Genomic DNA, 112466 nt, shown 5'->3' on the forward strand with positions numbered 1-112466 from the left:
CGCCATCCGGTCCCAGCCGTGCGACATAGCGCAGCACCGCACCGCGCTCGCGGGCGTCGCTCAGCCGCGCCAGCAGTGCCGCATCGGAATCAGCCAAGCGAGCCATGAAGTCGTCCACGCTTCCCTCGCGCAGCAGCGCAGGCACCAGGCTCTCCACCTGCACCTGCTCCAGACTGAGCGGGTGGCCGGCCTCGCGGGCCAGGATCACCAGCTTGCGCGCGACATCCACGCCGGACAGGTCGTCACGCGGATCCGGCTCGGTGTAGCCCATCGAGCGCGCCTGCGCGACCAGTTCAGAGAATGGCTGGCTACCGTCGAAGCGATTGAACAACCAGGCCAGCGTACCGGAGAAGATCCCTTCAATCGCCAGCACTTCATCGCCGGTATCCACCAGGTCACGCAGCGTGGTGATCACCGGCAGGCCGGCACCCACCGTGGCCTCGTAGCGGAAGCGCGCGCCACTGGCAGCGGCCGCCGCGCGGATGCGCTGGTAGCGTGCGAGCGGCCCGGCGCCGGCCTGCTTGTTCGGCGTCACCACATGGATGCCCGCGGCCAGCCAACCTTCGTAGCGCTCGGCAACCTCGGCGCTGCCACTGCAGTCGATCACCACCGCATGCGGCAGGTGGGCAGCCAGCAGGTGTTCGGTGAAATGGTCCAGATCGCTGGCCTGGCCGGCATCCTGCAGCGCCTCGCGCCAGTCTTCGTGCAGGCCATCGGCCTCCAGGCGCATGCGTGAGCGTGATGCAAGTGCGCGCAGGCGCAGATCGACGTTGGCCTTGGCCAGCAGCTGCGGGCGCGCGGCCAGCAGCTGGTCCAGCAGCGCAGCACCAACATTGCCCGGACCGATCACGCCCACTGCGAACGTCTGCGGGGACAGCCAGAACCCCGCATGCGCGGCACGCAGCGCGCGGGTCGCATCGGCACTTGCCACCGCCACCGAGATGTTGCGCTCGGACGACCCCTGCGCGATTGCCAGGATGTTGACCTGCGCCTTGCCCAGCGATGCGAACAGCCGCGCGGCCACGCCCGGCTGCCCCGCCATGCCATCGCCGACGGCGGCCAATACGCTGACCCCTTCACTGACCTGCACGCGCTGCACCTGGCCTGCCGCCAGTTCGTGCGAGAACGCCTGCACCACGGCGTCACGGCCACGCGCCGCTTCACCTGCACGAACAACACAGCAGATCGAATGTTCGGAAGACCCCTGCGAGATCATCACCACCGAGACCTGCGCCTGGCGCAACGCGGCGAACACCCGCTCGGCAGTACCCGGCACACCGATCAGGCCGGTGCCTTCCAGATTCAGCAGTGCCAGATCCGCACTCAACGTCAGCCCCTTGACCGGGCCGCGTGGCGAGCGCTCAGCGCTGATGCGCGTACCCGGATGGCTGGGCTGGAACGTATTGCGGATGAAGATCGGCAGGCCCAGCCGGATTGCCGGTGACATGGTCTGCGGATGCACCACCTTCGCCCCGAAGTACGCCAGTTCGCAGGCCTCGTCGTAGCTCAGCGCATGCAGCTGCACGGCCTCCGGCACCAGCCGCGGGTCAGCCGACAGCACGCCGTCCACGTCGGTCCAGATGTGCAGCTCGTCGGCGTTGAACAGGGCAGCGAAGATCGCTCCGGAATAGTCGCTGCCGTTGCGACCCAGCGTGGTGACGCGATCCTGGCGGTCGCGGGCGACGAAGCCGGTAGCGACCACGCGCAGCTGCGGGTGCTGCAGCCGCCATGCCGCAAGGCGGCCGGCACTGGCGTCCCAGTCGACATCCACGCCCAGTTCGCCGTGGCCGACCACCAGCACATCGCGCGCATCCAGCACCGCGCAGTCCTCACCCAGCGCACGCAGGTGGGTGCCGAGCAACTGCGCGGAGAACACTTCGCCCAGGCCCTGCACGCGATCGAGCACTTCGCGCGGCAGCTCGCCGATCACTGCCAATGCGGCCAGCACTTCAGCCAACTGGTCGAAGCGTGCGTCGATCCAGTCCACGGTGTCGCCCACCTGTTCGCCCAGCAGCGCTACGGCTGCGCCGCGATGGCGCGCGCGCAGCGTGTGCCAGGCCTCCCGCCAGCCAGCATCGCCCCGGGCTGCCAGGTGCGCCAGTTCGATCAGCGCGTCGGTGACACCCTTCATGGCCGAGACCACGCTGACCTGCAACGACTCGGGCCGGGCCAGCAGCAGGCCGGCAACATGGCGATAGCGTTCGGCATCGGCGACCGACGTGCCGCCGAACTTGTGCACGACCGTGGACGGCGCGGCCAGAGCAGACGCAGCGGAGGAATGGGCGGGGGCGGTGGAAGACATGCAGACCTCGGTTGGAGGCCCCGTCGCATGCAGGTGGTCGAGTTTCCCCGTCACCTGGATGGTGCGGGGCCGTTGTTTTCGGGAGTTACACGAAGACGACGGGCCGCACCAGGGCAGTGGTGACGGTGGTGGTGGTAATGGTGGTGGTGATGGTGACCGGCGCAGTCGAACGGCCCGCGGTAGCGGGGGCGATCAGACGGGCGTTGGCGGCATCAAGGACCATGGCGTACAGAAAACACCGGCACACCGGCTGCTGTCAAGTGCTGCGACGCAATATTTGCTTGCGGCGATCATCGGTCAACGTGCCGGCATTTGGTTGCAATTGAGACAAACCGATGATCGTCGGCTTCAATGCAGCGATTCAACCAACATGTTCGGTGATCGCGCGCGGGGTGCGATGCGCATGTGCGCACAACAGCACGCCAGCGACCAGCAGCACGATTGCCAGCAATTCCAGCAGGCTTGGCCAGCGTCGCTGCCAGGCGAAGGCATACAGCAGCGCGAACAGGGTCTCGAACACGATCATCTGCCCGGTCAGGGTCAGCGGCAACAGGCGACTGGCGCGGTTCCAGAACGCATTTCCAAGGATCGAAGCGACTACTGCTACGCCCGCGCTGATCGCCCAGAAGCCACTCCACTGTGCGGCTGTATGAGTCCCGGCGTGTCCGATGAACGCCATCGGCACCAGCAGCAGTGACAAGCCGCCAGTAGTGACGCCTGTCAGCAGCGACCAGTCGTGGCTGGAGAGATCAGGGCGCCGCGCCAACCAGCGGCTGTTGCCGATGGAGTACAGCGCCCACGACAACAATGCACCGAACGCGCATAGCAGGCCGATCAGGCGCTGCCGCCAGGGCGTGGCCAGATGCTCGGACATCAGTGCTTCCCAGCCGACCATCGCCACCCCCAGCACGCACAGGCCCAGCGCCGGCAGCAACTGCTTCAACGGCACCGCTCCCTGCTCGCGCACACCCACTACGGTCACCACCACAGGAATCAGGCCGACGATGAGCGACGCAGCGGCACCACCGGCCCACTGCACGGCGGTTGCCAACAGCAGGAAATACACCAGGTTGCCGGCCAGGCTGAGCCACAACAGGCCGATCCACTCAGCGCGGCCGAGCTTCGGCGCCAGCCGCTTCCAGCGCGGCAACAGCAGTGCGACCGCAATCAGGCCATAAACCAGATAGCGGCCGGCGGAAAGCTGCAGTGCGTTGAAGCTGTCCAGCACGGCGGGAGCGAGGAAGACCACACCCCACAGCGCACCGGCGGCGATGCCATTGGCGATGCCCAGAGCAATCGGGTTGTTGCGCATTGCGGATTCTTGGTGGAAGAGCACAGGCCGCGAAGTGTAGGCGGCAGAGCGTTCGGCGTATTGACCGAAGCTACTGGCCGCCCGCTCGCCGCCAGGCCGCCGGCGTCTGTCCGCATTCGCGGCGCAGCGCACGGGTCAGCGCACTCTGCTCGGAATAGCCCGCAGCCAGTGCGATATCGCTGATCGATGCCGGACTGACCCGCAACTGGTGCTTCGCCCAACGCAGGCGGCTGGCGCTGAGCCAGGCCTGCGGACTGAGCCCGAACTCACGCCGGAACACCGCATGCAGGCGGCTTTCACTGATGCCGACAAAGGCGGCCATGCGCGCGACCGACCACCCCTGCCCCGGCATCGCCTCCACGGCGGCGCACAGTCCCTGCAGGCGCGCGCCACTGCCCGCCGGGGCGAAACGATGCAGCAGTTCCGGCAACAGCGCCGGCACGGGCTGCCCTGCCTGCACCCGGGCAAGCCGCTGCCGCAGCGGCAACGGCAGGTGCAGCCAGCGTTGCCGGCACAGGTGCTCCTGGGTCGCGTCATCAAGCACGCCCGCGCCGCAGTCGACAATCACGAAACCGTTGGGGCCGTCGGCCACCTGGTCGTGCGCCTCGCCGGCAGCCACGAAGGCACCCTGCAACAGGTCAAGACGGCCGCCGCTGCCCTCCAGCTCGAACTGCAGCTCACCCTGCAGTGGCAACACCCACTGGGCGTAGTCATGGCGATCAAGACCGGTGGCCTGGCCGTAGTGCCGCAGATGGAATATGGCGCCCATTCGACGAGTGTGCGCGCAGCGTCGCCTGCCCGCAATGCCGCCAAACATGGCCCCATGCTAGATTCAGGCATGTTCTTATCGCAGGGAATGCACGATGAACACCGCCTACCGCCTCCTCGCACTGGGATGCCTGGCCCCGCTCATGGCGCAGGCGCAATCTGTTTCCCATGACCGCATTGCGCCGGCACCGCACTGCCTGGACGCACGCGATGTGCGCCAGGTCGAACAGGAAACACCGATGGCCATTGCGGTACGCGATGGCCAGGGCCGGGCCTACCGCATCGACTTCAGTGCTGCCTGCCCCGGCGTCAACGCGGCCGAGGAGCTGCGCCTTGAAGCACCTGCCGGCTGGGCGTGTGGCAGCCCAAGGGAGCAGGTGGTGGTTGACGGCCGCACCTGCGCCATCGGCAGCGTCGCTCCAATCGACAACCGGGAGTTTGCATTTACTACGCGCGAAAGCAGCCGCCAGTACGCAGCCACTCTGCCGGGGGTGACCGTGACAGCCAAGTCGCGTCGCGACAGCCGTGATGATGCCCCACGACGCGCGTTCCAGACGTCATCGGCGGTCTGCTTTGCCACCCGCAACGTGCGCGGCTGGAGCGAAGATCCGCAGGGCGTCGTGGTTGAAACCAATCCACGGCGCAATGGTGGCCATCGTTACTATCGTGTTGAGCTGGCCAGCAGCTGCCCGATCCTGGCTGGTGCGTATGAGGTCGACTTCCATTCGGGCTTCCAGAACGGGTTGATCTGCGGAAACCCCGGCGACCGCATGGTGATGGCCCCCTCGCCCATTCCTGGCGACCTTCGTGCCAGCACGCCGCGCTTTGCCCGGCCAGGCTGCGATGTACTGGCGGTGTATCCGAAGGACGCACACAACACAGCCTCGCGCTAGCCCTCCACGCCGAGGAAGGTGAACGGCGCGCTGGGCACGAAGTGCTGCAGCGCATCGCCGGCGAAGGTATTGCGCTGGTCGCGGCCGAGATCGAGCTTGAGGACCTTGCCGCCGAAATCGACTTTGTTCAGATCCACCCAGAAGGTGTTCGGCGTCAGTGCCGACTCGAAGAAGTACAGGCGCCGCTTGTGGTCGGCAACCGTGCGCCAACGGGTGGACGAGATGTTCGGCTCGCCCGGCGTGGTGATGCCGAACGGCACCGACACGTTGCGGATCACGCTGAACACACTGGCCAGCGCCTCCACCGGATCTTCCGCTTTCGGAATCGCGTTGATGTAGAACGACGCGCGCGCGAAACGGTCGGCGGAACGATTGGTGCCAGGCAGCATCACCGTGCCGCCGATCTGCTGCCAGTAGCTGTTCAACGCCAACTGCTGGTCGAAGATCGGCGAATTGGTCATCACCTGGTAGCGGCGATCATGGTGGATCACCTGGCGTCCGCCGATGTATTCGACAATGGCGCTGTCACCCGTGGCATCGGACAGCGACAGATGCAGCGTCGCCTGACGGTCCTCGCCAGGCACTTTGTCGGTGACGATCGAGTACGGCTCGCGCTGCAGGGCGGTCACGGCCTCTTCCACGGTGGCGAAGTTATCGAGCACGTACTGCGCCCACAACGAGATCGACAGGCCGGGCTTGCCGCTGCGCTGGGCCGGATATTCCGACTCGACCAGCCACAGCAGGTTGGCGACCAGTCCCTTCTCGTTCATGCCATCGGTGGTGGAAATGTCATAGCCGGTGGCCACCACGCTGCCGTAGCGCGCCGTCCACGCGATCGATCCCGGCCCCGCCTTTCCGGTGCGCGCGATGCCGCGCGGCAATACGTAGAGATTGGTGGCCACGTCCACCTTCCAGTCCATCGAGCGGGCGGTGATGACATCGCCGTTGTCGCCCAGGTACACCGCGCGCGTGCAAGCCATCGCCGGCATCACCGCCGTCGCCAGTGCCATCGCCAACAGTGCGCTGCCCTTCCACTTCATCCGTGCCATGTCGTGCTCCGTTCCCCGGGAACGGTGATCTGAACCCCATAACGGTGACACGAACGTGAAGCCTCAGCGCAGCCAACGATCATGCAGCCAGAATCCGGCCGCCATCGCCGGCACGAACCACAGGGCTTCGCGTGCTCCCACCGCCAACGCAGCCAACGCGGGACCCGGGCAATAGCCGACCCAGCCCCAGCCGATGCCGAACACTGCCGCGCCCAGCAGCAACCGCCTGTCGACAGCCGGTGCTGTCGGCAGCTGGAAGCGCTCGCCGCACCATGGTCGTTCCTGCCGCCGCAGCCAGAACTGACCCACTGCGCTGACCAGCAGCGCCGACGCCAGCACCCAGGCCAGCGTGGGATCGAAGTCGCCCGCCACATCGAGGAAACCCAGCACGCGACGCGGGTCGGTCATGCCGGCCAGCGCCAGGCCAGCACCGAACAGGCCACCGGCCGCGCCTGCTGCCCACAGTGTGCGGCTCATGCCAGACCTCCGCCGTGGCGCACCAGGTACGTCGTAAGCATCGCGCAGGCCATGAACACCAGCACCGCCACCAGTGATCGTCGCGATCCCCGGGCAAGACCACACACACCGTGGCCGCTGGTGCAGCCATTGCCAAGCCGCGTACCGAAGCCCACCAGGACTCCGGCGCCGATCAGTTGCCAGGCCGGCAGTGCGTCACGCAGCAAGGCGCGTGGCGGTTGTCCCGCACCCGCCTGCCAGCTCAGCACCGCCGCAGCAGCCAACATCAGTCCGAGCAGGAATGCCCAGCGCCAGCCACGATCACCACGCGGTGCGGCCACTGCGCCGGCGGCGATGCCGCTGATGCCGGCCACCCGCCCCAGCGTGGCCAGCAGCACCACCGCCGACGCACCGATCAGGCCACCGCCTGCAATCGCGGCCCATGGCAGGTTCATGCCCTGCCCCTCTGCATCACACGCATCGGCTTGCCCTTTAATTTAGATTTCTCTAAATTAGACTTTTCTGAACTACCCGGTCAAGCCATGCCCAGCAGCATCACCGACAGTGCCGCGATGGCCACGCATGCCGCACAAGCGGCCGCCCTGCTGAAATCGCTGGCACACCCGGCGCGCTTGCGCGTGTTGTGTCGTCTGGTGGAAGGCGAGGCACCGGTGCCGGAACTGCTGACCGTCACAGGACTGAGCGCATCGGCGCTGTCACAGCATCTGGCCGTGCTGCGCAATCTGGGTGTAGTGGCAACGCGACGACAGGCACAGACACTGCACTATCGGCTGCTGGAAGGTCCGGCGCTGGGGGTGCTGCAGGCACTGCACGCGGCCTACTGCACACCGCAACGCTAGCAATCAGCCCGCGTTGATCGCCGGTCGCACGACCTCGGTCAACAGATCCACCGCCGTCAGCAATGCACTGTCACCGTTCACCGTGCGGGCGAACCCTGCCCAGTCACCTGCGGAAAGCTGGCGCAGCAGCGCAGCGTCAACCGGCAACACGCGCATCGCCCAGTACGGAAACTGGCGCTGGCCAACGCGGCCGCGCGCCAGCTCGACGATGTCGACATGGCTGCCGGCCTGCAGGATGCGCTCATACACCGAATCGATGCCATCGGGCGGGCCTTCGATGTACTGCAGGAAGCGCTCGCCGTCATTCAGCAGCACACCGGTCACCCCTGCCAGCTTGTTGAAGCGCGCGGCATCCTCCACCAGCGTCTGCAGACGTTCGGCGGTCAGATCCGGTTTGGCCTTGCTGACATAGGCGATGGCACGCAGTGGCATGGAGCGTCCTTTGCAAGAGTGGTGCCACGGTAGCAGTTGCGGACGAGTCCGTCTCACTACGCTCACGCGTCAGCTGAAGAGTTCAGGAAACAACCACACCGCGTCCGTCGTTGCGACGAGGCAGCAGCGCCTCGAACACCACCTGCCCGGCGTCGTTGCGCGCGCTCAACTGCCCACCATGCGCACGCACGAACTGGTCAACGATGTACAGGCCAAGCCCCAGGCCGTTGCTCTGGTGGAAGCTTGCCTTGAACGGTTCGAACAGGCGCGGCAGCAATGCCTCATCGACATGGCCGGCGTTGCGTACACGCAGCGCGACCATGCGGGCATCGCCACCGTCGACCTGCACCTGCACTGCAGCGTCAGCGCCGTGGGTGAGTGCGTTGCCGACCAGATTGGCGATCACCTGCCCCAAGCGATCCATGTCGCCCTGCAGGGTTGCGTCACCCTGGACGTCCAGCGCGATGCGATCAGCGCGATGACCGGCACCGGCCTCCACCAGCACCGCACGCGTCACCTCGGCCAGGTCGCAGGCACCGGTCTGCAGGCGCAGGCCGCCACTGCGGATCCGCGAGAAATCCAGCAACTGCTCGACCATGCGCGCCATCCGCAGCGTGCTGGCTTCCAGGTAGCTCAGTGTCTGCTGCGCACCGGGGTTGTCGGCTGGCAGTTCCAGCGACAGCTTGTCGGCACACAGCAGGATTGCCGACAGCGGCGTGCGCAGGTCGTGGGTCAGCACCGCGGCCATGGTCTCGTTGAGCTTCAACGCGCGCTCCAGCGCCTCGTTGCGCGCCTTCAGCAGCTGCCGCTGCTGGTACAGCTCGATGAACACGTTGACCTTGCTGAGGATCACCTGCGGCGCCACCGGCTTGTGCAGGAAATCCACCGCGCCGGTCTCGTAGCCCTTGAACACCCGCAGCGGATCATCCGGCGAGGCGGTCAGGAAGATGATCGGTACATCGCGGCTGCGCTGCGAGCCGCGCATCAGCTCGGCCAGCATGAAGCCATCGATCTCCGGCATGTGCACGTCCAGCAGCGCCAGCGCCACCTCGTGCTCCAGCAGCAGTTCCAGCGCCTGCGCGCCGGATTCGGCCAGCAACAGGTTGACGCCCTCGCGGCGCAGCAGCGCCTGCATGGCCACCAGGTTCTGCGGCACGTCGTCGACGATCAGCAGGTTGACCGGCGCCTGCGACTGGGCAGGGTCCGGTGGCAGCAGGTTCATGCAAACAACTCCTTCAGGCGACGACACATCAGTTCAAGGGGCAGCACGGCGTCGGCGCCGGCGTGCTGCAGGGCGGAGGCCGGCATCATCGATGCCTCGGCCTCCTCGGGGCATTGCAGCCAGGCCTGGCCGCCCGCGGCGCGCACTGCGGCCACGCCGTCACTGCCATCGCTGCTGGCACCGGTCAGCAGGATCGCCAGCACGCGCGCGCCGAACACGGCTGCGGCAGATTCGAACAGCGGATCGATGGCCGGACGCGAAAACAGCACCGGTTCGTCCATCGACAGTGCGATGGCCTGCGCGTCCTCCACCAGCAGGTGGTAGTCCGGCGGCGCGAACGTCACCGTTCCCGCCTGCAGCGGCTGCTTGTCTTCTGCTTCGCGCAGGGTCAGCGCGCAGTACGGCGCCAGCACATCGGCGATTCGGCTGGAACGGTCGCGCGGCAGGTGCAGCACCACCAGCACCGGCACCGGCAGGGTGGCCGGCAACGCGCCAAGCACGGTCTGCAAGGCAGCCACGCCACCGGCCGATGCACCGATCACGACCACGTCCGGGCGGGACATCGGCGCCATCAGGCCACCTTCCGGTACAGGCGGTGCTCCCGCGAACAGGCTTCGAACGCATCGTGATGACGACCGAACTGCAGCGACTCCTTGCTGCCCAGGCCGAGGAAGCCGCGATGCACCAGTGCTTCGCGGAACAACCCCACCGCCCGGTCCTGCAGGTCGCGGTTGAAGTAGATCAGCACATTGCGACAGGACACCAGGTGCACTTCCGAAAACACCGTGTCGGTGGCCAGGCTGTGATCGGCGAACACCACGTTGCGGCGCAGCTGGCGGTCGAAGACTGCGCCGTCGTAGGCGGTGGTGTAATAGTCCGACAGCGAACCGGTGCCACCGGCGGCAAGATAGTTCCGGCTGAACTGGGCCAGGCGGTCGATGCCGTAGGCGCCGGCTTCAGCCGTGGCCAGTGCCGCGGGGTTGATATCGGTGGCGTAGACGATGCTGCGTTCAAGCAACCCTTCCTCGTGCAGCAGGATCGCCAGCGACCACACTTCCTCGCCGGTACTGCAGCCGGCCACCCACAGCTTCACCGAGGGGTAGGTGCGCAGCACCGGCACCACCTGTTCGCGCATCTGCCGGAAATACTCCGGGTCACGGAACATCTCCGAGACCTGCACGGTGAAGAACTGCATGGCCTGGGCGAACAGCTCCGGCTCGTGCAGCAGCCGATGCTGCAGATCCGACAGGCGCTCGCACTCGTAACGCTGCATGGCCTGGCTGACGCGACGGCGCAGCGAAGACACCGCATAACTGCGGAAGTCGTAGTGGTAGCGCTGGTACAGCGCTTCCAGCAGCACCTTCAGCTCCAGGTCGAACAGCGCCTGCTCGTTCATTGCCGCGAGCACCAGACCCGGCACAGCGAAACGAGCTTGTCCACGTCGATGGGCTTGGCGATGTAGTCGTTGGCACCGGCCTGCAGGCAGCGCTCGCGGTCGTCGGGCATGGCCTTGGCGGTCAGCGCGATGATCGGCAGGTCCTGCAGATGGCGCTGCGCGCGGATCTCGCGCATCGCCTGCAGGCCATCCTTCTCCGGCATCATGATGTCCATCAGCACCAGATCCACCTCACGCTGGGCCAGCCGATCAACGGCCTCCTGGCCGTTGCGGGCGATCTCCAGCGTCACCCCCAGCGGTTCCAGCACGCTGGACAGCGCGAAAATGTTGCGCACATCGTCTTCGGCCAGCAGCACGGTGCGCCCGTCGAGCACGGTGTCGCGGCGGCGCGCTTCGCGCAGCAGGCGCTGCTGGTCGCTGGGCAGGTTGGCTTCCACGCTGTGCAGGAACAGCGTCACTTCGTCGAGCAGGCGCTCGGGCGAACGCGCGCCCTTGATGATGATGCTCTTGGAGTAGCGGCGCAGGCGCTGCTCTTCCTCGCGGCTGAGGGCACGGCCGGTGTAGACGATGACCGGCGGGAAGCCGACGTCATCGTTGCCCGCCATGTGCTCCAGCAGGTCGTAGCCGCTGCCGTCGGGCAGCGACAGGTCCATCACCATGCAGTCGAAGGTGACCGTGCTCAACTGCTCCACCGCCGCCGCCAGGGTTCCCACAGCAGCGATCTGCAGCTGGTCGCGGCCCAGAAGCAGTTCCAGGTTGCGGCGCAGGTCGTTGTCGTCCTCCACGATCAGCAGGCGGCGCACGTCGCGCTGGCTGGTCTGTTCAAGCTGTTCGATGGCCGCCACCAGGCGTTCGCGCGTGGTCGGCTTGATCGCAAAGCCGATCGCGCCCAGTTCGCGCGCCACCTGGCTGCGGTCCATGCCCGACACCACGTGCACCGGAATGTGCCGGGTATCGGGGTTGCGCTTGAGCCGCTCGAGCACGGTCAGGCCGGAGACGTCGGGCAGGCCGATGTCCAGCAGGATGCCATTGGGGCGCAGTTCCGCCGCCAGCGCCAGCGCCTCTTCGGCGGTGGTGGCCACCACGCAGTCGAAATCGAGTTCGTGCGCCAGGGTCACCAGGGCTTCGGCGAAGACCGCATCATCCTCCACGGCCAGGATCAGTCGCCCTGCGTGGCGGCGGCGGCCACGGTCATCGGCCACCGTGGCGACCGGCGCGACACTGGATCGCGGGGCGGGCGCTGCCGGTGCCAACGTCGCAGCGGGCGCCGCCTGCGGGGGCGCGGCGACCGCGGTTTCTGCGGCGACTGCGCCGGTCTCGGTGGTCGGCGCACCCTGCAGGGGCAGCTCGAGAATGAAGCGGCTGCCGCGGCCCGGCTCGCTGTCCACCTGGATGTCACCGCCCATGCGCACCGCAAGATCGCGCGAGATCGACAGGCCCAGGCCGGTGCCGCCGTAACGGCGGCGGGTGCTGCCATCGGCCTGGCGGAACGCTTCGAAGATCAGCTGCAACTGGTCGCGCGCGATGCCGATGCCGCTGTCGGAGACCTCGAAGCGGATGCGGCCATTGCCGCCGTTGCGCACCTGCAGGCTGACCTTGCCGTGCTCGGTGAACTTCAAGGCATTGGCGAGCAGGTTCTTCAGGATCTGCTGCAGGCGCTGGTTGTCGGCCACCAGCTGGCTGGGGGCCAGGCCATCGGCCTCGATCTGCAGTGCCAGGCCCTTCTGCCGCGCCATCGGCTCGAAGGTCTCGCGCAGCCGCTGCAGCACGCTGTCGACCACCACCACTTCATCGGCCAGTTCGACGTGCCCTGCTTCGATGCGCGACAGATCGAGGATGTCGTTGATCAGCGCCAACAGGTCGTTGTTGGAGGACAGGATGGCGCGGGCGTACTTGACCTGTTCGTCGCTGAGCACGCCGTCCTTGTTGTCGGCCAGCAGCTTGGCCAGGATCAATGAACTGTTCAGTGGCGTGCGCAGCTCGTGCGACATGTTCGCCAGGAACTCGGACTTGTAGCGCGAGGTGGCGGCCAGTTCGTTGCTGTTGCGCACCAGCTGTCCCTGCGCGACCAGCAGCGCCTGCTTCTGCGCCTCCAGCTCGTGGGTGCGCTCTTCCAGCTGCACATTGCTCTGCTCAAGCTCGGCCTGCTGCTGTTCCAGATGGCTCTGCGACTGCATCAGGCTGCGGCTCTGCTCCTCCAGCTCCTCGTTGGCCACGCGCAGCTCTTCCTGCTGTGCCTGCAGCTCTTCACCCTGGCGTTGCGACTCTTCCAGCAGCGTCACCAACTGCGCACGCAGCAGCGAGGTACGCAAGGCCATGCCGATGGTTTCGGCGCAGCGCTGCAGCAGTTCGTCATCCAGCGCACGCTGAGCACCGACGGTTGCACGGCCCAGCTCAAGCACGCCCACTATCGCGCCGTCACTGCTGACCGGGGCGAGGATGCGCTCGCGCACAGGTACACGGCCCAGGCTCGTCTGCAGCTCCAGCGGCGCCGCTTCACCACCCTGCAGGTGCCGCGCCAGCTGGTCGCGGGCAACCTGCCCTGCCACCCCTTCCTGCAGGCCCAGCGTGGCCGGAATGCCGGTCGGCAACGCCAGCCCGCCGGTCAGCTGCAGGCGACCGCCTTCCAGCCGGTAGAGCGCACCGACATCGGCCCCCAGCTGGGTCGCCAGCGTCGACACCGCCGCTTCGGCGATCTGTTCCGGCCCCAGCTCACCGCGCAGGCTGAGCGCCACGGCGTTCTCCGCTTCCTGCAGCCACAGCGCGCGCATGGCCTCCCGCCGCGCCTGGATGGCACGCGATGCGATCAGCGCGATCATCAGGAAAGCGGCGCCACCGATGGTCCGATTGACGAACGAGAAGGATGAATTGGTGCTGGCCGGTGCGACGTTGTAGCCCACCGCCAGCAGCACGCAGGCGCTGACGGCAACCACGAAGGGCACCCGGGCACTGCGTTGGAACACCGTGACGCCGATGGCCATGAAATAGGCCAGCCACACGGCGTAACCCAATGGCACCACCAGCTCCAGCGCGGCCGTAGCCGCCACCAGCACCGCCGACGTCATCCAGATCCAGCGGTCTCGCGTAGTCGCACCAGGACGCATGCAGGTCGGTTCCACATTGGAAAAGGGGGGTGATGTTACTCCGTGTCGCATTCAGCCGCATACGACCAATGGCACGGGCGTTGCGTGCACACCTTCTTCACACTGCACTGCCTACGTTCTCGTGCCTCACACAGGTAATACGCATTTCATCGTGGTCGCTGCCGCTTCGACGCCGTCCGTGCTGACGGACCCTTCCCGACAGCTGCGATTGCTGATCGACAGCGTGCGCGACCATGCGCTGTACCTGCTCGACCCCGACGGCATTGTCTGCAGCTGGAACCCCGGCGCCGAGCGCATCAAGGGCTACCGCTCGGAAGAAGTCATCGGCACCCACTTCGGGCGTTTCTACCTGCCAGCCGATCGCGATGCAGGCGAGCCGCAGCACCTGCTGCGACTGGCGGCGGAAAGCGGGCACCATGCCGCCGAGGGCTGGCGGGTGCGCCGTGATGGGTCACCGTTCCGCGCCAGCGTGGTCATCGAGTCGGTACTCGAGAACGGCGAACTGGTGGGCTTCGTCAAGATCACCCGCGACATCACTGAACAGTGGCAGGCACAACGGCTGCTGCGCGACGCCCAGCGGGCGCTGCGCCAGACCCAGCAGTTCGAGACGGTCGGCCAGCTCAGCCGCGGCCTTGCCCATGAGTTCAACAACCTGCTGACCACCATCGTCAATGCGCTGGACCTGCTGTCGGCACGCATGGGTGATGACGAGCGCGCCAACAACCTGCTCTCCACCGCGCAGGCAGCCAGCGACCGGGGCGCACTGCTGACCCGGCAACTGCTGGCCTTCAGCACCGGGCAGACCCTGATCCGCGAAACGCTGGACATCAATGCGCGGATCCGCGACTGGCTGCCCGCGCTGCAGGCCACCTGCCCCGCCGGCGTCACCCTGGAAACCGCGCTGGCTACGGGTCTGCCTGCGATACTCAGTGATACCGTGCAGCTGCAGACAGCGCTCGCCAACCTGGTCGGCAATGCTGCGGACGCTACGGTGGGTGGCGGTCGCGTGCTGATTGCCACCGCGCTGGAACACCGCATGGACCCCGATGCCGACACATCCCGGCAACGGACCTATGTGACGTTGAGCGTCTGCGATGAGGGACATGGCATGGCCCCGGACATCGCCGAGCGCGCGACCGAACCCTTCTTCACCACCAAGGACATCGGCAAGGGCAGCGGTCTGGGCCTGAGCCAGGTGTTCGGATTCACCACCCAGAGTGGCGGTTTCGTTGATGTGTCCACCACGCCCGGTGTCGGCACCACGGTCAGCCTGCTGCTCCCTGCCAGCGAGGACCCCACACATGACCGATGATCCGATCCGCGTATTGATGGTGGAGGACCAGACCGATCTGCGTGAGATGATCGGCCTGGCCCTGCGCGACTTCGGCATCGACGTGGCGACCACGGCGGATGCGCAGGAAGCGGTGGCGCTGCTGCAGGGCGGCACGCGCTTTGATGTGGTGTTCAGCGACATCAGCATGCCCAACGGCATGTCGGGCATCGAGCTGAGCGAACACGTGGCACGTGACCAGCCGCAGGCGCGGATGATTCTTTCCTCCGGCTATGCGCGCTCGCAGTTGCCGCCGCTGCCTGAGCAGGTGGAATTCCTGCCCAAGCCCTACCGTTTACGGCAGTTGGTGGAGTTGCTCCAGCAGGCGTGAGTGGTGCCGGCCTTGCCAGGCATGGCCTGGCACTACGGGGTGGCGAGCCTTGCGGGTGCGCCAGGCATGGCCTGGCGCTGCCCGCGCCTCAATAGCGGCCCACCAGGTTCAGGTACCAGCCGCGGTGCGTGTAGTCGAACTTGGTCAGGTCGTCACTGAAGTCGGTGAAGTTGTAGCCCACGCCGACCCGGAAGTTGCGGCCGACGTCGCGGTCCACGCCTGCCAACCAACCCTGCCGGCGACCGCCATCACGCACGTCCAGCAGGCGGTACTCCAGCAGCCCATGCCACTGGTAGTACAGGTCATAGCGCAGCTGCGCGGCACCGAAGTTCGTGGCTGAATCGAACCACGGGCCGGTGCCTCGGCCATAGCGCACCTCACCTTCGCGGCGGGCCAGCTTGGCCGCTACTTCCCAGCGTTGGTCGATGCGGTACACGCCTTCCAGCGAAAGCACCTGCGTGCGCTGATCGTAGTCCACGCCGTTGACCTGGCCCAGCGTCGACAGGTCGTACAGATAGCTGTAACGACCGAACAACGCCCAGCGATCATTGTCCCAGGGTCGGTAGGCAAAGCCGAGATTGCCTTCGATGAAGCGTGCACCGGCCACCGGGTTGATCGCATCGTCGGTATCGGCGTAGTTGAACCGCGCCGCGATCCGCCAGCTGTCATTGAGACGATGGCTGAGGCGGTTGGTGCTGACCCATTGCGTGCGCCGCTCCGCACCGGTGTCGCGACGCCATTCCACCTTGCTCTGCCACTCGGTACCCGGCGAGGTACGGCCGCCGGACAGGCTGACGGCCTTGCGGTCGACCTGGCCACTGCTCGCATCCAGCTTGCCATCGCTGAGGGTGAAGCCCGCGTTCCAGCCCACCGCCGGGTAGAAATCCATGCCGAAGGTGTTCGCCAGGCCGGATTCCTGGCCGGATTTCAGGAACTGGCTCTCGTTGAACACGTTGACCTGGTCGGAGAGGCGCCAGCGCTGGCCCAGCGTCCAGCCATCCTGCGCGTTCGGGCTGAACAGCGGGTCGTACTCACTGCGGTCGGTGGATTGGGTGAACGCACCATAGAAGCTGTGCTGCGGCGTCAACTTGTACTCGGCATTGATCTGCGCGGCACTGCCACGATCACCATCGCTGACCTCGGCGCCGATCGTGGACAGGTTGGCGAAGGTGTAGGTACCGCCTGCGACCACCGCGTCGTTGTCCGCGTAACGACCATGATCGTCATCGACCGTCAGCTGGCCCCCGCCATAGATGTCCAGCGCGGTACCGATGCGATGGGTGTAGCGCGCTGCCGCGAGCACGCCGGCATTGCTGCCGATGCCGCGGTCTTCCTGCACCCGTCGCAGTTCGGCCGACACGCGGTCGTTGTCGCCGATCCGCCATTCGGCGGTGGCCTGGGCCTGGATCAACGATTCATTGCCGCGCCGCGCTTCGCTGTAACGCGCATACAGGCTGAAATCGTCGGTGACGTAGCCCAACAGCTCGGCGCCCTGCTCGCGCACGCGCTGGCCGGTATCGAAGCGACCCACCGAGTAGCCTCCCTCGACCTGCCGCCACCAGGCACCGGCACTCCAGTCGCGCTGGGTCCAGCCCAGCTCGCGCAGGTTCACCCGTGCCTCCACCGCAGTGGCCTCGCCTTCGCGCGGTCCTTCGGGGTTGAGGCGGGTGAAGCTCAGGCCACCGTTGTCGGAGAAGAACACCGGCGCACTGGTCGCCTCGCTGCGGCTGTGCTCGACCTTCAGATAGGTACCGCGCCCGGCCTGCAGGGTCAGGTCGGCACCGCGCAGCGAGTAGTCCTGGCCGGCGCGTTGTTCATCCACATAGGTACCCCCCACTGCTATGTGGTCGCCGAACCAGTGCTTGCCACGTACGCCGGCGGTGATGTCGTCATTGTCGAAGCCGGTCGGCACCCATTCGTAATCGACGATCAGACGCTGCTCGTAGCCGTCCAGCGGCACGTCGCGGCTGATCCGGCGCAGATTCTCGCGGCTGACCTGGGCCAACGGCCGGGTCAGCAGGATGCGGCCCTGCAGCGCATCGATCTCGTAATCGGCACCGCGCACCAGCGACACCCGCTGTTCGACACGGCCGGTGGTGCGGTCACGGATCTCCAGCACCACCTGGTCCGAGCCGCGCAGGATGCTGGCATGGCGCAGGTAGTACAAGCTGCCACCGGTGCCGATGAACTCGCTGTGGCCCGGTGCGGTCTCGGCCTGCGAGCCGAACAGGCGCAGTTCGGTCTGCGCATCACCCCAGGCATTGGCGCCGCGTGAGCGCCACGACAGCGCCGCACCGTACAGCGAACGCACGTACTGGGCGTACTCGGTGCCGCTCAGGCCAGTGTTGTAGTTGCCCCACAGCGCCTGGTTCTTGTCCCAGTCCATGCGCAGGTAGAAGCGACCCATGCTGTCGACGTCGCGCTGGGTCAACGAATCGTCGCCATAGGTGGGGTAGTACAGGTCCGGGTCCAGGCTGCGGAACAGATCCTGCGGATCTGCGGTGGTGAAGCCGGTGAACAGTTCGTCCAACGGCCTGTTCTGCGTATCAGCCTGTGCCGTCAACAGATAGCGGCCGCGCGTCTTCGCCTTCAGGTAGAACGCCAGGCGTCCGTCACTGAGCACATCGTCATCACGCTCGCCACGGGCGACATCGCGCCCTGCACCACTGGCCTTGTTCTGGTACACCGTGACATCGGCCAGGCCGACACCGAACAGGTAGCTGCCACTGACATCCACCTCCAGAGTGCGCGCGATCGCCGGTGCGTCGGGACGCTCCACGCGCACATCGAATGCGTGATGACCGATCGGCATCAGGTATTCGGCGGCGAATTTGCGGTCCTGGTCCAGCGGGTAGCTTTCGCCATTGATCTTCAGTGCCGCGCCAAGCGGCAGATCACGGCCGCGCAGGCGCACTCGCGAACCGTACACCGGGATGTTCTGCTGCCTCAGGCCATTGCTGTCGAACACCTGCTCCAGCAGCGACAACGAAGCGGCCTGGTTGGCATCGACGGCCGTACCGCGGCGATCTTCCAGGGCGTCACGCAACTGCTGGTTGCCACGCTCCACTTCGGCCAGCGTCACCAGCTGCATGGACTGCGCCGACGTCTCATCGACATTGCCCTCGGCATCGTACGCACGCAGCACATACACAAGGCGGTCGCCACGACGCAGCGGCGTGGACGCCGTCAGCACACCGTCCCAACTGCCCTGCCCGACCGCAGCCACAGGCAGTTCAAAGGTTGCCAGGGGCGCGACCCGATCACTGTCGCTACCGCGGTAGACGCTCACTTCCAGGCGTTTGATGAACGCGGTGTAGTTGCCGCGCACGAAGAATTCGACCGGACGCACGATGCGCCCCTGGTCGAACGCCACCATGCCCGGTGCCGAGATCGACAGTTCGGGCTGGCCCATGGCGGGGTCTTCGGTGGCCCAGATCGCGCCGCCTTCCGGCAGGCGGATCATGAACTCACCGCGCACGGTCGCCTTGCCCGGTTCGTCCAGCGCGACGCTTACGCGGCGGTCCGGCTGCAGTACCTGTGACGACGAGTGCGTCGACGTGCCTTCGGTCACCGGTTCATCGAAGCTGCGCGAGCGCAGGGTGAACAGCAGGTCGCCCTCGGCGCTGCACTGGTTGCCTTCGCAGTGGATGGGCGCGCCATTGATGGACGCGCCGTTGGCCGGCGGCGGCGCCGCCTGTGCCGTCGCCGCCAGGCCCAGCAACAGCGCCTGGTACAACGCTGCGTGGTGCAGGCGGGCAGGACGCCGGACGACAGAGTGATGGGCGCTCATCGGCGGGCCTCCTGTTGGTGGGCCGCCGCGCGGGTGGCGGCGGTCTCCTCGTTGCGCACACGCAGGCGTTGCTGCACGGCGGGGCTGAGCTGCACGCGCAGCGCTTCGAACACGGCGTTGGCACGGCGCAGGCCCAGTGCCTGGTTGTAGGCGTGGCTGCCCCGCACATCGGTATGGCCAACCAGGCTGACCTGGCCACCACCCATCTGTTCCAGGCGCGCGGCGATGGCGGCCAGCAGTGGTTTGAACTCCTCGCGGATCACCGCCTTGTCGGTGTCGAACAGCACGTTGCCCAGCAGTGCGCCCCCGGCATCAACGCCAGCCAACAGCGAGTGCGGATCGCGCACGTCGGTACGCAACTGCACGGTCAAGCCAGCACGCGACCCTTCGGCCACCTCGGCCTGCAATGCATCACGCACCACCACCGCACGGGCGAAGGCCAACGCCTGGCTTTCACCGTTGGCGGCAATCACCACGTCACCGCCCTGGTAGCGATCGACCACCTCGGCCATCTTCGCCAGCACCGGGCGATAGCTGGCGCGCAGTTCGCTGCTGCCCGGGGCGAACAACACCTCGCCCAAGGCCAGCTCGGCGCGCTCAGCCGCCGCCTGCGGCGACGGTGGCAGGCGCACACCGAAGCTGAAGCGGGTCGGCACACCCTGGGTGACCCGTCGCAGCAACGGATTTTCGGTGGTCAGCTCGGAACCACCCGGTACCGTTGCCGGGTCCAGCTTGACGATGAAATTGCGCCCCAACCGTGCATCGCCACCGTGCACGTCGGCCAGGTGGTAACGACCAAACGGATCGGTTTCGATCAGCAGGCCTTCCACGGTGGCCAGGCGCACGCCGGGAATGCCCTGCTCCTGGATGCCGTGGTTGCGGATCACGTAGGCCACTTCATAGCCCTCAGCCACCCGCGCGATCTCACGATGCACGACCGGCTCGGCCGCGGTCAGGCCCTTCGCCGCCTCGCCACTGCGCTGCACGGTTGCCACGCCCTGCGCATCCAGCTGCAGGCGATGGCCCTGTGCGCTTTCCAGCACGAAATCATCGGTGAAGGCCAGTTCGCGCAGGCGCTGGCGGATCACCACCTGGTGGCTCTCGACCGTGTCCGAGGTAGACGCAAGCCCATGCACCACGCCCACCTGCACGCCATGCAGCAGCGGCGCGCTGGCATCGGCCAACGGCTGCGGGCCATCGCCACGATCCAGCGTGGTCGAACCCGGCACGTAGGCAGCCGGTGCGAAACCACCCTGCACACGCACGCCCGTCAGTTCCGCACTGTCCTGCCAGCCGTCGCCATCGCGATCATCGAACACGGTGCCGAACACCAGGCTGTCTTCCAGCAGCGGATCGGCATCCATGCGCACTTCAGCGGTCGCCACGTTCGACAGCGGTGTGCCGTCGTCAGCAGTGGCCACGGCCTGGTTGATGTGGTTGCCGGCGCGCACGCCCGCCCCTACCCGCAGCAGGTAGGTGATGGTGGCACTGCGGCCCACCGCAATATCCACTGCGCCGATGCGCAGCGGCGTCTGGCTGCTGGCCAGCGAGAACGCGCCATCATCATCGGCCACGCGCATCGAGCCATCCACGTAGCTGAAGCCCGGCGGCGGCGTATCGACCACCACGCCGTCGCGCCAGTGACTGCTGCCGACGTTCTCTACCACCAGCTGGTAGCGCACCAGGTCGCCAACCTTGACCAGGCGCGGGCTGGCGGTCTTGGTGATGCGCAGCGCGAAGTCCGAGATCACCTTGTGCCGCGTTTCGCAGGTGCTGCACTCCGGCGGCGGCGATCCATCCGGATACTGGCCGCGCAGGCGGTTGAGCACTTCCGTGCGCGCCTCCTGGTTGACGATCGCCTGGTAGACGAATTCATGCTGTCCCACCGGGGTACCGGTCGGCAGCGTGCAGACGATATCGGTGCCCTGCTGCGCGCAGCCTGCCGGCAGCGTGTCCACGCTCAGGCCAGCATCGGGCGTATCCACCAACTGCAGCGGCTGCCGCAGCGGAGCACGCTCGACGGTGGCCCGCAAGGTGTAGCGCAGGCGGTCGCCCGGACGCACTTCACTGCCACTGGCGGGGCCGGACAGCTTTTCCAGCACCACGCGCGGCTCGGCCAGGACGTGCTCGGTGCTGCAGGTCCCCGTGCAGGTCGGGGTGTCGCCGCCACTGCCCAGCACCGCGTTGCGGACGCTGCCACTGGCCTGTGCATTGACCTGCGCGCGATAGCCCAGCGTGTAGGTGCCGGGTGCGGTACCTGCCGGCAGCGTGCAGACCAGCGGATTGCTGGCGTTGCAGGTGAAGGCACCCGGCTGGGTCACCGACTGCAGGTCCAGGCCTGTCCCCAGGGTATCGGTCAGGGTGAGCACATCGCTGGTCTGCGAGTTGGCGACCACCACCTCGACGCTGTAGTCCACCGCATCGCCGATGTTGACCGGCGATGCGGTGCTGGAGGACTTACGGTAGGTGACCGTCGCCGCCAGCACCGGGGTGGTGGTGGTGCAGTCGGTGGTGCAGGTGTTGGTTCCTGTGCCACTGCCAAGCACGGCGTTGCTGACGCTGCCCTTGGCCTGCGCATTCACCGTCGCGGTGTAGTCGACCGTGTAGGTCCCCGGTGCGGTGGCGGCCGGCAACGTGCACACCAGCGGATTGGCGGCGTTGCAGGTGAAGCCGGTGGTGGCGGTGACCGAACCGAAGTCCAGGCCCTGCCCCAGGGTGTCGGTCAGGCTGAACACAGCGGTGGTGCGCGAGCGGCTGACCACGGCGGTCAGGGTATAGGCGATGCTGTCGCCCACCTTGACCGGTCCGGCGGCGGCCGAGGTCTTGCGGTAGTCGATCTGGCTGCCTGCCACCGGCGTGGTGGTATCGCAGTTGACGGTGCAGTTCGGGTTGTCGCCACCGCTGCCCAGCACCGCATTGGTTACCTGGCCAGTGGCCTGGGCGTTGACCACTGCGGTGTACGACAGGCTGTAGCTGCCAGGCGCGGTTCCGGCCGGCAACGTGCATACCAGCGGATTGGCCGCATTGCAGGTGTAGGGACCGGCACTGATCAGGCTGCCGAAATCCAGGCCGCTGCCCAGCGTATCGGTCAGCGTCACCACGTCGGTGGTGCGCGAGTTGGTCACCACCGTGGTCAAGGTGTAGGTCAGGCTGTCACCCACCGACACGGGGCCGGCGCTGTTCACCGACTTGGCATAGCTCACGCCCGGCGTTGCCACCGGCGTGGTGGTATCGCAGTTGGTCGTGCACGAGGGTGTGTCGGTGCCGGTGCCGAGCACGGCATTGCGTACCGTGCCGCTGGCCTGCGCACTGACGGTGGCGGCGTAGCTCAGGCTGTAGGTACCCGGCACCGTCCCGGCGGGCAGCGTGCAGACCAGCGGATTGGCCGCATTGCAGGTAAAGATGCCCGCGCTGGTCACGCTGCTGAAATCCAGTCCGCTGCCCAGCGTATCGGTGAGGGTGACCACATCGGTGGTGCGCGAACGCGCAACGGTCACGCTGAGCGTATAGCCGATGCTGTCGCCAACGCGCACTGGTCCACCGGTGGACGCCTGCTTGGCGTAGCTCACCTGCGGGCTGGCCAGTGGCGTGGTGGTATCACAGCTGCCGACACACGACGGATTGTCGGGACCGCTCGGCACCACGGCATTGCGCACCTGGCCGACCGCCTGTGCGTTGACGATGCCCGTATACGAGAACGCATAGCTGCCTGGCACCGTGCCCGCGGGCAGCGTGCACACCAGCGGATTGCCGGGCACGCAGGTAAAGCCGCCTGCATTGGTCATGCTGCCGAAGTCCAGGCCGGTGCCCAGGGTATCGGTCAACGTAGTCACAGCAGTGGTGCGCGCATCGGCCACGACCACGCTTACCGTGTAGGCAACACTGTCGCCTACCGCGACCGGGCCGGCCGTGGCGCTGGCCTTGGATGCCGAGATGCGCGGTGCTGCCACCGGCGTGGTGGTGGTGCAGTTGCTGCTGCAGGTGGGCGTGTCTGTACCGGTACCCACCACCGTATTGACCACCTGGCCACTGGCCTGGGCGTTGACGGTGGCCGTGTAGGTCAGGCTGTAGGTGCCCGGCACGGTACCCGCTGGCAGCGTGCACACCAGCGGATTGGCCGCATTGCAGGTGAAGGCGCCGGCACTGGTCACGCTGGCGAAGTCCAGGCCGGTGCCGAGGGTGTCGGTCAGGGTCAGCACGTCGCGGCTGTTGCCATCGGCAATGGTGACATCGACGGTGTAGCTCACCGTCGCGCCCACCGCCACCGGACCGGTGGTGTTGGAACGTTTCGCATAGCTCACCCGGGTGACCGGCACGGTCACGTCACTGCGGGTGCAGTGGTCGGTGTCAGTACAGGCCTCGCCCGGTGCGGGCGCATTGCCACCATTGAACGGATCGTAGCCACCACCGACGCTGGCGTGGTTGCGCAACAGCCCGCTTGCCGCGGCGGACACGGTCACCGGCAGGGTGAAGCTGCTGCTGCCCCCGGGGGTGCCGGCTGCCGACAGCACCTGGCTGCTGGTGCAGGTCACGGCCTGGCCGCTCGCCGTGCAGCTCCAGCTGCCACTGGTCAGGGTGCCGGTCCAGTTCGGCACGATGCCGGTCGGCAACTGGTCGCGCACGGTGATCACACCCGCAGGCACGTTCGGCGGATTGCCGGTCGGCACGTTGGTGGTGTTGCTGATCGTCAGCGTGTACTCGGTACCGGTCTGGCCGTAGTTCCAGATGCCGCCGGTGGCATTGTTGCCCTTCACCACCTTCAGCGCGGGTGCGGTGATGGTGATCAGGTGATCTTCCACTTCACCGTCATCGGCCACGCCGGTCGGTTGCTGGATCTGCGCTGCGTTGGTTGCATAGCGCAGGCGCACGTAACTGGTGCCCGCGCTTACCTGCGCGGGGACTGTCCAGCTCAGCGTGGCGCTGCCGCCACTGCATGCAGCAGTGTTGCTGCGCTCGCCCGGGTCGAAGGTGCCGTTGCGGTTGAAGTCGATCCAGCCGGCCACGCTGCCGTTGCCGACGCATGCCACCGGTTGACCAATCTGGGTACCGGCCTGCATCACCGTCAGGACGTAGCTCGTCGGCCAGGCGTTCTCTTCGTTGGGGTTGCCCGCGGGGAAGTTGTCATCCCCCTTGGCATCGGCGCTGTAGCTGCTCTTCTGCTCCGTATCCGGACCCACGGTGCCCAGGAAGTCGGTCAGCGGCGGCGCCAGGCCACCCGGCGTATAGCCGGCGGTATTGATGTTGGTGGGCGTGGCGTTGACCGGCAGGCCATCCGGCCGGAACTGCAGATCGTCCACCACGTGCATGGCGTCACCGTAGCTCTGCGGTGCATCGCCGAAGTCGGCATACGGCACCAGCAGGCCGATGGCGATGGCGGTGGTACCGCCGCCGCGCATCGAGAAGCCCATGTTCACCGCGAGGTTGCCCGGTGCATGCGCGGCATTGTCGAAATTGAGGAAGGTGACCGCCGCGGTGTTGTTGTCGTTGCCCGGCCCGAAGCGGATCACGCTGTTGCTGCCGCTGCTGGACTTGGTCACGTTGTAGGCACCTGCGCCAAGGTTCTTGCGCATTTCCACCACGTTCCAGGTGCCCAGTGCACTGGCTTCAACGAACTCGCCGCTGTTGTTGATCGACTCGGCGTCGGCCATCACCACGCCGCGCAGGCGATACGGCGCGCCGCCCAGCGTCGAGACGCAGTTGATCTCGAAAGACGATGTGCCGGTGCTGCGCGAGATGCCCGCGATCAGCTGGTTGGCGCCGCCCGCGCCACCGACGTTGTACAGGTCATCCAGGCTGTCGCCGCTGAAGTTGCCGGGACGGTAGCTCTGCAGGATGCCACCACCGCTGATGTTGGCCAGGCTGCAGCTGACGTTGAGGTCGATGCCGGAGGCAACGGGCATGGAGATCGACGAAGTATCGCCATTGTTCAGCGTCACCCCGTGCGTACCCAGCGCCGAGCCGCCGCCCCAGGTCAGCCACAGCACCGTGTTGCGGTAGGGGCTGGTGCCGCCGGTCGCGTAGGCCGCGGCCCAGACCGACGATGGCAGCAGCACCGACAGCAGCAACAGCAGGCCTGCGGCCAGCCATCGTCCCGTCAGGCGGGGGTGTGCACTTTTTTCAGGATGAACGGATTCACCGCCCGCGCTGATGCGCGACGTCGTCGACTGCCACATGTTGGATTTTCCCCGTCATCGGCCCTGCGGGGGGCCGCTGTTCAGTGGGTAGCCGGGGAAGGTTCTCCCGGACCCGGAGACGCGTACGAATGCGTGTCTGCCGACTCCGTGGCGACTACAACCGTCCCTGGACCCTGTTGGTCAGGTTCGCAAAACTGTGACGAAGATAACACAATGCAAACAATTGTGTGATGAACATCACATTTAATTTTGCCAAATCTGGCGCCGGCCCCACGGCTACAGTTGTAGCAACCGGCCTCCGGAGCCTCGTGCACGGATCCGGCAGCCGGACCGCCCTTTCCGGCAATTCGTCACGCATTTTCGGAGCCGGGGCGAGGCGACCGACGGGCGCGCACAGAAAAACCGCCGGGCCATGGGCTACCGGCGGAAGCTAAAGTGGAAGGGGAATCGCGCCGCACCTTGCGGCCACCGCACTGCTACCAAGGCACAAAGAGCAGGATCAGCACAATCACCAGCAGAACTGCGGCGACGGTCAGCAGCACGTTGCGCTGGCGCCAGGAAGGCTTGGGGGTGCCGGGGGTATTCATGGGGGCGCTCCTAGGCAACCGATGGGGACAGCCCCAGACTGCCGAGTCCGCTTGCAGCAGCGCGTGCAGGTGATGTGCAGCGGGAGTGCAGAGCCCTTCCCTTTCCGGCTCAGGCTGTGCGTCGGGCCATCAACAGCAGTTCTGGCGTGGATGCTTCTTCGCTGGCAACGAAGCCAAGGTCGCGGTACAGCGCCAAGGCGACCGGATTGTCCCGATAGACCTTCAATGTCAGTTGCACTGCGTCGGTGTGGCGAACGGCTTCGGCGCACAGCGCCCTCATCAATATCCGTCCCATGCCACGACCACGTTCCTGTGGCGACACGATGATGCGCCCAAGGTGCGTGCTGCCAGGTGTCGTCCGCCAATACTGGCCAAAGCCAACGCAGGTGCCGTCGCCATCCAGCAGTGCCCAGCCCGGGCGCACAGGCAACGCCAACGCAGCGGCGAAGGCATCGGCAGGCAACGGAAACGGCACACCGGGGCCGGCCCAGCGCAGGGTCGCCGCAGGCGAGTCGAGCCAGCCGGCGATGACCGCGAAGTGCGCAGGAAGGACGGGCTGCAGGAGATGATCCATGGTGCCGGCAGTTTAGCGGGCACGTGCCGATGCGTCCGACGTGGAGGGTGACCCCGGCCCGATTCGAACGCGCGGCCTTCCTATTGGGAGGGGGGACTTGGCTGTGTGTAGTAATGGCTCCAGAAGGAACTGCGCCAAAGCTGTGCCTTTTGCCTCGAAGTTGGTGAAGCAGTGGAGGCGTTCGGACCACGAACGCTTGAGATGGTTCACCCTGCCTCTCCCCCAGGAGTTTGCAGGTTTGCACGGCCCGCCAGAGCCCTATAGATTTGAGCCTCATCTGGCCCCTTGAGGCTACATTCGTGAGCGGCATGCATCTGCTTGGATTGCTACTGATGCTCGGCCAGGACGCCGCTCCACCGGCTACCGCCGAGGTTACCCAGGAAGAGATTGCCGTTGTCGCTGCCGAAGCGGTTGAATCAGCCAGGTACTATGCCAACTGCGCTGGCTGGTGGGATTTCCTGGCCACTCACGAGCGAGAGGCCGGCCGACCGGCTTCTGCCGAGCAGTTCAAGAACCTGGGAGATGGCGCGCAGGCTGCGGCATTGTGGCTGCATGGTCAGGCATATTCGTTGACCGCGACCGAACCTGCTCGCTACAAGACCTGGTTACCACTGGTTGCGCCCCTACGGGAGGGCGCGGCAATCAGAGCGGCTGCCATGGCGGAACATGGAAAAATCGACGTGGTGCGATCGGAATTGCAGCAATGTGAGGCATTGCTGGAGAGCCAGCAGCGGGCCATCGACAGTATCCGGAATGACAATGTTCAACGGGAACTGGATGCCTCGACCTCGGGGGATGGGTCCCGGCCGAGGACGAAATAGCCAGGTTTGAGCAAGGCTTATGGTTCGGCGGCTTGGAAACCTGCCTGGTTATGGAACCAAATCAAAGGCAGGCTGTAGGCCTTGGGCCGCAAGGGGACAGGTCGGATTTTTCTGGAGGTTGGGCGCTCAAACAGTGGGGCGACGTCGGTGCACAGGGATACCGCCCCGTCGTACCGCTGGCCGAACCGGAGCAGCCTCAGCACTTGAAGTTCACCCAGGCCCTTGATTCTGGTGACCCCGGCCCGATTCGAACGGGCGACCTTCCCCTTAGAATGGGGATTTCATCGCTCGTTCAATCAATGGCTTACGAAGCGGCTGGGACCGGCTTGGGGCCATATTGCTCAATCCCCGCGCCGTAGATCCTGCTGCCCCGCCCTCACCCACGCCTTGCGGGAAGGCTTGGGCCAAGGTTTCGTCTCTGCCGGCGGCTTGGGGGAATCCAACGCTTCCCTGACCCGCGCAGTAGCGGCGGCCGTTGCCTCAGCCAGGCGCTGGGCCTGCAGCTGCTGCTCAGGTGTCGGGGGTAGGCCGGGCAGCGGCGGCAGAGGCTCGCTCGGGGTGTCGTCCACCATCCGGGCTACCGCCGCGCGCAGGCGCATCTCTGGGTAGAGCCTGGCCGCGCACCAGCGTTCGGCGAAACGCTTGCCCTGCGCGATGCTGGCCGCCCGTTCGTCCTTGGTCTGCCACATCTTCCGGGCGTCAAGGTACACCCGAACGCCTCCGTCCTTTGCTGGCGTGATCTGAGCAATCTGTCGTCGCTCCACCACAGCACCCAAGCAACGCCCATCTGGATCCAGCCAGAGGGTGGCGGTGCTGTGCGGAAGCCTTGATAGCCGTGAGAAGGAAGCATGGCCGGAAGGATACGACCGGGCGTCGCAGATCCTGCGAACGCGGCAAGCACGCACATTACTCTTTTGGAGGTACTGAGAACGGCAGGTCAATTGGACGCAGAGCAGAACTCACGACACATCAAGTACAAATTCATATTAAAGTGCGCCGTTGACTTCGATCGACCGCCCCAACAGCCAAATTCAAGGATGGCAATCAATGAACGCAACCAAGCCCAGCTCTACTACATGCTACCGCTGCGACGCAGAACCAACCACAAAAGATCACGTCCCACCAAAGTGTATCTTTCCGGACAACATGCGAAACAACCTCATTACTGTGCCGTCATGCGAGGCGCACAACAACAGTGAATCCTCAGTTGACGAATACATCCGTAATCTTGCCACAATGGGCTTTGAAGCTAGCCATGTAGGTCTGGATCAGTTTAAGGCAAAGGCGCTGCGCGGAATTCAGCGCGGAAACTCGAAATTTCAGGCAACCAAAGCTGTGATGGTTGATCCTGCCACGGGCATTCAGCAGGACGCATTTGCACTCGGTGTGGACTATGAAAAGGTGATGGCGGCTCTTACAAAGATCGCCTGGGGACTTCACTATCACTGTACTGGCCGCCGATGCGACATTGACCCCGTCGTCGTAAGCCTCCTCACCCGCAACGAAGACGAAGAAGTGAGCAAGAATACTCACGATTTCTACAACCTCTCCGTCGAGTGTCTTTCGACATTTCCATGGGTGGGTGAGAACAGCGAAGTATTCAAGTACAAATTTGCAAGCTTTGAAGATGGACACCTGGCATTAGCACACTTTTACGACGCGCCAGCATTCATTGCGCATTATCGAGCAAGCGCTTAAGTGGAGGCAGGCTAACAAGCCGGATTGAGCTGCCGGCGGCTCCGGACTCCGCAGGCGCCGGATGTTTCCGCCATCGGGCCAGTGCTATTGGGCAGCTACCCTCCAACGCTCGGAGTTCCGTCTACGCCGCCAGCCGATGCTCGTAGAACGGGTGACGTTTGTCGTCAAAGATCCGGTACAGCGCGGCCAGGTCGGTGGCATCCGGGTTCAGCCAGGCGTCGACATGCTCGGGCTTGATGTTGATGATGGTCCGGTCGTGGCCGGCTGCGGCCACCTCGGGTTCGGGGTCGTCGGTGATCGCGGCGAACGACAGCAGATCCGGATCCTTGCCGGCCGGGTCCACCCAGTGCGACCACAGGCAGGCCACCAGCATGGGCTCGCGCGTGCGCGGGGTGAACTGCACGACCTGGTTCTTGCCGTCCGGCCCCTCCACGTTCTCGTAGAAGGTGTCGACCACCATCAAGCCGTGGGTATGGCCGAAGGCCGGCGCCCAGAACGTCTCCAGGCTGTCGCGGCGGGCGTTGTACGTGCCCGGGAAGCGCTGATCGTAGTTGGCCGGCTTCCCTGCCAGACGGCCTGGTAGCGCATCGGCTTGATCGTCAGCTTGCCGCCCTCGGAGACGATCACGGGGGCATAGACCCCGGGGAAGATCCGGCTGTCCCGGTCCTTGCCTTCGGACCGCTTCAGGTCAGCCAGCTTGCCCATGGCGCGCTCGATCTTGTTGCCGGCAATGCGCACGTCTTCCCTGACCTTCTTCGTCTTCTTGGCCTGCAGCGATCTCTCTGCATCGGCCAAGCGCTTCCGGTTGGCGAAAAGCTCCTGCTCAAGGACGGCCGACTCGGCCTGGTTCCATTGCTGGATCTTCTCCCACACCACCAGTTCTGCAGGGCTGGTGCCGCCGCGAAACGCGTCGTCCATCGCCTTCGGGGTCTTGGGCCGCTTCTTGCCCGGGTCGTGGGCGTAGAGCGCGGCGAACTCCTGCAGCGACACGGTGGCGCCGGTCATGCGGACCAACTTGTGGTAAGCGGCTTCGATTTGGGCGGAATAGCACATGGCCACAATCTCGCCGCAGGCCGCGTTGCGGCGGCGTGATGGATCTGCCTTCCGCAGAAGCTCTATGGGGCCTTCGTCAGGCCCGCGATGAAGATGGCGGTGTTCTGAGGGCGCGTCACTCAATCACCCCGCGATCTCGTATCCTTGGCTCCTCTGATTGATAAAGGAAGGAAATGGTGGACATGGAAGATGACACTGAGGATGTCCCAACGCATAGCCATGGCCAGATCCTTCCTCCTTCGCCCACTCCCACGCCGGCACCTTTTTTTGTAGATCGGGGATCGTCGGCAGCAGTTACATACGCCACTCTTACATCAGGCAGGAGCGCATATGAACGGCAGGCGGCGATTATTAGTCAGCTTATGTATGTGGAGGAACGAAACAACCAACGCCTTGAAGATAGAGTCTCTGCTGACTCTATCGAACTCAAGGCCAATGCTACGGTCATAGCCGACCTGAGGGAAAAGGTGGCGACACTAGAAGGGTCGACCCTTCTTTTGAAGGAGCAGTCGGACGGTATGAAGGCGCGTCTGAAGGAGAACTCAAACCGTGAAAAAGTCGCAATTGCGCTCGCCGGCTTGATGATACCGTTAGGCTTTGAGATCGCAGATAAGCAGACAGCACCGGGAATTACGCTGATAGTCATTGGCATCTTCTGCGCGGCTGCCGGAGTCTTCCCAAAAATCATGGGAATTATATTCAAGGACGTGAAAGAGTGATCTTCCTACCCACACCAATGCTCGACTTCACCATTGAATCGGTTGCTTCACGCCAAGTGCCGAATTCAGAGAGGGTGGTCGTACGAGTCAATTACGATACTTCCACGACAAATGTCGGAATGATGATCGCGTTCCGGCATCCTGATCTGAGAGTCGTACCGTTGAACAATCGAATGCTCTGGTTGGGATCTGGAAACGTCAAACGAGGTAGCATCATCAATGTTTTCACGGGACATGGAACAGCCATTGCACAGGACAATGGGAATGGAACCTCATCCTACAATCTTTTCTGGGGACTGGATTTCGTCGCCTTTGACCGTCCAGAGCTAGAGCCTGTCCTGTTCCGGCTGGGTGACACCACGATAGGAGTTAGCCCCGGCGCGCCTGCAATTGGCGTGTTGGGAAATCCGCTACATCTGGGTTATCAAGGGAACCGGTAGTTGTTGAGACCTTGGCCATTCGCCCCACGGCATCTGATTGCCGTGAAGGTGCGCCGCGTCACCCGCGCGGTGAACACGCCGCGGAACAATCGCGACGAACTGCTGCAACCCGTTGCGTGAAGCGGGGTCGACCGATAGCCGACCCCACCCATCTCATGCCACAGGGATGCACTCCACCTGCAGGCGGTTGGCGTTGTTCATGCCTGCGGCGATGACCTTCAACCCGGGCGCCGCCTTGCTGACCCTGACCACGCCGAAGCGGTCGCGCTGCTCGCGCACGTTCAGAACGCCGGCCAAGGTGTAGATCAGCAGCACGTCAGACGACGCGCTCCAATACTGCCGGGGGTCGTCCAGAATGCACTGCGCATCGAGGACGCCCGCGTACTCAGTGGGGACCATGCCCCCGGCCTGCGAGTCGTACCACCGGAAGAAGCACGACGCAGCGGTGTTGTAGACCAGGTGGCGCCTACCGTTCTGGTCATAGCAGGCCGAGATGCGGGTGGCGCCGGGCAGCGGCAGCTCCTGCACAGGCTACCCTCGGCCTGGGACCACAGGTAGCCACCCTCAACCCAGAACCGATAGTCGCGCCCCATGGTGTCGCGCGTGAAACTCTCCTGCGGCTTGAACCGGTCCGGCACCCGGTAGCGCCAGCCGGCGTCGATCACACTGGAGGAAAAAACGGCGTCAGGGATCACGGTACGCGCCCCCAGCCCTGCACCGTGTCCAGGGTCAGCACAAACGATGCAGTTTTCGGGATGGCTGGCGTGAACTGGGTCTGCCAGTACCCGAACCCATTCCGGTAGGTCATCGACCGCATGCCGCCGGCCACGTTGCCATCGGACAGGCCCAGCGTAATCGTCGCCTTGCGCTCGAAGGAGCCGGAAACGTAAGCGGCTGGCGTGGTCAGAACGGTGGCCGAGTTGCTGGGGATAATAGTGCTTGCCCCGCCCGGGCGCGCCGTGATCGCACCCAGCGTGCCGGCATAGACCGAACACTGGTTTGCCTGGCCACCGATGAAGTACTCGGGGCCGGCATAGACATAGCCACGACAGTTCTCACGGAAGTTCCCGGCCCACAGCGGAGTGGAGTTGATATCGGCAATCCGAGTCAACGTGTCGTAGGTAACCCCCGAGATGGTCACGATTCCAGCCGTATCTGCTGGCGAAACGTAGGCGCGCAGTTCAAACGTTACATCCAAGAATTCGTCGGGCAACACTGTGATGGTGATCGGGTTGCCCGTGTTGGGATCGCGGACCAGAGCGCGGGAGAACAGGCCCGTATTGCTGGTGCCGGTGCCAAGTTCAGACAGGTTCCCGGTAGCCACGCCCTGGTTGAACCGGTAGACGAACCTCTGGCCCATGTAGTAATTGCCGCCGTCCGGCGTCAGGTTGATGCTGTTGGCGCTGATTCGCGCCGAACTCGTGGCCAGATAGGCCGCAAGGGCGGTGTCGCCATTGGCGGGCGCAGTGGATCCGGTGCCTACGTAGCAGGCATTGAACAGTGTCGAGGTTCCAATAACGGCCCACGTGGTGTCGTTCCCCAGCATGTTCAGGCCGCCGTTGGTAATCAGGTTCTCGAATTCGAGTTCCTGCACCAAGATCCCGCCCCCGCTGTACTTGCGGATGGTGTAATGGCCGGCAAGGGCGATTTTGGTCTTGATGGTCATCGTGGATTCTCAGGTCAGGGTGCCGCTGAGGAAGCGTGGCGCAGAGGAGAACTGTTTCGTAATGCCGTCGCCGCTGAACGTCCACGGCCCGGCTACCGGAGGCGGCACGCTGCCCACGATGCTGTCCGGTAAGTGCCCGTCACAGCAGCCCGGCAGGCTCGGCGAATTGGTCCGGTGAGGGTGGACGGGCATGGATGGTTGCAGGGGCCGGATTCGAACCGGCGAGTCTCCGGGTTATGAGCCCGGCAGCCTGGACCTCAGGCCTACGCCCGCAGGAAGTGCTGCCCCGGAAACGCAGAAGCCCCGACGCGGGGCCGGGGCTTCAGGGACAATTCTTGACAGTTGCAGAATGAGCGCATCTGTCTGTGCAACTTGTCAAGCCGCAGGCGAGTCCCAATCACCCCAAACGATCAAGATCATGCCGTTGGGTGTGTGAAAATCCTCATAGTGACGCGGCTGCGTTTGACTCCACTCAGTGAAGTCGATCGGCCACCGATCATTGCCTTTCGCTTGGGAGCGGTTCACGAACACATCGAAATCGAACCTCAGACCGAAACCGCGCCCCTCTACTCCCCAATTTTTTTCTGGGATTTCATTCAACCAACTGAAGTCAGGCATTCTCGGACTCATCCACATTGAGCTCCATGATCGTCACGGCTTCTGACTTTCCCGTAACAGCATTGACCATCGGAAGAGCTTGATACTTCCGGCTTTGAGTCGCAGCCCACACAGCGAATTCAGCCTCCCAATTGCTACCAGGTTCGAGACCTGACTGTTGAAGCAGGTCGGCAACTTCAAGCTTGTGGTGCTTCTTTCCGTAAGCAAAGCTCCATTGCGACGCATCAATGTCGTAGATCCAATCAAACTTTCCCTTTGACATCTCCAGCTCCGTTAAGCGGCGATCCTGCCGCCCATCCAGTCTACCGCCCGCTGCAGCTCCCGGCGGTATTGCCAGACCGACAGCGTGCCGCCGTACTTCTCCGCCACCATGCGCGCCTTTACCGCCTGGCTGGCCGCAATCGTGAACTCGGTATGCAGGGCCATGGTGCGCAGCGGTTGCTGCCGCGTCATCGATGTCAGCGCCCGCTCGACCCAGCGCAGATGCTCTGGTATGCCTACGTCGACTGCGATTTCTGGGTTGTCGGGGGGCTTGCTCGCATCGTTGGTCGACCGTATGGGGTCTACTGCCCACGCCGGCAACATGCCCATGCCTTCCACGCCGCTGCGATCGGCCATGAAGCGGCGGCGGCTGCTGCCGTCTCTGCCCACAAGGTCGCGCAGCGCCCGTTCGCGGGTGCCAGGCGCCATGTCGCGGGCCTTCTCCAGCACGTGCGTACTGCGGTCGGCGTAGGTCAGCGCGAAGCGGTTGGCCTACGGGAGGGTGAGGTGGATCATCGTGCGGCCTCCTTCAGCTGCAGCTGGGAAAGGGTGACGTTGAGGGCGGCCAGCTCGTCCATCTTGTGGATCCGCCACATGATTTTTTCGCCATGCCAACCGCTTTTGCTGCCTTGGTGGCAGTCCTTGCACAGGGCCACAGTGGTGAAGTGCTGCCCCTGGTTGATGTGATGGGCGTCGCTGGGACCAGGCCGGCGGCAGACGCTGCACGGCAGCAGCTTCACCGCGTCCACGTGGCGCTTCTCTGCCGGGGTGAAGGCCTTGGAATTCTTGGTCCTCGCGCGGGTACCCCTAGCGGTAGAATCCGATCAATCGAAGGGGGGAAAACATGAAGCAAGGAAGAACCGACCGAGACTGGGCCATCGTGTCCGTATTGACCTTCATTGCAGGCGTAGTGGTGACGGGCCTCATCACTAACAGTGCTGGGCTGAGCAGGTTGATCGCCGACGTCGAGTGGCCCGCGTGGACGCAGGCAGCGGTTGCGCTTGCAGTTGGATATGCCGCAGTCGAGGTTCCTCGAAAGATCGCGGATGCAGAGCGATCCAGACGAACTGAGCTGCTTGTAACCCTTCTCGGCAATTCCCTCTTCCCGGCCGAAGCACTCGCAAAGATGCTCTCGACGAGAAACGTCGACATGAACTTTGCTACTGGACTTGTTCGGGACATAGAGCTTCAGCTGAAGACGCTGGATTCCTACCCAGCTGCCGACGTTCCTTCTGCCTTGCTCCTGCTGAAGAAGGTCGAGACACAATCTCACTGCTTGGGCCTTGTGGAGCTTTTTCGAGAAACCCAGCCCAGAATTGAAGCTATGCGGGTGCTCACCGAGAATCAGGCTGCTGCATTTGATGTCTATCGTGTGGCCATCAGGCAACTGATTGAAGAGGTGCCAGTACCGCGCTCGTAGGTTGAACAGAATCACGCCACTCTCCTGTTCTGCCCAGCCATGTTCCAGAACTCGGCGCGCAAGTCGTCGAGCATCACGTGGGTGTAGTGGCGGCCGATGTACTCCGTCAGGCCGTCGAACAGCTCCTGGAAGCAAGCCTGGTCCATCTCGTCGAATGACAGGCTCTCGGCGCGCTTGACTGGGAGGGTGCGGATCTCGGGCAGCACGCCGGCCAATACCTTGCGGGCGCCAGCACCCAGCAGCGCCTCGCAGGCGTCCAGCACCGCGGCGATGACCGGGGTAGCGTCCATCTCCACCGTCTCGCAGCAGACGTCGGCGTCCAGCTGCAAGCGCTTCACCGCGTCGTGCGCATCCAGCTGCTCCCAGCCTTCCACGTTGTCGACCATCAGGTGCCAGATCTTGTGGATCAGCCGGTGTTGCCATTCTTCGCGAGGTTGCTTCAGCTCGGCCCTGATCTTTCGGCCGATGCGGAGCTTCCGATCGCGCATCAGCCTGCCGTCCACGTCGTCGGCCGGCACCAGCGCACCGACCAGCGCACCGGTGTTCGGGTCGATCAGCTTCGCCACCACCAGGTAGATCGGTCGGCGCGCGCTTGTCGCGGATCTTCTTTGCTGCAGCGGTCAGGGTCATGCCGCGACCTCCCCGAGCTCGTCGGCAGCGCTGCGGTTGACGTAGGACGTCGACCCGCCGTGCCAGGTCACCGGCACCACCCGATGTTGCCGTGGCGGTTCTTCACCACGTTGATCTCGGCCGCGGCGCGCTCGGCCTGCCAAGCATGGCGCCCGACAAGTGACGGCAGACCGCATGGCCGACCACGCGCGGATGCAGTTGGCGGAGCTTCGCTCGCTGCGTGGCCCGCTGATCGAACTGCGCGCCGCCGCCCACGCCTCGCTGACCGCCCGTGACCTGTCCGACCAGATCGCCGCCGACGAATGGCTGGCGCGCGATCTGGCCGCGTGCGAACCCACCGACACCGATAGCAACCGCAAGGCCGTGGACGGCCTCTGCGTGGAGGAAAGCACCCACGAGTGAGCGCCTTCGCATCGCCTGGGCAGCCGTTGCTCTGGTCGCCGCCGTGGTCGTGCCGCTGAGCATTGCCGAGATCGTGCAGGCGCACGCCGATCGCGACGCGACCCCGCAGCGCTGGGCGACCACCAGCAGCGTGCGCGGCTGACCGCTCCCCCTTCCCGCCGGCGCGGCCGGCTCCTACGAGAAGCACCACCGATGTTCCAACTCGATCAACACGATGCGGTGTTCCCGCATCTGAACCTGCGGAAGGAAAAGCACGGCGACGACGACGCGGCCGCTGCGGACCTGAAGTTCACCCTCACCGCACAGAACACGATCCTCGACACGATCGATCCCAACATCGTACGGGCGTTCTGGAAGAAGGCCGAGAAGAGCCAGCAGCAGTCGCTGCCGATGGAAGGCAGCACTGACCTGGTGGCGCTGAACCTGCCGCTGCTGGGCGAGCAGGACATCACCGGTAAGTTCGAAGGGTACGAGCTGAACATCGGCTCCCTGATGGACCACATCGAGCCGGTGTTCTTCGCCGACGCCAAGGTGAAAAAGATCACCTGGAAGCCGCTCGAAGGCGGCAGCGTGGCCATGGGCTTCACCGTCTCGGTGCTGCTGGACGAGAACGAAGACGCCGAGCTGATCTCCGCATGGCGCCGCGGTGATGTGCGCCTGTGGGAAGACATCAACGCGGCCATCAAGCCGGTGCTGCAGGGGTTCGGCTTCGCCCTGTCGTTCCGCACGAAGACGCGGGATCAGATGGTCGAGGTAACCGGCGTCCTGGCGCACAGGGGTGACCACAGCGAGCAGACCGAGATCCACCTGCCGGCGGACACCAGCGGTTCGAAGAACGGCGTGCAGTCGGTCGGGTCCAGCGTGATCTACGGAAAGCGCTACGCCGCCAGTGCCCTGCTGAACCTGACCACCCAAGGCGAGGACGACGATGGCCTGCTGGGCGGGCAAAAGCTCGACGACAAGGCCATGAACTGGATCGACGTGGCCAACGAGCTGGAACACCCCGATGCCTACCAGACGAAGCGCCAGGAGCTACTGAAGGACTACGGCGGAGCGGCCAACCTGCCGACCGAGGTGCGCAACGCCTTCAACGGGGCCAGGGCCCGCGTCACACCGAAGGACTGACCCATGAAGATCCTGGACGTCGAGCAGGGTTCTCCGGAGTGGTACGCCGCGCGGCTCGGCGTTCCAACGGCCAGCGAGTTCTGCAGCATCATCACCCCTAAGCGCGGTGAGTACGCAACTGCCGCTGACACCTACATCAACCAGCTGATCGACGAGCTGATGCGGCCGCAGGCGGCTGAGTCGTTCGGCGGCAACCGGTACACGCAGCGCGCTAAGGATTTGGAACCGGATGCGCGCGAGTTCTACGCGTTCGAGAAGGACGTGGTGCCGCAGCAGGTCGGTTTCATCCTCAACGACGCCGGCACGCTCGGGTGCAGACCTGACAGCCTGGTGGAGGCTGATGGCGGGCTGGAAATCAAATGCCCGGATGGCCCCACCCACGTGAAGTGGCTGCGCGCCGGTGGCGTCCCCGACGAACACAAACCCCAGGTGCATGGATCGCTGATTATCACCGGCCGCACCTGGTGGGATTTCATGTCCTACTGCCCGGGCTACGACGCCCTGATCGTGCGCGTGTACCGCGACGGCTTCACCGACAAGCTGCAGGGCCACCTCGACCGGTTCCTGCGTGAGTACCACGCAGCGCGTGCGCCGTTCGGCCTGCAGGTAGCTGCATGAAAGGCCTCAACTACGACTATCCCCACGTCGGGACAAGGCGCGGCGGCAGCAACCGCGCGCGCCAGTTCGATCACGTGATTGAGGGTAAGCGCGTCACCACCATGGAAGTGGCCGAGGCGCTGGGTCTGACGAAGAAGCAGGCCGCGGCGCGCCTGAAGCTGGGCCCGTTCCCGTTGACCTGGGCCGGCCTGCGCGAAGATCCTGCGGCATGAAGACCTGCACGAAGTGCGTGGCCCGGCTGCCGCTGAGGTTCTTCCCCCCCCATCAACGGCAAGGCCATCGCTCCATGCGCACAGCCTGCGCGACAACTTGGATTACGCCCAAATCGCAGCACGGATGGCAGCTGCATGAACAACTCAGCTCTCCACCGATTTCATCACTGCGTCAAGTTCATCAGCCGCATGCAAACACGCTTGAGACAGTTCATCGGCAGCTGCAAGGAACGCGTTGAACGCCTTTTCCTCACTGAACTGGGAATCGATAGAGAGATAGTGCGCCGTTGCCTCAGCAAAGGGCGCTGTGCTTTCCAAGGCTTTATTGATCGCCTTGAAAGCGCCCGAAGGAAGGACATGGAGGTCGTCCAGATGCTTGGTACAACTTGTCAGCTCCGTCTGTCTTTCGACTTCGCCGAAAAAGTCGCTCTCCTCGTCGCCCTCGCCATGGTCAACGGCTGGCGCTTTCATCCCTGTGACAAGACCAAAGACGAAATAGCCGGCTCTGGTCAGCTCTGGATAGAGTTTTTGAGCGAGAAGAAACGCCTTTCGCGCATCTATTCCTTGTTCTCTTGTCTTTAGGGTCTCTGCCACCTCCAACGCTTTGGCAGCCGTGGTGTTCGCCGTTTTGCTCACCTTGAACACAGCGTAGGCGCCTACCGCTGCGATACAAACAGCGCCCCAATCAGCCACGTTTCCCCAATCCACTGCGAGCGGGCATATCGCCATCGTTTTATCCCCCTGTCCATGATGGAGCCAATTCTGCCATGACCTACATCCATCCGAACCAGAGCGTGGCCGCTCTGATCGACAGCCGGGCGGTGCAGTCGTGAGCCTGCCCTTGCACTGCCCGATTGCGCCCCAAGGTCGTCAGTTCATCCCCTTGATGGAGGTTGGACATGCGTGCGATCTACTTGGCCGGCGGCCCGAAGGATGGGACCGTCATTCATTCCGACGACTTGGCGGACATCCGGCCGCAGGAGGGCTACTCGGTGCACGGCTGGCAGGGCGCGACCGAGGCCCCCGCCTGGCAGCAGGGCGACGTCGTAATGATGGTCCACAACTCGATTACCGGCGCGCAGGAGCGCTGGGATGCCGCCGAGGAAGGCTACAGGAAGCTGATCGAGATCGATCCGGACGTCGGCGACTAAGCGCCTGGCTCCGGGGAGGGTCGGTCCATGGCTGACCCTATCTCCGAACCCACGATCTACGTAGGAGACTGCCAGGAATTGATGCGCGGCATGTCCGACAGCTCGGTCGATGCCGTCGTCACCGATCCACCCTACGGCTTGTCGTTCATGGGCAAGCGCTGGGATTACGACGTACCCAGTACCGAGATATGGGCCGAGTGCCTGCGCGTATTAGAGCCTGGCGGCCACCTGCTGGCCTTCGCCGGCACCCGCACGCAGCATCGCATGGCCGTGCGCATCGAGGATGCCGGCTTCGAGATCCGCGACATGATCGCGTGGGTCTACGGCAGCGGCTTCCCCAAGTCGCACAACGGTCCCTGGGGTGGAACTGCCTTGAAGCCCGCGCTCGAGCCGATCACCGTCGCCCGCAAGCCACTTGCCGGCACGGTGGCAGCGAACTGGCATCTGCACGGCACGGGTGGCCTGAACATCGATTCCTCCCGGATCGAAACGATCGACAAGCTCGGTGGCGGTGATCAGGCGGCCGCGCCGAAGGTCGGTCCCGATGGCTGGCACCGGCCGTGGATGCAGGACGAGCAGGCAAAGGCCGCGCACGCCGACCGTTGCAACGCAAACGTAGCGAAGGCCGAAGCGCTGGGCCGCTGACCTGCCAACCTGATCCATGATGGCAGCGAGGAAGTACTCGCGGCATTCCCTGCAGCGCCGGGACAGAAAAGCTGACCTGAGTAATGATGGGGAAAGCGCACGGCTCTCGGCCGTGTACGACGGCGGCCCGCTCCCGCGCAGCAGCGGAGGAAGCTCCAATAGCGCCAACAATGGAGCGATCGGCTTCAAGATGCGCACTGGTGCACGCCGTTTGGATAGCGGCAGCGCTGCCCGGTTCTTCTACTGTGCCAAGGCCACGCGCGAAGACCGCAACGACGGCCTCAGTTCTGGCCCGGCGCCGGCCACCGCCGCGGGAGCGACGATGCGCGATCGCGAGACTGCCAACTGGCCAGCGCGAAACGGCAACCACCACCCGACCGTGAAGCCGACGGATCTCATGCGCTACCTGTGCCGTCTGGTCACCCCAGCTGGCGGCCTGGTGCTGGACCCGTTCATGGGAAACGGTAGCACCGGCAAGGCCGCAGTACTCGAAGGCTTCCAGTTCGTCGGCATCGAGCTCGACCCCGTCTATGCCGCGATCGCCGAAGCACGCATCCGCGTTGCCCAACCTGGACTGCCTTTGGAGGCAATCGCATGAACACCGCCACCGAGCAGCTGCGCGCTGCGCTGAGCACGAACTGAAGGAGGCCACGATGGGAGCCGCTGAAAAGCTGGACATCGTCGGAAAGGACTGGCTGACCGTGGACGAGGCCGCGCACTACTGCGGCGTATCACGAAGCCAATTCGATTCGAACATCGCCGACTACGGCATCGAACCCCGAAATTTCATGGGCAAGAAGCTCTACGAGAAAGCCGCCCTCTACTCTGCAATCTACGGCTCCAGACAATGGTCAAGGTCACAATCTTCTGGCGGGACGGCGCCGCGTACCTCAACTGGCGGGAAGGCGGCAAGCGAAGCCGTGTCACCATTGGTCGCGTCAGCCCACGCGAAGCTGAAGGCGTACGAGCAGCGAAAGAAGCGGAACTGACCCATGGAGTGCGCATCCTGCCCCGGCTACCCACGGTAAGGGACTTCCTGGAGGCGTATCTGGATTGGTACAAGGCCGAGCACCCCACCACGCACGGCAAGGCAAAGAGCGAGGTCCGGCTGTTCATTGCTCGCTTCGGCCATCGACCGATCGACACCCTGCGGCCGATGGAAATGGAGTCCTACAAAACGGACCGCCTGACCAAGGACAAGGTGGCCCCGGAAACCGTAGGCAAGGAAGTACGCAGGCTGCAGGCGGCGTTCCGTCGCGGCGTGAAATGGAAGGAGCTCGACTTCAACCCACTGGAGGAAACCCAGGCACCGCGCGGGGTTCGTAGCGTGGCGGTGCGGTTCTACGACCGGGCGGCGATGCGCAAGCTGTATCGTGCCAACCCTGCCCGGGCAGCGCTGTGGCTGTTCATGGCCCACACGGGGTTGCGCCGCGGCGAGCTGGTCGGCCTGGGCAAGGATTCGGTGGCCGGACGTAGGCTCAGGGTCGAAAGCGACCCAGACGAGGATGGCCAGGGGCGCACGAAGTCGGGCAAGTGGCGCGAGGTGCCGCTGAACCGCTATGCGCGCTGGGCGCTGCGCCACCTACCCGATCCGCTGGTGGCCGTGCACAAGGACACGGTGTCCGACTGGTTCGCATCGGATGCCAAGCGGGCGGGGATCGGCGGTAGCCTGCATCGGCTACGGCACACCTTTTGCGCCCATATGGTCATTGCGGGAGTGCCGCTGCGACGGGTGCAGATCCTGGCCGGACACGCTGATTACGCCACGACCGAGAAGTACTACGCCCATCTGACGCCCGAAGGCGACGATGGCGCCGTGGCGAAGCTCAGGTACTGATCGGGGCCACTGGGACCGCTGGGACCAAATCCTGTGGATATGCGGGAAACAGTGGGAATTGCACGCCACTGAGTCTACCTAAGTCATTGATTATGGTGACCCCGGCCCGATTCGAACGGGCGACCTTCCCCTTAGGAGGGGGACGCTCTATCCAGCTGAGCTACGGGGCCATGCAGCCGCCAAGTTTACAGGCAAGCCGCCCTGCCCTCCAAGCATTCATCTGCCACACCGCTGCCACTGGCGCGGCGCACCATGGCGGTTCCGGTCGCTCTGCTACCATCGGCGGCTCAGTTCGTCGCGCCCCCACCTGCCCGCGACGGCACCAAACACAACGTAACGAAACACAGGAGTCTGCATGTCTTCCGAGCTGCTCAAGTCCCTTGGTCTGGACGCGATCAACGCTGGCACCTACCTGGGCAACGGGGAGTGGTCGAGCGCTACCGGCGGTGAACTGATCACCCCGATCAACCCGACCACCGGCGAGCCGATCGCGCAGGTCCGCGCCACCACCGAAGACGAGTACGAAACCGTCATCGCGCGCGCCCAGGAAGCCTTCAAGGTCTGGCGCACCACCCCGGCCCCGCGTCGCGGTGAAGCCGTGCGCCTGTGTGGCGAAGCGCTGCGCAAGCACAAGGACGCCCTGGGTTCGCTGGTCGCGCTGGAAATGGGCAAGAGCAAGCCGGAAGGCGACGGTGAAGTGCAGGAGATGATCGACATCGCCGACTTCGCCGTGGGCCAGAGCCGCATGCTGTACGGCTACACCATGCATTCCGAGCGCCCCGGCCACCGCATGTACGAGCAGTACCAGCCGCTCGGCCTGGTCGGCATCATCAGCGCGTTCAACTTCCCGGTCGCGGTGTGGGCATGGAACTCGTTCCTGGCCACCATCTGCGGCGACATCTGCCTGTGGAAGCCGTCCAACAAGACCCCGCTGACCGCCATCGCCTCCATGCGCATCTGCAATGAAGCGCTGCGTGATGCCGGTTTCCCGGACCTGTTCTTCCTGATCAACGACGCCGGCACCGCGCTGTCGGAAAAGATGGTGGCTGACAAGCGCGTACCGCTGATCAGCTTCACCGGTTCGACCCAGGTTGGCCGCACGGTCGCCGAGAAGGTCGCGAATCGCCTCGGCCGCTGCCTGCTGGAACTGGGCGGCAACAACGCGATCATCCTCGACGAAACCGCCGACCTGAAGCTGGCCATCCCCGGCATCGTGTTCGGTGCGGTCGGCACCGCCGGCCAGCGCTGCACCACCACCCGTCGCCTGATCGTGCACGAATCCATCCATGACGACGTGCTGGCCACGCTGGTCAAGGCGTACAAGCAGGTGGAGGGCAAGATCGGCGATCCGACCGACCCGGCCAACCTGATGGGCCCGCTGAACAGCGACGGCGCCGTGCAGCAGTTCCTGGCATCCATCGAAAAGGCCAAGGCCAGCGGCGGCACCATCGAAACCGGCGGTACGCGTATCGACCGCGCCGGCAACTTCGTGCTGCCGGCCATCGTCACCGGCCTGAAGAACAGCGATGAAGTGGTGCAGCACGAAACCTTCGCGCCGATCCTGTACGTGATGAAGTACAGCACGCTGGACGAAGCCATCGACATGCAGAACGGCGTGCCGCAGGGCCTGTCGTCCTCGATCTTCACCACCAACCTGAAGACCGCCGAGCGCTTCCTGTCGGCAGCCGGTTCGGACTGTGGCATCGCCAACGTCAACATCGGCACCTCGGGCGCGGAAATCGGTGGCGCCTTCGGTGGCGAGAAGGACACCGGCGGCGGCCGTGAGTCCGGTTCGGATGCATGGAAGGTCTACATGCGCCGCCAGACCAACACCATCAACTATTCGGATTCGCTGCCGCTGGCCCAGGGCATCAAGTTCGACCTGTGATGGCAGAGACCGCGTCCCTGCGCGACGGTCGGCCGGTGATCGATTTCACCGGCCGCCGGGTGTTGATCGCCGGCGGCAGCAAGGGCATCGGTCGCGAACTAGCGCTGGCATTCGCCCGCGCCGGTGCGCGGGTTTCGGCCTGCGCCCGCGGCCAGGCCGGGCTCGATGCCCTGCTGGCTGATGCGCAGGCGCAGGGCACGGAACTGCACGCCTTCGCCGCCGATCTGGGTGATCCCACCCAGATCAGCGCCTGGCTGCAGGCCGCCGCCGACACGTTCGGCGGCATCGATGTGCTGGTCAACAATGCCACCGGCTACGGCATGGCCGACGACGAAGACGGCTGGGCCGCCAGCCTGCAGATCGACCTGATGGCTGCCGTCCGCGCCTCGCGCCTTGCATTGCCATGGCTGCGCGCTTCGTCCGATGCCTGCATCCTCAACCTTTCCTCGATCGCCGCGCAGCAGCCGCGCCCCGGCGGTGCACCGTACGCGGCCGCCAAGGCCGCGCTCTCGCACTACACCACCTCGCAGGCCCTGGCACTGGCGCCGGACCGGATCCGGGTCAACGCCATCGCACCGGGCTCGATCGAATTTGCCGATGGCCTCTGGGATCGACGTCGTGTCGACGATCCGGCGCTGTACCACGGCACCCTGGCGAAGATTCCGTTCGGCCGCTTCGGGCAGCCGCGCGAGATCGCCGATGCTGCGCTGTTCCTGTGCTCGCCGCTGGCGCGCTGGATCACCGGCCACGTGCTCAACGTCGATGGCGGCCAGGTATTGATGGGCTGAATCTGTAGAGCCGAGCCCACGCTCGGCTTGCGCGCGCAGCGCGGGCGATGCCATGCCAGCCGAAGCGTCAGCCGAGCACGGGCTCGGCTCTGCAGGGCACTGCCCATGGGATTGCCGGTGCAGAGGCACTATCATGTCGGCACTGCCACGGAGGACTCGATGAGCGTGCCACCCCGACAGAGCAACGCCCTGGCCGTGGTCAGCCTGATCGCGGGCATCTGCAGCTGGACCGTGCTGCCGGGTGTCGCCGCCGTCGTCGCCATCATCACCGGGCACCTGGCCCGCGCCGAGATCCGCCGCCGCGCCGGCGAACAGGACGGCGATGGCATGGCCCTGGCCGGGCTGATCATGGGCTGGCTGAACATCCTCGCTGCGGTGGGACTGGTGGCCATCCTGATCTTCGCGATGGTGGCCGCTGGCGCCGACGCCAAACCTGGACTGCGCTGGTGAAAGCACGATGACCTCGCCCGACAGCACTGAACGCTTCAGCAGCCGCGTCGCGGACTATGTCCGCTACCGCCCCGACTATCCGGCCGCGCTGATGGACTGGCTGCATGGCCCGATGGCCGTGGCACCCAGCGCGCGGGTTGCCGACGTCGGCGCGGGCACCGGCATCTCCAGCCGGCAGTTCCTGGCTGCCGGCCATCCACTGATCGCCGTCGAGCCCAATGCGGCGATGCGCGCCGCCGCCGAACACTGGCTGGCCCCGCAGTATCCGCAGTTCTCCGCCGTCGATGGCCGTGCAGAGGCCACCGGCCTGGCCGATGCCAGCGTTGATCTGGTCAGTGCCGCACAGGCCTTCCACTGGTTCGACACCGTGGCCGTGCGCGCCGAGTGGCAGCGCATCCTGCGCCCGGGCGGCCTGGCGCTGATCTACTGGAATTCGCGCCTGCTCGACGCCAGCCCGTTCCTGGTCGGCTACGAACAACTGCTGCTGGACTACGGCACCGACTACACCGCCGTGGCCGAACGCTACCAGGACGACGCCACCATGCAGGCCTGGTTCGGAAGCGGCCTGCGCGGCATGGTGCAGCTGCCGAACGTGCAGCACCTGGACCTGGACGCCCTGAGCGGGCGTCTGCTGTCTTCTTCCTACGCCCCGCAGCCCGGCCATCCCCGCCACGCGCCGATGCTGGCTGCGCTGCAGGACCTGTTCGCCGCCCACGCGGTCGACGGCCAGGTCGCTTTTGAATATCGAACCCGAGCCTTCCTCGGCACGCTGGACTGAAACCTACGCATGTATTCGCTTGCCCGCCCCTTCCTGTTCTCGCTCGACGCCGAACGCGCCCACGGTCTTGGCCTGTCCGCTCTGGACCTGGCCTATCGCACCGGCACCACGCCGCTGGTGGCCGCACGCATCGCGCCGATGCCCAGCACGGTGTTCGGGCTGACGTTCCCCAATCCGGTCGGCCTTGCTGCCGGCCTGGACAAGAATGGCGAGCACATCGATGCGCTGTTCGCGCTGGGCTTCGGCTTCGTCGAGATCGGCACGATCACGCCGCGACCGCAGGCCGGCAACCCGAAGCCGCGCCTGTTCCGGCTGCCGGCGCACAACGCGATCATCAACCGCATGGGCTTCAACAACGCGGGCGTGGATGCACTGGTGCGCAACGTCGAACGCGCGCGCAACCGGCGCGGCCTGCTCGGCATCAACATCGGCAAGAACAAGGACACCCCCAACGAACAGGCCGCCGATGACTACATCGCCTGCATGGACAAGGTGTACCCGCTGGCCGACTACATCACCGTCAACATTTCCTCGCCCAATACCGCCGGCCTGCGCGAACTGCAGGAAGAGACCGCGCTGCGGCAGCTGGTCAGCCAGCTGCGCGAGCGCCAGGAGGCGCTGGCCGCACAGCATGGCCGGCGCGTGCCGATGCTGGTGAAGGTGGCCCCGGACCTCAGCGAGCGTGATATCGATGCCGCCGCGCGTGTGCTGGGCGAACTGCAGGTGGACGGCGTGATTGCCACCAATACCACCATCGACCACAGCCGGGTTGCCGGCGATCCGCTGGCCAATGAAGCCGGCGGGCTTTCCGGCGCCCCGGTGCTGGAGCAATCCACCCTGGTGCTGCGCCGCCTGCGCGCGCGCCTGCCCGAATCGGTGCCGCTGGTCGGTGTCGGCGGCATCCTGTCCGGTGCCGACGCCGTGGCCAAGATGGCCGCCGGTGCGGCGCTGGTGCAGTGCTACAGCGGCCTGATCTTCAAGGGTCCAGCGCTGGTCGCCGATTGTGTAGAGGCGATCCGGCGCCGACGCGAGGCGCCCAGCCGTGGCGCGGTGGCACCGCTGTGAGTACACCCATGGACGACATCGACAACACGACAGCCCCGCTGCGCTGGACCCTCACCCGCAACGCACCGCTGCAGGCCCTGAACACCTTCCACGTGCAGGCCAGCGCCGCGCAGTTGCTGGAACTGCACGATGCCGCGCTGCTGCCGGAGGTGCTGGCCCTGCCGGACGTGGCCAATGGCCCGCTGCTGGTGCTCGGCAGCGGCAGCAACGTGCTGATCGCCGACGATCTGCCCGGCACCGTGCTGGTGTTCGGCAACCGCGAAATCAGCTTCCTTGAACATCGCGCCGACCACGCCGTGATCCGCGCTGGAGCCGGCGTGTCCTGGCACGGGCTGGTGATGTGGTCGCTGCAGGAAGGCCTGTCCGGGTTGGAGAACCTGGCCCTGATTCCCGGCACGGCCGGCGCATCGCCAATCCAGAACATCGGTGCCTATGGCGCGCAGGTCGGCGAGTTCATCCAGACCGTGGAGGCTTGGGACTGCCTGGAAAAGACCTGGGTGCGGCTGGACAACGAACAGTGCGGCTTTGCCTACCGCGACAGCGTGTTCAAGCAGCAGCCGGACCGTTACCTGATCACCGCCATTGAACTGAAGCTGCCACTGCTGCATGACCTGCGCATGGGTTACGCCGGCATCCGCGAGGAACTGCAGTCGCAGGGCGTGGAACTGCCAGGCGCGGTGGACGTCGCCAATGCAGTGATCGCGATCCGCCGCCGCAAGCTGCCCGATCCCGACGTGTTGGGCAACGCAGGCAGCTTCTTCAAGAACCCGGTGCTGCCGCTGGAACAGGTGGAGGTGCTGCTGCAGCACTTCCCCGAGCTGCCGGTATTCCCGGCAGACCGTGACGACCGCCGCAAGGTCTCGGCGGCATGGATGATCGAATCCTGCGGTTGGAAAGGCTTCCGCGAAGGTGATGCCGGTGTTGCGCCCAGCCATGCGCTGGTTCTGGTCAACCACGGCAATGCCACCGGCACCGAACTGCTGGCGCTGGCGCGGCGGATCTCTGCCTCGGTACTGGAGAAATTCGGCGTACCGATCGAACCGGAGCCCCGCCTGCTCGGCGCACAGTGGTGAGCACGCCCGCCCTACCCGCCAGCGCCACCCCGTTGCGGGCGGCGCTGCTGATGCTTGGCAGTACGATGGCCTTCGGCCTGATGGCGGTGGCGATCCGCTATGCCACACGCTACGTGCCCACCCAGGAAGTAGCGTTCTTCCGCAATGCCTTCGGCCTGCTTGCGCTGCTGCCGATGCTGCTGCGCCCGGGCCATGCGCCGCTGAAGACCCAGCAGCTACCGCGCTATTTCGTGCGCAGCGCGATCGGCCTGGGCTCGATGCTGTGCGCGTTCTGGGCGTTGGGCCACCTGCCACTGGCGCAGGCGGTTTCGCTGTCCTATTCGACCCCGTTGTTCGTCACCATCGCAGCGGTGCTGTGGCTGGGCGAGACGGTGCGCGTACGGCGCTGGGCGGCGGTGGTGGTCGGCTTCATCGGCGTGCTGGTGATCGTGCGGCCAGGCACCGCCGGCTTCACGTCCGGCAGCCTGATCGCCGTGGCCGCCGCCGTGCTCAGCTCACTGGTGGCCATCCAGATCAAGCAGCTCACCCGCATCGACAGCGCTGACACCGTGGTGCTCTACACCTACGTGTTCTGGGTGCCGCTGTCACTGATACCGGCGTTGTTCGTCTGGGTCTGGCCCACAGGCATCGCCTGGGTGTGGTTGCTGGCCACCGGCGTACTCGGCACCATCGGCCAGTTGCTGTGGACACGTGCATTGCGCTTGGGCGAAGTCTCCGCGCTGACCCCGATCAGCTTCCTGCAGCTGCCGCTGGTGACCCTGTGCGGCTGGCTGCTGTTCGCCGAGACGGTTGATCGCTGGACGATCATTGGCGCCGGCATCATCCTCGCCGCCAACGCCTACATCGCCCATCGCGAAGCGGTGCTGTCACGGCGCGCGGCGAGCGTCGCCGCAAGCGCGGCCGCCAAGCCGGCAGAGTAAGGGGTCCGGCCGGGCTGCGCCCGGCACCCGCAGAGGCCAGAGCAACTGCAACAGCCGAAGCAACTTCAACAGCGGCATTCCGTGGGATGGCGGGGTGGTGTCGGAGTGCGGGGACGCCGTAAACCCATCCGTGGGGGCTTGGCCGCGGCATCCATGCCGCGGACACCCCGCACTCCGACACCACCCCACCTCTGACAGATCTCCGCGATCGGGTAGATCCACGCCATGCGTGGATGAATCTCCATCGAGATCGAATATCTCGACAATTGATTGAAGAGCATCCACGCATGGCGTGGATCTACGTGTCGACCAAGGTCGACACCCACCAAGAGCAGGCCGCGCCATTCCGACAGATCGCGAAAATCTGTCGAAGGCGGGGTGGGTCCGGTTGCGGGGGTGTAAGCGCCATGGATGGCGCGCCCAAGCCTCCATGGATGGATTCACGGCGTCCCCCGCAACCGGACGCACCCCGCCATCCCACGGAAAGCCCGCTGTTGCTGTTGCTTCGGCTGTTGCTGTTGCTTCGGCAGTTGCTGTTGCTTCGGCTGTTGCAGTTGCTTCGGCCTCTGCAGGTGCCGGGCGCAGCCCGGCCGAACCCCTACAGCACCCGATACGCGCGTTCGGCCGCATCGAATACATTGCCCGGCGCGAACTGCTCGCCCAGGTAATGCAGTGCTTGCCGATGCTGCTGCAACGAGCGCTGCGCCGCGCCAGGGCCCAGCAGCATCTGCTCAAACTCGATCAGATCCTGCAGGATGCGCCAGTGGCGGTACCACGCAATCCAGCGCGGATCACCGAGGTCATCGCCATATCCCTCGGCGAAGCCCAGCGGATGCTCACGCCCCCAGCGACCTCCCACCGCAGCACCGACAAACATCAGGTCGCGCTCGCGCGGAGCCAGCGCCAGCCCGTCCCAGTCGATCAGATGCAGCGCGTCATCCTGCCCCATCAGCAGGTTGCCGGCATGCAGGTCGGTGTGACACACGCATAGCGCGGGCGCTTCGTCCTGCAGCTCGCGTCGCAGTGCTTCAGCACGCTGGTGCAGTTCGGCAACGCGCGGCCGCTGCTGCTGCCACAGGGCCAGGAACGCGCCGCCGGATCGATCCTGCGCCTGCGCCAGCGTTGAAGGGTCCTGCAACCACGCCCCCACCGTATCGACCGCTGCGGTTTCAAGCCGCAGCGTCGGCAACGCTTGGCGCAGCGCCGAGGGAAGCTCGGCCTCATGCAGGCGGCGCAGCACTTCGCCCAGCTGGCGCCATTGTGCACGGCTCAACGGCGCCTCGAAGCCCGACTGCCCTTCGATGTACGGGAACAGCGTGAACTGCAGGCCCCAGCGCTGCACTGAGGCGCCGCCGGTCAATGCCGGCCAGGGCGCGACGATCTCTTCGATGCCCAACGTGCCGCGCAGCCACTGCAGGCTGTCCCAGACCGCAGGCGCAACCTGGAAGTTGCGGCACTTCAACCACCAGTGGTCGTGCCTGGCATCGATGCGGAAGACGCACGCGTTGGCGTCGGCGCCCACTGGACGCGGCACCACCGCCGTCGCGTTGATGTCGTAGGACTGCTGCAGGACTTCAACGATCTGCTGCGCCGAAGCGAAGGACATGGATGCAAACGTGCTCTGGTGACGACACCTACTATCGCAGATGGACTTGCATCCGCACAGGTAAACGGGTCACAACATCGGTGTCCTGCGACGAAATAACTAGCCGGCGACACGCCGCATCACCGCTTCCAGCGGACCGCGCGCAAACTGCCACGACCACAACCAGGCCGCCGCCGTAGCCAGCATCACGAACAGCAACGCGGCCATCAACACCCACGACAGGCTGGCGCTGCCATCAAGCAGACCAAGCGATTCCAGCACGCCCATGCCAATCAGGATGTGCGCCACGTACAGGCTCAGCGTCATCCGTCCGGCCGCAGTGAACGGCTCCAGCCAATCACCGGAACGCAGCCGCACCAGACACAGGCAGGCAGCAATCAATGCACTCGCTGCGCCTGCGCCGGTCAGCAGGTAGGCCGGACCGGGCGGCATCGGCTGCGTGGCCAGCCACGCCTGCCACGCCGTACCGTGGCCCCACTGCTGCAACACCTGCCCAGCGCCCATCAACAGCAGGCCCAGCAGCAGCAATGCGCGCTGCACCCGTGGCTGCGACAGCGGCAGCCGCGCCAGCAGCATGCCCAGCAGGAAGAAGCACAGCCACGGCAACACGGGATGGAAACCGTTGAACAGCAGGTTGCGCATCGCACCCGGCCATTGCCACAGACCCTCATAAGCCAACGTCTGCCAGTTCCAGCCCTGGCTGTAGTCCCAGCGCAGCAGGGCCCAGAACGAGACCATCGCCAGAGCAACCATGCTGCCCAGCAGAACACGCGGCGAAGCACGTAGCCACAGCACTGCCACCGCGAAATACACCGCGTAGTAGTGCAGGATGTCGGCGGGAAACACGGTCAGGTTGAGCAGGCCGAGTACAGCCAGGAACACGGCCCGTCGCCAGGTCTGCACGCTCGCCTGCCACCACGTTTGTCGCTGCGTGGCCAGCATCAACCCCACCCCGGCGAGCGTCACGAAGGTTGCTGAGGCCTTGCCTTCCAGCAGGTGGAAGAATCCCGCAAGCCAGCCGCCGCCGTCGGCCTCGACCGCCATCGCCAGACGGAAATTGACCAGCACCATGCCGGCCAGCGCGAGGTAGCGCGCGAGGTCCAGCCCATGCAGCCGTTGATCGTCACCGCTCACGAACGGCTTCCAAGCAGCGCTGCCAGCAGGCCAGGATCAAGCACGTCGGCATCCGCAGCGCGCACCTCGCCCAACCCCTGCCGCAGCGCATCGCTTTCGATCGCATCCAGCAATACCTGCGCCTGCAGCGTCGCCGCCAGTGCAGGGCGGCGGCGCTCACGCCGTGCAACCTGTTGCAAGGCCTCGGCCAGGGTTCGTTGCAGCTGCGCGCGGTTGCCCGCAAATGCCGCCGCCACCGCCGGATTGCGCGCACTCTCCGCCAGGACCTCCACACTCAGCAGCGCCCATTCCGGCTGCCGGCACAAGGCGTGGAACGCGTGCAGGACTACCTGCACCTGCGCCCTTTCGCCATTGCAGGCCTCCAGCTGTTGCAACAACGGTTGCAGCTCATCCTGCTCGGCCTCGGCGACTGCCAGGATCAGCGCCTCCTTGCCGGGGAAGTGGTTGTAGAGATTGCCCAGGCTGACCCCGGCCGCCTGCGCGATGTCGCGCATGCTGGTCTGGTGGAAGCCCTTCACCACGAAGCACTGCAGGGCAGCCTGCAGGATCTGCGAGGCGCGCTGCTCATTGCGGTCGGTTCGGTTCATGTCGCAAACAATGAACGAACGTTCGTCCATTTTACAGGGCCGCCAATGCCCTCGGCCAGTTGCCGTTCAGGCCGCTGCGCTTGACCTCAACCGCAGTTGAGGGCCGATCCTGCCGCGTCCTGCAGCGCCTGTGCACTTCGCATGCTTCTAGAAGAATTCGTCCAGCAGCCGGTAGAACGCCAGTCGATCTTCATCGGCACGCATGCCATAACGGGCCAACAGTGGCGCGACCCAACGGGTGTCATCGTAGTTGTCGACCAGGCTGCGCGCGGCCAACGCCAGGTCCTGGCAACGATCAGCCACGCCCAGCCTGCCGCAATCGATGAAACCACTGAAGCGCCCGTCGACCGCCAGCAGATTCGGCAGGCACGCATCGCCGTGCGCGACCACCAGATCCTCGTCCGCCGGACGGCCTGCAAGCAGTTCGGCGTACACCTGCTCCGCGCTCTGGCCCAGGCGTTCATCGTCGAAATCATCCGCATCGACCTGTCCTGCGGCAACGCGCGCGGCCACCGCAGGCAAACGCACTGCAAGGCGATGGTCGAACGGACAGCCGGCGACCGGCAGCGCATGCAGCGCCCGCAGCGCGTCGGCCAGCAGCACGACCACCTGTGCAGGCTCCAGCGTCGGCGACGATGCCAGGTCATGGCCGGGCAAGGCGCTCATCAGCAGCCAGCGGCGACCGCCCTCCTCGACCGTATCCAGCACCGTGGGCACCGGCTGTCCCTGCGCCTGCAGCCAGCGCAGCCGCAGGATTTCGCCGTCCAGTTCGCTGAAGGCGTCGATCACTTCCGATTTCAGGAACGCATCCGGCAACCCCTGACGTTGCACCCGCGCCACATCCGCGCGCGACACGCCGATGCTCTGCATCTCGATATCCGCATCGCGCAGCATGCTGTGCCACTGCGAAGGCAAGGGCATGCCTTCACCATTGCCCGATCCTGTTTCCATCTGCACCGCTCCGGCCCCGGCCATACCCTGGATTCTCTCCGAAGCGGACACTTCACAGCAAAGGACATCGCATGAAACTCATGATCATCGGCGCCAGCAAAGGCCTCGGCCGCGCCTTCGTGGAAGGACTCGGCCAACCCGGTGATACCGTCGTCGGCGTATCGCGCTCGCGGCCCACGCAGCTGGACTGCAACGAAGGCGTCGACCTGCAGTGGATAGAGGCAGACCTGAGCCAGCCCGTGCATGCGGCCGCCAGCATCGCGGACCAGGCACCGCCCGATCTCGACGTGCTCATCCACAATCTCGGCATCTGGGAGGAGACCGCATTCAGTGACGACTACGATTTCCTCAACGAACGTGACACCGCGCTGGCGCAGCTGGTGGACGTCAACATCACCGCCACCCTGCTGCTGCTCAAGCGGCTGCTGCCGCGCCTGCTGGGTGGACGCCGCCCGCAGCTGGTGCTGACCGGCTCGACTTCGGCACTGCCGCGTAGCGGCCGCCCCGAGGTGGCCTTTGGCGCGTCCAAGTTCGCCCTCAACGGCATCGCCGATGCCCTGCGCGAGGGCTTCCGCCAGCAGCGGCTGGCCGTGACGACGCTGCAGCTGGGCTACCTCAATACCGACGATGCACTCTCGGCCCCCCTGCTGCAGGCGGCCGCACGTGGCAATGGCGAGTACGTACCGGTGCACGATGTGGTGTCGATGGTGCGTGCCCTCCTGCAGCTGTCGCCCTCCAGCTTCGTCCGCGAGCTGGTGCTGCCGGCCATCGCCGATACGCGCTACTAGCCGCGGCACGCCCCGCACGCCATGGTTTGGCCGCACATGCGGCCCTGGTTTACCCTGCAGGCCTCTGGCAGTTGGCCGCACACAGGACCGGCTATGGCTATGGATGCGCTATCACGGGTTTCGGCCCGGATCCTGGACAGCGCCCTGCCCAGCCTGCCGCTGTACCTGCTGCAGGCCACCGCGGTGATCGGCATGATCGGCGTGTTCCTGATCGCCACCCGCCGCCAAGGTCAAGCCATCGAAGGGCGCCGCGTTTACATCGGCGCGATTCTCGGCCTGATCTATCTGTTCAATTCCTGGTGCGTGGCCGGCTATGCGCAGGGCGTGGTCAAGCTCAACCTCGGCATCGACATCCTGCTGATCAGCGGCCTGCTGGGCGGCTGGCGCGGCGGCGTGACCTGCCTGCTGGCCAGCCTGCTGGCGCGCTACCAGTTCTCCGGCACCCAGTACTTCCTGCCCGCCAGCCTGGAAGCGGCGCTGCAGGTGCTCGCCGGCATCTGGCTGCGTGGGCGGATCCATGCGCGCATGCTCACCCAGCTGTCGCTGCGGTTGATCCTGCAGGCCTGGGCGGTGCGCATCGCAGTAACCCTGCTGGGCCTGGCGCTGGGCGTGGCGATCATCGGCAGCGCGCAGCTGCCCTTGCTGGAACTGGCCACCCAACGCGTCATGGCGCTGCCGGTGTCACTGCTGGTGCTGGCGGCGGTGTTCGCACTGGTCTACAACGACGCGCAGATCGATGCCCAGCGCCAACGCGAACATGCCTGGATGCGCATTGACCCGATCAGTGGTCTACCCAACCTGCGCGCTCTGGACGAGCGTCTGCAGCGCCATTGGCGCAGCAGCGATGACCACGGCAATGCGTGCCTGATCGTGACTGAGATGGGCAACCTGCAGGATCTGCTGCTGCGCTACGGCCCCCTGAATGACAGTGGCGTGTGGAATGCGCACAACGCCGAGACCGTACGCCGCACCCTGCTGCACGCACGCCCGACCGGCACGACGGAGGTCTATCAGTTCGGTGACAGCGCGCTGGCGATCCTGCTGTTCGATGCAAGCCTTGCCGACCTCCGCGCGGATGCCGAGCTGCCCGCGCTGGCCGACCACCTGTCCGCGGTGATCGGTGACGACTGGCCGGGCTTCCGCCCGGTGTTCCGCTGTGCGGTGGTCGAGCTGACGGCGCCCACGCAGGACGACAGCTCCATCCCGTTCCGCGCCGTCACCCTGGCCTTGAACACGATCGACTCCGGCGTGGTGTTCTTTGACGATCCGATCCAGCGCGACAGTGAAGTGGATGCGCTGATCGAGACCGCGCTGGACCACTGGCTGCAGCACGCCGATGCACCGCTGTACTACCAGCCCAAGTTCCGCCTGCATGATCGCCACCTGGTCGGCGCCGAAGCGCTGTTGCGGATGCGCGATGGCGAGGGTCACCTGATTGCGCCGATGCGGGTGGTTTCCCTGCTGCGCCGCCGCGGCCGCCTGGCCGAACTGGAATGGGCCACGCTGCAGGCGGCCACCGCCTTCCTTGGCCACTGCAGGGATGACGGGCACACGCTGACGATCGCGGTGAACGTGTCCGCCGAATCGCTGCGCCAACCCGGCTTTGGCGCCCGACTGTGCACCTTGCTGGAGCAGCAACGCATACCCGGCGCGATGCTGCGGCTGGAGATCGTCGAGTGGACCGAGATCGTCGAGCGCGACGTCGTCGACGCCAACGTCGTGGTTCTGCTGGCTGCTGGCATGAGCCTGTCACTGGACGACTTCGGCGCCGGCTATTCGACCCTGATCCTGCTGTCGCAGCTGTCGGTGGCCGAGGTCAAGATCGAACGGGCGCTGATCGCCACGCTGTCCGATGCGAAGTCGCAGTCCATCGTCCGCTTCATCGTGGAAGTGGCGCACCGCTGTGGTGCCATCGTCGTCGCCGAAGGCACCGAAACCACGGCACAGGAACTCCTGCTGCGTGCGCTGGGAGTGGATGTCGGCCAGGGCTATCTGTACGCACACGCCCTGCCGCCGGACCAGTTCCGGCAGCTGGCATGAGCGTCTTTCAGGCGAGGCGCATCGACAGTTCAACATCTTCGGCGAACGGCACCGACAGGTAGCCTGCGTTGCCCGAGCGCATGCGCTGCTGGTAGCGCGGGCTGTCGTCGGCATTGTCGGCCACCACCAGCGCGCCCGGGCGCAGGCGCTCCTGCAGCAGGTCCAGCACATCGTCGTACAGCACCTTGGCGCCATCGAGCAGCACCAGATCGATGGTGTCGGGCAGGTCCACCGCCAGCGTCTCCAGTGCGTCGCCGACGCGGATCTCCACCAGGTCGTCCAGGCCCGCCTCCCGCAGGTGGCCAGCGGCACGGCGCGCCTTCTCCGGCTCGAACTCGGTGGTGATCAGGCGGCCACCGCCGTTGTCACGCAGCGCAGCAGCCAGATGGATGCTGGAGATGCCGAACGAGGTACCGAACTCGACGATGCTGCGGGCACCGCTGCTGCGTGCCAGCAGGTACAGCAGGTTGCCGGTTTCCGGCGACACCGGCAGCCACAGGTCCTTCAGCAGCTCGCCGTACAGACGCCGGTACTCGGTACGGCTGCCAAGCAGGCGCTGCCGCTCTTCGGCGGAAACAGCGGTCAGGGCCGGACTGAGCGCACTGTCGGCTTCAGTGAACAGGCGCGCCAGCAGGGGCGCGACCGGGGCGGAAATCAAGGTGGACATGGACAGGTGTTCCTTTCGGTGGCGGGGTTAGAATGCGAATGATTCGTCGCAATCCAGAATACGGACGATCCCCCGTGCCGCCTATTCGCATTGGAACACCGCTATGTCCGAACGTCGTCCGCCGCAGATTTCCTCGAGAAAACAGCCTCGCCAGTCACGATCGAACGACCTGGTCGCGGCCATTCTCGAAGCCGCGGCTCACGTTTTGAAGCACGAAGGTGCCCCCCGGTTCACCACCGCGCGGGTGGCCGAACGTGCCGGCGTCAGCATCGGCTCGCTGTACCAGTACTTCCCCAACAAGGCGGCGATCCTGTTTCGCCTGCAGCGCGACGAGTGGCAGCAGACCGGCGCGATGCTGCGCGACATCCTGCAGGACGCACGGCAACCGCACCTGCAGCGCCTGCGCACCTTGGTGCATGCGTTCATCGAGTCCGAATGCGAGGAAGCACAGACCCGCGGCGCGCTGAACGACGCAGCGCCGCTGTACCGCGATGCGCCGGAAGCGCAGGAAGCGCGCAGCGAGGCCGATGGTGCGATGCTCGCATTCATGGCCGAGACGCTGCCGCAGGCCTCGGCGGCCACGCGCCAGTTGGCGGTCGATCTGATCGACACCACGCTGGGTGCCACCGGCCGTGAATTTTCCAGTGAACCGCGCACCGCAGCTGAAATACGCACCTATGCCGACGCGGTGGCCGACATGTTCTGCGCCTACCTCAAGCATCTGGGCGCGCACTGATCGCGCAGGCCCTGACTTATACCGCGTAGAAACCGAGGAACATCGCCACCGCCGACTCCGCAACGCGCGTGCGCTCGTTCGGCGCCAGCGGCGCCTGGCCCATCGTCACCTGCGGCCAGAACGCGAAGCTCTTCACCAGCCCCTGCAGCTGATGGCCGGCGAATTCCGGATCCACCTCGCGCAGCCGCCCATCGGCAATCGCCGCACGAATCCACGCGCTGACGCCACTCTCCTTCTCGCCCATGCGGCAGACGATCGCCTGCGCACGCTCGGGCGAATGGATGATCTCGGCCATCGCCACCCGCGCCAGGTCGATGAAATTCGCATCGCCCAGCAGGTCCAGTTTCTGCCGCAGCAGCTGCAGCAGCTGCACATCCAACGGCTGGTCGGCGCGGTACGGCAGCTCGACGCTGGCCACGCTGCTTTGCCACAGCTCTTCCAGGATCAGCGCGAACAGTTCTTCCTTGCTCGGGAAATGGTTGTAGACGGTGCGCTTGGAGACGCCAGCCACCGCGGCGATGCGGTCCATGCTGGTCGCCTCGTAGCCGGCCGACCGGAACTCCTCCACTGCCGCGCGGACGATGGCCTCGCGTTTGCGGTCGGTAAGGCGTTGCGGGGCACGGGGCATGGCGGGACCAGATAGCTGAACGGATGGACCAATTTTACACCCGGGAGTGTACTTTCCAGAAATCGGAAACTACACTGTGCAGTGTACCCTGCGGACGTCACCCATGAAGCGCCTGCTCCTTGTCCTCCTGCTCGGAATCCTCGCCGTGACCGCCTATACCTTCTGCAAGTCCTGGTCCCTCCCCGACTTCCCCGATTCGCCGCAGTACCGCGAAGGCAAGTTCCGCAACGCCCTGCCGAAGCCGGCGATGGGCCTGCGCGATGGCCTGGAGATCTGGTGGACCTTCCTGTTCAACAAGCCCAAGGGCACCGTGCCCAACCACCCCATTCCGGTGCGGGCGCTGGACCGTGCCACGCTGGACGCGGCGCCCGACCGCAGTCTGTTCCGGCTGGGCCATTCGACGATCCTGCTGAAGCTGCGCGGCCAGTACTGGCTGACCGATCCGGTGTTCTCAGAACGCGCCTCACCGGTGCAATGGATGGGCCCGGCGCGCTTCCATGCCCCGCCGATCAGCATCGACGAGCTGCCGCCGATTGCCGGCGTCATCCTCTCGCACAACCACTACGACCACCTCGACCACGCCGCGGTGATGAAGCTGGCCGGCAAGACCGCGCGCTTCATCGCCCCGCTGGGTGTGGGCGACCAGTTGATTGCCTGGGGCGTGGACGCGGCGAAGGTTGAACAGCTGGATTGGTGGCAGACCACCGAGGCTGCGGGCCTGCGCCTGACCGCCACACCCGGCCAGCATTTCTCCGGCCGTGGCCTGGGTGACAGCGATCGCAGCCTGTGGGCCTCGTGGGTGATCCAGGACGGCGACTTCCGCATCTTCTTCAGCGGCGACACCGGCTACTTCGATGGTTTCAAGGCCATCGGCGAGAAGTACGGTCCGTTCGACCTGACGATGATCGAAACCGGTGCCTACGATCAGCGCTGGGCGTTCGTGCACATGCAGCCCGAACAGACCCTGCAGGCGCACCTGGACCTGCGCGGCAAGTGGCTGCTGCCGATCCACAACGGGACCTTCGACCTGGCCCTGCACGAATGGCAGCAGCCGTTCGAACGCATCAGCGCATTGGCTGCAGCGAAGAACGTGCCGGTGGCCACGCCGATGATGGGCGAGGCGCTGGACATGCAGGCACCGACCGCTGGGACGCGCTGGTGGGAGCGGGTGGAACTGTAACGACCCGTCGCGCAGCAACCCTCAGCCGGGATGCTGAAGCAGTCGTTCCTGCTCCTTCGCCACATTGATCTGAAGCGCCGCGGCAGCGAGCTCCGCCAGCTCGCTGCTGACCTTCTGGCTACCGCGTGCCTGCATCCACGAGAGAATATCGGCCAGGTGCCAGATCGACGCGCTGCCTTCGTGCACCGGTGCCGGAAACGTCTGCGGGTGCGCAAGCAGCAACTTGCGCATGTTCTGCCGTGACATGCCCAGCAGATCAGCGACGTCGGTCAGCCCCACCAGGTCGGGACTGACTTCGATCAGTTCTGCACCGGGTACGGCACGCTGGACGTCTGCCAGCGCGGAAAGCACGGCCTCCCGGGCACTGGCCGCCCGGCGGCAGAATTCAAGCGCCAACCTGCCCGGCCTGCCAATGCCCAGCAGCGCATCATCACAGCCGGCATCGGCAAGGCGTTGCTCAAGCGAGCCAGCGTCGGTACCTGAATCCGGCAGACGATATTTGAGAATGAAGGTGAATTCCATCATCGACGTGTCCTTTGGGAGGATGGCGGGTGCGTCATCGCTCACGGCTGCAGTTCTCGACAACGCGACACAAGGCACGCGCATGGTTCAAGGCATTCCGGGGCGAGCTCCATATGCTCACCACACAGAATTCTCCGCATCGGCAGTCCTTGTCGTTGTAGGGACAGTACATTCGTCCCCAGGCATGACTGCCGCCGATCCGCAGCCACCATCCACGCGACTCGGCGAAACGGAGGGCAGCTTCAATGTCTTTGTCTGGATGGCGCGAACGGGGCATTCCCTTCCCTCGGAGTCTGGATACGATCGCAGCGGTTGTCAAGTGACAACCCATAGTGAGTGCGACCAGTCGATTCGACCCTACAGCCTCTCCGCCATGGATCCAGAGCCATCCGCGTCAGTGATCCGGGCGTACCTGTTTCTGCAGGTGAATTCCCAACCCATGCTCCTTCGCCGAGATTCCAGGCCGCAGCTCCAGCGACGGGATCAGATAATCCCCAGCGTTCTGCCGCCGGTAGGCAATCACCGGATCGCTCGCCAGCCCATCCAGCCGCGCACCCAGACCCTCCAGCACGGCAGGCAGCGACGCCTCATCGATACGACTGCTGCGGTAGATCACATGCGCGGGCAGCACGTCAAAGCCGGGATAGAACAGGATGCCGTGCTGGATCGGGAACAGCACGTCGTCGATCGGCCCATTGATACCGCGCGGACCGTAATGCGACTCCCAGCCGCCGGTGGTCACCACCAGCATCGCCCGCTTGCCGGACATCGCGCCCTCGCCATAGCGGTCGCCCCAGTGCCGATCGGAATGTTCGCCCACGCCATACGCAAAACCATAGGCGTACACGCGGTCCACCCAGCCCTTGAGAATGGCCGGCATCGAGAACCACCACAACGGAAACTGCAGGATCACCGCGTCGGCCCAGCGCAGTTTTTCCTGTTCGGCAGCGATGTCGGCACTCTGGCGGCCCGTCTTGAAGGCTTCTCGCGAATCCAGAGACGCGTGGAACGGAACCGAAGGATCCCGCCCGAGGTGATCGTCGGCGTCGATCTGCGCTTTCCATTGCATGGCATGCAGATCGGACACCTGCACGCTGTGGCCGGCGCGCTGCAGGCGCTCGACCGTGAAGGTCTTCAAGGTGCCATTGAGCGAGGTGGGTTCGGGGTGGGCGTAGACAAGCAGGACGTTCATGGCGGTACCAGGGAGGGGATGCCGGCCACGTTAGGCGCCAGCGCGCTATAGTTGAAATGAATTCCTGCAATCCCCGGCATTGCCATGGACAATACCCTGCGGCGCATCGACCTCAACCTGCTGGTGACGCTGCAGGCGTTGCTGGAAGAGCAGAACGTCACCCGTGCGGCCGAGCGCCTGCATCTGGCCCAGCCCACTGTCAGCGTGCAGCTGGCGCGCCTGCGTCACCTGTTCGACGATCCACTGCTGCTGCCGGGCGCGCGCGGCATGCGTGCCACCGCACGTGCCGATGCGCTGCGCGAGCCGTTGGCCGAGGCACTGGCGGCACTGCAGCGCGCGGTCGCGCCGGTACAGGCGTTCGATCCCGCCCAGGCCACGCAGACCTGGCGGATCATGGCGTCGGACTTCGGCGAAACCACCATCGTCCTGCCGGCGTTGGCTGACCTGCGCCAGCGCGCACCCGGCACCCGCATTGCCGTGGTCAGCCTGGCACCGGCGCAGATGGTGGTGCAGAGCGAACGCGGCGAGATCGATCTCGCGTTCCACATCACCTCCGACGCACCTCCTTCGCTGCACCATCGCCCGCTGTTCCAGGAGCGCTACGTACTGGCCGGGCGCCGCGATCATCCCCGGCTCAAGCGGCGGCCGACGCTGAAGCAGTTCTGCGCGCTGGACCATGTGATCGTGTCACCTGATGGCGGCGGCTTCCATGGCGGCACCGACAGTGCGTTGGCGCATGCCGGCGCGCGTCGCAACGTGGTGCTGTCGGTGCCGCACTTCCTGTTCCTGCGCAGCGTGCTGCTGCGCACGGATCTGGTGGCGATGATGCCGTCGCGCCTGGTCGCACAAGACCCGGCCCTGAAGGCCGTTGAAGCGCCCCTTGATGTGCCGGGCTTCGAGATGGTGATGCTCTGGCATGAGCGCGTGCATCGCGATCCGGCGCATCGTTGGTTGCGCGACCGTATCTGTGCGCATTCATGAAACCTCGGGCCGGAGCGTGTCCGGAAAATATTGCGACGCGTCATGTAACCGGTTACATCCCTTGCTAGCGTAGGCCCGCCCGTTCCCGGGCCCTGCTGATGTGAGGCCTTCGCAATGACGTTGTGCGCTGACCGCTGGACCGCACCCTGCCCGCCGAACCGGCGCCTTGCCTTGGCCCTGCTGCTGACCCTCGGAATGGCGTCCACCGCCAGCGCCCAGAACCTGCCACCGCGTGCGCAATGGCAGGCCAGCGCGTCATCGCAGCAGGTTCCAGCGATGGCGATCAGCCACCTGATCGACAACGATCCGAAGACAGTGACCGGCGGTGCGTTCAGTCCCGGTCACTGGTTCCAGATCGATCTCGGCAAACCGGCGATGCTGGCCGGTGCCCGCCTCACGTGGGATGTCTCCAATCCCGAAGGCTATTCGCTGCAGACCTCGCTCGACGGCAAGCAGTGGCAGACCGCCTACGTCATGGCCGATTCTCTGGGCGGCATCGAGACGCTGTACTTCGCGCCGCGCCAGGCCCGCTACCTGCGTCTGGCCAGCCCGCAGCGCACGTCCGACTGGGGCGTCTCCATCTTCGAAATGGAGCCGCTCGACACCGCGCTCACTGCACGGGTAGCCGGGCTGGATGCCGCCCAGTCCGCTGCGCTGTGGCAGGGCGGCGGCACGGTGGCCATCCCTGCTGGCAAGGGCGGCATGCACACGCTCGACATCACCCTGCCGCGTGCGCAGCCGAGCACCGGGCTGGCGGTGGACTGGGCCAACGTGCACGGCGCTGCACGCCTGCAGGCACAGGATGCGCAAGGCCGCTGGCACGACCTGGCACGCGATGCGCAGGCGGCGACCCGGCAGCAGAGCTGGCTGGCGGCCGACGCGCCACTCGAGCTGCAGGCACTGCGGTTGACCGTGGAAGGCGATGCACCGCAGGTCAAACGCCTGCGCCTGCTCGGCCCGAAGGCGGTGATGACGCCGATGAAGCGCTACCAGATCGCCGCCAGCGGCGCGCAGCGCGCCCTGTTCCCCGCGTCGCTGCACATGCAGCAGACCTACTGGACCGCGGTGGGTGTGCATGCCGGCCGGCAGAAATCGATCTTCGACGAATACGGCAACATCGAGGCCTACAAGGGCGCGCCGCTGGTGCAGCCGATCTGGCGCAGTGCCGATGGCCGCGCGGCGGGTGCCGCCGAACAACCGGTGCAGCATGCCCTTCGCGATGGCTGGAAGCCGATGCCATCGGCCACCTGGTCGCCGCAACCGGGGCTGGAACTGCGCAGCGAAGCCTTCGCCATCGAGCGCGACGGGCAGCCGGTCACCTTCGTGCGCCATCGCCTGCGCAATACCGGCAGCACGGCGATCGAAGGCACGCTGATCCTCGCGGTGCGACCGATGCAGATGAACCCGCCGTGGCAGAACGGCGGGCTGTCGCCGATCCGCGAGGTGGCCGTCGAAGGCAACGCCGTGCGCGTCAATGGCCGCACGCTGCTGCAGTCACTCACTGCGGTGGATGCCGCCGGCACCGCGCCCTTCGGCAACGAAGGCGACACCGAGATCACGTCGGCCATCGCCAGCGGGCAACTGCCTGCCGCACAACAGGCAAGTGATGCCGCAGGGCTGGCAGCCGCGGCGCTGAGCTATCGCGTCAGCCTGGCACCCGGTGCCAGCGATGCGGTGGTGGTGGCCTTCCCACTTGGCACCGCCACCGCCGATGCCAACGGCGTACTGCCGCAAGCACCGGCCCTCGACCTCGCCTCGCTGTCGCGCGACGGCGACAAGGCCTTCGACACGCTGGCCGGCCGCGCCTCCGCCGACTGGCAGGCACGCCTGGGCCAGGTCGGCCTGCGCCTGCCCGACCCGTCGCTGGTGGACATGCTGCGCGCGCAGGCCGCGTACATGCTGATCAACCAGACCGGCCCGGCGATGCAGCCCGGCCCACGCAACTACAACCGCTCCTTCATCCGCGACGGCATGGCCACCTCGGCCGTGCTGCTGCGCATGGGCGAAGCCAAGGTCGCGCGCGACTACCTGGCCTGGTACAGCGAACATGGCGTGCACGGCAACGGCCTGGTGTCGCCCATCCTCAACGACGATGGCAGCGTCAACACCGGCTTCGGCTCGGACATCGAGTACGACAGCCAGGGCCAGTACGTCACCCTGGTGGCCGACGTTGCACGGCTGGATGGCGGGCCGGAAAGCGTGCGCGCCTATCTGCCCAAGGTGAAGGCCGCGCTGCGCTTCCTGCAGGAACTGCGCGAACGCACGCTGGTGCTTGGCTACATGGCCGACCAGCCGTCGCCAGAGCGCTTCGCCGGCATTCTTGCACCGTCGATCAGCCACGAGGGCTACCCCTCGCCCACCCACAGCTACTGGGACGACTACTGGGGCCTGAAGGGCTGGCATGACGGCGCGTGGCTGGCCGAATCGCTCGGCGACCACGAAACCGCGAAGTGGGCGCGCGAGCAATACAAGGCGCTGTACGACGCACTGCATGCGTCGATCCGCGCGACCATGGCATGGAAAGGCATCGACTTCATTCCGTCATCGGCCGACCTTGGCGACGGCGACCCGACCGGTGTGTCGATCGCACTGGACCCGACCGGCGCGCAGAGCGTTCTGCCCGCCGAGGCCCTGCGCACCACCTTCGCCCGCTACCTGGACGATGTGCGCAAGCGCAACCAGCCCGGTGCGCTGTATGCCTACACGCCGTATGAAATCCGCAACGTGCTGAGCTACGTGCATCTGGGCCAGCCCGAAGCAGCCGACGAACTGCTGCAGGGCCTGCTGCACGATCGCAGGCCGCTGGAGTGGCAGGTGCTGGCCGAAGTCGTGCATTCGCGGTTGCGCTTCCCGCGCTATCTGGGCGACATGCCGCACACCTGGATCGGCGCCGAGTACGGCCGCACCCTGTTCGGCATGCTGATGCGCGAAGACGACGATGCGCTATCGCTGCTGCCGGGCACGCCGCCTTCCTGGGTGGCCGGTGAAGGCCTGTCCGTAGACCGCCTGCCCACTGCCTATGGCACCCTGCAGATGCAGGCGCGCCAGCAAGATGGAACGCTGCAGGTCTCGCTCGGCAAGGGGCTGCGCAAGGGCACGCCGGTACGTGTGTGGTGGCCGAGCCGCACCCTGCCGAAGGACGTGCGCGTCGATGGGCGATCGGTACAGAACTTCGACAAGGACGGGGTGCTGCTCGATGGCCCGTTCCGTATGCTTGAGGCACGCTGGCAGTGACGCCCCTGCAGGAACCGAAGTGATCGAACTTCTACTCAATGGCGGCCCGGTTGCCGCCACTACCGACGAACAGCTGGCCAGCGCACTGGCGCTGGCCGCATCCATGCCCCAGTTCGAGCTGTGGGCATCGGTGCCCGATGGGCCAACGCTGTGCATGCTGCGCAATGCGGAGCACGCGTGGCTGATGTACCTACGCGAGCCGGGCGACGGCGGCTTCCATTCCTGCGGAAACGAACATCGCGCCGGCAACGCCTATTTCCGGCTCGACAACGGCCAGGTGGATGGCTATCCGCTGGCATGGTGCATCGACGTCGAAGCGTGCTTTGCTGCGATCAGTTTCTTTCACGGCAATGCAGGCGCCCGTCCGGAACACATCGAGTGGCAGTCCTGACCCCGGTAGAGGCCGACCTTGGTCGGCCCGCCCCGCCTCGCATTCCGGTGGGTGCCAACCGTTGGTTGGCACGCCTGCATCAAAACCCCGGCAACCCCGGCGGATTGGTCTGCGATCGCGGCACCGCTTCTTCGGCCACGTTCCAGCGCGCCAGCACCTTGGCGTAGGTACCGCTGCTGATCTGGGTGTTCAGCGCCTGGGTCACCGCGTCGGCCAGACCGCTGCCCTTGCGGGTGGTCACCGAGATCGCTGCCGCATCGGGCCAGCCGCCCGGGAACAGGCCTACCCGGCGTACCTTGCCATCGCGTGCCGAATAGGCGCCGGTGGCATTCGGCTCGAACGACACATCCGCGCGACCGGTGATCACCGCCAGCCGCCCGATCACCGCGTCATCGAAGTACTGGTACTCCACCGGTTTCAGGCCTGCGGCGATGTTCTGCTTGTCCCATTGGCGCAGGATCTGGTCCTGGTTGGTGCTGGCGCCCACCACCACTTTCAGCCCGGCCACGTCGGCGGGCGTGGCGATCTTCTGGATCGGCCCGTCGGTGCGGGTATAGATGCCCAGCAGGTCGAAACGGTAGCTGGAGAAGTCGAACTTCTTCTTGCGCTCTTCAGTGACCGTCACGTTCGACAGCACCGCATCGTACTTGCCCGATTCCAGCCCCAGCGGCCAGTCGGCCCAGGCCACCGGCACCACCACCAGCTTCAGGCCGAGGCCATCGGCGATCAATCGTGCGATATCGGGCTCCACGCCCACCACTTCCTTGCTGTCGGCACCGTAGTCGGCCAACGGCAGCTGGCCGGGATGGGTGGCGATGGTGAAGGCGCCCGGGGTGACGAAACGGTAGCCGGCCGGAATCAGCGCCTGTGCCTTCGGATCGGGCGTACCCTTCAGCAGCTCCGCGTTGCTGGCTGCCAGCGATGTCGCCGCAATGGGTACGCCGTCGGGGGCCTGGCGCACACGTGCGTAGACGATGCCGGCGATGCCGATGACCAGCACACCGACGATCAACAGGGTGCTGCGCGTGGGACGTCGCTGCGATGCTGGGCTCATGGGGGTTTCTCGAAAGGGGTTACAGGCGGGTGGCAAGGAAATCGGCTGTGCGTTGCTGGCGCGGGCGCTCGAACAGCGCCTCCGGCGTGCCCTGCTCGATCACCCGGCCCTGGTCCATCATCACTACGTGGTCGGCCACGCGGCGGGCGAAGCCCAGTTCGTGGGTGACGATCACCAGCGTGGTGCCGGAGCTGGCCAGCTCCTCGATCACGCTCAGCACCTCCGACACCAGCTCCGGGTCCAGCGCCGAGGTCGGCTCGTCGAACAGCAGCACCTTCGGCTGCAACGCCAGCGCGCGGGCAATGGCCACGCGCTGCTGCTGGCCGCCGGACAGCTGGCGCGGGAAGGCATCGGCCTTGTCGGCCAACCCCACCCGCTCCAGCAGCGTGCGCGCCTGCTGCTCAGCCTGTGCACGCGAGACACCGCGCACGGCGATGGGTGCTTCGATGATGTTCTCCAGCGCGGTCATGTGCGGGAACAGGTTGAAGCCCTGGAACACCATGCCGACTTCCGCGCGACGGCGGCGGATCTCGCCCTCCGGCAGCTCGTACAGCGTGTCGCCGTCGCGACGGTAGCCGATCAGTTGCCCGCCCACGGTGACGAAGCCACTGTCAGCGCGTTCAAGATGATTGATCAGCCGCAGCAGCGTGGACTTGCCGGCACCGGACGGGCCGATCAGCACGGTCACGCTGCCCGCCTTCAGTTCCAGGTGCACGTCATCCAGCACGGACTGCTCGCCGAAGGTCTTGCCCACGCCCTGCAGGGAAACCGCCGCGCCCGTGCCCGCCTCGATCGGAACGGCAAAGGTCGCGCGGCTGGGCACGCGTGCAATGGCCGGGACCACCGGGCGCGGTGACGTCGACGGTACCCGCGACACGCTGCGCTCATGCTGCAGCTGGCCGCGCGCGAAACGCTGCTCCACCCGCCGTTGCAGCAGCGACAGCACCGTCAGGATCACCAGGTACCAGACCGTGGCCACCATCAGCAGCGGCACCACCTCCAGGTTGCGCCGGTAGATCACCTGCACCGTATAGAACAGCTCCGGCAGCGCCAGCACGTAGACCACCGAGGTGCTCTTGGCCAGGGCGATCACATCGTTGAAGGCAGCCGGCAGGATCGAACGCATCGCCTGCGGCAGGATGATGCGGCGTACCTGCCGACCGCGTGGCAGGCCCAGCGCGGCGGCGGCTTCGTACTGGCCATGGTCGACCGACAGGATGCCGCCACGGATCACCTCGGCCGAGAACGCCGCCTGGTTCAAGGTGAGGCCGAGTACCGCCGCAGTGAACACACCGATCAACTGCGTGGTCGGGTACGAGAACAGGCTGATGCCGGTGAACGGCACGCCCAGTTCGATGGTGCTGTACAGGTAGCCCAGGTTGTTCAGCAACAGCAACAGCACCAGCAGCGGAATCGAGCGGAACAGCCACACGTAACCCCACGACACCGCCGACAGCAACGGTGAGCCGGAGACGCGGGCCAGCGCCAGCAACGTGCCCAACGCAAAACCGAGGCCGGTACCAAGCGCGGTCAGCAGCAGGGTGCGCCCCAGCCCTTCCAGTACCGGGCGGGCGAAGAACCATTCAGCGAACGTGCCCCAGCCCCAGCGTGGGTTGCCCAGCACCGACTGCAGCCCGATCAGGATCAGCGCCAGTGCCAGCACCGTACCGATCACCTGCAGTGGATGCCGTGCCGGCACGATCTTCAGCGCCGTGGCCGGCTGGCGGGGAATGCCCTCGATGGCGGTGGAAGGCGTACTCATGCCACCGCTCCGTGCAATGCGATGTCGGGCGCGACGCCCACTTGCGGCTGCGGTACCAGATGCTTTTCGAACGGAAGATGCGCGATGGTTTCCGGATCCGCATCCAGATCGAACAGCGCGGTGTAGCCGTGGCTGAGGTACAGGCCGACGGCCTCCGGCTGGCGGAAGCCGGTGGTCAGGAACACGCGCCGATAGCCTTGCCGCGCGGCCTGGTCTTCCAGTTCCTGCAGCACGCGACGGGCGATGCCCTGCCTGCGCAGGCCAGGCAGCGTCCAGATGCGCTTGAACTCGGCGGTATCGTCGTCGCGATGCGGCATGAACGCGCCGCCGGAGATTGCCACGCCGTCGCGCAGCAGCAGCACGAACGCACCCACCGGGGCCGCGAATGCTTCCGCCGGGTAGCGCTGCAGTTCTTCGCGGGCGCTGCCACCAATCCGACGGCGCACGTCCGCATAGCGGTTGTCGTATTCCTGTTCCAGGCCGTCGAACAAGGGACGCGCCAACGGGTCATCCACCGCGGTGTACAGGAAGCGATCGTTGTCGTATCGCACGCTCATGCCACGTCCTCCACCAGGTAGTGCTCGGCCAGGCGCGCCCATAGACTGGCCGCGGGGGCGATGGCCGCATCGTTGAACACATAGCGCGGGCTGTGCAGCGGCGCGCTGTCGCCGTTGCCGACGAATACGAAACTTCCCGGCCGCGCCTGCAGCAGGAAGGCGAAGTCCTCGCTGGCGGTACGCGGTGCGAAGGCCTCCACCACCTGCCCTGCGCCGAACCCCTGCACCGCCACCTCGCGGATGTAGGCCGTCTGCTCGGGGTGGTTGATCACGCTGGGGAAGCCGCGCGGGAATTCGATCTCGGCACGCGCACCAAACGCGGCGGCGGTCTGTTCGGCAACGTCGGTGACCCGCCGCCGCAGCGTATCGCGCACCTCCGGCAGGTACGCACGCACGGTCAGCTTCAGCTCGACCACATCGGGGATGACATTGGCCGCCTGCCCACCGTGGATCGAACCCACCGTCACCACGCCCATCTGCCGCGGGTCAACATTGCGCGACACCACGCTCTGCAGCGCAGTGATGATGTGTGCGGCCGCCAGGATCGGGTCGACGCTGCCCTGCGGTTCGGCGCCGTGGCCACCCTTGCCGATCACCCGCAGCCGCGCCCAGTCCACCGAGGCCATCGCCGGTCCGTCGACGAAGCCGAAGTGCCCCACCGGCACACCCGGCCAGTTGTGCAGGCCATAGATGGCATCGACCGGAAAGCGCTCGAACAGGCCATCGGCGATCATCTTCGAAGCGCCCGATCCCGTTTCCTCGGCCGGCTGGAATACCAGCTGCAACGTGCCGTCGAAACGGCCGTGATGGGCCAGGTAGTGGGCGGCCGAGAGCAGGATGGCGGTATGGCCATCGTGGCCGCAGGCGTGCATCAGGCCTTCGCGCTGGCTGGCATAGGCCAGCCCGGATTCCTCACGGATCGGCAGCGCGTCGATGTCGGCGCGCAGGCCCAACCGGCGGCTGCCCTGCCCGCGCTGCAGCGTACCGACCACGCCGGTGCCACCGATACCAGTGCTGACCGCGTAGCCCCATTGCTGCAGCAGTTCCGCCACGCGGGCACTGGTTCGGTGTTCTTCGAACGCCAGTTCCGGGTGCTGGTGCAGGTCATGGCGGATCGCGATGGCCTGGTCGGCACGTGCTGCGATCTCGGGCAGTACGCCCGTTGCTGGCGAATTCCGCCGGGCATGGCCCGGCGCTACCGAAATATCTCCGCTCATCGCCTTATCCCACCTTAAGCGCCGGCTCGGCGTCGGTCGCATAACGGCTGGCCTTGCGCGGCAGGCCCAGGTGGTCGCGCAAGGTCTGCCCTTCCAGCACGCTGCGGTGGTAGCCACGCGCTTCCAGCAGCGGCAGCACCAAGGTCACGAAATCATCCAGGCCTTCGCGCTGCGCGGCGAAGCCGAGGATGAAGCCATCGCTGGCGCCGGCGTCGAACCAGCGGATCAGCTCATCGGCCACATGCTCCGGCGTACCAATGAAGTTCGGCCGCGGGCTCACCGCCTGCAGTGCCACCTGGCGCAGGCTCAGGCCCTGCTCGCGCGCGTCCTGCTTGATGCGGTCGGTGGTGGAGCGGAAGGAATTGGCACCGATATCGCCCAGTTCCGGGAACGGCGCATCCGGGTCGTACTGGCTGAAGTCGTGGTGGTCGAAGAAGCGTCCCAGATATGCCAGTGCATCGTCCAACCCGGCCAGCGCGGCAATCGCCTGGTACTTGGCCTCGGCTTCTTCCGCGGTACGGCCAACGATCGGGCCGATGCCCGGGAAGATCTTGACGTCACCGGCGCTGCGGCCATGGACGATCGCCGAGTTCTTCACCTTCTGGGTGAACGCACGGGTCTCCTCCAGCGACGGCGCGTGGGTGAACACCGCATCGGCGTACTTTCCGGCCAGCGCAATGCCATCGTCGGACGAACCAGCCTGGAAGATCACCGGCTGCCCCTGCGGCGAGCGCTGGATGTTGAGCGGACCTTCCACCTGGAAGAAGCGGCCTTTGTGGTCGAGGCGACGGAACTTTTCCGGTGCGAAGAACGTGCCGCTGTCGCGGTCGCGCACGAATGCATCGTCATCCCACGAGTCCCACAGGCCCTGCACCACTTCAAGGTACTCATCGGCAATCTGGTAACGCAGCGCGTGTTCCGGATGCGGGCGGCCATAGTTGCGGCCCGATCCTTCCAGCGGCGAGGTCACCACGTTCCAACCGGCACGGCCACCGCTGAGAAGGTCCAGCGAGGCGAACTGGCGGGCCACGGTGAACGGATCGCTGTACGAGGTGGAGAGCGTGCCGGCCAGGCCGATCTTCTTGGTTGCCGTCGCCAGTGCCGACAGCAGCGAGATCGGCTCGAAGCGGTTGAGGAAATGCGGGATCGACTTCTCGTTGATGTACAGGCCGTCAGCGACGAAGCCGAAGGCGATGCCGTTGTCCTCGGCGGTTCGCGCGATGTCGATGTAATAGCCCAGGTTGACGCTGGCATCGGGCGCGTTGGACGGATGCTTCCAGGCATGCATGTGGCTGCCGGGGCCCTGCAGCATGATGCCGAATGGGATGGGACGGGGGGTCGTGCTCATGGGGTCGCTCCAGCAGTCAGGCCACCGCCGCGCGGGGTGCGGGCGACAGCAGTTCAAGGGACGTCAGGCGTGCGTCGAGGTCGGCCACCGGCGCGTCGAGGATGAATTCACCCACGCCGAAGCGCCGGTGCAGCGCATCCAGCTCGCTGCGTACGTGCTGCGCATCGCCAGACAACACGCTGGGGCGTGTCTCCTCGATGCGGAAATCGGTCACACCCACCTGCCGTGCGTACTCGGCAGCGGCCTCGGGGCTGGGCAGGTTCACCGTCTGTCCGGGGCCCAGGTGCAGCTTGTAGACCCGCAGCGCGCCGATATGACGCGCAGCGGCCTCGCTGGTGGGCGCGGCGAAGGCCACGGTTGCCAACAGCGGTGCATGCGTGGACACCGCGCGATACGCCCCGAAGGCGGCCTCGATGTGCTTCGGGTCACCATCAAAGTGCGCGGCATACACGAAGCGCCAGCCCAGTTCGGCCGCCTGCCGCGCGCTCTGCGGGCTGGCGCCCAGCAGGAAGCGCTCCGCCAGCGTCTGCGGAGTCGGCCGCGCCTGCGCATCCGCCTGCGTATTGGACAGATACCCTTCCAGGTCGCGCAGCTGCTGGTCGAAATTGGCGAATGCCGGACGACCGGCGGCCAATGCGGCAGTCGATGCCGGCAGACCGCCCGGTGCCTTGCCCACGCCCAGATCCACGCGCCCCGGCGCCAATGCGGCCAGCAGATTGAAGTTCTCGGCCACCTTGTACGGCGCGTAGTGGCGCAGCATCACCCCGCCACTGCCGATGCGGATGCGTCGGGTCTGCGCCAGCACCCACGCCGCCAGCACCTCCGGTGCCGGGCTGGCCAACGTCGGCGCCGCGTGGTGCTCGGCAAACCAGTAACGGTGGTAGCCCAGCTGCTCGGCGCGCTGCGCCAGCTGCAGGCTGTTGCGCAGCGCCTGTTCCGGCGTGCTGCCGTCGGCCACCGGGCTCTTGTCCAACACGCTGGTGAGGTAGCTCATCGTCACGTCCTCGCTCAGGGATGGGCCACGGGAATGCCCAGCAGGCCGTTCAGTGCCGCCAGGATCGGCTCGGCACCGGAGATGTACTGGCGCTGCTGGTACTCACCACTGGCGTGTTCATTGACCACGCCCTGCGGCAGCACCAGCTTCGGCAGCGACTGGTCCTGCTCGCCGATCTCGGCGATCACCTCGCGGCGCGGCCGGCTGAAGCCGATGCGGCGCACGTCCAGCTGCGCGTCCAGGCCGTCGATGCTCGACAGCGCCCCTTCCAGCAGCAGACTGTGCCGGCAGAAGAAGCGTTGTCCGGGCAGCTGGCCGTCCTCGAACTCGCGGTCCAGCAGGAACAGGATGGGTTTGTGGGTTGCGTCTACAGCCACGGAATCGTCCTCGTAGGGGCCGGCAATGCACTGCCGCTTCGATATCGATGCTAGAGAAGGACGGCCGGATGCCAGCGCCAGAACTCGACAATCCACGGTCGGATCCGGCCATGCAGATGCAGGTTGGCAATAAGCAGACTGCCGGCTGTTATGGACGCTCGCGGCGTCAGGCCGCCTGCGCGGGCGCGCGCCAGCCCAGTGCCGGCGCGATGTCCTCGATCACCGTGGTGAGGATGCGCCGGTAGTCCTGCTCGGGCAGCTCATAGGGCAGTTCCACCCGCAGCTCGTCCACGTGCTGCAGCAGCGGATCGGCCTGCAACCGCGCGATGATCTGCGCCGTGCTGCCGACCACGTCGGGGGCGAACATCGTGCGTCGCGGCCCTTGGGGCGCCAGGGTGCGCGCATGCCGCTGCGCACTGAAGGCGTCGATCCGCTGGCGCGTGGCCGCATCCACACCCTCGGTGGGCACCAGCACCCGCCCCACCGCCACGCGGCGCGGGCTGTCCACCGGCAGTGCCGCGCGATAGGCCTGCAGGTGCTGCAGTTGGGCGCCAAAGAAGTCATCACTCAGCTCGGCGCGGTTGACGTTGCCCAGCAGCAGATGCAGCCCCTGCTCACCCGCCGAACGCGCCGACTGCAGAGAGCCAGCGCCATACCAGACCCGATCCACCAGCCCGGGCGCGTGTGGCTGCAATCGCGGACGATAGCGGGTGGCGGCATTACCGACTTCGGCGTCCGCGTCACCCAACGGCTCACCCCGCAGCGCTTCCAGCAACCGCGCCACCCGACCATGGGAAAAGTCGATGTGCGCAGGGTCGCTGTCGTACAGCAAGGGCCCAACCAGTTCCCCGTGCGGCGGCGCACCGGTACTGACGCCCACCTGCAACCGGCCACCGGCCAGCGCGTCCAGCAAGGACAGATCCTCGGCCAGGCGGAACGGTGTTTCATAGCCCAGCTGGATCACCGCACTGCCCAGCTCGATGCGCGTGGTGTGCTGGCTGGCCGCCGCCAGGAACACCGCTGCCGAGCTGATACCCGGTTCCAGGTGACGGTGGCGCACCCACGCACCGTCATAACCCAGCTGTTCGGCAAACGCGATCAACGCCAGCGTCGCATCCAGGCCCGCACGCGGTTGTTCCGGCAGATAGCTTCCGGGCGTGAGGAACGCCAGGTGCCGCAGCTGCACCGCCACGTCCTAGGCGATCCTGCGCAGCGGCGCCGGCAGCGCCGCCGCCAAGGGTGCAATGTGTCCCGCTGCACGCTCGGCCGCCAGTTGGATGCGCGCCTGCAGAGCAGCACTGTTGATACGGTCACCATCGAAATCAGCCGGCGTGGCATACACCCCGATAGGCAACGTATGCGCCTGCAGGAAGCTGAAAAGTGGCCGCAGCTGATGGTCGATCACCAGCGCGTGGCGCTCGCTGCCACCGGTCGCGGCCAGCAGCACCGGCGTATCCACCAGCGCATCCAGTTCAATGAAGTCGATCAGGTGCTTGAACAGGCCCGGATAGGACCCGCGATACACCGGCGTGGCCGCCACCAGCAGCTGCGCCGATTCAATCGTGGCCAGCGCGCGCTCCACCTGCGGCTCCACTTCACTGCGCTGCAGCGCCTGCCCCAGCGAGCGCGCGATCGGCGCCAGCTCGACCAGCTCCACGCTGATGTTCACCCGTTCGCGCAGTTCTTCCAGCAGATGCCGCACCAGCAGCAACGTGCGCGAGTTGGCCGATGCCGTCGGCGAACCAATCAACGCAACCACATTCAATGCAGATGACATGAAACGCTCCCATGTAGCGCCGAGCCACGCTCGGCTGCGTGTTGCATGAACCTCAGAACCGGTAGTTGACGCGCCCGTACCAGAACGTGCCGACGTTGCTCAGCACATCACCGCTGTCCCAGGTGGTCTCGATGCTGGCCACGTCGGTGGCGCTGCGTGCATATGCGGGCACCTTGCGGGTGCGCTTGTCGAACACGTTGTTGATGCCCAGCGCCGCACTCCAACCTGCGCCCAGTTCCACCCCACCGGACAGGTTGGTCACCAGCACCGGCGGCTGCTTGTACTCCACGCCATTGTTCAGGCGCTTGATCGGGCCGTAGTAGGTGAAGTCCACGTTCGAGCGCCAGCGCCCGTTCTGCCAGCCCAGCCCTGCCACCTGCGTGTACGACGGCGTGCGGAAGCGCAGCGCGTACTCGCTCGACTTGGTCAACAGGTTGATGTTCGGCAGGCCCTGCAATGCCTGCGGAATCGCGCTCACCTTCTGGATGGTGGTGCGGCCCACGTTTGCCGCGTAGGTCCAGCGCAGCTTGCCCCACTGCGTTTCCTGGTTCGCTTCCAGGGTCAGCTCCACACCGCGCGTGCGGGTGTCACCCACGTTGGTGAAATAGCTGGCGTAGAACGCATCACCGGGCAGGATGCTGATGCCGGCCGTACCCAGCAGCGCATCAATCGTGTTCTTCTGTGCGGCGGTCAGCACGGTGCCACTGTTGTCGGTCACCCGCGCCGGGTCCTGCGCGTTGTAGCCGATCTGGCTGGACTGGCCGAGCTGGCCACGGATGTCGATCTGGTACGCATCCACCGCCAGATGGAAGGCCGGGCTCGGGTCCCAGGTCACGCCAAGGCTGTAGTTGGTCGCCTTCTCCGGCTTCAGCGGCGTAGCGCCCAGCGCCACCGCTGCCGGCGAAGCGACCTGCGCCACCAGCGTTGTACCGCACGGGCAGCTGCCGGTGGCCTGGTAGAACTGCGCCCCCAGGCTCGGCGCGTGGAAGCCGTTGCTGACCGTGGCGCGCACACCCAACGCATCGGTGAAGTCGAAGCGCGTGGTCAGCCGACCGGTCGATACCGTGCCGAAGTCGGAATGGTCTTCCCAGCGCGCGGCCGCATCCAGGTACCAGCGCGAGGTGATGTTGGTCGCCGCACCGGCGTACACCGCCTTGCTGTTGCGGGTGGCCTTCACCGCATCGGCGGTGGAATAGCCCACGAACGCGGCCGCACCGAAGCCGGTGTACGACTCCCACTGCCCTGCCCCGCGCTCGTACTGCTCGTGCTGGTACTCGGCACCGGCACTTACTTCCAGCGGCGAAGCGAAGGCCGCCACCTCGAAGCTGCGACGAAGATCGAGGTTGGCGATGCCCTGCTGGTAGTCCAGCTTGCCGTCGTAGAAGTCGGTGGGCGAGCCGGGGTACGGCAGCGAATAGTTCACCGAATTGCGGGTGTAGGTACGCACCGTGTTGCGGTTGCCGGTCAGGCTGACGTCGTAATCCCAACCCGCAACCTGGCCCTTCACACCGGCCGTGCCGGTGTACTGCTTCTCCTTGGTTTCCAGCACCGGCAGGAAGCCATCGGGGAAGACACTCAGCACGCCTGGCGCCTTGTACGTAGTGAAGATCGTCGCCGGCAGCCGGAAGTTCTGGATCGCCTGCGCAGTGCGGTCGCTGGCGGTGGCATTGGCGTAGAACTGCGCGTTCTCGCCCAGCCCATGGCCCACGTTCACCGCGAAGGCCTTCAACGCATACGAGGGTGAGCTGAGGATGATGTTGGCCTCGGCATTGCGTCCGGCCTCGGCCGGGTTCGGCGACGCCCCCGCCGGCAGCCGGTTGTTCGGTCGCAGCGCCACCAGGTTGCCATTGGCATCCACCGCCGGATAGCTCAGGTAGCCATCGATGTAGCGTCGCGTGCGGATCGCATGGTGCTGGCGCGTGCTCTCGCCGGACAGGTTGATGAAGCCATCGGCGCCCCAAGGCAGGCCGATGTTGGCGCGCACGCTGGTGCGGCTGCCGTCACCGTCGGTGCTCTGCCCGCTCTCCACCGACACATCGCCACCGTGCGCCTGCGATTTCAGGATCACGTTGATCACCCCGGTGATCGCGTCCGAGCCGTAGATGGCCGACGCGCCATCACGCAGCACCTCCACGTGGTCGATGGCCGATACCGGAATCAGCGCCAGATCGGCCCAGGCATGGCCCGGATAGCCGCCGCCGTTGGCGCCACTGACGTACGCACTGGCATTTCGCCGCTTGCCGTTCACCAGCACCAGCGTGTAACCCGGTGACAGGTTGCGCAGCTGGTAGCCGCGGATCAGGCTTTCCTGGTCGCTCTGGTAGCCGCCAATCTGGCTCAGCGACGGCAGGCTGCGCTGCAGCGCTTCCAGCAGGTTGGCCTGGCCGGTAGCCGCGAGGTCTTCCGCGGAAATCACGTCGATCGGTGTCGAGCTGTTCTTCACCGTGCGCGTACTGGTACGCGAGCCGGTCACCACCACTGCATCCAGTGTGGACGCGGCGAGGTTCGCAGAGGTGGCCGTGGTCGCTGACGGCGCATCGGCATCAGCCGCATGCGCCGGGGCGGCGGCAAGAGCGGCCGCAATCAGCAGGGAGAGCGTGGACAGCGCAGGAATATGGGCAGCAGGCATGGGGGCTCGTGGGGGTGGGCCGGAGACACGCCTCCATTCAAGGGCCCACGCGCAACGCGCAACAGCGGATATCGCGTCATGTGACCGTCACATCGCGCCATCCACATGACTGCTGGTAATGACCTTACGCAGCAACGCGCGCGCGCCCGGCGCCAACGGAAACCCGCCACCGGCCATATGCCGCACCGGTATCACCTCATGCCGCCACGAGATGCTGGCGCAGGCACCTTCGTCGGTAGCATCAAGCCATGCCCACCCTGCCTGCCGAACCGAACGCGCCTACCGTCGCCATCGTGGCCTGCCACGGCCAGGGCCTGTTCGAATTCGGCTGCGCGGTCGGCCTGTTCGCGCCCATCCGCCCCGAGCTGGGCGTGGCCTGGTACCGCACCCAGCTCTGCGCTGGCGAGCCCGGTGCGCTGCGCATGCTCGGCAGCGCGCAGGTACAGCTGCCCTACGATCTGAGCGCTGTCGACGACGCCGACATCATCGTCATTCCCGGTTGGCGCGAACCCAGCGAGCGCCCGCCACAACCCCTGCTCGATGCCCTCACCCGCGCCCACGCGCGCGGCGCTCGCATCACGTCCATCTGCTCCGGCGCGTTCGTGCTCGCCTGGGCTGGTCTGCTCGATGGCCGCCAGGCCACCACCCACTGGCGGCTCACCGAAACCCTGGCCCGCGAGTTCCCGCGCATCCACGTGCGCGACGACGTCCTGTACGTGGACGCCGGCAGCATCATCACCTCGGCCGGGTCGGCCACCGGCATGGACATGATGCTGCACATGGTGCGCAAGGATTACGGTGCGCGCGTGGCCAACCTCGTAGCGGAGCGGCTGGTGCTGGCGCCGTGGCGTGATGCCGAACGCAGCCAGCGCGTCAGCCGCGCGATCCCGCTGGGCGAGCCCACGCGGCTGGCGAAACTGATGGAATGGATGCGGCGCAATCTACGCGAACCGCATTCGCTGGGCAGCCTCGCCGAACAGGCCGCGCTGAGCCAACGCACCCTGCAGCGGCAGTTCCTCGAAGCCACCGGCCTGTCGCCCATCGACTGGCTCATCCGCGAGCGCGTGGCCTACGCACGCGAACTGCTGGAAACCACCGACCGGCCACTGCAATGGGTGGCCGAACAGGCGGGGTTCGGTTCGCAGGAATCGTTCCGTCGGCACTTCCGCGGCATGGTCGACGCCAGCCCCATCGAATACCGCAACCAGCATCGCAGTGGCGTCAGCGCCGACCGGCTGGTGGGGTGTTGATAGGGCCGGAAGCGCTTGACGCTTACAGCCTCGCGGGAGGGCTGCAGGCACTGTAGCCTCGGGTTTGAACAATCCAGATTCGAGCAGAAGTCCTCGGCCGGCCGCGCCCCGCTGCCATTCATTGTCCAAAGGATCAGCCGTGCTACGGTGTACATACCATGTAACACATGAAGACAACGCCGTGAACGAAGCAACTTTCACATTCCGTGTGGACGAATCACTGAAGGAAGCCTTCGGCAACGCCGCAAAGGCCCGGGACCGCACCAGTGCACAACTACTGCGTGATTTCATGCGCGCCTTTGTGCAGCAACAGGAGGACAGCGAGCTGGAAGCCCGCATCCGTGAGCAGGTTCAGGTCGGATTGGAGGCCGCAAATGCCGGACACCTGATACCCGCAGCCGAGGTTGAGGCCAGATTTGCCGCACGCCGAGCGGCGACCAAACGCAGGCTCGAAAAATCGAGGTGAAAGAACTGCTCTGGACAACGCAGGCGATCGAGGACCGCGAGTTAATCTATGCATTCATCGAAGCGGATAATCCAGCTGCCGCCTTGGCGCTGGATACGTTGTTCGGCCAAAAGTCCCGCCGGCTCGGCGAGCATCCAAACATCGGCAGGAATGGCCGGGTAGCAAACACCCGTGAATGGGTGCTTCATTCCAATTACATTCTTGTATACGACATCGTCGACACGCAGGTGCGGGTGCTTCGCCTGCTGCACACCGCACGTGCCCATGCGGAGGGCAACTGATCACCCACGCATTGGCGGACAAGTTGGACCTTGTTGCCAAAGCGGATGAACCCTCTTGTGGAGATGAACCCTCTTGTGGACAGGCCAACGGAAACCGCCAATCTGAAGGCCTGCACAGGAACAATCTCAACGGCTTGATGCTACCCGCTGCCGTGCATGTATCCGCCAGCACTGCGCCACGAAGCCGATCGCAAACACCACCGCGCATCCCAGCAGCGTCTGCAGGATCACCGGCGCCAACGGTGCCGCCGCAATCGGATGCGCCACCGGCAATCGCGTCAGCGTTTCATTCACGCCCGGCACCAACGACAGCAGGAAGCTGAAAGAGAGCGCGAACGTCGACAGATAAGGCGCCAACCGACCAAGGAACCGCAGCCGCGCTGCCAGCACGCCACCGAATGCAATCAGCAGGATCACCACACCAAATGCATGGCCCGGGTTGAGGCCCCCGGTGCTGGAGACGGTGAACGACGTCACCACCGACAGCACCAATCCCAGCAGATACAGCTTGCCCGCGCGCGTAGCGGGATCAATGGCGCGATGGCGGATGAATCCGTAAACGCCGGCGACGATGGGAATCAGGCTGATCGCGGTGTGCACGACGCCCAGGGGAGAAAGCGGATGACTCATGGCAACCTCTGCTGGAGTTATAAACCTACTAGTAGGTAGGCATGGTGGACAAAAAGAAGACCCGCTTCGCGCAGGCCTTCCGGGAATCACTCAGACCGCCGCGCTCACCCGGGCAATCGACAACCGTGCCAGCGCCGCGAACGTCGCTGCATCACCAAAACCGCGTGCAGCCAGCATGGCGCCATGCACCGACGCCATGAAGGCCTTCGCCTCGTCCGCAGGCGTGCCCTGCAGACGCAGCTGGCCGCGGGCTACACCCTTTTCGAGCGTCACGGTCAGCCAGCTGGTCAGATCCTCGAAGTGCCCGCGCACTTCGTCGGCAACTTCCAGCGGAATCATCGGCATCTCGGCGGCCAGCATCGCGCAGATGCAAAACGACGCCGTGCCACCGGCAATGCAGGTCGACCAGTAGTCCACGTAGGCGTTGAGCTCCTGCAACGGATCGCCCAACTGCCGGTCAAGCAGCGCCAGGCCCTCGCGTGCCTCCGCCCGGTACAGCTCCACCACCGTGCGCACCAGGTCGGCCTTGCTGGGGAAATGGTGGTGGATGCTGGCCTTGCTGATGTTCACCCGCGCGGACACGTCGGCATAGCTGAAACCGTTGTAGCCACCGGCTTCCAGCAGGGATCGCGTCTGCGCGATGATTTCCAGGGCTTTGGGGGAAAGTGCGTCGCTCATGATACCAACCTACTAGTAGGTTGACTTCCTGTCAACATCACCACGGGCAAGGCTCCACGGCGGCGGAGTTGACATGCAGGCATTTACCTGCCTATTGTCATCCCACGGACGGCACCCCGCCGTCCACCGTGGAGCCGCAATCATGGTGGATATCGCACACAGAGTCGGCATCAACGCCCCATTGGCCCAGGTCTACCAAGCCCTGGCCAGCCCCGAAGGCATCGCCGCCTGGTGGGCCGAAGACACCACCGGCGACCGCCATGTCGGCGGCACCGTCACCGCCCGCTTCACCGCCAATGGCCAGGAAATCGGCGCGATGCAGATGAAGCTGCTGCAGTTGCAGCCGAACGAACTGGTGCTGTGGGAATTCATCGACGGCCCGCCGGAATGGATCGGCACCACCGCGCGCTTCGCCCTGCACCAGGACGGCGACTACTGCATCGTGCTGTTCACTCATGAAGGCTGGAAGGAACGCGTGGAGTTCATGCACCACTGCAGCACCAAATGGGCCATCTTCCTGATGAGCCTGAAAGCCCTGCTGGAAACCGGGCACGGCCAGCCCAGCCCGCACGACATCAAGATCGACAACTGGAACTGAAGGCCCCCATGGATGCAGACAAGGTGTTCAAGGCACTGGCCGACCCCACACGCCGCACGCTGCTGGACCTGCTGTGCGAGCGCAACGGGCAGACGCTCGGGCAACTCTGCGAGCACCTGCAGATGGCCCGGCAATCGGTCACCCAGCACCTGGGCCTGCTGGAAGACGCCAACCTGATCAGCACCGTCAGGCGCGGCCGCGAGAAGCTGCACTTCATCAACCCGGTGCCGCTGCACGACGTCTATACGCGCTGGGTAAGCAAGTTCGAGCAGCAGCGCCTGAGCCTGCTGCATGACCTCAAACAGGAACTGGAAGGAGAATGATGATGAGCGCTGAATCCACCCGTTTCATCCACGTGATCTACATCGCCTCTACGCCGCAGAAGGTGTTCGAGGCCATCACCCGGCCGGAGATTGCCCGCACCTACTGGGGCCATGAAAACGTATCGGACTGGCAACCCGGCTCACACTGGCAACACGTGCGCGCCAACGACGAACGCAAGGTCGAGCTGGTGGGCGAAGTGGTGGAAAACACCCCACCCTCGCGGCTGGTGATCACCTGGGCAGCCGCCTCGCAGGCAGACAACCCGAAGGCCTACAGCCGGGTGACGTTCGAGATCGTGCCGTATGAGGACATGGTCAAGCTGACGGTGACCCATGACGAGCTGGAACCGGGCAGCGGCATGGATACCGGTATCCGCCAGGGCTGGCCCATCGTGCTGTCCAGCCTGAAGTCGCTGCTGGAAACCGGCAAAGGCCTGGACGTCTTCGCCAAACCGCAGGGCTGATCGCAACCGACCTGTGAAGGGGTCTTGATGCGGCTGAACCACGCATGTAACAAGCACTGGCCGGTTGTCCGCCAAGTACGCGTTACATCACATCAACACGGCATCATTGCAACGCAGTCTCAACACCCTTCCACAGGTTCGTCTTGCAGCCCACTTTCCCTTCGGCCGGTGAACCGGCCCCGTCGTCGCCGTCCTTCATTGAAGTCGTTGTTGTGCGGGCCGGTACCCACCTGTTTGCCATCGATGTCGAAGCCGCGATTGAAATCCGCGGGCCGGAAACCTTTGATCGCCCCGGCAGTGGCACGCGCCCGCACCTCGCCGTGCGCGGCCACGCCCTGCCGGTGGTCGACCTGCGCCAGGCCATCGGCTTGGCCGCCTTCGCCCACGGCTGCCCGGCCATGCTGCTGATGCAGGCAGGCGCGGAGACCTTCGCTCTGGCCGTCGACGAGGTGCGGGACATCGAAAGCGTGCCATGCCACAAGGTGCAGCCTGCCACGGATATCCCGTTCGGGTTCTGCAGCCATCGCATCGCGTTGGGCACTTTGGGCGAGATCCCGTTGATCGACCACGCACTGTTGAAGATGGGGTGATCCGCCGTTGCGTGGCTATTGCGCCGGGCAAACGCTGAATGCCGCCCTCACGCTCACCCACGCCAAACCCGGTTCCGACCGCCCTCCGACGGCGCCCATCACAGCATCGCCTGCAGACGTTCCAGGCAACCCTCGATGAGCGCTTCAGACACAGGTTCCCTGCACAGCAAAGTGGCGGCGGTCACCCTCGGCTTCTGGGTGATGAAGATCGCCGCCACCACCCTCGGCGAGACCGCCGGCGACCTGCTGTCGATGACGCTCAACCTGGGCTACGTCGCCAGCTCGGTCATCCTGCTGACCCTCTTCGCTGGCCTGCTGGCCGTGCAGCTGTCGGCGCGGCGCTTTCACCCGGTGCTGTTCTGGTCGGTGGTGCTGGCCACCAGCACCGCCGGCACCACCCTATCCGATCTGATCGACCGCACGCTGGGGCTGGGCTACGCCACCGGTGCAAGCCTGCTGGCGGGCTGCCTCGCGCTGGTGCTGCTGGCGTGGCGGTTGTCGGAAAAGTCGATTTCGGTCAGCCATATCGCATCGCGCCGCGCCGAAGGTTTCTACTGGACCGCCGTGCTGTTCTCCAACACGCTCGGCACCGCGCTGGGCGATTTCCTCGCTGATGATTCCGGGCTGGGCTTCACCGGCGGCGCGCTGCTGATCGGCAGCCTCATCGCGCTTACCGCGTTGGCCACCCGCATCAAGGGCATCAACCGGGTGGTGCTGTTCTGGATCGCCTTCGTGCTGACGCGTCCGTTCGGCGCCACCTTCGGCGACCTGCTGACCAAGCCGCTGGAAAAGGGCGGGCTGGGCTTCGGCACGGTGGGTTCTTCGCTGGTGCTGTTCACCATTCTGGTAACGCTGGTGGCGCTGCCGATGCTGCAGCGTAAGCCGCAGCCAGCCAGCTAGCGCGCCGTCCAGCCGCCGTCCACCGGCAGCGCCGTGCCGGTGATCTGTGCCGCCGCGTCCGATGCCAGGAACACCACCATCTCCCCCAACTGCTCGGGTGTCACGAACTGTAGCGAAGGCTGCTTCTCGGCCAGCAGCGCGCGGGCGGCGGTTTCCTGATCCGTGCCGTCCTTCTCTGCCAACGCGGTGATCTGCTGCTCCACCAGCGCCGTTCGCACCCACCCCGGGCAGATCGCATTGGCGGTGATACCCGTGCCCGCGTTTTCCAGCGCCGTTACCTTGGTGAAGCCCACCACGCCGTGCTTGGCCGCCACATAGGCCGACTTGTTCACCGAGCCCACCAGCCCGTGCACCGATGCGATGTTGATGATGCGACCGGCGCCCTGCTGTTTCATGTGGGGCAAGGCCGCTGCCGTTGAATGGAAGACCGCCGAGAGATTCAGCGCGAGGATCGCATCCCACTTCGCTACGGGAAATTCCTCGATCGATGCGGTGTGCTGGATGCCCGCGTTGTTCACCAGGATGTCGATACGCCCCATCGTCGCAACGGCGCGGTCGATCATCCCGCGCACCGCCTCGCCCCGCGACAGGTCGGCGCCATCATGCGCCACCCGCACACCGAACTCGGCTTGCAGGCCGGAGCGGATGCGTTCGATCTCCTGCGCATCACCGAAACCATTCAGCACGATGTCCGCGCCTTGCCGCGCAAGTGCCGTGGCAATGCCAAGACCGATACCGCTGGTAGAGCCGGTAACCACCGCAACTTTTCCATTGAACATGGGCGAGCTTCCATCAGGCATAGGCACCCAGTGTAGCCCTGTGTCTCCACTCCAAGCGCGGATCAGTAGATCCACGCCATGCGTGGATGCTGTTGCCTCAACGCCCCATCACTTCCAATGATCCGGCCCCAAAAACGGCAGGCTCAGCACAAACACCGGAACGGCCACAGGCACCAATGCAGCCCCCAACACCTTCCCCGCCGTCGTCCCAACCCCCGGCTTGTCCGTATCGTCCGGCCGAATCCGCTCAGCCCGCGCGGTAATCGACTGCGGCAGCTTCGCCTTCGCGGCCAGCGCCGCATCATCCGGCAGCTTCACCCGCTCGCCATCACTCTCGAACAGCGCGCTGTAATAGCTGCCGCCCTGCCTGGAAAGATTGCAGTCCGGGTTCGCCGCCAACTCGTAGCGGGTCCGGGCTTCAAGGATGTACGGCTGGCGCGTCAACGCAGCGATGGCCTTGGCCACTCGCGGGCTGATCTCCAACCGCTCCAGCTTGAACTGCGCCACCTGTTCCGGCGTCACCTGCTCCGGCCGGAGCAGCAGCGCGTAGCTGCCATGCACCTTGGTCCGATCAGCCGGAACGCGCCAGTCCTCACGGAAGTACATCTGCGCGCAGACCACGGCCTCGCGCAACGGGCTGTCCATCAAGGCGCGGTAATCACGGAACGGCGCGGCGTCGAAGCGCATTGGCTCTTCAAAGCGCGGCAGCAGGTACAGCTTGCCGTCGTCGGCCACGAACGCGCCGGTAATCTCGCGATTGGAATGGTGGTAGTCCGGCCCACTGGCGCAGCCAGACAGCAGGCCAAGGCACACGGCGGAGAGAATGAAGCGGATGGACGTTCGCATGTCGTATTGAAGGGCTTCCCTGGAAAACCGGCCCCGCCATAAGGTCGAGGCCAGTCTGTCATGGTGCCACGGCGCCGCATGCGATGCAGAACCCGGCTTACTTCAAACGCTCCACCAACCGCTGCCCCACCTCCAGCGCCGACGCCGGGTTCTGCCCGGTAATCAGCTCGCGATCCACCACCACGTGGCCGGTCCACGGCGTGGCGTTGCTGCTGAACTTCGCACCGGCCCGCTGCAACGCAGTCTGCGGGTAGAACTTCATCTCGCCGCCGCCCAGCAGCGGCTTGGCCTGCTCTTCTTCCTGGTTGCTGATCACCGTCATCTGGTAGCCGCTGTAGATCCACTTCGGCGTGGCGGGCATTGCACCCGCCTCCAGCTTTGCCACGAAACCCGAAGCATCCGGCAGCGTGGACAGCAGCGCAATCGGCCCGTGGCAGACCAGCGCGGTGGTCTTGTTGCGCTGGTGGAAGTCGGCCAGCAACCGGCCCAGCGCCGGGCTCTTCAGCAGGTCCTGCATCGGCGCGTGGCCACCGGGAATGTAGACCGCATCAAAATGCGCGTAGCCCTGCTGCTCCACGCGCGCCAGGCTCACCACCGGCGAGGCCGTCGGCGAGGTCAGCGCCAGTTTCTCCAGCAGCTCCTTGTGCAGCGTCAGCTGCGCGGCATCGTTGCCGAAGTACGCCGGCGTCACCGAGGACGCATCCACCGTCGGCGCCCGCCCCTGCGGCGTGGCGAAGGTCACCTCGTGGCCCGCGTCCAGCAGCAGCTTGACCGGCTGCATCAGCTCGTTGAGATAGAAGCCGGTGGACAGCACCCTGCCGTCCTTCAGGTCCAGGTGGTTTTCGTCGGACAGCACCACCAGCACGTTGGCGGCATGCGCGCCGGTTGCGGTTAAGGTCAGCGCCAGCGCTGCGGCCAGCCGGGTCATCAGGTTCATGGGGAGCTCCTATCGGGGAATGGCCGCCACTTTATTCATCGCCCCAGCGGCGATAAATTGGCCTTATCGCAAAACATCTGTTCCCCGGAGAGCCAAATGAGCCGCAAGTTCGACTACCTGGGCGATGTGGAGGTGTTTCTGGCGGTGGTCGAGCACGGCTCGTTCACGGCCGGCGCGGTGGCGCTGTCCACCACGCCCTCGGTGCTGAGCCGCGCGGTCACCCGCCTGGAAGCGCGGCTGGGCCGGCAGCTGCTGCAGCGGACCACCCGCCGCGTGGGCCTGACCGACGCCGGGCGGCTCTATCGGGAACAGGTGCGCACCGCCTTCGGCCTGCTGGACGACGCCGAGCGCGATGTACTGGCCCAGGACGGTGCGCTGGCCGGCCGCGTGCGCCTGAGCGTGCCCACCACCTATGGCCACTATCGGCTGCCGCCCGTGCTGGCGCGCTTTGCGCAGCAGTACCCGCAGGTGCAGGTGGAACTGAACATCACCAACCGCAACGTGGACCTGGTGGCCGAAGGCTTCGACCTGGCCATCCGCCTGGGCCAGCTGCCGGACAGCGGGCTGGTGGCGCGCAAGCTGGAAGACGCCCCGCTGCTGCTCGTGGCTTCGCCGGACTATCTACAGCGCCGCGGCACACCGCAGACGCTGGACGACCTGCAGCAGCACCTGTGCCTGCCCTTCGTAATGCCGCGCACAGGACGGCTGGCACCGTGGATCTTCCGCGACGACGGGCGCGACGTGGACTGGCTGCCGCGTTCATCCATCGAGACCTCCGACGATGTGCTGGGCGTGGTGTCGCTGGCCGAACAGGGCATCGGCATCTGCCAGAGCTATGCGTTCATCGTGCGCGAGCGGTTGCAGCGTGGGCAGCTGGTGGAGGTGTTGCCGCAGCTGCGCGGGAGATCGCGACCGTTCTCTGTGATCTATGCGCCGCATCGGCGGCAATCGGCGGCGGCGCGGGCGATGATTGAGTTGCTGGTGGGGAATGCGGCTGAGGATGGCGTCAGTTAAGGCCGGGGGCTTGTTAACGGTGTCGGGTTTGAACCGGTTTTCGGGGTGTGCGGCTGATCGGGCGCCGTGGCTTGGCGAGGCTGACTAAGAACTGTTGTAAAGAAGGCCGTCGCGCTATGCGCTTGCGGCATGGGCGATTGCGCCACTTTGATTCGCAATCAACAGAGCAGCTGCGCGAATGCGTCTGATGGCGTCGCGTGCTGCACGAATGGTGCGTGCAACAATACTTCTTCGCTCTCGAATTTCGCGATTTTTTCGCGAATTTCAATTTGCATTCGGAGCGACCGCGTAAACACCATGGCGCGCCACCGACAACGGGTGGCCGGGTCTGCAAACCCGAAGAAAGCGACGTCTGTTGTTTACGCTTGCCCGTCGGCACCGTCCTTAACCGGTGCCGGCGGGCAATCCGTCGGCCTTTATGGCGGGCGGTGCGTGGGGGTCTTCGGGCCCGCCGGTTTATGACGTCGCTTCATCCGGTTTGCAGCCACGCATCGTCCGCCACCCCGCTTACGCGGTGGCGCTGTTAAGCACAGCCAAGGAAACCGACGCCATGAGCGAATCCGAGACCTTCTCCTCATACACCGTTGTTGAGCCCATCAACGACGACACCCCGCTGCCCGACCTGAACACCTTCTTGGGCATCCTCAAGCGCATGCGCGGATGCGAGGGTGCTGATGGACTGCCCTGGCCGGAGAACGATGTGTCACCTGGCCGGCGCGTGAGCCTCGCTAGGACTGAGCGCGCGTTGGTGGGGCTACTGACGGTGTTGGAGGTGCTGCACTCGGCGGACCGCTGCCGGGTGGCAGCAGAGCCGGAGCGGCATTTGGATGAGGGGGTGGTTGATGGGTTGTTCTTGGCTTGCCGGGGGTTGGCTGAGTGGGCTTGTCACGAGGTGAGGCCCTCTTAGCTTCAACGGAAGCCGGCGAAGCTTCAGCTTTGTCCATTCAGCCCGGCGCCGTGACCATGCGCTGCAGCAGTTGCGGGCATTTGCGCGAGAGTTGGACCGCCCCTATCCCGTTCTGGGATATCATGCCCCTTAGAAGATAGGAGTCATCGTCCGATATGCCCGCAAGTAAGAAGCCCACTCCCACCAGCACGGTTGGACGAGGCAAAACTGTAAAGCTAGTGGATGCACCCGCGTCAAGCATCTATCAGGATGAAACTGTTCACCTAAGTCTCGGAAATAGTCTCGAGGCCTACGAGCAGTGGCCATCTCCGACCGTTATTGTTTCCGACGGCGCCTATGGAGTACTCGGATTTGAGGGAGATACTTCTGATCACCTCGGCATCCCGGATTGGTACGACGCGCACGTTAAGGCGTGGAGTGAAAAGGCAACTGGACAGACGACTTTATGGTTCTGGAATTCAGAGATTGGCTGGGCTGCCGTACATCCCATCCTTGAGAAGTACGGATGGCGCTACGTTAATGCGAATGTTTGGAACAAGGGTCGGGCACATATCGCAGGAAACGTAAATACAGCAAAAATCCGCAGATTCCCGGTGGTGTCCGAGGTCTGCGTTCAGTATGTATTTGAGCCAAAGATCGATGATCTTACGCTTCAACGCTGGTTGTACCGCGAATGGAAACGCACCGGATTGGCCATGCGAAAGGCTAACGAAGCGTGCGATGTCAAAGATGTCGCAGTTCGGAAGTACTTGGACCAAGGGCATCTCTGGTATTACCCGCCACCGGAAATGTTTGAAAAGATGGCACTCTACGCAAACACGCATGGCAACCCCGAAGGCCGCCCCTACTTTTCAGAGAATGGAGCCGCCCCCATGACCGCAAAGGATTGGGCACGCTATCGCTCTAAGTTCCGATGCCCAATGGGCTATACCAATGTCTGGGACCGCGGGGCACTTCACGGGCGCGAGCGACTTAAAGTACCTCACCTGAGCTCGAAGGCTGCTCACCTGAATCAAAAGCCCCTGGATCTCATGCGACTCATCATTGAAGCCGCTAGCGATCCTGGCGACGTAGTGTGGGAGCCATTTGGAGGACTCTTCTCCGCATCTCTGGCAGCCAGCCAGCTAGGCCGGCGTGCATTTTCGAGCGAAATTGACCCCACCTACTTCCAACTCGGCGTTAGTCGGTTTGAGTCACAGTTACCACTCAGTCAAAAAAGGGATGCCGACATATAGTCTACTCGACAACACTTCCAACGGGACCTTCGCCGATACCGAAGGTCTCGGACAAGACATTAGCCACCGAATCTCGGCCATGGAGCGAGAAAATCTGTTTCCAATTGTGAACAGACCTTCCATGTACGATAGATCTATGGACACGCGTCTTGAACTTCTCAATCTCCACATGCCTTATTCGATCGATTTTTGCGAAGTTGGTGTCGAGACGGTATGAGAAATTCGCCATTAGTTGAGCCAAAAGCAATTGATAGCTATGGTCCGGAGAATAGATTCTGCCAGCTCTGCCCCATGACTCGACGAACGCCCTCGCCGCCTCAAACTCCTTCTCCGTACCCTGGAATATATATCCGGCTGTATTTGTTTGCTGAAGGTTCGCCGTGCGTGCCGCGGTGTCATAAGGCTCAATCACTATGTAGCCGGGCGGATTGTGATAATGGTCATCACGAGCCTTCGCGACTGACGCGCCTGAGACAATCACGATATCGACGATACTTGGCTTGCCAAAAATAAGAGACTCGGGCAACCAAGCCAGAAGGGCAACGAAAGTATTGCCCTGGCCAAAGCTTCTCTGACTATCTTTGAATCTGGCGGTAATTTCAGTAGCGAGTGGGAACCAGGCCTTTATCTCGAATCCTGGCGTAGGCGTCACGTCGCCTCGAAATACCGTATCCGGGAATCCCGGGTCTTGGCGATGCCAACGCCCCAGTCCATTAAAATCCGGAAGCTCGTTAAGATACTCACACGTATTGAATTCCAGTAGATTCCCAACCAATGGGGACAACTTAGAAACGATCTTGGTGAGATTTACAGCAGCCTCAGGGGAAACAGGCTTCGCAAGCTCAAGCACATCGAACGAATGGCCCCGCAGCCCATCCAAATGCTTGCCTGCCACATAAAGTACATCCGATGTATTCATTCCACCTCCGCAAGCACACGGCGCAGCACTTCAGCCGGGTCTTCACCTAAACAACTACAAACGGCAATAAAGTCAACCACGTCCAATCGCCGCTCCCCCAGCTCGTACTTTGAGACAAATGATTGAACGCGCTGAAGGCGCTTTGCGACCTCCGCCTGCGTCAAGCCAGCCCGTTCACGAGCATCAATTAGCGATGCTCGCAATCGAGCGTAAGTTGGACTGTGCAAAGGTGCTGTCATGGCGACATATTAAAGCCCAAAACCGAATATCCCATTTTGTACTACACAGACCAGGTTCGACTGACCGCATATGTCGCCCATGCGTGCAATCGCTAGGCTGCCAACGATCAGCGAACCCCGCCCCTGCCCTTTGCTCACAAGGGCCTTAGATCACGAATTGACAAGAGCTGACATCGCTGACCTACTGACGCAGGGAGTGCTCATCACATTGGAATATCCCAACAACAACCAAGCTCGGATGCACAGGGGGCGTCATGGATCTCACAACTCAATTGCAGCAAGTCGTAGAAGGAGTACAGAGCGGCAAGATTGGAGCCGAACTGGAGGGAATTTTTTTTCCTTTGGGCTCACCCGTCCCGGCGGAGCGCGACCTATGGGACTACAAGGCCGACTTCAGAGCAGACAAGCTTGCTTATGCTGAGCTCGCAAAAGATATCACTGCATTCCATAATTCGTACGGCGGATACATATTAATTGGCGTCAATGAGAAGATTCGCGACGAGATATTCGAAACCTGCGGTTACAACCGCCCTCAAGATTTCGTCATCAGCCTAAAGGGTGCAATTGACTCATATTGCTCATCACAAATACCAATCTCCGTAGGCGACATTTTCCCTCAAAAAAGAACAGTCGCTTATATCTTTATACCTCGCAGAACACCAGAATCACCCCCAGTGTTCCTCCAGCGCAACGGCCCTGATATCAAGCCAGGGAAGCCTATCTTCCTCGAGAAGACCACTTATTTTCGGCAGGGCGATAGGAGTCTACCAGCAACAATCAGCCAGCAATGGGAATTTCTAAACGGACTAAGGAATCCGGATGAGCTATTGACAGGGCGAAACATTGTCTCCTCTGCGACCCCCTCATCAAGAATCATTCCAAACAATCTTCCTGATAGAAACGTAATATGCTCACATCTTTACGGCAGAGAAGATATTCTCTCCGACCTGTGGGCATGGATTGCTGATGAACTCGAACCAGTTCGCCTACTAGCCGGCGCGGGAGGCAAAGGAAAAACCTCCATAGCGTACGAATTCGCAAGCCGCTTCTTCAGGAACGCGCCACTCCCATACATTCAAGTGTTGTGGCTATCTGCAAAGAAGCGACAGTTCCGCGCGGATCGAAATGATTTTGTAGACTTGCCACACAGCTGGTATGAAAACCCTCGAGAGCTTCTTGAGTCGCTGTGCTTGAATACAGCTGCAATTCTAGATGGGCAAGAATCAGAAGAGACAGAGTACACGCTACAGAAAAAATTGCGGACAAGTCTTAAGGAGATTCCGTCGTTCATAATTGTGGATGACATTGACTCATTGGAAGCAAATGAGCAGCGGCGTGTCTTCGAAATTGTTCAACAGTTATCCGCAGGGGCGAACTCAAAGTTCCTACTGACAACTCGAGCCAATTATGCGTTCTCAAACGAGCAATGCATCGTTGTGGGCGGCTTAAGGGGGGAGGCTTACATATCCTTCGTTAAGGATCGAGTTCGTCGGTTGGGGCTTAGCGATCTGAGCCATCGTGATCGCGATAGGCTTGCGGAGCGAAGTGATGGATCGCCCCTTTGGACCGAATCCATGCTTCGCCTCATGCGGCAAGGTTACACTTTTGATGATGCAGTTTCAGAGTGGTTCAAAAAGCCAGGCGAGGACGCTCGTGCCGCAGCGCTAAAGAAGGAAATCTCCGCCTTAGGACCCTCTGCAAAGCGCATACTTTTTGTTGCCTCGGTGCTGCGAGAGTGCTCACGCGCTGAGCTGCTCGATGTCACTAAGTTGGGAATGGTCGAGTTCGATGACGCGCTGACTGAGCTTCAAACTCTATTCCTAGTCGACGCCCCCAAAATAATAAAGAACGAACCAAGATTTTCCGTCCCAGAATCGACCGCGGCAGCGGTATTTGACGCACAAGCAACCCTCGTAGCGGATCCAGAGCGACTTCGTCGTTCAGCTCAGGAGTACTTGCAAAGGGCGACTTCATCGGATGGCAAAGCCGCCCGTAGCAAGGTAGGGCTCGCAATAAACCAGACCATGGCACTCTTGAAATCTAGTCAACTCCAAGAGGCACTTGCAACAGTAGATCAGGCACTCAATAGAGACCCCAAGAATCCTGACCTATTGCTACTGAGAGGACGCTGCCTGAGGGATCTCGATACAGCCAAGGCGGTTGAGGCATTTTCATTGGCACATCAGTTTGGTCAAAGAAAGCCACTTCTCTTTGATCTCTGGTACAGCGCGTCCGAGTCACTGGAACAGCACGCGGCAACTCTGGATGTAGCGAACCTTGCAGTTGACTTTATGGCGGACAATGCGAAATGGCTGCCACTGAGGGCTCGAGCATATGTACAGATTGCCCTGATGCGCAATCGGGATAGCCAGTCCTCCTCCTCAATTGAACTCCTCCTAAAGGCAGCGTCGGACATTCGGGAGTCAATCACCCTTACCAGGCACTCCACGAAGGAAGCAGAGGCACATCGTGCAGATCTTCGATCAATTCATGATGTAGCTTGGAAGCTTGCCTCTGGTCAGGACGCTCACTCCAATCTTCAGGCATTCGATGTTGCAGTAACAAGCCTCACTAATGGGGACTATCGGGAAGAGTGCTTTGAAAGGCTTGTATCGTCGACATCTAAGCTGGCCACGAATGTCGCATCTCAGGGGCCTACAGTATCAAGAGGTGCTCGTTCTCGCATTTCTCGAGCCCTTCGCGCACTACAGTCCATACAACCTTCTAGACTTGGGACCTCGCGAGCCGCCATTTGGAAGGGGGCTCTTTTGGCGATCGAATCAATGGGGTAGACAAGTCGAACAAGAGGATATTCGCTCTACTAGCAAGCTGCTCAAACAACAAGGGCGCCTCTCGGCGCCCTCGTTCTTTCAACTCATTCCCACTCAATAGTCGCTGGCGGCTTCCCCGAGATGTCATAAACCACCCTCGACACCCCCCGCAACTCATTGATGATCCGGTTGCTCACCGTCCCCAGGAACTCATACGGCAGATGCGCCCAGTGCGCCGTCATGAAGTCGATCGTCTCCACGGCCCGCAGCGCAATCACCCACTCATAAGCCCGCGCGTCACCCACCACGCCCACCGACTTCACCGGCAGGAACACGGCAAACGCCTGGCTGGTCTTGTCGTACAGGTCGGCCTTGCGCAGCTCATCAATGAAGATGGCATCGGCCTTGGCCAACAGCTCGGCGTATTCGCGCTTCACTTCGCCCAGGATGCGCACACCCAGGCCCGGGCCCGGGAACGGATGGCGATAGACCATGCTGCGCGGCAGGCCCAGCTCCACGCCGAGGCGGCGCACTTCGTCCTTGAACAGCTCGCGCAGCGGCTCCACCAGGCCCAGCTTCATGTGCTCCGGCAGGCCGCCCACGTTGTGGTGGCTCTTGATCACATGCGCCTTGCCGGTCTTGCTGCCGGCCGACTCGATCACGTCCGGGTAGATGGTGCCCTGCGCCAGCCACTTGGCGTTCTTCAGCTTGTTCGACTCTTCGTCGAAGATCTCAACGAACAGGTTGCCGATGATCTTGCGCTTGGCTTCCGGGTCGCTCACGCCTTCCAGCGCGTTGAAGTAACGGTCGGCGGCATTCACGCGCACCACCTTTACGCCCATGTGCTCGGCGAACATCGCCATCACCTGGTCGCCTTCCTGCCAACGCAGCAGGCCGGTATCCACGAACACGCAGGTCAGCTTCTCGCCGATGGCCTTGTGCAGCAGTGCAGCCACCACGGACGAATCGACGCCGCCGGACAGGCCCAGGATCACTTCGTCATCGCCCACTTGATCTCTTACGCGGGCAATCTGGTCGTCGATGATGTTGGCGGCGGTCCACAGGGTCTGGCAGCCGCACACATCCACCACGAAGCGGCGCAGCAGTGCCTGGCCTTGCAGGGTGTGGGTCACTTCCGGGTGGAACTGCACGCCGTACCAGCGCTTTTCTTCGTTGGCCATGGCGGCCACCGGAATGCGGTCGGTGGTAGCGGTGATGGTGAAGCCCGGCGGTGCAACGGAGACGTGGTCGCCGTGGCTCATCCAGACATTCAACTTCGGCTCGCCGCCGTGGTCGCTCAGGCCCTTGAACAGTGCATCCGGGTTGATCACGTTCACTTCGGCGTGGCCGAATTCGCGCTGGTCAGCGGCTTCGGTGGCACCGCCCAGCTGCGCGGCCAGGGTCTGCATGCCGTAGCAGATGCCGAAGATCGGCAGGCCGCTGTCGAACACTTCCTGCGGCGCGGCGGGCGCGCCCGGCAGCGTGGTCGATTCCGGACCACCGGACAGGATGATGCCCTTGGCGCCGAAGCCGGCAATCTCGGCCGGGTTGTGGTCCCACGCCCAGATCTCGCAGTAGACGCCCAGCTCGCGGATGCGGCGGGCAATCAGCTGCGTGTACTGCGCGCCGAAGTCGAGGATGAGGATCTTGTCGTTATGGATGTTGGTCATGGCGCCCCGGCAATGCAGTAGGGAAAACGAAAACGTCAGATTTTTTCAGCGGCAGATGGAGAAAGAGGAACGGGAATCAGCTTCCTCGTTCCTCTTTGCTCGTCCCGCATCAGGAGCGGTAGTTCGGCGGCTCTTTGGTGATCGTCACGTCGTGGACGTGGCTCTCGCGCTGGCCGGCGCCGCTGATCTTCACGAACTTGGGCTTGCTGCGCATGTCCTCGACGGTGGCGCAGCCCACGTAGCCCATGGTGGCGCGCAGGCCGCCCATCAGCTGGTGGATGATGCCGCCCACCGGGCCGCGGTACGGCACGCGGCCTTCGATACCTTCCGGCACCAGCTTGTCGGCGGTGGCGGCGTCCTGGAAGTAGCGGTCCTTGGACCCCTTCTCCATCGCAGCCAGCGAGCCCATGCCGCGGTAGCTCTTGTACGAACGGCCCTGGAACAGCTCGGTTTCGCCCGGCGATTCCTCGGTACCGGCCAGCAGGCCACCGACCATGATGGTCGAGGCACCGGCGGCCAGCGCCTTGCCGATGTCGCCCGAATAGCGGATGCCGCCGTCGGCGATCAGCGGGATGCGGTCCTGCAGCGCTTCGGCCACCAGGTCGATCGCGGTGATCTGCGGCACGCCCACGCCGGCCACCACGCGGGTGGTGCAGATCGAGCCCGGGCCGATGCCCACCTTCACTGCGTCCGCGCCGCTGTCCAGCAGCGCCAGCGCGGCTTCACCGGTGCAGATGTTGCCGCCGATGACCTGCACGTTCGGGAAGTTCTTCTTGACCCAGGTCACGCGGTCCAGCACGCCCTGCGAATGGCCGTGCGCGGTATCGACCACGATCACGTCCACGCCGGCAGCGACCAGCGCTTCCACGCGGCGATCGGTATCGCCGCCCACGCCGACGGCGGCGCCGACCAGCAGGCGGGTGGCGATGTCCTTGGCAGCGTTCGGGAAGTCGGTGTTCTTCTGGATGTCCTTGACGGTGATCAGGCCACGCAGGGCGAAATCATCGTTGACCACCAGCACCTTTTCGATGCGGTTGCGGTGCAGCAGCTGCAGCACTTCATCAGACGCGGCGCCTTCCTTGACCGTGATCAGGCGATCCTTCTTGGTCATGATGTGGCGGACCGGATCGTCCAGCTCGGTCTCGAAGCGCATGTCGCGATGGGTCACGATGCCGGCCAGCAGGCCGTCGCTACCTACCACCGGCACGCCGGAGATGTTGTGCGCCTGGGTCAGGGCCAGCACGTCGCGGATGGTGGTTTCCGGGCCGACGGTGATCGGGTCGCGGATGACACCGGCCTCGAACTTCTTGACCTTGGCCACTTCGGCGGCCTGCTGCTCCACGCTCAGGTTCTTGTGGATGATGCCCATGCCGCCCAGCTGTGCCATGGCGATGGCCAGGCGTGCTTCGGTGACGGTGTCCATGGCTGCGGACAGGATCGGAAGCTTGAGCTTCAGGTCGCGCGTCAACCGCGTTTCGAGGTTGACGTCCTTGGGCAGGATGGTCGAATGAGCGGGGACGAGCGAGACGTCGTCGTAGGTGAGAGCTTCAGCCTGGATGCGCAGCATCGGCATACCCGAGATGTGGGGAAGCGCGACATTTTACCCTGTTTTGGCGGCCTGTGGCAGGGGGTAGATGCGACGCAGTGTCGCGCGGGCGAAGATCTATTCAGGACACCCGGGTCACTGCCCTTGGCGGGTGAGGACCACCGCCCTTGGTGGGTGCGGACCGTTGGTCCGCACAATCCCTCAGACACCTGTACCCCAGCAGAAATCCTACTCTCTGGCATTGTGCCGACCAACGGTCGGCACCCACCAACAGCAGATCTCCCCAACAGCCCCTCGGGCCAGATCCCTCGCCTTCGGTGGGTGCGGACCGTTGGTCCGCACAATCCCTCAGACACCTGTACCCCAGCAGAAATCCTACTCTCTGGCATTGTGCCGACCAACGGTCGGCACCCACCAACAGCAGATCTCCCCAACAGCCCCTCGGGCCAGATCCCCCGCCTTCGGCGGGTGCGGACCGTTGGTCCGCACAATCCCTCAGACACCTGTACCCCAGCAGGAATCCCACCCCTCCGGCATTGTGCCGACCAACGGTCGGCACCCACCAACAGCAGATCTCCCCAACAGCCCCTCGGGCCAGATCCCCCGCCTTCGGTGGGTGCGGACCGTTGGTCCGCACAATCCCTCAGACACCTGTACCCCAGCAGGAATCCCACCCCCTCTGGCATTGTGCCGACCAACGGTCGGCACCCACCCACAAAAGACACACACCTACAGAAGAGCAGAACCCATCAGACCCCAGCTTCCGCCGCTTCCAACGTGTTCTGCATCAACGTGGCCACGGTCATCGGGCCCACGCCGCCCGGCACCGGGGTGATCCAGCTCGCCCGCTGCGCTGCAGCCTCAAATCCAACGTCACCCACCAACCGGCCGTCATCCAACCGGTTGATACCCACATCAATCACCACCGCGCCCGGCTTCACCCACTCGCCCGGCACGATACCCGGGCGGCCCACCGCCACCACCAGGATGTCGGCGTTGCGCACGGCCTGTTCCAGCACGTCCTTGGGGGTGAACTTGTGGCAGCTGGTCACGGTGCAGCCGGCAATCAGCAGCTCCAGGCCCATCGGGCGGCCGACGTGGTTGCTCACGCCGACGATGGTGGCGTTGCGGCCGCGCACCGGCTGGTCGGTGTGGCCCAGCAGCGTGGTGATGCCGCGCGGGGTGCACGGGCGCAGGCCGAATTCGCGCAGGGCCAAGTGGCCGACGTTTTCCGGATGGAAGCCGTCCACGTCCTTGCGCGGGTCGATGCGCTGGATCAGGCGGCGCGCATCCGGGATACCCGGCAGCGGCAGCTGGATCAGGATGCCGTTGATCTTCGGGTCGGCGTTGAGCTGGTCGATCAGGTCGAGCAGCTCGGCCTCGGTGGTGCCGGCCGGCAGATCGTAGTCATAGGCTTCGATGCCGACCTTCTCGGCCGCGCGGCGCTTGTTGCGCACGTACACGGTCGAGGCCGGGTCGCCCCCCACCAGCACCACGGCCAGGCCCGGGCGGCTGCCACCGGCGGCAACACGGGCGTCGACCCGCACCTTCAGGCTGTCGAGCAGGTCCTCGGCGATACGGCGGCCATCGAGGATGCGGGCAGGAAGCTGGGGGGCGGAGTCGGTCATCGGGGGCAGGCGTGGGGCGGCGGGGACGCTATTGTCCCCGATTCACGCCCCCTCGCCCACCGGGAATGCTGGCCGCCGCCGCTTCGGTAGTGCCGGCCGCTGGCCGGCAACCTCATGAACGCAGGAAGCACCGTGCAGCTGCCGGCCAGCGGCCGGCACCACCAGGCTTCAGATCATTCCTCTTCTTCTTCCGGCACGTCATCCGCATTGAGCGTGCGTGCCTTGCGCTTGGGCGCGGTGAACGGCGTCGGCGTCGGCACACCCGGCAGCGCGCTGCCGAACACCATGTGTGCACCGGCACGCAGGTTGCCGCCGGCCATTTCCAATTCGAAGCGTTCGGCATCGCGCTCGCGAATCTGCTCGGCGATCTCGCGCGCGTCGTCTTCTTCCGCACCCAGCTCCACCAGCGCGGCCTGCCCGAACAGCAGCGCCGATTCGAAGGTTTCGCGGATCTGGAAATCCACGCCGGCGTGGATCAGCCGCAGCGAATGCTCACGGTCGAACGAGCGCACCAGCAGCTTGGCCTGCGGGAACTGATGCGCCACCAGTTCGACGATGCGGTCGGCGTCCTCGGCATTGTTCACGCAGACCGCGATCGCCCGCGCACTGCCCGCGCCCGAAGCATGCAGCACGTCCAGGCGGGTGCCGTCGCCGTAATAGATCTTGAAACCGAAACGCTCGGCGTTGTGGATCATCTCCACATCGTTGTCGATGATGGTCACGTCCACGTCGCGGGCCAGCAGCGACTGGCTGGCCACCTGGCCGAAGCGGCCGAAGCCGATCAGCAGCACGCTGCCGGACAGACCATCTGCAGTGTCCACGCCTTCCAGGCTGACGGTCGGCTTTGGCGCTACGCGCTTGTAGACCAGCACCACCAGCGGCGTCAGCGCCATCGACAGCACCACCACGGCGGTGAAGTTGGCATTGATGTCGAGGCTGATCACCCCGGCGCTCGCAGCCGCCGAGAACAGCACGAAGGCGAATTCGCCGCCCTGCGCCATCAGCACGCCACGGTCCAGCGCCTGCGCGTGGTCGCTGCCCATGATGCGCGCGACCACGTAGATGCACAGTGCCTTGGCCGCCATCAGTGCGACCACCAGGCCGAGGATCATCGGCCAGTTGCCAGCCACCACGCCCAGGTCCAGCGCCATGCCCACGCTGAGGAAGAACAGGCCCAGCAGGATGCCGCGGAATGGTTCGATGTCCGCTTCGATCTGGTGACGGAAGGTCGATTCGCTCAGCAGCACGCCGGCCAGGAATGCGCCCATCGCCATCGACAGGCCGGACAGCTGCATCAACAGCGCCGCGCCCAGCACCACCAGCAGTGCGGCGGCGGTCATCACTTCGCGCGCCTTCGATTCGGCCAGCACGCGGAACAGCGGGTTGAGCAGGAAGCGGCCGACCAGCACCAGGCCGACGATGGCGCCCACGCCCATCGCCACCGACATCCAGCGCGAACCCTCGCCATCGGCGCTACCGGCAGCCGGCGCCATCCACGCCACCAGCGCCAGCAACGGCACGATCAGCAGGTCTTCGAACAACAGGATCGAAACGATCTTCTGCCCCGACGGCAGCGCGATGTCGCCGCGCTCGGCCAGCAACTGCATCACCACGGCGGTGGAGGTCAGCACGAAACCGGTGGCACCGATGAAGGCGACCTGCCACGGCAGCCCGAACAGCTTGGCGATGCTGGTCAGCACCAGCGCGCAGGTGACGATCTGCAGCGTGCCCAGCCCGAAGATTTCCTTGCGCAGGCTCCACAGGTGCGAGGGCCGCATTTCCAGGCCGATGACGAACAGGAACATGACCACGCCGAGTTCGGCGGTATGCAGGATCGCCTGCGGGTCGGAGAACCAGCCCAGCCCGAACGGACCGATCGCCAGGCCGGCGGCAAAGTAGCCCAGTACCGAGCCCAGGCCGAGCCGACGGAACAGCGGCACCATCACCACCGCTGCGCCCAACAGGGCGACGACCTTGACCAGCTCGCTGGTCGCTGCTTCTACCGCCATGCGGTGTTTTCCCCAAGATCCAGAATCGGGTTCAACAATAGAGCAATGCCGATGACGGCAATAGCACGCATGTTGCGTCGGATTGTCTTGGAGATGGAACGATAGCGGGAACGAGCCCCGACATCATCCTGAAACCCGATACATCCATCCACGCATGGCGTGGATCTACTGATGCGCCGGTAGATCCACGCCATGCGTGGATGACGCCCAACCGGGTTCGCCTACGCCAGTAGATCCACGCCATGCGTGGATGACGCCCCAACCGGGTTCGCCCACGCCAGTAGATCCACGCCATGCGTGGATGAGGCCCCGACCACGCCCTCACCCGCCCCGACAAAACGCGGCGTAATCGATATACCCGGGGAATGGCACACCCGGCGCACACACCGGGCACCGCGTGTCCGGGCCAATGCCGGTCTCGCGGAAACGCATGCCCAGCGCGTCGAAGCGCAGCAGGCGCCCGACCAGCGGCTCGCCGATGCCCAGCAGCAGCTTCAGCACCTCGGTGGCCTGCAGCACGCCAGCCAGCCCCGGCAGCACGCCCAGCACACCCGCCTCGGAGCAGTTGGGTGCGAACTCCGGCGGCGGCGGCTCCGGGAACAGGCAGCGGTAGCACGGCGCCACGCCACGCTGGCGGCCCGCATCGAACACGCTTACCTGGCCGTCGAAGCGCTCGATGGCGGCATAGACCATCGGCTTGGCGTGCTTGATGCAGGCGTCGTTGAGCAGGTAGCGCAACGGGAAGTTGTCCGACCCGTCCAGCACCACGTCGACGTCCTGCAGCAGGCGATCCACGTTCTCCGAGGTCACCCGCTCCGGCACGGCCTCGACCTCGATGGACGGGTTCAATGCCAGCAGTCGTTCACGCGCCGAATCGACCTTCAACTGGCCGACGCTGGCCTCGGTATGCACGATCTGCCGGTGCAGGTTGCTGCGCTCGACACGGTCGTGGTCGGCAAAACGCAGGTGCCCTACCCCGGCCGCGGCCAGATAGAAGCCAGCCGGTGCACCCAGGCCACCGGCCCCCAGCACCAGCACCCGCGACTGCTGCAGCCGGCGCTGTCCGGCCTCGCCGACCTGCGGCAGCAACAGGTGGCGCGAATAGCGGTCGTAGAAATCGCGGTCGGCAGCGCTGGTCAGCGGCTGCACCAGCGGCAGCGACAACTCACGCCAGGCCACGGTGCCGCCAGCGACGGAGCTCACATTCGTGTAGCCCGCATCCAGCAGCGCCTGCGCCGCATCGGCCGAGCGCTTGCCGCTCTGGCAGATCAGCAGGATCTCCTGTTCCGGCAGCGGCAGATGCGCAGCCGCGTCGGCCAGCAGCTCGCCTTTGGCCACGCCGCGCGCGCCTTCGGCCATGCCGCCCGCCCGCTCGTGCGCCTCTCGCACGTCGATCAGCACGGCGCCATGGGCCAGGCGTGCGCGCGCCTGTTCGGGGGAAAGCTCTGGAATGCTCATGGCGTCCATTGTAGAGCCGCGATCCATGTTGACGGAGCCGGCGACCCATAGGACCCTCTGAATGGTGACGCCGTCAATCAACCTCCTGCAGACCGATCACCTCGTGCTCCGGCCGTTCTCATGCGCCGACGGCAACGAGGTGTTCGCTGAGATCACGCCAACGCTGACCCGCTTCATGGCATTCGATCCGCCGGACTCTCTTGCGGCATTTGAAAAGATCGGCCAGGAGTGGGTTCGCCTGATCGAGGAAGGCTCGGAATACACCTTTGTGATCCGGCATCTGCAGGACGGACGTTTCATGGGCATCGCCGCAGTGCATGACGCTACCGAGGACGAGCCCGAGCTCGGCATCTGGATAAGCGAGCGCGAACATGGACACGGCTACGGCGGCGAGGCAGTGCGTGCCGTCGTCCACTGGTGCGCGGAACGGCTGGCGGCCGTCGCCTATCGCTACCCGGTGGCTGTGGAAAACGTGGCCAGCCGGAAGATTGCCGAAGGCTTGGGCGGTCGGGTGGTTGGCACCGAACAGAACGCGAAGTTTGCTTCGGTGGTTTATCGGATTCCGGCGTCGGAGCCAGTTGGCTGAGGTTGCCGGCCAGCGTCCGGCACTACCCCAACAAAAAAGGCGGCCCTGCGGCCGCCTTCTCGTGAATCACTTGCCCTTGACGTGCTTCATCAAGCGCCGCTTGGCCTTGACCTGCCGTTCGGTCAGCACGTTCTTCTTGCCTTCGTACGGGTTGGCACCCTCGCGGAAGATGAACTGCACCGGCGTACCGATCAGCTTGAAGCGCTTGCGGAAGAAGTTCTCCAGGTAGCGCTTGTACGACTCCTGCAGTTCCTTCAAGCGGGTGCCGTGCACGATGAAGGTCGGCGGGTTGGCGCCGGCCGGGTGCACGTAACGCAGCTTGGAGACATGGCCGCGGATGGTCGGCGGCGGGTTGGTCTCGTAGGCCACTTCCAGCGCCTTGTTCACTTCGCTGGTGGTGAAGGTCTTGTTCGCCGATTCGTGCGCGCGGTGCACCGCACGGAACAGCTCGCGCAGGCCCGAACCATGCTTGGCCGAGATGCGCACGGACTCTGCCCACGGCACGAAGCCCAGACGCAGCGACAGCATCGTCTCTGCCTGCTCACGCTGGTAGTCGGTCAGGCCATCCCACTTGTTGATGGCGATCACCAGCGCGCGACCGGCATCCAGCACGGCGCCGAGCACGGTGGCGTCCTGGTCGGTCACGCCTTCGGTGGCGTCGAGCATCAGCACGGCCACCTGGCACTGCTCGATCGACTGCATGGTCTTGACCACCGAGAACTTCTCGACGACCTCGTCCACGCGCGAACGGCGACGCAGGCCGGCGGTGTCGATCAGGCGGTACTCGCGGCCGTCACGCTCCAGGTCCACCGAGATCGAATCGCGGGTGGTGCCCGGCACGTCCGAAGCGATCATGCGCTCTTCGCCGAGGATGCGGTTGACCAGGGTCGACTTGCCCACGTTCGGGCGGCCGACGAAGGCAATGCGCACGCGGTTCGGATCGTTGTCCAGCTCTTCGCCGCTGCCCTCTTCCGGCAGGCGCTGGATGACCTCGTCGAGCAGGTCGTCCAGGCCCTGACGATGGGCCGCCGACACGGTCAGCATTTCGCTGAAGCCGTAGCGGGCAAACTCCGAACGCACGGTGTCCTCGTCGGTGCCGTCGATCTTGTTGATCAGCAGCAGCGTCGGCCGCGACAGCTTGCGCAGCCAGGCCAGGATCTCATCGTCCATCGCCGAGGTGCCCTCGCGGGCATCAACGACAAACAGGATCAGGTCAGCTTCGCCAGCGGCAGCGCGGGCCTGGCGCGTGGTAGCGCCGGCCAGGCCTTCTTCTTCCTCTGCGATGCCGCCGGTATCGACGACGAGGAAATGGTTGTCCTCGTCAAGCCGGCAGACGCCATAGTTGCGGTCCCGGGTGACGCCGGGCTGGTCATGGACCAGGGCGTCACGTGTACGGGTCAGTGCATTGAATATGGTCGACTTGCCGACATTCGGCCGTCCAACCAGGGCGACCAAAGGCAGCATCGCGATTACTCCGTATTAATTTGCCAACCGGAATGCGGTCAGCTTGCCATCAACGTTCTGCACCAGCAGCACCCCATCGACGACGATTGGCTGGGCCAGAAGCGCTTCACCGCCACTTTTCGCCCGCGCTGCCATCGCGCCATCGGAGGCCTGCAGCCAATGCAGGTATCCCTTGTAGTCACCGACCACCACGTAGTCGCCGTGCAGCGCCGGACCGGTCAGCGAGCGCCGGGCCAGTGCGGTCTGCGACCACATTGCCGCGCCGCTGGTCTTGTCCAGGCCGAACACGCCGCCCTTGTTGTCGGTAACGAAAACATTGCCCGAAGACACCGCCACACCACCGGCACCGCCGTGGTCACGCGCCCACAGCGGGCGACCGGTCGGGCCTTCGATGGCCATGGTCTGGTTCTTGAAGCTGCTTACGAACAGCGTATTGCCGTCCAGCACCGGAGCACCATCGACGTCGGCCATGCGGTCCAACTCGGTACGGCCTTCGCCGGTGCCGACGTTCTGGTCCCACAGCGTGCGGCCATCCTGCATGCCCAGCGCAGCGACGCTGCCCTCGTCCTTGCCGATGAACAGCACGCCCGGACCGGTCACCACCGGCGCGTTGCCACGCACGGTCAGCGCCGGCAGCTCGCTCGGGTTGAACCACTTCTGGGTGCCGTTGCCGGCATCGAACGCGGTGACGCGACCATCATTGCTGCGCACGAAGACCATGCCCTGGGCAATGGCCGGCGCGGCGATGACTTCGTTCGGCACGCGTGCGCGCCACTTCTCGCTGCCATCGTTGATGTCCAGCGCGATCACCTGGCCATCGAGGGTGCCGATGACCACCAGGTTCTCGCCGACGCCCGGACCACCGGACAGCCGCAGCTTGGCCTTCTTCTTTTCCTTCTTCGGTTCCCAGGTCCAGACCTTCTTGCCGGTCTGCAGGTCGATGGCGTGCACGCCACCAGTGATCGCCGCGGCGAACACGTGGCCATTGGCCACTGCCGGGCCCTGGCGCACGCCGATGCGGCGCTCGCCCTTGCCCAGGTCGACCGACCAGGCCTTGTTGACCTTCAGGGTCGGCTCGAACTTGACCAGTTCAGCCGGCTCCTGCGCCTTCTTCGCTGCTGCGTCCTTGCCGGCGAACCAGCCCTTCATGGTGCTGCAACCGGACAGCGCCATACCGAGCAGAAGCACGGTGGCGACGCGCGTGATCATGACCTTCTGACTCATCAAACCGACTCCGCAGGGGCGGCGACGGTGCCGCCGGCGTCCATAACCTTGGTTTCCAGCAGGCGCCGCTGCGGCGCTGCCACGTCCAGCGTCTTCAGCGCCTTCTCATACTGTTCGCGGGCCGCGTCACGCTTGCCCTGCGCCATCAGCGCATCGCCATGGATTTCCAGGCTGCTGCTGTCGGTGGCGCTGCCCAGCAGCTTGATGGCTTCATCGCCCTTGCCGGTCGCCACCAGCAGGCGTGCCACGCGCTGGTCGACCACGCGCTGCAGGTCGCCCTCGACCTTCACCGCGCGCAGGGTAGCCAGCGCTTCTTCATTCTTGCCCGCATCAACCTGGGCCTTGGCCAGCTGCAGCGCCGCCAGGTCGCCGTAGATGCTGGACGGGCCAGCTTCCAGCGCCTTGACCGCCTTGGCCGCGTCGTCGAGCTTGTTCTGCTGCAGGCCCACCAGGGCCTTCTGGTACTCGACGTTGGCCGAGGCCAGCTTGCCGCCCTGATCCTTCTGGTACCACTGCCAGCCGGCAATGGCACCGATGGCGATGACTACGCCACCGAGGATGCTGGCGCCATTCTTCCGCAGCCAGCTGCGGACGCGTTCACTTTGTTCGTGCTCGTCGAGCAGGTCGTCGATCGCCATGCGTACTCTCGCCCCGCCCATCGGGAGGGACCATTGGGATTATCGAAGGTGGTGAAACCGCGCCTCAGTGTGAAACCGGGACAACGGAGCCTTCAGAGGATACCTGAAAGCGTGCCACGTTGGCTCGCTGATAGGGCGTCAGATCGACGATAGCGCCATTCTGCTGAACCTGGACCGCCGAGGCGTTGCCCAGGGTGACCCGGGCCACCTGGCCGGGTGTGAAGCTGCGGGTCTCGCCCGCCTTGATCAGCGCCTTCTCGACACTGCCGCCATCCGGACCGGCGATATCGACCCAGCTGTCGCCACTGAACTGCATGTCCAGGCTGGCGGCAGCGGCTGGCGCGGCGCGGGGCACCGGGGCCAGCGAGGCAACGTAGGGAGTAGCGGTCGGCTTGGCGACAGGTGCGGCCGCCACTTCGGCCGGTGCTGCAGCGGCAGACCCTGGAGCGGCCGGGGTGACCGGTACGGCAGCCGGGATCACGTCCAGCGAGGCCGTGCTCGGCGAGGGCGCGCTGCCATCGAAGTGACCACGGGTGGCGAACCAGACCGGGACGGCCAGTACGGCGGTAATACCGACATACAGCGCACGGCGGCCGAGATTCTCGGCGATCCGGCGCGCACGCGGGGTATGGGTGTGGCTGACCAGGGTCGGCGGAACCACCGGGCCGACCTGGGCCTGCTCCAGCAGTTCGCTGATATCGACGCCAAGCAGGCGGGCGTAGCTGCGCAGCTGGCCGCGCACGAACACCGGCGCACCGAGCTTCTGCCACTGCTCCTGTTCGAGCGACTTCACCACTTGAACCGGCATGCGCAGGCGCTGGCCGACGTCTTCGAGGGTCAGTCCGGCGGCCTCACGGGCCTGGCGCAGGCGGGTGCCGCAGCCGGCCACGGTCTCGAGATCGCTCACAGTCTGGTCATCAATCACAATGCATCAACCCTGGAGTTAGGAGCCCGCGTCCTGCGGAAATTCCTGTCGAATCCGCTGAAGATAGCGATCAGATGCCGCCCGATCACCCAGCCGCGCCTCGATTTCAGACGCAAGTTGTAACACGGAACGCGTGGCCGGTGCAGCCGCAATCCTACGTTCGGCGAAGGCGCGGGCCTCCATGAACTGGCCGCGACGGAAGCTCAGCTGGGCCATTGCCTCCAGCGCGACCGGGTTTCCCGGCGCCTGCGCCAGGGAAGCACGCAGGTCACGTTCGGCGCGTTCAAACTGACCAGCGTCCAGCGCGCACCCCCCGGCATTGGCCAGGGCAGCGGCGGGCGTGGCGTAGCCCGGGGCAGCCAGGGCGCGATCAAACCAGACCAGCGATTCGGCCGAATGGCCGTGCTGGCACAACCAGGCTGCGTAATTGTTGAGCACGTCACCGCGTTGCGGCGCCAGCTCTGCAGCACGACGGAAACCGTCGCCCGCCGCCTGCTCGCGCCCCTTGCGGTCTTCAACCCCGGCCAGCAGCATCACTGCATCCACGCCATTGGGCTGGAGCTTCAACGCGCGGCGCACCTTGCGCTCGGCCTCGTCCAGATTACCCACCTGCATGTCGCGGGCAGCCAGCGCCAGCAGGTCCTCGTAATGGAATTTCTGCCGCACGCCCGGCGCATCACGGACGCTGTGGATCGGCGCGACCCCGCCCGGGCCGATCGGAATCTCACTGGTGGTCGTGCAACCGCCCGCTGCCAGTGCCAGGGCGCCTGCGAACAAGGCCACCGGCAGGCGATCAGGCCGCGGCATCGCTCCCCTTCCCTGCCTGCAGCGTCTTGTTGAACTCGGCCTGGCGGCGGGTGCGGTCCATCACCTGGCCCTTGAGCTGGCCACAGGCGGCGTCGATATCGTCGCCACGGGTACGGCGCACCATCGTCAGCACGTTGCTGTCGAGCAGGATCTTCTGGAAGGCGCGGATATGCGCTTCTTCGGAACGCTCGTAGCGGGTGCCGGGGAACGGGTTGAACGGGATCAGGTTGACCTTGCCCGAATCCTTGGCCTGCACCGCGTTATCGAACTGGCGCATCAGGCGGGCCAGCTCGCGGGCATGCTCGGGCTTGTCGTTGATGCCCTTCATCAGGGTGTATTCGAAGGTGACCGATTCGCGGCGCTTGTTGGCGCGCAGGTAGCGTGCGCACGAGGCCATCAGCTCGGCGATCGGGTACTTCTTGTTGAGCGGCACCAGCGTCTCGCGCAGCGCATCGTTCGGCGCATGCAGCGACACCGCCAGCGACACATCGCTTTCGGTGGACAGGCGGTCGATCTGCGGCACCAGGCCGGAGGTCGACAGGGTCACGCGCTTGTTGGCCAGGCCGTAGCCCAGGTCGTCGCGCATCACGCTCATGGCGCGCACGACATTGTCGAAATTCATCAGCGGCTCGCCCATGCCCATCATCACCACGTTGGTGAGGCGGCGCATCTGGTGCGGCACGTTGCCCAGGTGGCGCGCGGCAACCCACACCTGGCCGATGATCTCGGCGGTGGTCAGGTTGCGGTTGAAGCCCTGGGTAGCGGTGGAGCAGAACGTGCAGTTCAGGCCGCAACCAACCTGCGAGGACACGCACAGCGTGCCGCGGGTCTTGTCGGGGATGTACACGGTCTCGATGGCGTTCTTGCCATCCACGCCCATCGCCAGCAGCCACTTGTGGGTGCCGTCGGCGGAGGGCTTGTCGAACACGATGTTCGGGACGAGGACCTCGGCATGCTCCTGCAGCTTGGCGCGCAGGACCTTGCCGAGGTCGGTCATCTCATCGAACTCGGTGACGTAGCGATGGTGGATCCACTTCATCACCTGATGGGCACGGAACTTCTTCTCGCCGAGAACCTCGACGAAGAACGTTTCCAGGCCCGCGCGATCGAGGTCGAGCAGGTTCTGCTTGCCAGCCGTGGGTGCCGACTTCGGCAGTGGCTGGATGGCGATTTTCTGTACGACCTCGTTCACGGCATTACTCTCAGCGCGAAACGACTTCGGTGGCGGCGAAGAAGTACGCGATTTCAATCGCGGCATTCTCGACCGAGTCCGAGCCGTGTGCGGCATTGGCATCGATGGATTCGGCGAAGTCGGCGCGGATGGTGCCCGGCGCGGCTTCCTTCGGGTTGGTGGCGCCCAGCAGGTCGCGGTGGGCCAGGACGGCGTTCTCGCCTTCCAGGGCCTGGATCATCACCGGGCCGGAGATCATGAACTCGACCAGCGCGTTGAAGAACGGACGCTCGCGGTGCACGGCGTAGAAGCCTTCGGCTTCACGGCGCGACAGCTGCTTGTACTTGGCGGCCACGACCTTCAGGCCAGCCTTTTCAAAGCGGGCGTAGATTTCGCCGATGACGTTCTTGGCAACGGCGTCCGGCTTGACGATCGAAAGGGTGCGCTCCAGCGCCATGGGATGTCTCCAATGGAATCGGGCCGCTGATGGCCCGAAGGGTAACAAAAAAAAAGCCGCGTCGAAACGCGGGCTTAGCCTGATAAACGTGCGCGGATTGTAAGAGATCCCGCTCAGTAGTGCCAGCCCATGGCTGGCAGGCCGAACCCCGTTGCCAGCCATGGGCTGGCACTACTGAATGACCTGTAACCGGTCCGGGCATTTTTGCTGCACTGCAAAATGCCATACGCTACCGTCTGGTTCTAGTATCAAACAATCGTTTGATTAAGGTCCGCCCGCCCGATGGCCAAGCCCGCCCACTTCTCGACCAAGGACCGGATCCTCGGCGCCGCCGAGGAGCTGTTCGCCCAGCACGGCTTTGCCGGCACCTCGCTGCGCCAGGTCACCAGCCAGGCCGACGTCAACATCGCCGCGGTGAACTATCACTTCGGCTCCAAGGAAAACCTGGTCAACGAAGTCTTCCGCCGCCGCATGGACGAGATGACCGGCGCCCGCCTGTCGCAGCTTGAACGCGCCCGCGCAGAGCACCCCGGCGAACTGCGGCCGGTGCTGGCCGCCTTCGTCGAACCGGCGTTGGCGCTGGCCCAGGACCGCCAGAACGGCGGCGCCTTCGTCCGCGTGATCGCCCGCGCCTACGCTGAAAAGAACGACAACCTGCGCAAGTTCCTGTCCGACCACTACGGCCACGTCCTGCGCGAGTTCGGCAAGGCCATCGCCACCTGCGTGCCCGGCCTGAGCAAGGAAGAGCTCTACTGGCGCCTGGATTTCCTGGCCGGTTCGCTGACCTACGCCATGGCCGATTTCGGGCTGATCAAGCGACCCGCCGGTGTCACCGAAACGGCGCATCGTGCCCATGCGGCCCATGAACTGATCCATTTCGCCGAGGCCGGGTTCCGCGCCGCCGCCCGCAGCGGCAGCGCCGTGCCCGCCTCCTCCTGATTCCACCCAGTAACTGCTGACCAACAAAGGCCCTACACCATGTCCAATTCCCTGCTAGTCCGCCGCGCCGCCGTGCTGGGTGCCGGCGTCATGGGTGCCCAGATCGCCGCCCACCTCACCAACGCTGGCGTCGACACCGTGCTGTTCGACCTGCCCGCCAAGGAAGGTCCGGCCGATGGCATCGTGCTGAAGTCGATCGCCAACCTGGGCAAGCTGAGCCCGGCGCCGCTGGCCAGCAAGTCGCTGGCCGAAGCCATCACCCCGGCCAACTACGAGACCGGCCTGGAACAGTTGAAGGACTGCGACCTGATCATCGAGGCCATCGCCGAGCGCATGGACTGGAAGCAGGACCTGTACAAGAAGATCGCCCCGTTCGTGGCCGACCACGCGGTGCTGGCCTCCAACACCTCGGGCCTGGGCATCAACAAGCTGGCCGACGTGCTGCCGGAACAGTTGCGCCACCGCTTCTGCGGCGTGCACTTCTTCAACCCGCCGCGCTACATGCACCTGGCCGAGCTGATTCCGGCCACCACCACCGACGCCAGCGTGCTGGAAGGCCTGGAAGCGTTCCTGGTCACCACCCTGGGCAAGGGCGTGGTGTACGCCAAGGACACCCCGAATTTCATCGGCAACCGCATCGGCGTGTTCTCGATCCTGTCCACCATCCACCACACCCAGCAGTTCGGCCTGGGCTTTGATGAAGTGGACGGCCTGACCGGCCCGCTGGTCGGTCGCCCGAAGTCGGCCACCTACCGCACCTCCGACGTGGTCGGCCTGGACACCATGGCCCACGTCATCAAGACCATGGGCGATACCCTGCCGAACGACCCGTGGCATGAATTCTTCAAGTCGCCGAAGTGGCTGGACGCGCTGATTGCCAAGGGCGCGCTGGGCCAGAAGACCGGCGCGGGCATCTTCCGCAAGGTCGGCAAGGACATCGTGGTGCTGGACCTGGAAAAGCAGGATTACCGCCCGGCCGATCGCACTGCCGCGCCGGAAGTGGTCGAGATCCTGAAGATCAAGAACCCGGCCGAAAAGTTCGCCAAGCTGCGCGAAAGCCAGCACCCGCAGGCGCAGTTCCTGTGGGCGACCTTCCGCGACCTGTTCCATTACAGCGCCTACCACCTGGCCGACATCGCCGAGACCGCGCGCGACGTCGATCTGGCCATCCGCTGGGGCTACGGCTGGTCGCTGGGCCCGTTCGAAACCTGGCAGGCCGCGGGCTGGAAGCAGGTCGCACAGTGGATCGCCGATGACATCGTCGCCGGCAAGAGCATGAGCAACGCCCCGCTGCCGGATTGGGTGTTCGATGGCCGCGACGGCGTGCACGCCGCCGAGGGCAGCTACAGCCCGTCGCGCAACGCCAAGCTGCCGCGTTCGTCGCTGCCGGTGTACCAGCGCCAGCGCTTCCCCGATCCGCTGCTGGGCGAGAAGTTCGCGCCGGGCGAGACCGTGTTCGAGAACGACGGCCTGCGCATGTGGCACGACGGTGATGGCATCGCCGTGGTCAGCTTCAAGACCAAGATGAACACCGTGTCCGACCACGTGCTGGATGGCCTGCAGGAGTGCGTCACGCGCGCCGAGAAGGACTTCCAGGGCCTGGTGATCTGGCAGCAGAAGGAACCCTTCTCCGCCGGTGCCGACCTGGCCGGTGCCCTCGGCCTGCTGCAGGCCGGCAAGGTCGACCAGTTCGAAGAGATGGTGCACAACTTCCAGCGCACCAGCCAGCGCATCAAGTACTCGCTGGTGCCGGTGGTGGCTGCCGTGCGTGGCCTGGCCCTGGGTGGCGGCTGCGAGTTCCAGATGCACAGCGCCAAGACCGTGGCCTTCCTGGAAAGCTACATCGGCCTGGTCGAGGCCGGCGTCGGCCTGCTGCCGGCCGGTGGTGGCCTGAAGGAACTGGCCGTGCGCGCCTCTCAGGCGGCCGGTCCGGGCGGTGATGTGTTCGCCGAACTGAAGAAGACCTTCGAAACCGTGGCCATGGCCAAGGTGTCCAACTCGGCGGTCAACGCCCAGGAGCTGGGCCTGCTGCGCAGCACCGACAAGGTGGTGTTCAACAGCTACGAGGCGCTGTACATCGCCAAGGCCGAAGCACGTGCGCTGGCCGAAGCCGGCTACCGTCCGCCGCTGCCGGCACGCCGCATCCAGGTGGCCGGTGACGTCGGCATCGCGACCTTCAAGATGATGCTGGTCAACATGCTGGAAGGCCGTTTCATCAGCCCGTACGACTACGAGATTGCCGAACGCATCGCCACCGTGCTGTGCGGCGGCAAGGTCGACCGCGGCACCCTGGTGGACGAAGAGTGGCTGCTGACCCTTGAGCGCAAGCACTTCGTCGAACTGGCCCAGCAGGAAAAGACCCAGGCCCGCATCGCGCACATGCTGAAGACCGGCAAGCCGCTGCGGAACTGATTGCCCCTCCCTGCTTTTGGTGGGTGCCGACCGTTGGTCGGCACTCCGGCTAAAAAATTCAAGAGATCACTGCAATGACCAAGCAAATCCAGGACGCCTACATCGTCGCCGCCACCCGTACCCCGGTTGGCAAGGCGCCCAAGGGCATGTTCCGCAACACCCGCCCCGACGACATGCTGGCCCACGTGCTGCGCAGCGTCGTCGCCCAGGCACCGGGCGTGGACGTCAACCGCATCGATGACGCGATCATCGGCTGCGCGATGCCGGAAGCCGAGCAGGGCATGAACGTGGCCCGCATCGGCGTGCTGCTGGCTGGCCTGCCGAACACCATCGCCGCGCAGACCGTGAACCGCTTCTGCTCCTCCGGCCTGCAGGCCGTGGCGCAGGCCGCCGACGCGATCCGCCTTGGCAACGCCGACCTGATGCTGGCCGGTGGCACCGAATCGATGTCGATGGTGCCGATGATGGGCAACAAGATCGCGATGGCCCCGAGCGTGTTCGACAACGACCACGTCGCCATTGCCTACGGCATGGG

At 65.0% G+C, this 112466-nt stretch carries 109 protein-coding genes, 3 tRNA genes and 2 pseudogenes (2 of these 114 only partly in view); 48 read left to right on the forward strand and 66 right to left on the reverse strand.

Annotation, left to right across the window (positions count from 1 at the left end; genetic code table 11):
- The 4 genes from thrA to HUT07_RS10335 form a co-directional block, all read right to left on the reverse strand.
- A protein-coding gene (gene thrA, locus HUT07_RS10320) for a bifunctional aspartate kinase/homoserine dehydrogenase I (RefSeq protein ID WP_176020871.1) crosses the window boundary here: on the reverse strand, nt 1-2302 show its 5' portion. The gene continues 203 nt to the left of window position 1, outside the view; 2302 of the gene's 2505 nt are visible here — the first part of the coding sequence; its start codon is at nt 2300-2302; the stop codon falls past the left edge of the window.
- 85 nt (nt 2303-2387) lie between these two features.
- A complete protein-coding gene (locus tag HUT07_RS10325) occupies nt 2388-2525 on the reverse strand; it encodes a hypothetical protein (RefSeq protein WP_176020872.1) in 138 nt (45 codons plus the stop codon).
- A gap of 138 nt (nt 2526-2663) precedes the next feature.
- Nucleotides 2664-3614 (reverse strand): DMT family transporter, encoded by a 951-nt coding sequence (locus HUT07_RS10330; RefSeq protein ID WP_176020873.1) that lies wholly within the window; start codon nt 3612-3614, stop codon nt 2664-2666.
- Nucleotides 3615-3684: 70 nt separating this feature from the next.
- A complete protein-coding gene (locus HUT07_RS10335; protein ID WP_176020874.1) occupies nt 3685-4383 on the reverse strand; it encodes an AraC family transcriptional regulator in 699 nt (232 codons plus the stop codon).
- Nucleotides 4384-4477: 94 nt separating this feature from the next.
- On the opposite strand from HUT07_RS10335, the gene HUT07_RS10340 reads away from it, so the two are divergent.
- Complete coding sequence (locus HUT07_RS10340) at nt 4478-5275, forward strand: DUF6491 family protein (RefSeq protein WP_176020875.1); 798 nt, start codon at nt 4478-4480, stop codon at nt 5273-5275.
- Here HUT07_RS10340 and HUT07_RS10345 read toward each other — a convergent pair.
- From HUT07_RS10345 to HUT07_RS10355, 3 genes are all read right to left on the reverse strand, one after another.
- Entirely contained in the window at nt 5272-6324 is a 1053-nt protein-coding gene (locus tag HUT07_RS10345) for a linear amide C-N hydrolase (protein ID WP_176020876.1), read from the reverse strand. The genes HUT07_RS10340 and HUT07_RS10345 overlap by 4 nt on opposite strands.
- A gap of 63 nt (nt 6325-6387) precedes the next feature.
- Complete coding sequence (locus tag HUT07_RS10350; protein WP_176020877.1) at nt 6388-6801, reverse strand: DUF6691 family protein; 414 nt, start codon at nt 6799-6801, stop codon at nt 6388-6390.
- On the reverse strand, nt 6798-7235 hold the full coding sequence (locus tag HUT07_RS10355; RefSeq protein ID WP_176020878.1) for a YeeE/YedE thiosulfate transporter family protein: 438 nt from the start codon (nt 7233-7235) through the stop codon (nt 6798-6800). The genes HUT07_RS10350 and HUT07_RS10355 overlap by 4 nt, the downstream gene beginning before the upstream one ends.
- Nucleotides 7236-7322: 87 nt before the next feature.
- Between HUT07_RS10355 and HUT07_RS10360 the strand changes: the two genes are divergently transcribed.
- Complete coding sequence (locus HUT07_RS10360) at nt 7323-7640, forward strand: metalloregulator ArsR/SmtB family transcription factor (RefSeq protein WP_176020879.1); 318 nt, start codon at nt 7323-7325, stop codon at nt 7638-7640.
- Between the two features lie 3 nt (nt 7641-7643).
- On the opposite strand, the gene HUT07_RS10365 is transcribed toward HUT07_RS10360, so the two are convergent.
- From HUT07_RS10365 to HUT07_RS10385, 5 genes are all read right to left on the reverse strand, one after another.
- The gene (locus HUT07_RS10365) at nt 7644-8072 is read right to left on the reverse strand and encodes a BLUF domain-containing protein (RefSeq protein ID WP_176020880.1); all 429 of its coding nucleotides are present in this window, start codon (nt 8070-8072) and stop codon (nt 7644-7646) included.
- An 82-nt stretch (nt 8073-8154) separates the two neighbouring features.
- Nucleotides 8155-9294 carry a hybrid sensor histidine kinase/response regulator gene (locus HUT07_RS10370; RefSeq protein ID WP_176020881.1) on the reverse strand — a complete coding sequence of 380 codons (1140 nt, stop codon included), beginning with the start codon at nt 9292-9294 and terminating at the stop codon, nt 8155-8157.
- Nucleotides 9291-9866: a chemotaxis protein CheB gene (locus tag HUT07_RS10375; protein ID WP_176020882.1), complete on the reverse strand. Its 576-nt coding sequence runs from the start codon at nt 9864-9866 to the stop codon at nt 9291-9293. Before HUT07_RS10375 ends, HUT07_RS10370 begins: the two co-directional genes overlap by 4 nt.
- A complete protein-coding gene (locus tag HUT07_RS10380; RefSeq protein ID WP_100465185.1) occupies nt 9866-10690 on the reverse strand; it encodes a CheR family methyltransferase in 825 nt (274 codons plus the stop codon). Before HUT07_RS10380 ends, HUT07_RS10375 begins: the two co-directional genes overlap by 1 nt.
- Nucleotides 10687-13794 carry a response regulator gene (locus HUT07_RS10385; RefSeq protein WP_176020883.1) on the reverse strand — a complete coding sequence of 1036 codons (3108 nt, stop codon included), beginning with the start codon at nt 13792-13794 and terminating at the stop codon, nt 10687-10689. The genes HUT07_RS10380 and HUT07_RS10385 overlap by 4 nt, the downstream gene beginning before the upstream one ends.
- 178 nt (nt 13795-13972) lie before the next feature.
- Between HUT07_RS10385 and HUT07_RS10390 the strand changes: the two genes are divergently transcribed.
- Nucleotides 13973-15106, forward strand: a complete 1134-nt coding sequence (locus HUT07_RS10390) for a PAS domain-containing sensor histidine kinase (RefSeq protein WP_176022524.1) — start codon at nt 13973-13975, stop codon at nt 15104-15106.
- Nucleotides 15096-15455: a response regulator gene (locus HUT07_RS10395; protein WP_176020884.1), complete on the forward strand. Its 360-nt coding sequence runs from the start codon at nt 15096-15098 to the stop codon at nt 15453-15455. The genes HUT07_RS10390 and HUT07_RS10395 overlap by 11 nt, the downstream gene beginning before the upstream one ends.
- An 88-nt stretch (nt 15456-15543) precedes the next feature.
- Here HUT07_RS10395 and HUT07_RS10400 read toward each other — a convergent pair whose 3' ends face one another.
- The 3 genes from HUT07_RS10400 to HUT07_RS10410 all read right to left on the reverse strand — a co-directional run bounded on the left by HUT07_RS10400 (nt 15544) and on the right by HUT07_RS10410 (nt 26540).
- Complete coding sequence (locus HUT07_RS10400) at nt 15544-19245, reverse strand: TonB-dependent receptor (RefSeq protein WP_176020885.1); 3702 nt, start codon at nt 19243-19245, stop codon at nt 15544-15546.
- Nucleotides 19242-25418 (reverse strand): CshA/CshB family fibrillar adhesin-related protein, encoded by a 6177-nt coding sequence (locus tag HUT07_RS10405; protein WP_254898843.1) that lies wholly within the window; start codon nt 25416-25418, stop codon nt 19242-19244. Before HUT07_RS10405 ends, HUT07_RS10400 begins: the two co-directional genes overlap by 4 nt.
- Before the next feature lie 657 nt (nt 25419-26075).
- On the reverse strand, nt 26076-26540 hold the full coding sequence (locus tag HUT07_RS10410; protein ID WP_176020886.1) for a GNAT family N-acetyltransferase: 465 nt from the start codon (nt 26538-26540) through the stop codon (nt 26076-26078).
- A 299-nt stretch (nt 26541-26839) separates the two neighbouring features.
- Between HUT07_RS10410 and HUT07_RS10415 the strand changes: the two genes are divergently transcribed.
- A complete protein-coding gene (locus tag HUT07_RS10415) occupies nt 26840-27361 on the forward strand; it encodes a hypothetical protein (RefSeq protein WP_176020887.1) in 522 nt (173 codons plus the stop codon).
- A gap of 229 nt (nt 27362-27590) precedes the next feature.
- On the opposite strand, the gene HUT07_RS10420 is transcribed toward HUT07_RS10415, so the two are convergent.
- Nucleotides 27591-27695, reverse strand: a tRNA-Ser gene (locus HUT07_RS10420).
- Nucleotides 27696-27702: 7 nt separating this feature from the next.
- Nucleotides 27703-28211 (reverse strand): annotated as a pseudogene (locus HUT07_RS10425) (hypothetical protein).
- 197 nt (nt 28212-28408) lie between these two features.
- Between HUT07_RS10425 and HUT07_RS10430 the strand changes: the two are divergent.
- A complete protein-coding gene (locus HUT07_RS10430) occupies nt 28409-29059 on the forward strand; it encodes a hypothetical protein (protein ID WP_176020888.1) in 651 nt (216 codons plus the stop codon).
- 121 nt (nt 29060-29180) lie between these two features.
- Here HUT07_RS10430 and HUT07_RS10435 read toward each other — a convergent pair.
- Nucleotides 29181-30112, reverse strand: a pseudogene (locus tag HUT07_RS10435) (SOS response-associated peptidase family protein).
- A gap of 182 nt (nt 30113-30294) precedes the next feature.
- On the opposite strand from HUT07_RS10435, the gene HUT07_RS10440 reads away from it, so the two are divergent.
- Nucleotides 30295-30831, forward strand: coding sequence for a hypothetical protein (locus tag HUT07_RS10440; RefSeq protein ID WP_176020889.1), 537 nt, complete (start codon nt 30295-30297; stop codon nt 30829-30831).
- Nucleotides 30828-31271 carry a hypothetical protein gene (locus HUT07_RS10445; RefSeq protein WP_176020891.1) on the forward strand — a complete coding sequence of 148 codons (444 nt, stop codon included), beginning with the start codon at nt 30828-30830 and terminating at the stop codon, nt 31269-31271. The genes HUT07_RS10440 and HUT07_RS10445 overlap by 4 nt, the downstream gene beginning before the upstream one ends.
- Nucleotides 31272-31424: 153 nt before the next feature.
- On the opposite strand, the gene HUT07_RS10450 is transcribed toward HUT07_RS10445, so the two are convergent.
- From HUT07_RS10450 to HUT07_RS10480, 7 genes are all read right to left on the reverse strand, one after another.
- Entirely contained in the window at nt 31425-31799 is a 375-nt protein-coding gene (locus tag HUT07_RS10450) for a hypothetical protein (RefSeq protein WP_176020892.1), read from the reverse strand.
- 163 nt (nt 31800-31962) lie between these two features.
- The gene (locus HUT07_RS10455; protein WP_176020893.1) at nt 31963-32937 is read right to left on the reverse strand and encodes a hypothetical protein; all 975 of its coding nucleotides are present in this window, start codon (nt 32935-32937) and stop codon (nt 31963-31965) included.
- Nucleotides 32938-33132: 195 nt separating this feature from the next.
- Nucleotides 33133-33211: transfer RNA gene (locus HUT07_RS10460), tRNA-Met, on the reverse strand.
- A 101-nt stretch (nt 33212-33312) separates the two neighbouring features.
- The gene (locus tag HUT07_RS10465; protein WP_176020894.1) at nt 33313-33555 is read right to left on the reverse strand and encodes a hypothetical protein; all 243 of its coding nucleotides are present in this window, start codon (nt 33553-33555) and stop codon (nt 33313-33315) included.
- A complete protein-coding gene (locus HUT07_RS10470) occupies nt 33548-33817 on the reverse strand; it encodes a hypothetical protein (RefSeq protein WP_176020896.1) in 270 nt (89 codons plus the stop codon). The genes HUT07_RS10465 and HUT07_RS10470 overlap by 8 nt, the downstream gene beginning before the upstream one ends.
- 11 nt (nt 33818-33828) lie before the next feature.
- Entirely contained in the window at nt 33829-34266 is a 438-nt protein-coding gene (locus HUT07_RS10475) for a hypothetical protein (protein WP_254898844.1), read from the reverse strand.
- Nucleotides 34267-34328: 62 nt separating this feature from the next.
- Nucleotides 34329-34565 carry a hypothetical protein gene (locus HUT07_RS10480; RefSeq protein ID WP_176020897.1) on the reverse strand — a complete coding sequence of 79 codons (237 nt, stop codon included), beginning with the start codon at nt 34563-34565 and terminating at the stop codon, nt 34329-34331.
- Nucleotides 34566-34660: 95 nt separating this feature from the next.
- Here HUT07_RS10480 and HUT07_RS10485 point away from each other — a divergent pair, with 95 nt between their 5' ends.
- On the forward strand, nt 34661-35236 hold the full coding sequence (locus HUT07_RS10485) for a hypothetical protein (RefSeq protein WP_176020898.1): 576 nt from the start codon (nt 34661-34663) through the stop codon (nt 35234-35236).
- Between the two features lie 11 nt (nt 35237-35247).
- On the opposite strand, the gene HUT07_RS10490 is transcribed toward HUT07_RS10485, so the two are convergent.
- On the reverse strand, nt 35248-35805 hold the full coding sequence (locus HUT07_RS10490; protein WP_254898845.1) for a hypothetical protein: 558 nt from the start codon (nt 35803-35805) through the stop codon (nt 35248-35250).
- A 235-nt stretch (nt 35806-36040) separates the two neighbouring features.
- Here HUT07_RS10490 and HUT07_RS10495 point away from each other — a divergent pair, with 235 nt between their 5' ends.
- The 4 genes from HUT07_RS10495 to HUT07_RS10515 all read left to right on the forward strand — a co-directional run bounded on the left by HUT07_RS10495 (nt 36041) and on the right by HUT07_RS10515 (nt 38223).
- Entirely contained in the window at nt 36041-36268 is a 228-nt protein-coding gene (locus HUT07_RS10495) for a hypothetical protein (protein ID WP_176019165.1), read from the forward strand.
- A 192-nt stretch (nt 36269-36460) separates the two neighbouring features.
- Nucleotides 36461-37393, forward strand: coding sequence for an ERF family protein (locus HUT07_RS10505; RefSeq protein WP_217706638.1), 933 nt, complete (start codon nt 36461-36463; stop codon nt 37391-37393).
- A 3-nt stretch (nt 37394-37396) separates the two neighbouring features.
- Complete coding sequence (locus HUT07_RS10510; protein ID WP_176020900.1) at nt 37397-38011, forward strand: lambda exonuclease family protein; 615 nt, start codon at nt 37397-37399, stop codon at nt 38009-38011.
- Nucleotides 38008-38223 (forward strand): hypothetical protein, encoded by a 216-nt coding sequence (locus tag HUT07_RS10515; protein ID WP_176020901.1) that lies wholly within the window; start codon nt 38008-38010, stop codon nt 38221-38223. The genes HUT07_RS10510 and HUT07_RS10515 overlap by 4 nt, the downstream gene beginning before the upstream one ends.
- 144 nt (nt 38224-38367) lie before the next feature.
- Here the strand turns inward: HUT07_RS10515 and HUT07_RS10520 are convergent, their stop codons facing one another.
- The gene (locus HUT07_RS10520) at nt 38368-38916 is read right to left on the reverse strand and encodes a hypothetical protein (RefSeq protein WP_176020903.1); all 549 of its coding nucleotides are present in this window, start codon (nt 38914-38916) and stop codon (nt 38368-38370) included.
- Between the two features lie 206 nt (nt 38917-39122).
- On the opposite strand from HUT07_RS10520, the gene HUT07_RS10525 reads away from it, so the two are divergent.
- The 5 genes from HUT07_RS10525 to HUT07_RS10540 all read left to right on the forward strand — a co-directional run bounded on the left by HUT07_RS10525 (nt 39123) and on the right by HUT07_RS10540 (nt 41856).
- The gene (locus HUT07_RS10525) at nt 39123-39374 is read left to right on the forward strand and encodes a hypothetical protein (protein ID WP_176020904.1); all 252 of its coding nucleotides are present in this window, start codon (nt 39123-39125) and stop codon (nt 39372-39374) included.
- Between the two features lie 90 nt (nt 39375-39464).
- Nucleotides 39465-40019, forward strand: coding sequence for a DNA methyltransferase (locus HUT07_RS10530; RefSeq protein ID WP_217706639.1), 555 nt, complete (start codon nt 39465-39467; stop codon nt 40017-40019).
- Between the two features lie 19 nt (nt 40020-40038).
- Entirely contained in the window at nt 40039-40617 is a 579-nt protein-coding gene (locus HUT07_RS10535) for a site-specific DNA-methyltransferase (protein WP_254898846.1), read from the forward strand.
- Between the two features lie 55 nt (nt 40618-40672).
- On the forward strand, nt 40673-41008 hold the full coding sequence (locus tag HUT07_RS20440) for a hypothetical protein (RefSeq protein ID WP_254898847.1): 336 nt from the start codon (nt 40673-40675) through the stop codon (nt 41006-41008).
- A gap of 8 nt (nt 41009-41016) precedes the next feature.
- Nucleotides 41017-41856, forward strand: a complete 840-nt coding sequence (locus HUT07_RS10540; RefSeq protein ID WP_254898848.1) for a tyrosine-type recombinase/integrase — start codon at nt 41017-41019, stop codon at nt 41854-41856.
- 93 nt (nt 41857-41949) lie between these two features.
- On the opposite strand, the gene HUT07_RS10545 is transcribed toward HUT07_RS10540, so the two are convergent.
- Nucleotides 41950-42026: transfer RNA gene (locus HUT07_RS10545), tRNA-Arg, on the reverse strand.
- Nucleotides 42027-42211: 185 nt separating this feature from the next.
- Here HUT07_RS10545 and HUT07_RS10550 point away from each other — a divergent pair.
- The 7 genes from HUT07_RS10550 to HUT07_RS10580 all read left to right on the forward strand — a co-directional run bounded on the left by HUT07_RS10550 (nt 42212) and on the right by HUT07_RS10580 (nt 48818).
- Nucleotides 42212-43744: an aldehyde dehydrogenase family protein gene (locus tag HUT07_RS10550; RefSeq protein ID WP_176020908.1), complete on the forward strand. Its 1533-nt coding sequence runs from the start codon at nt 42212-42214 to the stop codon at nt 43742-43744.
- Nucleotides 43744-44532 carry an SDR family NAD(P)-dependent oxidoreductase gene (locus tag HUT07_RS10555; RefSeq protein ID WP_176020909.1) on the forward strand — a complete coding sequence of 263 codons (789 nt, stop codon included), beginning with the start codon at nt 43744-43746 and terminating at the stop codon, nt 44530-44532. Before HUT07_RS10550 ends, HUT07_RS10555 begins: the two co-directional genes overlap by 1 nt.
- Before the next feature lie 159 nt (nt 44533-44691).
- Complete coding sequence (locus tag HUT07_RS10560) at nt 44692-44982, forward strand: DUF4190 domain-containing protein (RefSeq protein ID WP_108265039.1); 291 nt, start codon at nt 44692-44694, stop codon at nt 44980-44982.
- 7 nt (nt 44983-44989) lie between these two features.
- Complete coding sequence (locus HUT07_RS10565) at nt 44990-45760, forward strand: class I SAM-dependent methyltransferase (protein WP_176020911.1); 771 nt, start codon at nt 44990-44992, stop codon at nt 45758-45760.
- A 9-nt stretch (nt 45761-45769) separates the two neighbouring features.
- On the forward strand, nt 45770-46825 hold the full coding sequence (locus HUT07_RS10570) for a quinone-dependent dihydroorotate dehydrogenase (protein WP_033830956.1): 1056 nt from the start codon (nt 45770-45772) through the stop codon (nt 46823-46825).
- A gap of 8 nt (nt 46826-46833) precedes the next feature.
- Nucleotides 46834-47898: a UDP-N-acetylmuramate dehydrogenase gene (gene murB, locus HUT07_RS10575; protein WP_176020912.1), complete on the forward strand. Its 1065-nt coding sequence runs from the start codon at nt 46834-46836 to the stop codon at nt 47896-47898.
- A 32-nt stretch (nt 47899-47930) separates the two neighbouring features.
- On the forward strand, nt 47931-48818 hold the full coding sequence (locus tag HUT07_RS10580) for a DMT family transporter (RefSeq protein ID WP_303246019.1): 888 nt from the start codon (nt 47931-47933) through the stop codon (nt 48816-48818).
- 598 nt (nt 48819-49416) lie between these two features.
- On the opposite strand, the gene HUT07_RS10585 is transcribed toward HUT07_RS10580, so the two are convergent.
- The 4 genes from HUT07_RS10585 to HUT07_RS10600 all read right to left on the reverse strand — a co-directional run bounded on the left by HUT07_RS10585 (nt 49417) and on the right by HUT07_RS10600 (nt 53096).
- On the reverse strand, nt 49417-50424 hold the full coding sequence (locus tag HUT07_RS10585; protein WP_176020914.1) for an aminoglycoside phosphotransferase family protein: 1008 nt from the start codon (nt 50422-50424) through the stop codon (nt 49417-49419).
- A gap of 99 nt (nt 50425-50523) precedes the next feature.
- The gene (locus tag HUT07_RS10590) at nt 50524-51558 is read right to left on the reverse strand and encodes a DUF418 domain-containing protein (RefSeq protein WP_176020916.1); all 1035 of its coding nucleotides are present in this window, start codon (nt 51556-51558) and stop codon (nt 50524-50526) included.
- A complete protein-coding gene (locus tag HUT07_RS10595; RefSeq protein WP_176020918.1) occupies nt 51555-52145 on the reverse strand; it encodes a TetR/AcrR family transcriptional regulator in 591 nt (196 codons plus the stop codon). The genes HUT07_RS10590 and HUT07_RS10595 overlap by 4 nt, the downstream gene beginning before the upstream one ends.
- Before the next feature lie 147 nt (nt 52146-52292).
- On the reverse strand, nt 52293-53096 hold the full coding sequence (locus tag HUT07_RS10600; protein ID WP_176020920.1) for an APH(3')-II family aminoglycoside O-phosphotransferase: 804 nt from the start codon (nt 53094-53096) through the stop codon (nt 52293-52295).
- 71 nt (nt 53097-53167) lie between these two features.
- Here HUT07_RS10600 and HUT07_RS10605 point away from each other — a divergent pair, with 71 nt between their 5' ends.
- Entirely contained in the window at nt 53168-53884 is a 717-nt protein-coding gene (locus tag HUT07_RS10605) for an SDR family oxidoreductase (protein ID WP_176020921.1), read from the forward strand.
- 99 nt (nt 53885-53983) lie between these two features.
- Nucleotides 53984-55924 (forward strand): EAL domain-containing protein, encoded by a 1941-nt coding sequence (locus tag HUT07_RS10610; RefSeq protein WP_176020922.1) that lies wholly within the window; start codon nt 53984-53986, stop codon nt 55922-55924.
- A gap of 7 nt (nt 55925-55931) precedes the next feature.
- Here the strand turns inward: HUT07_RS10610 and HUT07_RS10615 are convergent, their stop codons facing one another.
- Nucleotides 55932-56591: an O-methyltransferase gene (locus HUT07_RS10615; RefSeq protein ID WP_176020923.1), complete on the reverse strand. Its 660-nt coding sequence runs from the start codon at nt 56589-56591 to the stop codon at nt 55932-55934.
- A 103-nt stretch (nt 56592-56694) separates the two neighbouring features.
- Here HUT07_RS10615 and HUT07_RS10620 point away from each other — a divergent pair, with 103 nt between their 5' ends.
- On the forward strand, nt 56695-57327 hold the full coding sequence (locus tag HUT07_RS10620; RefSeq protein WP_176020924.1) for a TetR family transcriptional regulator: 633 nt from the start codon (nt 56695-56697) through the stop codon (nt 57325-57327).
- Nucleotides 57328-57343: 16 nt separating this feature from the next.
- Here HUT07_RS10620 and HUT07_RS10625 read toward each other — a convergent pair whose 3' ends face one another.
- Nucleotides 57344-57955 (reverse strand): TetR/AcrR family transcriptional regulator, encoded by a 612-nt coding sequence (locus tag HUT07_RS10625; protein WP_176020925.1) that lies wholly within the window; start codon nt 57953-57955, stop codon nt 57344-57346.
- Nucleotides 57956-58058: 103 nt separating this feature from the next.
- Between HUT07_RS10625 and HUT07_RS10630 the strand changes: the two genes are divergently transcribed.
- Nucleotides 58059-59135 (forward strand): MBL fold metallo-hydrolase, encoded by a 1077-nt coding sequence (locus HUT07_RS10630; protein ID WP_176020926.1) that lies wholly within the window; start codon nt 58059-58061, stop codon nt 59133-59135.
- Nucleotides 59136-59156: 21 nt separating this feature from the next.
- Here HUT07_RS10630 and HUT07_RS10635 read toward each other — a convergent pair whose 3' ends face one another.
- From HUT07_RS10635 to HUT07_RS10640, 3 genes are all read right to left on the reverse strand, one after another.
- Nucleotides 59157-59657, reverse strand: coding sequence for a DNA-binding protein (locus tag HUT07_RS10635; protein WP_176022530.1), 501 nt, complete (start codon nt 59655-59657; stop codon nt 59157-59159).
- A 34-nt stretch (nt 59658-59691) separates the two neighbouring features.
- On the reverse strand, nt 59692-59934 hold the full coding sequence (locus HUT07_RS20445; protein WP_254898850.1) for a hypothetical protein: 243 nt from the start codon (nt 59932-59934) through the stop codon (nt 59692-59694).
- 117 nt (nt 59935-60051) lie between these two features.
- Nucleotides 60052-60849 (reverse strand): NAD(P)H-dependent oxidoreductase, encoded by a 798-nt coding sequence (locus HUT07_RS10640; RefSeq protein WP_176020927.1) that lies wholly within the window; start codon nt 60847-60849, stop codon nt 60052-60054.
- Between the two features lie 84 nt (nt 60850-60933).
- On the opposite strand from HUT07_RS10640, the gene HUT07_RS10645 reads away from it, so the two are divergent.
- The 3 genes from HUT07_RS10645 (at nt 60934) to HUT07_RS10655 (ending at nt 65455) form a co-directional block, all read left to right on the forward strand.
- Entirely contained in the window at nt 60934-61830 is an 897-nt protein-coding gene (locus HUT07_RS10645; RefSeq protein ID WP_176020928.1) for a LysR family transcriptional regulator, read from the forward strand.
- Nucleotides 61831-62025: 195 nt separating this feature from the next.
- Complete coding sequence (locus tag HUT07_RS10650; protein ID WP_254898930.1) at nt 62026-65064, forward strand: discoidin domain-containing protein; 3039 nt, start codon at nt 62026-62028, stop codon at nt 65062-65064.
- Between the two features lie 19 nt (nt 65065-65083).
- Nucleotides 65084-65455, forward strand: coding sequence for an Imm1 family immunity protein (locus HUT07_RS10655; RefSeq protein WP_176020930.1), 372 nt, complete (start codon nt 65084-65086; stop codon nt 65453-65455).
- A 79-nt stretch (nt 65456-65534) separates the two neighbouring features.
- On the opposite strand, the gene HUT07_RS10660 is transcribed toward HUT07_RS10655, so the two are convergent.
- From HUT07_RS10660 to HUT07_RS10705, 10 genes are all read right to left on the reverse strand, one after another.
- On the reverse strand, nt 65535-66509 hold the full coding sequence (locus HUT07_RS10660; RefSeq protein WP_176020931.1) for an ABC transporter substrate-binding protein: 975 nt from the start codon (nt 66507-66509) through the stop codon (nt 65535-65537).
- A 19-nt stretch (nt 66510-66528) separates the two neighbouring features.
- Nucleotides 66529-68271 carry an amino acid ABC transporter permease/ATP-binding protein gene (locus HUT07_RS20495; RefSeq protein WP_176020932.1) on the reverse strand — a complete coding sequence of 581 codons (1743 nt, stop codon included), beginning with the start codon at nt 68269-68271 and terminating at the stop codon, nt 66529-66531.
- On the reverse strand, nt 68268-68828 hold the full coding sequence (locus HUT07_RS10670; RefSeq protein WP_176020933.1) for a GNAT family N-acetyltransferase: 561 nt from the start codon (nt 68826-68828) through the stop codon (nt 68268-68270). Before HUT07_RS10670 ends, HUT07_RS20495 begins: the two co-directional genes overlap by 4 nt.
- Nucleotides 68825-70045, reverse strand: a complete 1221-nt coding sequence (locus HUT07_RS10675; protein WP_176020934.1) for a M20 aminoacylase family protein — start codon at nt 70043-70045, stop codon at nt 68825-68827. The genes HUT07_RS10670 and HUT07_RS10675 overlap by 4 nt, the downstream gene beginning before the upstream one ends.
- Nucleotides 70046-70049: 4 nt before the next feature.
- Entirely contained in the window at nt 70050-71393 is a 1344-nt protein-coding gene (locus HUT07_RS10680; protein ID WP_176020935.1) for an LLM class flavin-dependent oxidoreductase, read from the reverse strand.
- 16 nt (nt 71394-71409) lie between these two features.
- Nucleotides 71410-72387, reverse strand: coding sequence for an MsnO8 family LLM class oxidoreductase (locus tag HUT07_RS10685; protein WP_176020936.1), 978 nt, complete (start codon nt 72385-72387; stop codon nt 71410-71412).
- Between the two features lie 14 nt (nt 72388-72401).
- On the reverse strand, nt 72402-72764 hold the full coding sequence (locus HUT07_RS10690) for a DUF3088 family protein (protein WP_089240600.1): 363 nt from the start codon (nt 72762-72764) through the stop codon (nt 72402-72404).
- Nucleotides 72765-72930: 166 nt separating this feature from the next.
- Nucleotides 72931-73956: an LLM class flavin-dependent oxidoreductase gene (locus HUT07_RS10695; RefSeq protein WP_217706640.1), complete on the reverse strand. Its 1026-nt coding sequence runs from the start codon at nt 73954-73956 to the stop codon at nt 72931-72933.
- A 3-nt stretch (nt 73957-73959) separates the two neighbouring features.
- Nucleotides 73960-74541: an FMN reductase gene (gene msuE, locus HUT07_RS10700; RefSeq protein ID WP_176020937.1), complete on the reverse strand. Its 582-nt coding sequence runs from the start codon at nt 74539-74541 to the stop codon at nt 73960-73962.
- Nucleotides 74542-74593: 52 nt separating this feature from the next.
- The gene (locus HUT07_RS10705) at nt 74594-77170 is read right to left on the reverse strand and encodes a TonB-dependent receptor (RefSeq protein ID WP_176020938.1); all 2577 of its coding nucleotides are present in this window, start codon (nt 77168-77170) and stop codon (nt 74594-74596) included.
- Nucleotides 77171-77418: 248 nt separating this feature from the next.
- On the opposite strand from HUT07_RS10705, the gene ftrA reads away from it, so the two are divergent.
- The 3 genes from ftrA to HUT07_RS10720 all read left to right on the forward strand — a co-directional run bounded on the left by ftrA (nt 77419) and on the right by HUT07_RS10720 (nt 79167).
- The gene (gene ftrA / locus HUT07_RS10710; protein WP_176020939.1) at nt 77419-78420 is read left to right on the forward strand and encodes a transcriptional regulator FtrA; all 1002 of its coding nucleotides are present in this window, start codon (nt 77419-77421) and stop codon (nt 78418-78420) included.
- A gap of 181 nt (nt 78421-78601) precedes the next feature.
- The gene (locus HUT07_RS10715; RefSeq protein ID WP_176020940.1) at nt 78602-78886 is read left to right on the forward strand and encodes a hypothetical protein; all 285 of its coding nucleotides are present in this window, start codon (nt 78602-78604) and stop codon (nt 78884-78886) included.
- Nucleotides 78883-79167, forward strand: coding sequence for a type II toxin-antitoxin system RelE/ParE family toxin (locus tag HUT07_RS10720; protein WP_176020941.1), 285 nt, complete (start codon nt 78883-78885; stop codon nt 79165-79167). Before HUT07_RS10715 ends, HUT07_RS10720 begins: the two co-directional genes overlap by 4 nt.
- Before the next feature lie 126 nt (nt 79168-79293).
- On the opposite strand, the gene HUT07_RS10725 is transcribed toward HUT07_RS10720, so the two are convergent.
- Entirely contained in the window at nt 79294-79797 is a 504-nt protein-coding gene (locus HUT07_RS10725) for a hypothetical protein (RefSeq protein ID WP_176020942.1), read from the reverse strand.
- Nucleotides 79798-79887: 90 nt separating this feature from the next.
- Complete coding sequence (locus HUT07_RS10730; protein ID WP_176020943.1) at nt 79888-80475, reverse strand: TetR/AcrR family transcriptional regulator; 588 nt, start codon at nt 80473-80475, stop codon at nt 79888-79890.
- A gap of 142 nt (nt 80476-80617) precedes the next feature.
- Here HUT07_RS10730 and HUT07_RS10735 point away from each other — a divergent pair, with 142 nt between their 5' ends.
- From HUT07_RS10735 to HUT07_RS10755, 5 genes are all read left to right on the forward strand, one after another.
- Entirely contained in the window at nt 80618-81073 is a 456-nt protein-coding gene (locus HUT07_RS10735) for an SRPBCC domain-containing protein (protein WP_176020944.1), read from the forward strand.
- Between the two features lie 8 nt (nt 81074-81081).
- On the forward strand, nt 81082-81396 hold the full coding sequence (locus HUT07_RS10740; protein WP_100436164.1) for a metalloregulator ArsR/SmtB family transcription factor: 315 nt from the start codon (nt 81082-81084) through the stop codon (nt 81394-81396).
- A gap of 2 nt (nt 81397-81398) precedes the next feature.
- The gene (locus HUT07_RS10745; RefSeq protein ID WP_176020945.1) at nt 81399-81860 is read left to right on the forward strand and encodes an SRPBCC family protein; all 462 of its coding nucleotides are present in this window, start codon (nt 81399-81401) and stop codon (nt 81858-81860) included.
- 143 nt (nt 81861-82003) lie between these two features.
- Nucleotides 82004-82450: a chemotaxis protein CheW gene (locus HUT07_RS10750; protein ID WP_176020946.1), complete on the forward strand. Its 447-nt coding sequence runs from the start codon at nt 82004-82006 to the stop codon at nt 82448-82450.
- Nucleotides 82451-82585: 135 nt separating this feature from the next.
- The gene (locus tag HUT07_RS10755; protein ID WP_176020947.1) at nt 82586-83350 is read left to right on the forward strand and encodes a hypothetical protein; all 765 of its coding nucleotides are present in this window, start codon (nt 82586-82588) and stop codon (nt 83348-83350) included.
- On the opposite strand, the gene HUT07_RS10760 is transcribed toward HUT07_RS10755, so the two are convergent.
- From HUT07_RS10760 to HUT07_RS10770, 3 genes are all read right to left on the reverse strand, one after another.
- Nucleotides 83347-84129 (reverse strand): 3-hydroxybutyrate dehydrogenase, encoded by a 783-nt coding sequence (locus tag HUT07_RS10760; protein ID WP_176020948.1) that lies wholly within the window; start codon nt 84127-84129, stop codon nt 83347-83349. The two genes, HUT07_RS10755 and HUT07_RS10760, sit on opposite strands and share 4 nt — an antisense overlap.
- A gap of 108 nt (nt 84130-84237) precedes the next feature.
- The gene (locus HUT07_RS10765; protein ID WP_176020949.1) at nt 84238-84975 is read right to left on the reverse strand and encodes a hypothetical protein; all 738 of its coding nucleotides are present in this window, start codon (nt 84973-84975) and stop codon (nt 84238-84240) included.
- 97 nt (nt 84976-85072) lie between these two features.
- Nucleotides 85073-85912, reverse strand: a complete 840-nt coding sequence (locus HUT07_RS10770; RefSeq protein WP_176020950.1) for a type 1 glutamine amidotransferase domain-containing protein — start codon at nt 85910-85912, stop codon at nt 85073-85075.
- A 96-nt stretch (nt 85913-86008) separates the two neighbouring features.
- On the opposite strand from HUT07_RS10770, the gene HUT07_RS10775 reads away from it, so the two are divergent.
- The 3 genes from HUT07_RS10775 to HUT07_RS10785 all read left to right on the forward strand — a co-directional run bounded on the left by HUT07_RS10775 (nt 86009) and on the right by HUT07_RS10785 (nt 89068).
- Nucleotides 86009-86926 carry a LysR family transcriptional regulator gene (locus HUT07_RS10775; protein WP_176020951.1) on the forward strand — a complete coding sequence of 306 codons (918 nt, stop codon included), beginning with the start codon at nt 86009-86011 and terminating at the stop codon, nt 86924-86926.
- Between the two features lie 550 nt (nt 86927-87476).
- Nucleotides 87477-87833 (forward strand): hypothetical protein, encoded by a 357-nt coding sequence (locus tag HUT07_RS10780; protein ID WP_176020952.1) that lies wholly within the window; start codon nt 87477-87479, stop codon nt 87831-87833.
- A gap of 155 nt (nt 87834-87988) precedes the next feature.
- Complete coding sequence (locus tag HUT07_RS10785; RefSeq protein ID WP_176020953.1) at nt 87989-89068, forward strand: DNA methyltransferase; 1080 nt, start codon at nt 87989-87991, stop codon at nt 89066-89068.
- Nucleotide 89069: 1 nt separating this feature from the next.
- Here HUT07_RS10785 and HUT07_RS10790 read toward each other — a convergent pair whose 3' ends face one another.
- Nucleotides 89070-89987 carry a hypothetical protein gene (locus HUT07_RS10790; RefSeq protein ID WP_176020954.1) on the reverse strand — a complete coding sequence of 306 codons (918 nt, stop codon included), beginning with the start codon at nt 89985-89987 and terminating at the stop codon, nt 89070-89072.
- The gene (locus HUT07_RS10795) at nt 89984-90226 is read right to left on the reverse strand and encodes a helix-turn-helix transcriptional regulator (protein WP_176020955.1); all 243 of its coding nucleotides are present in this window, start codon (nt 90224-90226) and stop codon (nt 89984-89986) included. The genes HUT07_RS10790 and HUT07_RS10795 overlap by 4 nt, the downstream gene beginning before the upstream one ends.
- A gap of 254 nt (nt 90227-90480) precedes the next feature.
- Between HUT07_RS10795 and HUT07_RS10800 the strand changes: the two genes are divergently transcribed.
- Complete coding sequence (locus HUT07_RS10800) at nt 90481-93018, forward strand: ATP-binding protein (RefSeq protein ID WP_176020956.1); 2538 nt, start codon at nt 90481-90483, stop codon at nt 93016-93018.
- A gap of 83 nt (nt 93019-93101) precedes the next feature.
- Here HUT07_RS10800 and guaA read toward each other — a convergent pair whose 3' ends face one another.
- The 5 genes from guaA to moeB form a co-directional block, all read right to left on the reverse strand.
- The gene (guaA, locus tag HUT07_RS10805; RefSeq protein ID WP_176020957.1) at nt 93102-94667 is read right to left on the reverse strand and encodes a glutamine-hydrolyzing GMP synthase; all 1566 of its coding nucleotides are present in this window, start codon (nt 94665-94667) and stop codon (nt 93102-93104) included.
- Nucleotides 94668-94776: 109 nt separating this feature from the next.
- Nucleotides 94777-96234: an IMP dehydrogenase gene (gene guaB / locus HUT07_RS10810; RefSeq protein WP_176020958.1), complete on the reverse strand. Its 1458-nt coding sequence runs from the start codon at nt 96232-96234 to the stop codon at nt 94777-94779.
- Nucleotides 96235-96962: 728 nt separating this feature from the next.
- On the reverse strand, nt 96963-97841 hold the full coding sequence (gene folD, locus HUT07_RS10815) for a bifunctional methylenetetrahydrofolate dehydrogenase/methenyltetrahydrofolate cyclohydrolase FolD (protein WP_100552320.1): 879 nt from the start codon (nt 97839-97841) through the stop codon (nt 96963-96965).
- A gap of 173 nt (nt 97842-98014) precedes the next feature.
- The gene (locus HUT07_RS10820) at nt 98015-99850 is read right to left on the reverse strand and encodes a monovalent cation:proton antiporter-2 (CPA2) family protein (protein WP_176020959.1); all 1836 of its coding nucleotides are present in this window, start codon (nt 99848-99850) and stop codon (nt 98015-98017) included.
- Between the two features lie 321 nt (nt 99851-100171).
- Nucleotides 100172-101308, reverse strand: a complete 1137-nt coding sequence (gene moeB, locus HUT07_RS10825) for a molybdopterin-synthase adenylyltransferase MoeB (protein ID WP_176020960.1) — start codon at nt 101306-101308, stop codon at nt 100172-100174.
- Nucleotides 101309-101369: 61 nt separating this feature from the next.
- Here moeB and HUT07_RS10830 point away from each other — a divergent pair, with 61 nt between their 5' ends.
- Complete coding sequence (locus HUT07_RS10830) at nt 101370-101894, forward strand: GNAT family N-acetyltransferase (protein WP_176020961.1); 525 nt, start codon at nt 101370-101372, stop codon at nt 101892-101894.
- A gap of 66 nt (nt 101895-101960) precedes the next feature.
- Here the strand turns inward: HUT07_RS10830 and der are convergent, their stop codons facing one another.
- From der to ndk, 7 genes are all read right to left on the reverse strand, one after another.
- Nucleotides 101961-103358: a ribosome biogenesis GTPase Der gene (gene der / locus HUT07_RS10835; RefSeq protein WP_025874993.1), complete on the reverse strand. Its 1398-nt coding sequence runs from the start codon at nt 103356-103358 to the stop codon at nt 101961-101963.
- Between the two features lie 15 nt (nt 103359-103373).
- Nucleotides 103374-104582, reverse strand: a complete 1209-nt coding sequence (gene bamB, locus HUT07_RS10840) for an outer membrane protein assembly factor BamB (RefSeq protein WP_176020962.1) — start codon at nt 104580-104582, stop codon at nt 103374-103376.
- The gene (locus HUT07_RS10845) at nt 104582-105220 is read right to left on the reverse strand and encodes a tetratricopeptide repeat protein (protein WP_025874997.1); all 639 of its coding nucleotides are present in this window, start codon (nt 105218-105220) and stop codon (nt 104582-104584) included. Before HUT07_RS10845 ends, bamB begins: the two co-directional genes overlap by 1 nt.
- A gap of 64 nt (nt 105221-105284) precedes the next feature.
- The gene (locus HUT07_RS10850; RefSeq protein WP_176020963.1) at nt 105285-106145 is read right to left on the reverse strand and encodes a RodZ domain-containing protein; all 861 of its coding nucleotides are present in this window, start codon (nt 106143-106145) and stop codon (nt 105285-105287) included.
- An 18-nt stretch (nt 106146-106163) separates the two neighbouring features.
- On the reverse strand, nt 106164-106952 hold the full coding sequence (locus tag HUT07_RS10855; RefSeq protein WP_176020964.1) for a tetratricopeptide repeat protein: 789 nt from the start codon (nt 106950-106952) through the stop codon (nt 106164-106166).
- The gene (rlmN, locus tag HUT07_RS10860; protein WP_176020965.1) at nt 106939-108144 is read right to left on the reverse strand and encodes a 23S rRNA (adenine(2503)-C(2))-methyltransferase RlmN; all 1206 of its coding nucleotides are present in this window, start codon (nt 108142-108144) and stop codon (nt 106939-106941) included. The genes HUT07_RS10855 and rlmN overlap by 14 nt, the downstream gene beginning before the upstream one ends.
- Nucleotides 108145-108154: 10 nt before the next feature.
- Nucleotides 108155-108580 carry a nucleoside-diphosphate kinase gene (gene ndk / locus HUT07_RS10865; RefSeq protein WP_176020966.1) on the reverse strand — a complete coding sequence of 142 codons (426 nt, stop codon included), beginning with the start codon at nt 108578-108580 and terminating at the stop codon, nt 108155-108157.
- Nucleotides 108581-108862: 282 nt separating this feature from the next.
- Between ndk and HUT07_RS10870 the strand changes: the two genes are divergently transcribed.
- From HUT07_RS10870 to HUT07_RS10880, 3 genes are all read left to right on the forward strand, one after another.
- Nucleotides 108863-109519: a TetR family transcriptional regulator gene (locus tag HUT07_RS10870; RefSeq protein WP_176020967.1), complete on the forward strand. Its 657-nt coding sequence runs from the start codon at nt 108863-108865 to the stop codon at nt 109517-109519.
- Between the two features lie 39 nt (nt 109520-109558).
- Nucleotides 109559-111931, forward strand: a complete 2373-nt coding sequence (locus HUT07_RS10875) for a 3-hydroxyacyl-CoA dehydrogenase/enoyl-CoA hydratase family protein (RefSeq protein ID WP_176020968.1) — start codon at nt 109559-109561, stop codon at nt 111929-111931.
- Between the two features lie 74 nt (nt 111932-112005).
- On the forward strand, nt 112006-112466 hold the 5' portion of the coding sequence (locus tag HUT07_RS10880) for an acetyl-CoA C-acyltransferase (protein ID WP_089240530.1). The gene runs 748 nt beyond the window's last position; the window shows 461 of its 1209 coding nt (coding positions 1-461); it begins with the start codon at nt 112006-112008; its stop codon lies off the right edge, out of view.

Origin of the sequence: Stenotrophomonas sp. NA06056 (assembly GCF_013364355.1) — a bacterium.
GTDB lineage: Bacteria > Pseudomonadota > Gammaproteobacteria > Xanthomonadales > Xanthomonadaceae > Stenotrophomonas.

Bases quoted from the DNA above. Each gene is read 5' to 3' on its own strand.
- HUT07_RS10325 (WP_176020872.1), bottom strand. From the start codon at position 2,525: ATGGTCCTTGATGCCGCCAACGCCCGTCTGATCGCCCCCGCTACCGCG.
- HUT07_RS10330 (WP_176020873.1), bottom strand. From the start codon at position 3,614: ATGCGCAACAACCCGATTGCTCTGGGCATCGCCAATGGCATCGCCGCC.
- HUT07_RS10335 (WP_176020874.1), bottom strand. From the start codon at position 4,383: ATGGGCGCCATATTCCATCTGCGGCACTACGGCCAGGCCACCGGTCTT.
- HUT07_RS10340 (WP_176020875.1), top strand. From the start codon at position 4,478: ATGAACACCGCCTACCGCCTCCTCGCACTGGGATGCCTGGCCCCGCTC.
- HUT07_RS10345 (WP_176020876.1), bottom strand. From the start codon at position 6,324: ATGGCACGGATGAAGTGGAAGGGCAGCGCACTGTTGGCGATGGCACTG.
- HUT07_RS10350 (WP_176020877.1), bottom strand. From the start codon at position 6,801: ATGAGCCGCACACTGTGGGCAGCAGGCGCGGCCGGTGGCCTGTTCGGT.
- HUT07_RS10355 (WP_176020878.1), bottom strand. From the start codon at position 7,235: ATGAACCTGCCATGGGCCGCGATTGCAGGCGGTGGCCTGATCGGTGCG.
- HUT07_RS10360 (WP_176020879.1), top strand. From the start codon at position 7,323: ATGCCCAGCAGCATCACCGACAGTGCCGCGATGGCCACGCATGCCGCA.
- HUT07_RS10365 (WP_176020880.1), bottom strand. From the start codon at position 8,072: ATGCCACTGCGTGCCATCGCCTATGTCAGCAAGGCCAAACCGGATCTG.
- HUT07_RS10370 (WP_176020881.1), bottom strand. From the start codon at position 9,294: ATGAACCTGCTGCCACCGGACCCTGCCCAGTCGCAGGCGCCGGTCAAC.
- HUT07_RS10375 (WP_176020882.1), bottom strand. From the start codon at position 9,866: ATGGCGCCGATGTCCCGCCCGGACGTGGTCGTGATCGGTGCATCGGCC.
- HUT07_RS10380 (WP_100465185.1), bottom strand. From the start codon at position 10,690: ATGAACGAGCAGGCGCTGTTCGACCTGGAGCTGAAGGTGCTGCTGGAA.
- HUT07_RS10385 (WP_176020883.1), bottom strand. From the start codon at position 13,794: ATGCGTCCTGGTGCGACTACGCGAGACCGCTGGATCTGGATGACGTCG.
- HUT07_RS10395 (WP_176020884.1), top strand. From the start codon at position 15,096: ATGACCGATGATCCGATCCGCGTATTGATGGTGGAGGACCAGACCGAT.
- HUT07_RS10400 (WP_176020885.1), bottom strand. From the start codon at position 19,245: ATGAGCGCCCATCACTCTGTCGTCCGGCGTCCTGCCCGCCTGCACCAC.
- HUT07_RS10405 (WP_254898843.1), bottom strand. From the start codon at position 25,418: ATGTGGCAGTCGACGACGTCGCGCATCAGCGCGGGCGGTGAATCCGTT.
- HUT07_RS10410 (WP_176020886.1), bottom strand. From the start codon at position 26,540: ATGGATCATCTCCTGCAGCCCGTCCTTCCTGCGCACTTCGCGGTCATC.
- HUT07_RS10430 (WP_176020888.1), top strand. From the start codon at position 28,409: ATGAACGCAACCAAGCCCAGCTCTACTACATGCTACCGCTGCGACGCA.
- HUT07_RS10440 (WP_176020889.1), top strand. From the start codon at position 30,295: ATGGAAGATGACACTGAGGATGTCCCAACGCATAGCCATGGCCAGATC.
- HUT07_RS10455 (WP_176020893.1), bottom strand. From the start codon at position 32,937: ATGACCATCAAGACCAAAATCGCCCTTGCCGGCCATTACACCATCCGC.
- HUT07_RS10465 (WP_176020894.1), bottom strand. From the start codon at position 33,555: ATGCCTGACTTCAGTTGGTTGAATGAAATCCCAGAAAAAAATTGGGGA.
- HUT07_RS10470 (WP_176020896.1), bottom strand. From the start codon at position 33,817: ATGTCAAAGGGAAAGTTTGATTGGATCTACGACATTGATGCGTCGCAA.
- HUT07_RS10485 (WP_176020898.1), top strand. From the start codon at position 34,661: ATGAAGCAAGGAAGAACCGACCGAGACTGGGCCATCGTGTCCGTATTG.
- HUT07_RS10495 (WP_176019165.1), top strand. From the start codon at position 36,041: ATGGCCGACCACGCGCGGATGCAGTTGGCGGAGCTTCGCTCGCTGCGT.
- HUT07_RS10505 (WP_217706638.1), top strand. From the start codon at position 36,461: ATGTTCCAACTCGATCAACACGATGCGGTGTTCCCGCATCTGAACCTG.
- HUT07_RS10510 (WP_176020900.1), top strand. From the start codon at position 37,397: ATGAAGATCCTGGACGTCGAGCAGGGTTCTCCGGAGTGGTACGCCGCG.
- HUT07_RS10515 (WP_176020901.1), top strand. From the start codon at position 38,008: ATGAAAGGCCTCAACTACGACTATCCCCACGTCGGGACAAGGCGCGGC.
- HUT07_RS10525 (WP_176020904.1), top strand. From the start codon at position 39,123: ATGCGTGCGATCTACTTGGCCGGCGGCCCGAAGGATGGGACCGTCATT.
- HUT07_RS10530 (WP_217706639.1), top strand. From the start codon at position 39,465: ATGTCCGACAGCTCGGTCGATGCCGTCGTCACCGATCCACCCTACGGC.
- HUT07_RS10535 (WP_254898846.1), top strand. From the start codon at position 40,039: ATGGCAGCGAGGAAGTACTCGCGGCATTCCCTGCAGCGCCGGGACAGA.
- HUT07_RS20440 (WP_254898847.1), top strand. From the start codon at position 40,673: ATGGGAGCCGCTGAAAAGCTGGACATCGTCGGAAAGGACTGGCTGACC.
- HUT07_RS10550 (WP_176020908.1), top strand. From the start codon at position 42,212: ATGTCTTCCGAGCTGCTCAAGTCCCTTGGTCTGGACGCGATCAACGCT.
- HUT07_RS10555 (WP_176020909.1), top strand. From the start codon at position 43,744: ATGGCAGAGACCGCGTCCCTGCGCGACGGTCGGCCGGTGATCGATTTC.
- HUT07_RS10560 (WP_108265039.1), top strand. From the start codon at position 44,692: ATGAGCGTGCCACCCCGACAGAGCAACGCCCTGGCCGTGGTCAGCCTG.
- HUT07_RS10565 (WP_176020911.1), top strand. From the start codon at position 44,990: ATGACCTCGCCCGACAGCACTGAACGCTTCAGCAGCCGCGTCGCGGAC.
- HUT07_RS10570 (WP_033830956.1), top strand. From the start codon at position 45,770: ATGTATTCGCTTGCCCGCCCCTTCCTGTTCTCGCTCGACGCCGAACGC.
- murB (WP_176020912.1), top strand. From the start codon at position 46,834: ATGGACGACATCGACAACACGACAGCCCCGCTGCGCTGGACCCTCACC.
- HUT07_RS10585 (WP_176020914.1), bottom strand. From the start codon at position 50,424: ATGTCCTTCGCTTCGGCGCAGCAGATCGTTGAAGTCCTGCAGCAGTCC.
- HUT07_RS10595 (WP_176020918.1), bottom strand. From the start codon at position 52,145: ATGAACCGAACCGACCGCAATGAGCAGCGCGCCTCGCAGATCCTGCAG.
- HUT07_RS10600 (WP_176020920.1), bottom strand. From the start codon at position 53,096: ATGGAAACAGGATCGGGCAATGGTGAAGGCATGCCCTTGCCTTCGCAG.
- HUT07_RS10605 (WP_176020921.1), top strand. From the start codon at position 53,168: ATGAAACTCATGATCATCGGCGCCAGCAAAGGCCTCGGCCGCGCCTTC.
- HUT07_RS10610 (WP_176020922.1), top strand. From the start codon at position 53,984: ATGGATGCGCTATCACGGGTTTCGGCCCGGATCCTGGACAGCGCCCTG.
- HUT07_RS10615 (WP_176020923.1), bottom strand. From the start codon at position 56,591: ATGTCCACCTTGATTTCCGCCCCGGTCGCGCCCCTGCTGGCGCGCCTG.
- HUT07_RS10620 (WP_176020924.1), top strand. From the start codon at position 56,695: ATGTCCGAACGTCGTCCGCCGCAGATTTCCTCGAGAAAACAGCCTCGC.
- HUT07_RS10625 (WP_176020925.1), bottom strand. From the start codon at position 57,955: ATGCCCCGTGCCCCGCAACGCCTTACCGACCGCAAACGCGAGGCCATC.
- HUT07_RS10630 (WP_176020926.1), top strand. From the start codon at position 58,059: ATGAAGCGCCTGCTCCTTGTCCTCCTGCTCGGAATCCTCGCCGTGACC.
- HUT07_RS10635 (WP_176022530.1), bottom strand. From the start codon at position 59,657: ATGGAATTCACCTTCATTCTCAAATATCGTCTGCCGGATTCAGGTACC.
- HUT07_RS20445 (WP_254898850.1), bottom strand. From the start codon at position 59,934: ATGCCCCGTTCGCGCCATCCAGACAAAGACATTGAAGCTGCCCTCCGT.
- HUT07_RS10640 (WP_176020927.1), bottom strand. From the start codon at position 60,849: ATGAACGTCCTGCTTGTCTACGCCCACCCCGAACCCACCTCGCTCAAT.
- HUT07_RS10645 (WP_176020928.1), top strand. From the start codon at position 60,934: ATGGACAATACCCTGCGGCGCATCGACCTCAACCTGCTGGTGACGCTG.
- HUT07_RS10650 (WP_254898930.1), top strand. From the start codon at position 62,026: ATGGCGTCCACCGCCAGCGCCCAGAACCTGCCACCGCGTGCGCAATGG.
- HUT07_RS10660 (WP_176020931.1), bottom strand. From the start codon at position 66,509: ATGAGCCCAGCATCGCAGCGACGTCCCACGCGCAGCACCCTGTTGATC.
- HUT07_RS20495 (WP_176020932.1), bottom strand. From the start codon at position 68,271: ATGAGTACGCCTTCCACCGCCATCGAGGGCATTCCCCGCCAGCCGGCC.
- HUT07_RS10670 (WP_176020933.1), bottom strand. From the start codon at position 68,828: ATGAGCGTGCGATACGACAACGATCGCTTCCTGTACACCGCGGTGGAT.
- HUT07_RS10675 (WP_176020934.1), bottom strand. From the start codon at position 70,045: ATGAGCGGAGATATTTCGGTAGCGCCGGGCCATGCCCGGCGGAATTCG.
- HUT07_RS10680 (WP_176020935.1), bottom strand. From the start codon at position 71,393: ATGAGCACGACCCCCCGTCCCATCCCATTCGGCATCATGCTGCAGGGC.
- HUT07_RS10685 (WP_176020936.1), bottom strand. From the start codon at position 72,387: ATGAGCTACCTCACCAGCGTGTTGGACAAGAGCCCGGTGGCCGACGGC.
- msuE (WP_176020937.1), bottom strand. From the start codon at position 74,541: ATGTCATCTGCATTGAATGTGGTTGCGTTGATTGGTTCGCCGACGGCA.
- HUT07_RS10705 (WP_176020938.1), bottom strand. From the start codon at position 77,170: ATGCCTGCTGCCCATATTCCTGCGCTGTCCACGCTCTCCCTGCTGATT.
- ftrA (WP_176020939.1), top strand. From the start codon at position 77,419: ATGCCCACCCTGCCTGCCGAACCGAACGCGCCTACCGTCGCCATCGTG.
- HUT07_RS10725 (WP_176020942.1), bottom strand. From the start codon at position 79,797: ATGAGTCATCCGCTTTCTCCCCTGGGCGTCGTGCACACCGCGATCAGC.
- HUT07_RS10730 (WP_176020943.1), bottom strand. From the start codon at position 80,475: ATGAGCGACGCACTTTCCCCCAAAGCCCTGGAAATCATCGCGCAGACG.
- HUT07_RS10735 (WP_176020944.1), top strand. From the start codon at position 80,618: ATGGTGGATATCGCACACAGAGTCGGCATCAACGCCCCATTGGCCCAG.
- HUT07_RS10740 (WP_100436164.1), top strand. From the start codon at position 81,082: ATGGATGCAGACAAGGTGTTCAAGGCACTGGCCGACCCCACACGCCGC.
- HUT07_RS10745 (WP_176020945.1), top strand. From the start codon at position 81,399: ATGAGCGCTGAATCCACCCGTTTCATCCACGTGATCTACATCGCCTCT.
- HUT07_RS10755 (WP_176020947.1), top strand. From the start codon at position 82,586: ATGAGCGCTTCAGACACAGGTTCCCTGCACAGCAAAGTGGCGGCGGTC.
- HUT07_RS10760 (WP_176020948.1), bottom strand. From the start codon at position 84,129: ATGTTCAATGGAAAAGTTGCGGTGGTTACCGGCTCTACCAGCGGTATC.
- HUT07_RS10765 (WP_176020949.1), bottom strand. From the start codon at position 84,975: ATGCGAACGTCCATCCGCTTCATTCTCTCCGCCGTGTGCCTTGGCCTG.
- HUT07_RS10770 (WP_176020950.1), bottom strand. From the start codon at position 85,912: ATGAACCTGATGACCCGGCTGGCCGCAGCGCTGGCGCTGACCTTAACC.
- HUT07_RS10775 (WP_176020951.1), top strand. From the start codon at position 86,009: ATGAGCCGCAAGTTCGACTACCTGGGCGATGTGGAGGTGTTTCTGGCG.
- HUT07_RS10780 (WP_176020952.1), top strand. From the start codon at position 87,477: ATGAGCGAATCCGAGACCTTCTCCTCATACACCGTTGTTGAGCCCATC.
- HUT07_RS10785 (WP_176020953.1), top strand. From the start codon at position 87,989: ATGCCCGCAAGTAAGAAGCCCACTCCCACCAGCACGGTTGGACGAGGC.
- HUT07_RS10790 (WP_176020954.1), bottom strand. From the start codon at position 89,987: ATGAATACATCGGATGTACTTTATGTGGCAGGCAAGCATTTGGATGGG.
- HUT07_RS10795 (WP_176020955.1), bottom strand. From the start codon at position 90,226: ATGACAGCACCTTTGCACAGTCCAACTTACGCTCGATTGCGAGCATCG.
- HUT07_RS10800 (WP_176020956.1), top strand. From the start codon at position 90,481: ATGGATCTCACAACTCAATTGCAGCAAGTCGTAGAAGGAGTACAGAGC.
- guaA (WP_176020957.1), bottom strand. From the start codon at position 94,667: ATGACCAACATCCATAACGACAAGATCCTCATCCTCGACTTCGGCGCG.
- guaB (WP_176020958.1), bottom strand. From the start codon at position 96,234: ATGCTGCGCATCCAGGCTGAAGCTCTCACCTACGACGACGTCTCGCTC.
- folD (WP_100552320.1), bottom strand. From the start codon at position 97,841: ATGACCGACTCCGCCCCCCAGCTTCCTGCCCGCATCCTCGATGGCCGC.
- HUT07_RS10820 (WP_176020959.1), bottom strand. From the start codon at position 99,850: ATGGCGGTAGAAGCAGCGACCAGCGAGCTGGTCAAGGTCGTCGCCCTG.
- moeB (WP_176020960.1), bottom strand. From the start codon at position 101,308: ATGAGCATTCCAGAGCTTTCCCCCGAACAGGCGCGCGCACGCCTGGCC.
- HUT07_RS10830 (WP_176020961.1), top strand. From the start codon at position 101,370: ATGGTGACGCCGTCAATCAACCTCCTGCAGACCGATCACCTCGTGCTC.
- der (WP_025874993.1), bottom strand. From the start codon at position 103,358: ATGCTGCCTTTGGTCGCCCTGGTTGGACGGCCGAATGTCGGCAAGTCG.
- bamB (WP_176020962.1), bottom strand. From the start codon at position 104,582: ATGAGTCAGAAGGTCATGATCACGCGCGTCGCCACCGTGCTTCTGCTC.
- HUT07_RS10845 (WP_025874997.1), bottom strand. From the start codon at position 105,220: ATGGCGATCGACGACCTGCTCGACGAGCACGAACAAAGTGAACGCGTC.
- HUT07_RS10855 (WP_176020964.1), bottom strand. From the start codon at position 106,952: ATGCCGCGGCCTGATCGCCTGCCGGTGGCCTTGTTCGCAGGCGCCCTG.
- ndk (WP_176020966.1), bottom strand. From the start codon at position 108,580: ATGGCGCTGGAGCGCACCCTTTCGATCGTCAAGCCGGACGCCGTTGCC.
- HUT07_RS10870 (WP_176020967.1), top strand. From the start codon at position 108,863: ATGGCCAAGCCCGCCCACTTCTCGACCAAGGACCGGATCCTCGGCGCC.
- HUT07_RS10875 (WP_176020968.1), top strand. From the start codon at position 109,559: ATGTCCAATTCCCTGCTAGTCCGCCGCGCCGCCGTGCTGGGTGCCGGC.